General features: G+C 64.6%; 87 protein-coding genes (2 of these 87 only partly in view). 59 read left to right on the forward strand and 28 right to left on the reverse strand.

The genetic code is table 11. The features are described from left to right. Positions 1-177, reverse strand: the 5' portion of a protein-coding gene (tssB, locus tag AB1Z25_RS08060) for a type VI secretion system contractile sheath small subunit (RefSeq protein WP_107799467.1). It extends 330 nt beyond the left edge of the window; only the first 177 of its 507 coding nucleotides appear in the window; its start codon is at positions 175-177; its stop codon lies off the left edge, out of view. A 504-nt stretch (positions 178-681) separates the two neighbouring features. Here tssB and tssK point away from each other — a divergent pair. The 12 genes from tssK to AB1Z25_RS08120 all read left to right on the forward strand — a co-directional run bounded on the left by tssK (position 682) and on the right by AB1Z25_RS08120 (position 14,114). Next, complete coding sequence (gene tssK, locus AB1Z25_RS08065) at positions 682-2,025, forward strand: type VI secretion system baseplate subunit TssK (RefSeq protein ID WP_107799466.1); 1,344 nt, start codon at positions 682-684, stop codon at positions 2,023-2,025. Next, positions 2,022-2,684: a DotU/TssL family secretion system protein gene (locus tag AB1Z25_RS08070; RefSeq protein WP_486636983.1), complete on the forward strand. Its 663-nt coding sequence runs from the start codon at positions 2,022-2,024 to the stop codon at positions 2,682-2,684. Before tssK ends, AB1Z25_RS08070 begins: the two co-directional genes overlap by 4 nt. Before the next feature lie 12 nt (positions 2,685-2,696). Then, positions 2,697-4,340 carry an OmpA family protein gene (locus AB1Z25_RS08075; RefSeq protein ID WP_227103707.1) on the forward strand — a complete coding sequence of 548 codons (1,644 nt, stop codon included), beginning with the start codon at positions 2,697-2,699 and terminating at the stop codon, positions 4,338-4,340. 125 nt (positions 4,341-4,465) lie between these two features. Next, positions 4,466-4,951, forward strand: coding sequence for an Hcp family type VI secretion system effector (locus AB1Z25_RS08080; RefSeq protein WP_107799463.1), 486 nt, complete (start codon positions 4,466-4,468; stop codon positions 4,949-4,951). A 148-nt stretch (positions 4,952-5,099) separates the two neighbouring features. Continuing rightward, positions 5,100-7,721, forward strand: a complete 2,622-nt coding sequence (gene tssH / locus AB1Z25_RS08085) for a type VI secretion system ATPase TssH (RefSeq protein ID WP_486636984.1) — start codon at positions 5,100-5,102, stop codon at positions 7,719-7,721. A gap of 192 nt (positions 7,722-7,913) precedes the next feature. Then, positions 7,914-8,771 carry a flagellar motor stator protein MotA gene (gene motA / locus AB1Z25_RS08090; RefSeq protein ID WP_107799462.1) on the forward strand — a complete coding sequence of 286 codons (858 nt, stop codon included), beginning with the start codon at positions 7,914-7,916 and terminating at the stop codon, positions 8,769-8,771. A 15-nt stretch (positions 8,772-8,786) separates the two neighbouring features. After that, on the forward strand, positions 8,787-9,716 hold the full coding sequence (gene motB, locus AB1Z25_RS08095; RefSeq protein WP_107799461.1) for a flagellar motor protein MotB: 930 nt from the start codon (positions 8,787-8,789) through the stop codon (positions 9,714-9,716). A gap of 19 nt (positions 9,717-9,735) precedes the next feature. Continuing rightward, entirely contained in the window at positions 9,736-10,479 is a 744-nt protein-coding gene (locus tag AB1Z25_RS08100; protein WP_227103703.1) for a class I SAM-dependent methyltransferase, read from the forward strand. Next, positions 10,466-11,791, forward strand: coding sequence for an HDOD domain-containing protein (locus AB1Z25_RS08105; protein WP_227103701.1), 1,326 nt, complete (start codon positions 10,466-10,468; stop codon positions 11,789-11,791). Before AB1Z25_RS08100 ends, AB1Z25_RS08105 begins: the two co-directional genes overlap by 14 nt. Positions 11,792-11,796: 5 nt before the next feature. Beyond that, positions 11,797-12,600 carry a TrmH family RNA methyltransferase gene (locus tag AB1Z25_RS08110; RefSeq protein WP_486636986.1) on the forward strand — a complete coding sequence of 268 codons (804 nt, stop codon included), beginning with the start codon at positions 11,797-11,799 and terminating at the stop codon, positions 12,598-12,600. Between the two features lie 30 nt (positions 12,601-12,630). Beyond that, the gene (locus tag AB1Z25_RS08115; RefSeq protein ID WP_486636987.1) at positions 12,631-13,191 is read left to right on the forward strand and encodes a hypothetical protein; all 561 of its coding nucleotides are present in this window, start codon (positions 12,631-12,633) and stop codon (positions 13,189-13,191) included. 110 nt (positions 13,192-13,301) lie between these two features. Next, positions 13,302-14,114 carry a rhomboid family intramembrane serine protease gene (locus tag AB1Z25_RS08120; protein WP_158274284.1) on the forward strand — a complete coding sequence of 271 codons (813 nt, stop codon included), beginning with the start codon at positions 13,302-13,304 and terminating at the stop codon, positions 14,112-14,114. Positions 14,115-14,134: 20 nt separating this feature from the next. On the opposite strand, the gene AB1Z25_RS08125 is transcribed toward AB1Z25_RS08120, so the two are convergent. The 7 genes from AB1Z25_RS08125 to trkA form a co-directional block, all read right to left on the reverse strand. Then, the gene (locus AB1Z25_RS08125; protein ID WP_486636988.1) at positions 14,135-15,253 is read right to left on the reverse strand and encodes a PrpF domain-containing protein; all 1,119 of its coding nucleotides are present in this window, start codon (positions 15,251-15,253) and stop codon (positions 14,135-14,137) included. A 1-nt stretch (position 15,254) separates the two neighbouring features. Then, positions 15,255-16,478: a multifunctional CCA addition/repair protein gene (locus tag AB1Z25_RS08130; RefSeq protein WP_253315414.1), complete on the reverse strand. Its 1,224-nt coding sequence runs from the start codon at positions 16,476-16,478 to the stop codon at positions 15,255-15,257. A 15-nt stretch (positions 16,479-16,493) separates the two neighbouring features. After that, positions 16,494-17,441, reverse strand: coding sequence for a complex I NDUFA9 subunit family protein (locus tag AB1Z25_RS08135; protein ID WP_486636989.1), 948 nt, complete (start codon positions 17,439-17,441; stop codon positions 16,494-16,496). 203 nt (positions 17,442-17,644) lie between these two features. After that, positions 17,645-19,540, reverse strand: a complete 1,896-nt coding sequence (locus tag AB1Z25_RS08140) for a lytic transglycosylase domain-containing protein (protein WP_233246680.1) — start codon at positions 19,538-19,540, stop codon at positions 17,645-17,647. Between the two features lie 80 nt (positions 19,541-19,620). Then, a complete protein-coding gene (locus AB1Z25_RS08145; RefSeq protein ID WP_227103684.1) occupies positions 19,621-21,075 on the reverse strand; it encodes a TrkH family potassium uptake protein in 1,455 nt (484 codons plus the stop codon). Positions 21,076-21,078: 3 nt separating this feature from the next. Beyond that, positions 21,079-21,471: an SMU1112c/YaeR family gloxylase I-like metalloprotein gene (gloA2, locus tag AB1Z25_RS08150; protein WP_199226016.1), complete on the reverse strand. Its 393-nt coding sequence runs from the start codon at positions 21,469-21,471 to the stop codon at positions 21,079-21,081. 2 nt (positions 21,472-21,473) lie between these two features. After that, complete coding sequence (gene trkA, locus AB1Z25_RS08155) at positions 21,474-22,847, reverse strand: Trk system potassium transporter TrkA (RefSeq protein WP_166453842.1); 1,374 nt, start codon at positions 22,845-22,847, stop codon at positions 21,474-21,476. Positions 22,848-23,030: 183 nt separating this feature from the next. Between trkA and AB1Z25_RS08160 the strand changes: the two genes are divergently transcribed. The 7 genes from AB1Z25_RS08160 (at position 23,031) to AB1Z25_RS08190 (ending at position 31,175) form a co-directional block, all read left to right on the forward strand. Continuing rightward, the gene (locus AB1Z25_RS08160; RefSeq protein ID WP_107799452.1) at positions 23,031-23,762 is read left to right on the forward strand and encodes a glutathione peroxidase; all 732 of its coding nucleotides are present in this window, start codon (positions 23,031-23,033) and stop codon (positions 23,760-23,762) included. Between the two features lie 148 nt (positions 23,763-23,910). Further along, positions 23,911-25,305, forward strand: coding sequence for a dihydrolipoyl dehydrogenase (locus tag AB1Z25_RS08165; RefSeq protein ID WP_107799451.1), 1,395 nt, complete (start codon positions 23,911-23,913; stop codon positions 25,303-25,305). Positions 25,306-25,821: 516 nt separating this feature from the next. Further along, positions 25,822-26,553: a DUF1120 domain-containing protein gene (locus AB1Z25_RS08170; protein ID WP_486636990.1), complete on the forward strand. Its 732-nt coding sequence runs from the start codon at positions 25,822-25,824 to the stop codon at positions 26,551-26,553. Positions 26,554-26,688: 135 nt separating this feature from the next. Continuing rightward, positions 26,689-27,423: a fimbria/pilus chaperone family protein gene (locus AB1Z25_RS08175; RefSeq protein WP_486636991.1), complete on the forward strand. Its 735-nt coding sequence runs from the start codon at positions 26,689-26,691 to the stop codon at positions 27,421-27,423. Positions 27,424-27,438: 15 nt separating this feature from the next. Continuing rightward, on the forward strand, positions 27,439-28,110 hold the full coding sequence (locus tag AB1Z25_RS08180; RefSeq protein WP_486636992.1) for a DUF1120 domain-containing protein: 672 nt from the start codon (positions 27,439-27,441) through the stop codon (positions 28,108-28,110). Positions 28,111-28,143: 33 nt separating this feature from the next. Then, positions 28,144-30,621, forward strand: a complete 2,478-nt coding sequence (locus tag AB1Z25_RS08185; RefSeq protein ID WP_486636993.1) for a fimbria/pilus outer membrane usher protein — start codon at positions 28,144-28,146, stop codon at positions 30,619-30,621. Further along, the gene (locus tag AB1Z25_RS08190; protein WP_486636994.1) at positions 30,618-31,175 is read left to right on the forward strand and encodes a DUF1120 domain-containing protein; all 558 of its coding nucleotides are present in this window, start codon (positions 30,618-30,620) and stop codon (positions 31,173-31,175) included. Before AB1Z25_RS08185 ends, AB1Z25_RS08190 begins: the two co-directional genes overlap by 4 nt. A gap of 10 nt (positions 31,176-31,185) precedes the next feature. Here AB1Z25_RS08190 and AB1Z25_RS08195 read toward each other — a convergent pair whose 3' ends face one another. Next, entirely contained in the window at positions 31,186-32,493 is a 1,308-nt protein-coding gene (locus AB1Z25_RS08195; RefSeq protein WP_486636995.1) for an MFS transporter, read from the reverse strand. Positions 32,494-32,592: 99 nt separating this feature from the next. Here AB1Z25_RS08195 and AB1Z25_RS08200 point away from each other — a divergent pair, with 99 nt between their 5' ends. The 15 genes from AB1Z25_RS08200 to AB1Z25_RS08270 all read left to right on the forward strand — a co-directional run bounded on the left by AB1Z25_RS08200 (position 32,593) and on the right by AB1Z25_RS08270 (position 64,647). Further along, the gene (locus AB1Z25_RS08200) at positions 32,593-33,975 is read left to right on the forward strand and encodes an ATP-binding protein (protein ID WP_486636996.1); all 1,383 of its coding nucleotides are present in this window, start codon (positions 32,593-32,595) and stop codon (positions 33,973-33,975) included. Beyond that, positions 33,972-34,616 carry a response regulator transcription factor gene (locus AB1Z25_RS08205; protein WP_107799444.1) on the forward strand — a complete coding sequence of 215 codons (645 nt, stop codon included), beginning with the start codon at positions 33,972-33,974 and terminating at the stop codon, positions 34,614-34,616. Before AB1Z25_RS08200 ends, AB1Z25_RS08205 begins: the two co-directional genes overlap by 4 nt. Then, positions 34,616-35,392, forward strand: coding sequence for a DUF2861 family protein (locus AB1Z25_RS08210; RefSeq protein ID WP_235089059.1), 777 nt, complete (start codon positions 34,616-34,618; stop codon positions 35,390-35,392). Before AB1Z25_RS08205 ends, AB1Z25_RS08210 begins: the two co-directional genes overlap by 1 nt. 83 nt (positions 35,393-35,475) lie before the next feature. Further along, entirely contained in the window at positions 35,476-37,740 is a 2,265-nt protein-coding gene (locus tag AB1Z25_RS08215; protein WP_486636997.1) for a glycoside hydrolase, read from the forward strand. A gap of 404 nt (positions 37,741-38,144) precedes the next feature. Beyond that, positions 38,145-40,736, forward strand: coding sequence for a TonB-dependent receptor (locus tag AB1Z25_RS08220; RefSeq protein WP_227103658.1), 2,592 nt, complete (start codon positions 38,145-38,147; stop codon positions 40,734-40,736). A 547-nt stretch (positions 40,737-41,283) separates the two neighbouring features. Beyond that, positions 41,284-43,854: a TonB-dependent receptor gene (locus tag AB1Z25_RS08225; RefSeq protein ID WP_486636998.1), complete on the forward strand. Its 2,571-nt coding sequence runs from the start codon at positions 41,284-41,286 to the stop codon at positions 43,852-43,854. Between the two features lie 98 nt (positions 43,855-43,952). After that, positions 43,953-44,609 carry an energy transducer TonB gene (locus tag AB1Z25_RS08230; RefSeq protein ID WP_227103654.1) on the forward strand — a complete coding sequence of 219 codons (657 nt, stop codon included), beginning with the start codon at positions 43,953-43,955 and terminating at the stop codon, positions 44,607-44,609. A 50-nt stretch (positions 44,610-44,659) separates the two neighbouring features. Then, positions 44,660-45,391, forward strand: a complete 732-nt coding sequence (locus AB1Z25_RS08235; protein ID WP_107799544.1) for a MotA/TolQ/ExbB proton channel family protein — start codon at positions 44,660-44,662, stop codon at positions 45,389-45,391. Between the two features lie 10 nt (positions 45,392-45,401). Further along, on the forward strand, positions 45,402-45,845 hold the full coding sequence (locus AB1Z25_RS08240) for an ExbD/TolR family protein (RefSeq protein WP_227103650.1): 444 nt from the start codon (positions 45,402-45,404) through the stop codon (positions 45,843-45,845). Between the two features lie 13 nt (positions 45,846-45,858). After that, entirely contained in the window at positions 45,859-46,278 is a 420-nt protein-coding gene (locus AB1Z25_RS08245; protein ID WP_227103648.1) for an ExbD/TolR family protein, read from the forward strand. Between the two features lie 206 nt (positions 46,279-46,484). Next, positions 46,485-48,494 carry a M13 family metallopeptidase gene (locus AB1Z25_RS08250; RefSeq protein WP_486636999.1) on the forward strand — a complete coding sequence of 670 codons (2,010 nt, stop codon included), beginning with the start codon at positions 46,485-46,487 and terminating at the stop codon, positions 48,492-48,494. A gap of 252 nt (positions 48,495-48,746) precedes the next feature. Then, positions 48,747-50,012, forward strand: a complete 1,266-nt coding sequence (locus tag AB1Z25_RS08255; RefSeq protein WP_486637000.1) for a nitronate monooxygenase — start codon at positions 48,747-48,749, stop codon at positions 50,010-50,012. A gap of 154 nt (positions 50,013-50,166) precedes the next feature. Next, complete coding sequence (locus tag AB1Z25_RS08260; RefSeq protein WP_486637001.1) at positions 50,167-51,846, forward strand: ShlB/FhaC/HecB family hemolysin secretion/activation protein; 1,680 nt, start codon at positions 50,167-50,169, stop codon at positions 51,844-51,846. Positions 51,847-51,919: 73 nt separating this feature from the next. Further along, positions 51,920-64,156: a two-partner secretion domain-containing protein gene (locus tag AB1Z25_RS08265; protein ID WP_486637002.1), complete on the forward strand. Its 12,237-nt coding sequence runs from the start codon at positions 51,920-51,922 to the stop codon at positions 64,154-64,156. 11 nt (positions 64,157-64,167) lie between these two features. Next, positions 64,168-64,647, forward strand: coding sequence for a hypothetical protein (locus tag AB1Z25_RS08270; protein WP_486637003.1), 480 nt, complete (start codon positions 64,168-64,170; stop codon positions 64,645-64,647). Between the two features lie 71 nt (positions 64,648-64,718). On the opposite strand, the gene AB1Z25_RS08275 is transcribed toward AB1Z25_RS08270, so the two are convergent. The 3 genes from AB1Z25_RS08275 to AB1Z25_RS08285 form a co-directional block, all read right to left on the reverse strand. Continuing rightward, positions 64,719-65,153 (reverse strand): hypothetical protein, encoded by a 435-nt coding sequence (locus AB1Z25_RS08275; RefSeq protein WP_486637004.1) that lies wholly within the window; start codon positions 65,151-65,153, stop codon positions 64,719-64,721. 373 nt (positions 65,154-65,526) lie between these two features. Next, positions 65,527-66,432, reverse strand: a complete 906-nt coding sequence (locus AB1Z25_RS08280) for a hypothetical protein (protein WP_486637005.1) — start codon at positions 66,430-66,432, stop codon at positions 65,527-65,529. A 117-nt stretch (positions 66,433-66,549) separates the two neighbouring features. Next, positions 66,550-67,329 carry a helix-turn-helix transcriptional regulator gene (locus tag AB1Z25_RS08285; RefSeq protein WP_107798728.1) on the reverse strand — a complete coding sequence of 260 codons (780 nt, stop codon included), beginning with the start codon at positions 67,327-67,329 and terminating at the stop codon, positions 66,550-66,552. A 170-nt stretch (positions 67,330-67,499) separates the two neighbouring features. Here AB1Z25_RS08285 and leuC point away from each other — a divergent pair, with 170 nt between their 5' ends. From leuC to accD, 15 genes are all read left to right on the forward strand, one after another. After that, a complete protein-coding gene (gene leuC / locus AB1Z25_RS08290; RefSeq protein WP_486637006.1) occupies positions 67,500-68,906 on the forward strand; it encodes a 3-isopropylmalate dehydratase large subunit in 1,407 nt (468 codons plus the stop codon). Positions 68,907-68,925: 19 nt separating this feature from the next. Further along, positions 68,926-69,063: an entericidin A/B family lipoprotein gene (locus AB1Z25_RS08295; RefSeq protein WP_081544472.1), complete on the forward strand. Its 138-nt coding sequence runs from the start codon at positions 68,926-68,928 to the stop codon at positions 69,061-69,063. Positions 69,064-69,156: 93 nt separating this feature from the next. After that, positions 69,157-69,795: a 3-isopropylmalate dehydratase small subunit gene (leuD, locus tag AB1Z25_RS08300; protein WP_235089035.1), complete on the forward strand. Its 639-nt coding sequence runs from the start codon at positions 69,157-69,159 to the stop codon at positions 69,793-69,795. A 13-nt stretch (positions 69,796-69,808) separates the two neighbouring features. Further along, entirely contained in the window at positions 69,809-70,588 is a 780-nt protein-coding gene (locus AB1Z25_RS08305) for a class I SAM-dependent methyltransferase (RefSeq protein WP_107798731.1), read from the forward strand. Continuing rightward, positions 70,585-70,896 (forward strand): hypothetical protein, encoded by a 312-nt coding sequence (locus AB1Z25_RS08310; protein ID WP_486637007.1) that lies wholly within the window; start codon positions 70,585-70,587, stop codon positions 70,894-70,896. The genes AB1Z25_RS08305 and AB1Z25_RS08310 overlap by 4 nt, the downstream gene beginning before the upstream one ends. A 13-nt stretch (positions 70,897-70,909) precedes the next feature. After that, entirely contained in the window at positions 70,910-71,974 is a 1,065-nt protein-coding gene (gene leuB / locus AB1Z25_RS08315) for a 3-isopropylmalate dehydrogenase (protein ID WP_043592101.1), read from the forward strand. A 180-nt stretch (positions 71,975-72,154) separates the two neighbouring features. Further along, the gene (asd, locus tag AB1Z25_RS08320; RefSeq protein WP_486637008.1) at positions 72,155-73,267 is read left to right on the forward strand and encodes an aspartate-semialdehyde dehydrogenase; all 1,113 of its coding nucleotides are present in this window, start codon (positions 72,155-72,157) and stop codon (positions 73,265-73,267) included. A gap of 152 nt (positions 73,268-73,419) precedes the next feature. Then, complete coding sequence (locus tag AB1Z25_RS08325) at positions 73,420-74,430, forward strand: aspartate-semialdehyde dehydrogenase (RefSeq protein ID WP_486637009.1); 1,011 nt, start codon at positions 73,420-73,422, stop codon at positions 74,428-74,430. A gap of 218 nt (positions 74,431-74,648) precedes the next feature. After that, complete coding sequence (locus AB1Z25_RS08330) at positions 74,649-76,934, forward strand: motility hub landmark protein FimV (protein WP_486637010.1); 2,286 nt, start codon at positions 74,649-74,651, stop codon at positions 76,932-76,934. 435 nt (positions 76,935-77,369) lie between these two features. Then, the gene (locus AB1Z25_RS08335; protein ID WP_486637011.1) at positions 77,370-79,862 is read left to right on the forward strand and encodes a type IV pilus assembly protein FimV; all 2,493 of its coding nucleotides are present in this window, start codon (positions 77,370-77,372) and stop codon (positions 79,860-79,862) included. 232 nt (positions 79,863-80,094) lie between these two features. Next, positions 80,095-80,886 carry a tRNA pseudouridine(38-40) synthase TruA gene (truA, locus tag AB1Z25_RS08340; protein WP_486637012.1) on the forward strand — a complete coding sequence of 264 codons (792 nt, stop codon included), beginning with the start codon at positions 80,095-80,097 and terminating at the stop codon, positions 80,884-80,886. Between the two features lie 2 nt (positions 80,887-80,888). Then, positions 80,889-81,518, forward strand: coding sequence for a phosphoribosylanthranilate isomerase (locus AB1Z25_RS08345; protein WP_227103612.1), 630 nt, complete (start codon positions 80,889-80,891; stop codon positions 81,516-81,518). Continuing rightward, a complete protein-coding gene (trpB, locus tag AB1Z25_RS08350) occupies positions 81,505-82,707 on the forward strand; it encodes a tryptophan synthase subunit beta (protein WP_107798737.1) in 1,203 nt (400 codons plus the stop codon). The genes AB1Z25_RS08345 and trpB overlap by 14 nt, the downstream gene beginning before the upstream one ends. 9 nt (positions 82,708-82,716) lie before the next feature. Next, positions 82,717-83,505 carry a tryptophan synthase subunit alpha gene (gene trpA / locus AB1Z25_RS08355; RefSeq protein WP_107798738.1) on the forward strand — a complete coding sequence of 263 codons (789 nt, stop codon included), beginning with the start codon at positions 82,717-82,719 and terminating at the stop codon, positions 83,503-83,505. A gap of 74 nt (positions 83,506-83,579) precedes the next feature. Further along, positions 83,580-84,449 (forward strand): acetyl-CoA carboxylase, carboxyltransferase subunit beta, encoded by an 870-nt coding sequence (gene accD, locus AB1Z25_RS08360; protein ID WP_107798739.1) that lies wholly within the window; start codon positions 83,580-83,582, stop codon positions 84,447-84,449. 46 nt (positions 84,450-84,495) lie between these two features. On the opposite strand, the gene AB1Z25_RS08365 is transcribed toward accD, so the two are convergent. The 3 genes from AB1Z25_RS08365 to tsaD all read right to left on the reverse strand — a co-directional run bounded on the left by AB1Z25_RS08365 (position 84,496) and on the right by tsaD (position 88,448). Next, entirely contained in the window at positions 84,496-85,254 is a 759-nt protein-coding gene (locus AB1Z25_RS08365; protein WP_486637013.1) for a substrate-binding periplasmic protein, read from the reverse strand. A 208-nt stretch (positions 85,255-85,462) separates the two neighbouring features. Further along, positions 85,463-87,367, reverse strand: a complete 1,905-nt coding sequence (locus tag AB1Z25_RS08370) for an ATP-binding cassette domain-containing protein (RefSeq protein WP_486637014.1) — start codon at positions 87,365-87,367, stop codon at positions 85,463-85,465. A gap of 55 nt (positions 87,368-87,422) precedes the next feature. Continuing rightward, positions 87,423-88,448 (reverse strand): tRNA (adenosine(37)-N6)-threonylcarbamoyltransferase complex transferase subunit TsaD, encoded by a 1,026-nt coding sequence (gene tsaD, locus AB1Z25_RS08375; protein WP_227103606.1) that lies wholly within the window; start codon positions 88,446-88,448, stop codon positions 87,423-87,425. Positions 88,449-88,569: 121 nt separating this feature from the next. On the opposite strand from tsaD, the gene AB1Z25_RS08380 reads away from it, so the two are divergent. Next, the gene (locus AB1Z25_RS08380; protein ID WP_107798743.1) at positions 88,570-88,986 is read left to right on the forward strand and encodes an OsmC family protein; all 417 of its coding nucleotides are present in this window, start codon (positions 88,570-88,572) and stop codon (positions 88,984-88,986) included. Here AB1Z25_RS08380 and AB1Z25_RS08385 read toward each other — a convergent pair. Next, positions 88,955-89,392 (reverse strand): hypothetical protein, encoded by a 438-nt coding sequence (locus AB1Z25_RS08385; protein WP_146176588.1) that lies wholly within the window; start codon positions 89,390-89,392, stop codon positions 88,955-88,957. The two genes, AB1Z25_RS08380 and AB1Z25_RS08385, sit on opposite strands and share 32 nt — an antisense overlap. Positions 89,393-89,614: 222 nt before the next feature. On the opposite strand from AB1Z25_RS08385, the gene AB1Z25_RS08390 reads away from it, so the two are divergent. The 3 genes from AB1Z25_RS08390 (at position 89,615) to AB1Z25_RS08400 (ending at position 93,970) form a co-directional block, all read left to right on the forward strand. Next, complete coding sequence (locus tag AB1Z25_RS08390; RefSeq protein ID WP_107798745.1) at positions 89,615-90,211, forward strand: Ntn hydrolase family protein; 597 nt, start codon at positions 89,615-89,617, stop codon at positions 90,209-90,211. Then, positions 90,208-91,089 carry an Hsp33 family molecular chaperone HslO gene (gene hslO, locus AB1Z25_RS08395; protein WP_486637015.1) on the forward strand — a complete coding sequence of 294 codons (882 nt, stop codon included), beginning with the start codon at positions 90,208-90,210 and terminating at the stop codon, positions 91,087-91,089. Before AB1Z25_RS08390 ends, hslO begins: the two co-directional genes overlap by 4 nt. A gap of 223 nt (positions 91,090-91,312) precedes the next feature. Continuing rightward, positions 91,313-93,970, forward strand: a complete 2,658-nt coding sequence (locus AB1Z25_RS08400; RefSeq protein WP_486637016.1) for a collagenase — start codon at positions 91,313-91,315, stop codon at positions 93,968-93,970. Between the two features lie 54 nt (positions 93,971-94,024). Here the strand turns inward: AB1Z25_RS08400 and AB1Z25_RS08405 are convergent, their stop codons facing one another. Further along, complete coding sequence (locus AB1Z25_RS08405) at positions 94,025-95,101, reverse strand: hypothetical protein (RefSeq protein ID WP_486637017.1); 1,077 nt, start codon at positions 95,099-95,101, stop codon at positions 94,025-94,027. A gap of 110 nt (positions 95,102-95,211) precedes the next feature. On the opposite strand from AB1Z25_RS08405, the gene AB1Z25_RS08410 reads away from it, so the two are divergent. Beyond that, complete coding sequence (locus AB1Z25_RS08410) at positions 95,212-95,937, forward strand: GAF domain-containing protein (protein ID WP_227103600.1); 726 nt, start codon at positions 95,212-95,214, stop codon at positions 95,935-95,937. Positions 95,938-96,033: 96 nt separating this feature from the next. Continuing rightward, on the forward strand, positions 96,034-96,615 hold the full coding sequence (ribA, locus tag AB1Z25_RS08415) for a GTP cyclohydrolase II (RefSeq protein ID WP_107798750.1): 582 nt from the start codon (positions 96,034-96,036) through the stop codon (positions 96,613-96,615). Between the two features lie 63 nt (positions 96,616-96,678). On the opposite strand, the gene AB1Z25_RS08420 is transcribed toward ribA, so the two are convergent. The 5 genes from AB1Z25_RS08420 to lptF all read right to left on the reverse strand — a co-directional run bounded on the left by AB1Z25_RS08420 (position 96,679) and on the right by lptF (position 104,240). Next, entirely contained in the window at positions 96,679-97,323 is a 645-nt protein-coding gene (locus AB1Z25_RS08420; protein WP_486637018.1) for a HugZ family pyridoxamine 5'-phosphate oxidase, read from the reverse strand. 99 nt (positions 97,324-97,422) lie between these two features. Continuing rightward, a complete protein-coding gene (locus tag AB1Z25_RS08425; RefSeq protein WP_107798752.1) occupies positions 97,423-99,051 on the reverse strand; it encodes a S53 family peptidase in 1,629 nt (542 codons plus the stop codon). A 429-nt stretch (positions 99,052-99,480) separates the two neighbouring features. Beyond that, entirely contained in the window at positions 99,481-102,054 is a 2,574-nt protein-coding gene (locus AB1Z25_RS08430) for a [protein-PII] uridylyltransferase (RefSeq protein WP_227103596.1), read from the reverse strand. A 1-nt stretch (position 102,055) separates the two neighbouring features. Further along, the gene (lptG, locus tag AB1Z25_RS08435; RefSeq protein WP_107798754.1) at positions 102,056-103,132 is read right to left on the reverse strand and encodes an LPS export ABC transporter permease LptG; all 1,077 of its coding nucleotides are present in this window, start codon (positions 103,130-103,132) and stop codon (positions 102,056-102,058) included. A 7-nt stretch (positions 103,133-103,139) separates the two neighbouring features. Next, on the reverse strand, positions 103,140-104,240 hold the full coding sequence (gene lptF / locus AB1Z25_RS08440; protein WP_107798755.1) for an LPS export ABC transporter permease LptF: 1,101 nt from the start codon (positions 104,238-104,240) through the stop codon (positions 103,140-103,142). A 201-nt stretch (positions 104,241-104,441) separates the two neighbouring features. On the opposite strand from lptF, the gene AB1Z25_RS08445 reads away from it, so the two are divergent. The 4 genes from AB1Z25_RS08445 to AB1Z25_RS08460 are packed head-to-tail and all read left to right on the forward strand — an operon-like array spanning position 104,442 to position 110,223. Continuing rightward, positions 104,442-106,007 carry a leucyl aminopeptidase gene (locus AB1Z25_RS08445; RefSeq protein WP_107798756.1) on the forward strand — a complete coding sequence of 522 codons (1,566 nt, stop codon included), beginning with the start codon at positions 104,442-104,444 and terminating at the stop codon, positions 106,005-106,007. Next, positions 105,994-106,416 (forward strand): DNA polymerase III subunit chi, encoded by a 423-nt coding sequence (locus AB1Z25_RS08450; protein ID WP_048412222.1) that lies wholly within the window; start codon positions 105,994-105,996, stop codon positions 106,414-106,416. The genes AB1Z25_RS08445 and AB1Z25_RS08450 overlap by 14 nt, the downstream gene beginning before the upstream one ends. A 2-nt stretch (positions 106,417-106,418) precedes the next feature. Further along, positions 106,419-109,670 (forward strand): hypothetical protein, encoded by a 3,252-nt coding sequence (locus AB1Z25_RS08455; protein WP_486637019.1) that lies wholly within the window; start codon positions 106,419-106,421, stop codon positions 109,668-109,670. Beyond that, positions 109,663-110,223, forward strand: a complete 561-nt coding sequence (locus tag AB1Z25_RS08460; protein ID WP_107798758.1) for a cob(I)yrinic acid a,c-diamide adenosyltransferase — start codon at positions 109,663-109,665, stop codon at positions 110,221-110,223. The genes AB1Z25_RS08455 and AB1Z25_RS08460 overlap by 8 nt, the downstream gene beginning before the upstream one ends. Before the next feature lie 105 nt (positions 110,224-110,328). Here the strand turns inward: AB1Z25_RS08460 and AB1Z25_RS08465 are convergent, their stop codons facing one another. The 6 genes from AB1Z25_RS08465 to glnE all read right to left on the reverse strand — a co-directional run. Further along, positions 110,329-110,937 carry a hypothetical protein gene (locus AB1Z25_RS08465; protein WP_107798759.1) on the reverse strand — a complete coding sequence of 203 codons (609 nt, stop codon included), beginning with the start codon at positions 110,935-110,937 and terminating at the stop codon, positions 110,329-110,331. Positions 110,938-111,060: 123 nt separating this feature from the next. Beyond that, a complete protein-coding gene (locus tag AB1Z25_RS08470; protein WP_107798760.1) occupies positions 111,061-111,654 on the reverse strand; it encodes a TetR/AcrR family transcriptional regulator in 594 nt (197 codons plus the stop codon). Next, on the reverse strand, positions 111,654-112,691 hold the full coding sequence (gene waaF / locus AB1Z25_RS08475; RefSeq protein WP_107798761.1) for a lipopolysaccharide heptosyltransferase II: 1,038 nt from the start codon (positions 112,689-112,691) through the stop codon (positions 111,654-111,656). Before waaF ends, AB1Z25_RS08470 begins: the two co-directional genes overlap by 1 nt. Positions 112,692-112,821: 130 nt before the next feature. Then, positions 112,822-113,022, reverse strand: coding sequence for a zinc-finger domain-containing protein (locus AB1Z25_RS08480; protein WP_019104039.1), 201 nt, complete (start codon positions 113,020-113,022; stop codon positions 112,822-112,824). Positions 113,023-113,065: 43 nt separating this feature from the next. After that, complete coding sequence (locus AB1Z25_RS08485) at positions 113,066-113,989, reverse strand: branched-chain amino acid transaminase (protein WP_107798762.1); 924 nt, start codon at positions 113,987-113,989, stop codon at positions 113,066-113,068. Between the two features lie 244 nt (positions 113,990-114,233). Further along, positions 114,234-115,343: the final stretch of a bifunctional [glutamate--ammonia ligase]-adenylyl-L-tyrosine phosphorylase/[glutamate--ammonia-ligase] adenylyltransferase gene (glnE, locus tag AB1Z25_RS08490; RefSeq protein WP_486637020.1), read on the reverse strand. Its footprint extends 1,581 nt past the window's final position; only the last 1,110 of its 2,691 coding nucleotides appear in the window; its start codon lies beyond the right edge, outside the window; it ends in the stop codon at positions 114,234-114,236.

Below are 115,343 nucleotides of genomic sequence, written 5' to 3' on the forward strand. Positions count from 1 at the left end.
GTCGATGGACACCTTTTCCCGTTCCGCCAGAGGCCGCTGTTCCTGGCCATGGCTGTAGTCCCCCGCCACCAGCAGTTTCAGCGGGAGTTCGACTTTCTTCTGCGCTCCGCCGGTATGCAGGTCCAGCTTGATGTTGACCCGCGCGGCGGGCACTTCGTTTTGAAAGCTTTCAGCCATGGTGTTTCCTCCTGCGATCAAGGTTTGAAGCATGTCCATTTCCCATGCGGGCAAATGGGCGGTTGGCCATGTTTCGCGTCGTCGCCGTATTTTTTGGCGATGCGCGATCTGGCGGATATTCTGTGTTTTCCCCTTTTTTATTTAGGTCAACAAGCTTGCGTTATTTGATTTTGTATTTATCTATGTTTCGTTTTATTTTTCAATATTAACCAGATTATGGGGTTTGAGGCAATATGGTCGTTGGGTTGACAGGGTGGCTTGTTTGGTGGCTAGAATACGCCATGTTTATGGCTTCATGTCTTGTTGATTTCAATGTCATAAATAGTTTATTTGTTTTTTTGGATTGATTTTATGGTTTAATTTTTGAAAATGTTTTTTTGTTTTTATTGATTATTTATTTTTGATTTTTTATTGTGATTGGCTTGCTGTGAATTTTCAAAAACTCCGTGCGCTGTTTTCAATGTTACGGCGTGCTGTTTCAGAGCCTAATCAGAGGTTGTCCGCATGAAAGTTTTTCGTCCGATGTGGGTGGAGGGCGCTTTATTGTCCCCTCAGCATTTTCAGCAGCAGTCCTTGTGGTTTTCCCATTTGGCGGCCTTGTTCGGACGTTTGGCTCAGCCCTATTTTTGGGGCTGTTGGGAGGTAGAGTGGGATGAGGCCGCGCTGAGCCTGGGCAAGCTGAAGCTGGAAAGACTGCGTTTGGTCCTGCCGGACGGCGCCGTGGTCGACTGCGCCGAGGCGGACCGCTTGCCGCCGGCGCGGGATTTTGCCGCGCCGGCCGAGGCGCTGAGCGTGCAGGTTTTTCTGGGCTTGCCTTTGTGGGAGGCCGGGGGAGGCAATTGCGAGCGCGAAGGCGAGACGCCGGCGCGGCCCAGGCGGCAACGTTGCGAATACCTGGAAGTGGAGGACTTGTACGACGGCCCGCCGGCGGAGCTGGCGGTGGAGCGCGGCAATTTGCGCTTGCTGTTGGAGTTTGAGGAGCGGGCGGACTATGTCTGTTGCCCCTTGCTGCGTTTGAGCCGCAACGGTCAGGGAAGATGGACGCGGGATGCGACGTTCTGGCCGCCGGCGCTGCGTTTGGACACCGCGCCGGGTTTGTTGGACATGCTTGGGCGGATAGAGGAGATGCTGCTGGCGCGCAGCCGCCAGTTGTCGGAGCGCCGCCGCGAGCGCGGACACGGCTTGGTGGATTTTTCAGTGTCGGACGCGGGCCTGTTCTGGTTTTTGCACTGCGTGAACAGCGCCTGGCCGGTGCTGGCGCATTTGCGGCAGACGCCGGCCAGCCACCCGGAAACGCTGCACCGAGCGTTGGCGCAGTTGTGCGGCATGCTGTCCACGTTTTCGCTACAGCAAGATCTGGCGGATATTCCCGCTTACCGGCATGAAGACGCCAGGCCGGGTTTCCTGCGGCTGGAAGACTGGATCAGGGGCTGCCTGGATACGGTGATCCCCTCCCAGGTGGTGTCGGTGCCTCTGCAGAAAGGGGAGTCGTCGATGTGGCATGGCCAGTTGGCTGATCCCAGGCTGGGCGAGCAGGGCGGCTTTTATCTGTCGGTGAGGGCGGATATGCCGCCGGCGCAGTTGCTGGAGCGTTTTCCGGCGGTGTGCAAGATCGGCGCGCCGGAGGATGTGGAGACCGTGGTCAGCACCGCTTCCGGCGGCGTGCCTTTGAGCGTGCCGCCGCGTTTGCCCGCCGCCTTGCCGGTGCGGATGGAAAACCTGTACTTCGTTCTGGACGCCGGCCATCCGGCCTTCCAGCGCATGCTGGCCGCGCAGGCGTGCTCTTGCTATGTGCCCGCGTCTTTGCCGGGCGTGGTGGTTGAACTCTTCGTGGTGTTGAAATCATGAGCAAGCAATTTCCGCCGGAGGCTTTGGCCCGCAGTTTCCGGGACACCGCGCTGACGGTGTCGATGTTGGCCGACAAGGACGCGCCGGAGCATGTGGAGGATTGGCGCGAGCACGCGGCCGGACTGGTGAGCGCGACGCGCGAGGCGCTGCGTCAGGCCGGCGCAGGCGAGGCTTTGATCGAGCGGGCCAGTTACGCGCAATGCGCCTTGCTGGACGAGGCGGCGCTGCGCCGACTTGAGGGCGCGAAGCGGGCGGCTTGGGCGCGGGAGCCTTTGCAAGTGCGCTTTTTCAACAGTTATCAGGCCGGCGAGGTGCTGCTGGGACAGATGCGGGCGCATTTGGCGCAGCCGGCGGCGGAGCCGGCGCTGGGCTGGTGCTATGCGATGGTGCTGGCCTTGGGGTTTCGCGGCGGGGAGGACGACGCGGCCAGTCAGGTTCTGTTGGGGCAGTTGAGCGCGAGCCTGCCTGCGCCCTTGCCGCTGCCTTCCGGCGAATTCGACGGCGGGGTTGCCATGTTGCGCGGCGGCGCGTCCCGGCGTTTCCGGCGCTTGGCTTTGCCGCTGGCCGCGGCTGGGGCGGGCTTGCTTGCGGTGTGGCTTGCGCATGCCGCGCTGAGCGGCTGGTTGAATGCCGCCGATGCCGCCTTGGCGTTGACGTAAAGGGGGCGGGCGATGCGTATTCACGCGCATTTTTTCTGTTTATGGGCGCTGTCGCTGGCGGCGGCCTTGTGGTGGTTGGCGCAAATGGCGCCGTGGAGCGGGGCGGCGCGCCTGGGCGCGGGGCTGGCGGCTACGGCGTTCTGCTTGGGCTGGGCGGGCTTGAGGCTGCGGCGCTGGCGCCGCGACGGCGCGACGTGGGAGCTGTTGCTGCCGGGTTTGCTGGATTTGCCGCAGGGCTGGCGCAGCGGGCGCGCTGCGGTGGTGGAACTGGAAAGCCGGCGCGGCGCCTATGTGGCGGTGGAGGACGGCGTGCTGAGGGTGATGGTGCCGACTCCGGCTTTGCTGGAGCGCGCGGTAGCGGAACTGGTGGCCTGGCGGCGGGGTTCGCCGCCGGACGCCTTGGCCTTGCGTTTGGACGCGGCGGCCGAATGCAGCGAGCCGGCCTGGTTGGGGCGCTTGCAGGCGTGGCGACAGGCGATTGCCGATGTGGAACGTCGTTTGGCTTGCCGCTTGCCGGTTTATTTATTGGTGGGATTCCCCGCGCCGGCGCGCAGCGCAGGCATGGACGGCGCTCTGGGCGTGGTGTTGCAAGGCGCTCCGTGCGCCAGCCTGCGGCAGTGGCGAGAGCGGTTAGAGGATTGGCGCGGCCGGATGGAACTGCAGCCGCCGGCCTTGGGCGACGAGGGCGCGCGAGCGCTTTTCGATTTGCGTTTGCGCGCCGGCGCGGTGGGAGGCTGGCTGGGCGCTCAGGTCTTGCCCGCCATATTGCAGGGGGCGACGCCGGCCCCGGCGCCCGGCTTGCAGGGCATCGCCTTGCTGCCGGCTCAAGGGCGGGACGCGGCGCTGTCGCCGTGGGGCCGTTGCCGGCAGGCCTTGAGCGGTTTGGCCGTGCGTTCGCTCAGCCTGGACACGGGCGAGCCGGAAGGCGTGCCTGGAAGCTGGCTGTTCGGTTTGGCGCCGGGCGCGCGCCTGCCTGCCGTCTGGCGGCTGGTTTTGAGTCTTTGGCTCTTGGCTTGCCTGACGGCCGTGGCGGCGTTCGCCGCTTCGGCCTGGTCCAACCGAGCGTTGCTGGAGCGCTTGTCGGCCAATGTCGCGCATTATCGCGCGCTGCCGATAGAGCGGGACGAGGCGCGTCGCCAGGCGCTGCTGACGCTGGAAGGCGACGCGCGCGAGTTGCGGAGCCATGTCGATCTCGGCGTGCCTTTGCGCTTGGGATTCGGCTTTTACCGGGCTCAGCCGTGGCGGGAGCGCATTGCCCGGCTGATAGCCGATTACCGCCCGCCGGCGGCGGCTCCGGCCTCGGTGTCGCTGGACAGCCTGTCCTTGTTCGATAGCGGCAAGGCGGTGTTGCGCGCCGGAGCGGAGGCGGCGTTGCAGCCCGCATTGGCGGCGCTGGCGCTTTATCCGGAGCGAAATGTGCTGGTGGCCGGCCATACCGACAGCGTGGGCCAGGCGGAAGCGAATCAGCGCTTGTCGTTGCAGCGCGCCGCGGCGGTGCGCGACTGGCTGGCGCAGGAGACCGGCTTGCCGCTGACCCGTTTTGCCATCCAGGGCTACGGCGCTACGCGGCCGCTGGCGGGCAATGAGGATGAGGAGGGCCGGGCGCGCAACCGGCGAGTAGAGATTACCTTGCTGCCGGCGCTGCCCGTCAGGTGACGGGCGGCAGGCGGCGAGGAGGCCGCAGGGTGCGGCGCGCTTGCTCCGCGGCGTCGAGCTAGGACGAGACGGCGAGCGAGCTTGTTTAAACTTAAGTTATTAAGTTAAGCCAAGGAGGGTTTGATATGGCGATACCAGCGTATATGTGGTTGAAAGACGACGGTGGCGCGGACATCAAGGGTTCTGTGACGGTGCAAGGCCGGGAGAACAGCGTGGAGGTGGTGGAGTTCGACCACGCGGTGCGCATTCCCACCGATGGCAATACCGGCAAGTTGACCGGCACCCGCGTGCATGAGGCGCTGACCCTGGTCAAGGAGTTCGATGCTTCATCGCCTTATCTGTACAAGGCGGTGACCAGCGGCCAGACGCTGAAGGAGGTCGAGTTCAAGTGGTATCAGATCGACGACGCCGGCAGCGAGCAGGAGTACTTCAACATCAAGCTGGACAACGTCAAGGTCGTGTCGGTGGCGCCCAAGATGTACAACATCAAGGACCCGGACCGCGAGCGCTACAACCACTTGGAGGAGGTGGAAATGCGCTACGAGAAAATAACTTGGGCTTACAAGGACGGCAACATCATCCACTCCGACAGCTGGATTGAAAACCGTTAGCGCCGCCGCGCACGGCAAGCGCGGGGCTTAGGCGAGCGGCCGGCTTGGCGGTTCGTCGCAGCGCCTCGCGCTTGCCGGCGGGGGTCCAAGGGAATTAGCGATGCCGGCCTTTCTGGCCGGCATGCGCTTTGTTTGGGAAAAGACGGAGATGACTCTCGATTCTGTTCATTTGCTGCGGAGACTGAACGAGCACTGCGCCCGGGCGCTGGAGGCGGCGGCCGGGTTGTGCCAGGCGCGCACGCATGCCGAAATCACGGTTGAGCACTGGCTGGTGAAGTTATTGGAGCAGGGAGACGGCGATCTGGCCGCTTTGCTGCGGCATTACGAGATCGACGTGGATGAGATCTGGCAAGGCTTGCTGGCCGCGCTGGAGCGTCTGCCTCGGGACCGGCGCGGCAAGCCGGGCTTGTCGCGAGGGCTACAGGAGTTGCTGCAGGCCGCCTGGTTGATCGCTTCGCTGGATTTCGGCGGCCAGCAGATGCGTTCCGCTCATCTATACCTCGCCTTGCTGGCGGCACCGGAGCGTTTGTCTTGCCGGCAGGCCTGGCCATTATTCAGTTTGTCCGCCGCGCAGGTGCGCGCGCGCTGGGCCTGGCTGGAGCAGGTGTCGGCGGAATCCGAGGCGTTGGGATCTGTGGAGGCCGCAGCGTCTGCGCCGCCGGAGGCCGGCCGCGACGGGGCCGCGGCGGCGGATGAGCTGCCTGAGGTGTTGAGCCGTTTTGCCGCCGATCTGACCGCCAAGGCGCGCGAGGGTTTGATTGATCCCGTGTTGGGGCGCGACAAGGAAGTGCGCCAGATGGTGGATATCTTGCTGCGTCGGCGCAAGAACAATCCGATCCTGGTGGGCGAGCCGGGGGTGGGCAAGACGGCTTTGGCCGAGGGCCTGGCCTTGCGCATTGCGGCGGGCGAGGTGCCGGAGGCATTGCGCCGGGTGCGTCTGCTCGCGCTTGATCTGGGCTTGTTGCAGGCCGGCGCGGGAGTCAAGGGCGAGTTCGAGCAGAGGTTGAAGCAGGTGATAGAGGCGGTGCGCACGGCGGCGGAACCGATTTTGCTGTTCATCGACGAAGCGCATGTGCTGGTGGGCGCCGGCAATTCCGCCGGCGGCAGCGATGCGGCCAATCTGCTGAAGCCGGCGCTGGCGCGCGGCGAGCTGCGGACGATAGCCGCCACTACCTGGTCCGAGTACAAGCAGTATTTCGAGCAGGACGCGGCGCTGGAGCGTCGTTTCCAGATGGTGAAGGTGGACGAGCCGGACGATGCCGCAGCCTGTTTGATGCTGCGGGGCTTGAAGCCGCGCTATGCCGAGCATCACGGGGTGGCGATCCGCGACGAGGCGATCACGGCGGCGGTGAGCTTGTCGCGGCGCTACCTGGCCGGCCGGCAGTTGCCGGACAAGGCCGTGGATTTGATCGACACGGCGGCGGCGCGGGCGCGGATGAGCCTGGAAGGGGCCGCGGCGGAGCTTCAGGGCGCGCAGGCGCGGGTCTTGGCGCTGGAAAGCGAGAGCGAGGCTTTGCGGGAGGATGCGCGGCTGGGCGCGGGCAACGCGCAGCTTGAGTCCCGCCTGAGGGAGATCGAGTTGGAACTGGCGGCGGCGCGGCTTGAGAACGAGGCTTTGCAAGGGCGTTACCAGCAGGAACGGCAGGGTGCCGAGGCGCTGCGCAGGCTATGCCGGGAGTGGGGCGGGCGGCCGGACGGCGCGGCGCGGCTGGCCCAGGCGCGGGCCGATCTGGCGGCTTTGCAAGGGGAGCGCCGCCTGGCGGCCGCCGACGTGGACGCCGCCTTGGTGGCTGAGGTGATTGCCGATTGGACCGGGGTGCCGGTGGGCAAGCTGCTGGCGGATGACGCGGCCAATCTATTGGGTTTGGCGCCGGCCTTGCGGGAACGGGTGCGCGGTCAGGAGGCCGCGGTGGCCGAGATCGCCCAGTCCCTGCTGGCGGCCAAGTCCGGATTGGCGCCGGGGCGAGGCCCCTTGGGCGTGTTCTTGCTGACCGGGCCGTCCGGCGTCGGCAAGACCGAAACCGGCCTGGCCTTGGCCGATCTATTGTTTGGCGGCGAGCAGGCCTTGCTGACCATCAATCTATCCGAGTATCAGGAGGCGCATACCGTCTCGCAATTGAAAGGCTCGCCGCCGGGTTATGTCGGCTATGGCCAGGGCGGGGTGCTGACCGAGGCGGTGAGGAGGCGGCCGTACAGCGTGATCTTGCTGGACGAGGTGGAAAAAGCGCACCGCGATGTGCTGAACCTGTTCTACCAGGCGTTTGACCGGGGTTTCATGCGGGATGGGGAGGGCCGCGAGATCGATTTTCGCAATACCCTGTTTCTGATGACGTCGAATCTTGGCAGCGAGCTGTTGCTGGAACAGGAGGGGGAGCGGGAGCGCGGGGCCTGGCTGGACGCGTTGCACCCCGTGTTGCTGGCCCATTTCCAGGCGCCGCTGCTGGCGAGGATGCAGGTGGTGCCGTTTGGGCTGCTGTCCGAGTCCGCCTTGGCGGAGATCGCTCAATTGAAGCTGGCGACGCTGGCCGCGCATCTGAAGGAGTCGCAAGGCATTGAGCTTGAGGTCGGAGAGGACTGCGCGCGGGCGATGGCCGGCGCTTGCGGTAGGCGAGACAACGGCGCGAGGGGCCTGGATCATCTGATCCGGCAGCAGTTGTTGCCGGGAATGGCGGCGCAGTGTTTGCAGTGGCGTTTGGAGCGGGGGGGCATGCCGGCGCGGATTGCGCTGGCGGCGGGGCAGGACGATCAGCTTGAAATGACGTTGTTGTAATCGTCCCGGAGCCTCGCCGATACTTGGCTTCGTCATTTTTCAGCGCTAGTGAATATCACCTTCCATGTTTTTTGCAGCTGGGAAAGCGGATTGATACAATTCAATCCGCTTTTTCTATTATGAATAGAATAAAAGTCGTGCTGTAATGGAAATCGCAGCGATCCGAAAAATCACAAAGACAGGACTTGACGCATGTTCGTCGGAATCGGGTACCTCATAATTCTTGGCTCCGTGCTGGGGGGATTCGTCGCTGCGGGGGGGCATCTCGCCGCGTTGATGCAGCCGCTGGAGGTGGTGATGATCGCGGGCGCCGCGCTCGGCGCTTTCGTGGTGGCCAACGGCGGCGCGCCGCTGAAGGCCACGATGAAGGCTTTCCCCACCGTGTTCAAGGGCACGCCTTACAGCAAGGCCTTCTACATGGAGTTGTTCTCGCTGCTGTTCGAGATTCTGACCAAGGTGCGCAAGGAAGGCCTGATGTCCATCGAGGCCGATGTCGAGAATCCGGAAGCCAGTCCTGTCTTTTCCAAATACACCACCGTTCTGCACGACCACCACGTGGTGGAATTCATCTGCGATTACCTGCGCCTGATGGTGGGCGGCAACCTCAACGCTTTCGAGATCGAGAACCTGATGGACGTGGAGATCGAAACCCACCATCACGAGGGCGAAGTGCCGGTCAACGCGGTCAAGGGCCTGGCCGACGGCTTGCCGGCCTTTGGTATCGTGGCGGCGGTGATGGGGGTGGTGCACACTATGGAGTCCGTGGGCGCGCCGCCGTCCGAGCTGGGCATGCTGATCGCCCACGCGCTGGTGGGCACCTTCCTCGGTATTTTGCTGGCCTACGGCTTTGTCGGCCCGCTGGCCACCATTCTGGAGCACAAGCTGGGCGACGGCACCCGAGTCTACCAAACCATCAAGGTCACCATTCTGGCCAGCCTCAACGGCTACGCGCCGCAAGTGGCGGTGGAGTTTGGCCGCAAAGTGCTGGCTTCGCATGATCGTCCGTCCTTCAAGGAACTGGAAGACCATGTGAAACAGGCGAAGAAATAAGCGGGGGGCGCGATCATGGCTGACGAATCGCAACGGCCCATTATCGTCAAACGCATCAAGAAGGGCGGCCACGGCCACCATGGCGGGGCCTGGAAGATCGCCTACGCCGACTTCGTGACCGCGATGATGGCCTTCTTCCTGCTGATGTGGTTGCTGGGTTCCGCGTCGCAGGGCACCTTGAACGGCATCGCCGAATACTTCAAGACGCCGCTGAAGGTGGCGCTGTCCGGCGGCGCCGGCGCCGGCGACGCCACCTCGGTGATCAAGGGCGGCGGCAATGATTTGACCAAGCAGACCGGCCAGGTCAACAAGTCCGGCTCGCCGCAAGACGAGATCATGCGCAAGCAGCAGGAAAAAGCGTCGATGGAGCAGCTGCAGAACAAGATCCAGAGCACGGTGGATCACAGCGAGCTGCTCAAGGAGTACAAGAACCAGCTCAAGCTGGAAATCACCCCGGACGGGCTGAAGATCCAGATCGTGGACGAGCAGAACCGTTCGATGTTCGACTCCGGCAGTTCGCGCATGCTGCCGCATACCCGCGTCTTGCTGCAGCAGCTGGCGAAAGAGCTGAACATGATGCCGAACAAGATCAGCATCTCCGGCCATACCGACGCCAAGCCATTCGGCAGCGGCCAGGGCGGCTACAGCAACTGGGAGCTGTCGGCGGACCGCGCCAACGCGGCGCGGCGCGAGCTGGTGGCGGGCGGCCTGCAGGACAACAAGGTCTTGCGCGTGGTGGGCCTGTCCTCGGCCAACCCGCTGGTGAAGACCAATGTGTTCAGCCCGGAAAACCGGCGCATCGCCATTGTGGTGCTGAACAAGGAAGCCGAGAGCAATATCCTCAACGACGGCTACAAGCCGCAGATGAACCAGGATGTGATTGGCGGGCCCGCGGAGGGCGGGGCGGAGCCGGCAGAGGCGCCGGCGGAAGCGCCGGCCAAATAATGCCGATGCGAGCCTTGCCTTGTTGAGCCGCTTGCGCCATCTGGGCCTGCAAGTGCTGGCGGCCTTGGCGGCGATGTATTTCGTCGCCCCCGCCGCCCAGCCCTTGGCTTGGGCGATCCTGCAGGGCCTGTGCGCGGCGGCCTTGGCCATTTTCATGCGCCTGCCGGGCTGGCAGCGTTTGCTGCACGGGCTGTTCGTGCCGGCGCTGGCCTTGATGCATCAGGCGGCTTTGCCGCCTTGGGTGTATTTGCTGGGGCTGGCGCTGACTTTCGCGCTGGGCCGCAACGCCGTGCTGGAACGCGTGCCCTTGTATCGCTCTTCCGCTCAGGCGGCGGAGCGCCTGGCCGAGCGCCTGCCGGGGCGGGCCGCCTTGCTGGAGGCCGGCTGCGGAGACGGCAGGCTGGCGGTCTGGCTGTGCCGGCTGCGGCCGGATGTCAGGGTTAGGGCGCTGGAAAGCGCCTGGGGCAGCTGGCTGTTGGCCCGCGCGCGCTGGTGGCTGGCGCGGCGGCCGCGGCGGCTGGAGTTCGCCTGCCGCAGTTTTTGGAGGGAATCTTGGGGAGAGTACGATGCGGTGTACGTGTTTCTGTCCCCGGAGCCGATGGCTAAGGTCTGGCGCAAGTTTGTGGCGGAAGGCCGGCCCGGCAGCCTGCTGGTCAGCAACACCTTCGCCGTGCCCGATGTCGAACCCGATGAACGCATCCCGCTGGGAGGCGCTTTGCAAACCGAATTACTGATCTGGCGCCACCCACATGGAGCTTGCTAACTGGATCAAGTCCATCGCCGAACGGCGTTGGCCGATTCTGCCCAATACGCTGGGCGAGCTGAAGGACATCTGCGCTCGCCACAGCGATCTGATCAATTTCACCGACCTCGCCAATCTCTGTCTGTCCGACCCCTTTCTGCTGTTGGACCTGGTCCGGGTGGTGGGCGGTTCGCGCGCCTTGCAGCGCAATGAAAGCATTCCCTCGGTGGAGCAGACGCTGCTGCTGATGGGGCTGGAGGCGGTGACCAACCGCTTTGGCCGCGTCGCCGCGCTGGAGGCGGTGCCGGACAAGCTGGACGCCGAGGTGCTGGAGGCGGTGGAGGACTGGCTGGGCCGCTCCCGGGTGGCCGCCTTGCTGATCAAGGAGTGGCTGTCTCTGCAGGGCGATCACAAGGTGGAAGACTGTTTCGTGGCCGCCTTGCTGTACAATCTACCCGCCTGCCTGTTCATGATGCAGCGCAATCAATTGCCGGACCGCCCGCTGCTGCAGGAAATGTCCAACGCCTTCGATTGCGATTACGCCCAGGTGCTGGAGCAATTCATCAAGCTGATGCCCTTGCCCACCGGCCTGAACGCCCTGCTGGGGCCGGGCAGTCCGACCAAGCGCCGCCAATTGCTGCGCCTGGCGATGGCCACCGCCAACTCTCTGGAGCAAGGCATTTGGCGCAGCACCTGGCAGGTGGGCGTGGAGGCCGCGGCCAAGCTGATAGGCTGCGCGCCGCATCTGGCGCATCAGGCGGTGGTGCACGCGGCCTTGTCGGTGGCGCGCCACCCCCGGGCCGTGGGCTATATGTACCCGGTGCGCAGTCTGTTGATGCTGGAAGGGGAGTACAAGCGGCCCAGCTTGCAGAAAACCGCGGCCTTGAGCGACGCGGAGCAGATGGAAAAAGCGATACGCGAATCCATCCGCCACCTGGCCAACGATCTCAAGTTCGAGCGGGTGTTGTACTACCGTTACGATCAGGACGCGCATGCGCTGAAGCTGCGTTATCAGCTGGGCCTGGGCGACAGCCATCCGCTGCGCAAGCTGGCCCTGGGGTTGGAGCCGGGCTCTTTCTTCGCGGTGTTGACCAGCAAGCCGCAAAGCTTCCACGCGCCGGCCCTGGTGCGCCAGCAGTTGGAGCGGCGCTACGAGGACCTGTTTTTCGAGCATGTCGGGGACAATGAATTCGCCCTGATCACCCTGTTTGTCGGACATGCGCTGTCCGGCGTGTTCTATGTCGACAACGGCCATAGCGGCCAGGCGATCGACGAGGACAGTTACCACCGTTTCAAGGATTTAGTGGCGCGCCTGACCCTGCTGCCGCAATAGGACACATGTCGTACATCAGCAAAACCATCACTTCCGCCCATAACGACGAAATCAAGCAATTGGCGCGCCTGGCGCAAAGCCCGCGCGAACGCCGCAAGCAACAGTTGATGTTGCTGGAGGGCATTCATCTGACCGAGTCCTGCCTGGACGCCGGCATCGTTCCCGAGCGGGTGTATCTCAACGAGGCGGCGCAAGCGCATCCTGAGGTGCAGGCCTTGTTGCGGCGCCTGAGCGCGCCGACGGTCGTGGTCACGGTGCCGGAAGCGGTGTTGGCCAAGGCCACCGCGCTGGCCAGCGCCGGGGAATTGCTGGCCTTGTGCCCGCGGCCGCAAGCGCGGCCCTGCCCGGAAGCCGCGTCGCGGGTGATGCTGGAGGATATCCAGGACCCGGGCAATCTGGGCACCATTCTGCGGTGCGCGGCGGCGGCTGGCGTCAGCGAACTGATGTTGTCCAAGGGCTGCGTCGACGTCTATTCGCCCAAGGTGCTGCGCGCCGGCATGGGCGCGCACTTCGTGCTCAATATCCACGAGCAGGCCGATCTCTGCGCCGAACTGGCGCGCTACGACGGCCGCAAGCTGGTCACCCATCTGGAAGGCTCGACTTCTTTGTACGCGCAGGACCTGCGCGGACCGGTGGCTTTCGTGTTCGGCAACGAGGGCGCCGGCGTCAGCGCGGAGGCGCTGGCTCTGGCCGATGCGCGGGTGCGGATTCCGATGCCGGGCCACGCCGAATCGCTGAATGTGGCGATGGCGGCGACAGTGTGTTTGTTCGAGCGGGTGAGGCAGCTGGAGACGGATGCCTCATCCTGAGCATTGAGAACGCTGGACTAGGGGGGATATATGACTAGGTTCGCGCTGGCGGAGCGCATTCTGCCCAATTATCAGTTTGTCGAGACGCATTCCCGCATTCTGGCCGCCGATGCGGCCTCGACGCTGGACGCGGTGCAACGCGTCGCGCCGGCGGACGACCCTTGGGCGCGGCGCTTCATGGCGCTGCGCGAACTGCCCGGCCGCCTGAGCGGCGCCTTGCCCGGCAATCGTCCGCCGTTCGGCATGCACAGCTTCACGCCGCTGGCGCGCGACGGCGATAGCGAATTGACGCTGGGCCTGGCGGGTGCCTTCTGGCGCGCGGACTTCGGCCTGCGCGAGATCGGCGGCCTTGAGGATTTCATGGCTTTGAATGAGCCGGGCGTGGCCCGGCTGTTGCTGAGCTTTCACTGCGAAACCGTTGCCGAAGGCGTGTGCCTGTCGACTCAGACCCGCGTGCATTGCCCCGATGCGGGCACCCGTTGGCGTTTTGCGCCGTACTGGTATCTGATTCGTCCGGTCAGCGGCCTGATCCGCCGGCGCATGCTGCGGCAGGTGGAGCGGGAGTTGTTGCGCGACCCGGCAAGGGCTTGAAGCCTTGCGCATGAAAATTGAGTAGCGTTTGATTTTTATTTTGCCTGGTTTGCTTTATCATGCGCCGGAGATATTTAAACGGCAAATTGAAACAAAGGAAACCAGCACAGATGAATGAGACCGCGCTTGATTCTTCCTCATCCCGCTTCGGCGGGCTTTCTTCTTTTCTGCGGCAGCAGTGGGCCACCATCGGCTTGGTGCTCGCCAATCTGATCGTTTACGTCTGGATGGGCGCCTCGGGCGTTTCCTGGACTGAGCCCGATCCCGAGCAACTGGTGAGCTGGGGCGCCAATCTGGCGCCGTTCACCCTGGGCGGCGAAAGCTGGCGGCTGTTGAGCAGCATGTTCGTGCACGGCGGCGCCATGCACCTGCTGCTCAATATGTATATGTTGCTGCTGATCGGTCCCTTGGCGCAGAAGCGCTTCGGCGGCATCGGCTTTCTGGCGATTTACCTCGCCACCGGCCTGACGGCGGGCCTGGTCAGCGCCTGGTGGTACGGCACGCATCCGGTGACCAATCTGCTGATGCAGAGCAGCATCCGCCTGGTGGCCAGCGTCGGCGCGTCCGGCGCCTTGATGGGCCTGGCCGGCGCGCTGTGCGTGGCCGGCCTCAGCGACGCCGACATGGGCGGCTCGCAGGGCAAGGCCTTGGCGCAAGTGGTGCTGCTGAACCTGGGCATGGGTTTCATGGTGTCCGGCGTGGACCAGGCCTGCCATATCGGCGGCCTCCTGGCCGGCTTGCCCTTGGGCGTGCTGGGCTGGCTGCGCCTGCGTCCGCTGCCGCGGCTGTTGATGTTCGCGGCCTTGGCCGGCGCGGCGGCGCTAGGCGCGCATCAGGCGAGCCAGGCGCTGGGGTCCGAAGATCTGAGCGAGTTGGCGGCGCAGCTGCGTCAAGCGCCTGCCGCGGAGCCCGCGCAGCCTTGACGCGGCGGTCCGCTGGCCGGCTAGTCCAGCGGGATGTAGACTTCGCCGCGCATCAGCGGCCTGGCGGTGCGGGTCATCACCACCTCGCTGATGGTCCAGCCGTATTCGTCCGAGTGGCCCAGCACCGCTTCCACCGTTTGTCTGCCGCTGGCGTGGCTGAAGGTCAACGGCATGCCGCGCACCGGCGCGCCGGCCACTTGCTGCGGCAGCGTGCCTTCGGTGGCGCAGGCGCAGGCCAGCGCGATGGCGCCGGTGCCGGTGTAGGCGTGGTGGAGCGAGCGGCCGGAGGTCAGGATGCGGGCGTTGATCTGGCAATCCTCGTCCCGGCTTTCCGATAGCAGGCTGATCCGAGGCGAACCGGGCCGTTCCCGCCGGGCGGCGAAAATGTCGGGCGCCAGGCCCATGACCACGGCGGCGATTTCCCGCGCCCATTCCAGCCGGTGGCGCGCGGCCTCCGACAAGGCCGCCATTTCTTCGTCGCCCTTGAGGCCGAAGTCCCGGGCGCGGACGAACACCGTGGGATTGCCGGCGTCCACCAGGGTGGCTTCCACCCGGCTGCCGTCCGGCAGCGTCAATTCGTCCACCAGCTTGCCGGTGGGGTAGAGTTCGCCGGAGCTGCCGCCGGCCGGGTCCAGGAAACGCAGCCGGATCGGCGCGCCGGGAAAGGCGACGCCGTCGATGCGGTAGTCGCCTTGCCAGACCGGCTGGCCGTGCATGATTTCCAGTTCGGCGACGATGCGCTTGCCGACATTGGCTTGCCAGATGCCGATGGAGGCCACGCCGTCGCGCGGCTCCACCAGTTTTTCCATCACCGCGAACAGCGGCACCGCGGCGCTGAGGTTGCCGCAGTTGCCGGACCAGTCTATCAGCGCGTGTTCTATCGATACGTGGCCGAACAGGCAATCGACGTCGCAATCGTCGCGCCGCGACGGGCTGAGTATCATCACCTTGCTGGTGCTGGCCCGGCCGGTGCCCAGGCCGTCGATCTGCTTGCCGTGCGGGTCCGGGCTGCCGATGGCGCGCAAGAGCATGCGTTCCCAGGAGGAGGTGTCCTCGGGCAGCGCGTCGGCGCGGATGAACAGACCCTTGCTGGTGCCGCCGCGCATCAGCGTGGACGGCAGACGGTAGATCGCGGCCATGTCAGTGCGTCTCCAGTTGCTCCTTGCGGACGGCGATGGCGCGGGTCCGGGCGCGATCTATCGCTTCCGGCAGCGTGCGCTTGTCTTCCCACTGGCGGGCGATGCCGCCGGCGTCCACCGCCAGCGCCGCGTCCAGCAGCGCGGACAGGTAGTCCGCCTGCGGATAGGGCCGGTCGTGGAAGCCCAGGCGTCCGCGCGCGTCCGCGCGGCAGGCGTCCAGCATCAGCAAGAAGCGTTCCGGCCGCCGCAAGGCGTCGGTTTGCTTGAACAATCTCAATATTGTGCTTGGCTTCAATTCGAAAGCACAGTGTACTTTGGTATGGCTCAACAGTGTGACGCGCGCCAGGTCGCGGCAGTCGGCCGGCACCCGCAAACGCTGACACAGCGTCAGCAGCGGGGCTTCGCCGGCGGCCTCGTGGCCGATGTGGCGCGGCAGCACGTCCGCCGGCGTCAGCGCCTTGCCCAGGTCATGGGTCAGCGCGGCGAAGCGCGCCGCCAGCGGCAGGCCTTGCTCGGCGGCGCAGTCCAGCGCCCGCATCACGTGGTCGCCGGTGTCGATTTCCGGGTGGTGGTCGGCCCGCTGCGGCACGCCGAACAGCGCGTCCAGCTCCGGCAGCACGCGGGCGAGGGCGCCGCAGGCGCGCAGGACCAGGAACATGCGCGACGGCCGCTCCTCCATCAGGCCCTTGGCCAGCTCCTGCCACACCCGCTCCGCCACCAGGGCGTCGGCTTCGCCGTCCGCCACCATTTGCCGCATCAGCGCCATGGTGTCCTCGGCCACGGCGAAGCCGAAACGGGCGGCGAAGCGCGCCAGCCGCAGGATGCGCACCGGGTCTTCGGCGAAGGCGGGGCTGACGTGGCGCAGGACGCCGGCCTCGAGATCGCGCCGGCCGTGGTAGGGGTCGATCAGGCTGCCGTCCGCCGCCTCGGCGATGGCGTTGATGGTCAGGTCGCGTCGGGCCAGATCCTGTTCCAGCGTCACGTCCGGCGCGGCGTAGACGGCGAAGCCGTGGTAGCCCTTGCCGGTTTTGCGCTCGGTGCGCGCCAGCGCGTATTCCTCGTGGGTGTCCGGGTGCAGGAACACCGGAAAGTCCTTGCCCACCGGCTTATAGCCCAGCGCCAGCAGGTCTTGCGGGCTGGCGCCCACCACCACCCAGTCGCGGTCTTTCACCGGCAGTTTCAGCAGGCGGTCGCGCACGGCGCCGCCGACGATATAGCATTGCATTGATCCGTTTCCCGTTCAGCGCGCGATCTGGCGGCGGTAGGCGGACATCTGCAGATTGAATTCCTCCGTGCCCAGCAAGGCCGGCGCCAGCGCTTCCAGCGCCGCGGGGCTGAAGCCCAGCAGAGCGGCGGGGAAGGGCTGGTCGCTGACATTGTCCACGCTCAGCGAGCGCACATTGTCGCGGCTGATCAGCGCCGGTCCGGGCAGGCATTCCATCAATGCGGCCTGCAGCATGGCCAGGCCCTGCGGCAGCGCGATCACCGGGCGCGGCTTGCCGATATGGCGGCCCACCAGGCTTACCAGTTCGGCCAGCGTGTAAACGCCGGGGCCGGCCAGGTCCAGGCTTTGGCCGATGGCGGCGCGGCGCGACAGGCAGGCCGCCACCGCGTGGGCGACGTCGCCGGCCCAGATCGGCGCGAAGCGCGTCTTTGCGCCGGCCAAGGGCAGAAAGGGCGCTTTGCGCAGCAGGCCGGCGAACATATTGAGGAAGCTGTCGCCGTGGCCGAACACCACGGACGGCCGCAAGAGGGTCCATTCCAGGCCGCTTTCGCGCACGCGCGCTTCGGCGCGGCCCTTGCTTTGCTGGTACAGGCTGGGGCCGCGCTCGTCGGCGCCCAGCGCGCTGATGTGGATCAGCCGGCGCACGCCCTGGCTGCGGCAGGCCGCGATCACCTTCTCGGTCAATTGCACATGGGCTTTGTCGAACTGCGCGGCGCTGCCGTGCAGGATGCCCACCATATTGATCACTGCGTCGTGGCCGGAAATCAGTTGTTCCAGCGCTTCCGGACGGTGGATGTCCGCTTCCACCAGCTGCGCGCCGGGCAGCACCAGCAGCGAGGCCTTGGCGCGTTCGCGCCGGCGGGTGGCGATGGTCAGCTGGCAGTCTTGTTCGGTCAGCCGTTCCGCGATGTAGCTGCCGATGAAGCCGCTGCCGCCGATGACGCAGATGCGTTGATAAGTCATGGGTTCCCTTTCTTCGAGCCTGTTCAAAGCCTGCTGCGCGTCGTCGATACGGCGTTAAAAACGATTTCGAAATGCTCATGTACCGCATGTACATTCCGCTTTCTCTATCGTTTTCGCCTTGTCTCGCTCTCGCTCGCTAGCCCTTGAACAGGTTCTTTATGGTACTTGTGGGAGGGCGCGCCGCCCTTGGGCGGCGCAGGCTTTCAGCGGGACGGCACCACGCCCATTCGGTTTTTCAGCGAGATGTTGGCGTGGCCGAAGGTGCTGGAGTAATAAGCGGCGTTGGCCATCACTTTCTGCACGTAGTCGCGGGTCTCGGTGAAGGGGATGGTTTCGGCGTAGATGGTGCCGTCCAGCGTGCGGTCCGCCTGCCAGGCGCGCGCGCGCCCCGGGCCGGCGTTGTAGGCGGCGGTGGCCATCACTTCGTTGCTGGACAAGCTGTCCAGCACGTAGCGCAGATACCAGGTGCCCAGTTGCACATTGGTTTCGATGTCGTTGACCGCGTATTGGCCCAGGCCGATTTTCTTGGCCACCCATTTGGCGGTGGCCGGCATCAGCTGCATCAGGCCGGAAGCGCCGACGCCGGAGCGCGCCATGGTAATGAAGCGGCTTTCCTGGCGGATCAGGCCGTAGACCCAGGCGTCGTCGATGTCCAGTTGCTTGGCGTAGCGCTGGGTGACGTCGCGGTAGGGCGTCAGGTAGCGCAAGGAGTAATCGTGTTCTTCCTTGGTGCGTTCGGCGCTGTAGATGGCCATATCGTAGAAGCTGGCGCGGCGGCCCACTTCGGCGGCGGCCAGCAGTTCGATGTCGCTGCGGTTGCGCATCGCCCAGCGCCATTCGCGCTGCGCGTCGGCGCGGAACTCGGGCTTGACGTGGCGTTCGGCCAGCTCCAGCAGCGCCAGCGCGCGTTTGATCGCCGGCTCCTCGCTCATCTGCTTGATGTCGTCCTTGGCCGGGCCGCTTTTGCTGGCCGGGGTGGACAGGCTGTTGCCCAGTTCTTCCAGCGACAGCAGCGCGTAGTAGTTGTGGCCGATGCTGGCCTGGCTGAACAGCGGCGTCGCCTCGTTCTGCCGGCCCAGCTGTTGCAGCGAGCGGCCGCGCCAGTAGCGCCAGGCCGGTTTGGCGCTGACGGTGACAGGCATGGCGCGGATGATTTTCTCCAGCTGGGTCCATTGCTCCAGGCGCAGCGCCGAGCGCGCCCACCATTCCCATTGCTCGGAGGTCAGCTGGTCGGCGTCGGCCTTGTCGAACCACTGCAGCGCTTGCGCCGCCTGCTGTTTGCGCGCGGACAGCAGCGCCAGTTGGCCCCAGGCGAAGCCGGCGCGTTCCTTGCTCAAGGACTTTTCGTGATCGAGCAGTTTGCCCAGGCCGTTGCTGATATTGGCCTTGCCCTTGATCACGATGTCGTAGACCGCCGCTTCCTGGCCGCCGGGGGTGGACAGATCGGCGTTGGCCGGCTTGCTGAGCGCGGCGTTGTCCAGCGGCAGGCCGGTGTTGGCGGCCAGTTGGCGCGCCTGGCTCAGGTAGTTGCCGGCCAGGAGCAGGCGGGCGCGCTGCCACAGCCAGTCGCGCTTCACGACGCCGCGGCGCGCGGCCTCGGCGATCAGGCGGTTGCAGCCTTCCGGCAACGGACGGCTTTCCAGGAAGCGGTCCAGATCCGTCGGCGCCTTGCCCTGATTCAGCTCGTTGAGCTGACCGTAGCAGCTGGATTCTTCGTCCCGGCCTTCCGGCGGCAGTTTTTTCCACTCCGCGGCGAAGCGGCTCCAGCTTTCGCGCGCGGCCAGTTTTTTCAGCCATTCGTTGCGTACGCGCTCCGGCATCAGGCCTTCGTCCACGCGGGCCAGGAAGTTCTGGGCCGGGCCGTCGTCGTCGCCGTCCAGCGCCTTGAGCGCCAGCCAGTAAGCCGGGTAGTCCTTCAAGGGGTAGTTGGACGGCATGCCGCCCGCCAGGCTGGCCAACTGGCCCAGCTTGTTGCCGCGAAAGGCGTCGCGGGCGGCGATCAGTTCGTCGTCGGCGCCTGCGAAGGCGGGCAGGGCGGCCGTCAGCGCCAGGCTGAGGGCGAGCATGCGGCTGGGGGCGGTGAATGTCATAGGGTTCATGATCCGGTTTCGTCTTTATTATCCGGCGCGGGGCGCCGCTTTGGTTCAGACCCGCGCGCGGCGGGTAAATTCTTCGCGTCCTATTTGCGCCAGAAGGCCGGCGTGAACAGGATCAGCAGGGTAAACACTTCCAGCCGGCCCAGGAGCATGGCCAGGCTGCAAGTCCATATCTGGAAGTCGGACAGCGACGCGTAATTCGACGCCGGCCCGACCACGCCGAGCCCGGGCCCGGCATTGTTGATCGAGGCGATCACCGCGGTGAAGGCGCTGAGAAAATCCAGGCCGCTGGCGATCAGCGCGAAGCTTAGTATCACTATGCACATGCAGTAGACAAATATGAAGCCCATTACCGACAGCATCACGTCTTGCGGCACCACTTTGCCGCCGATTTTCACCGGGCGCACCGCCGCCGGATGCAGCAGCCGCGTCATTTCATTGACGCTTTGCTTGCTCAGCATCAGGGTGCGCACCATCTTGATGCCGCCGCCGGTGGAGCCGGAGCAGGCGGTGACGCTGGACAGGAACAGCATCCACAATGGCACGAAGATAGGCCAGCGCGCGTAGTCCACGCTGGCGAAGCCGCTGTCGGTGGCGATGGAGATCAGATTGAAGCTGACGTGGCGCAGCGCGGTGGGGAAGTCGTAGACGCGGTGGGCCCACAGATAGGCGCTCATCGCCAGAATGCTGCCCAGCAGCAGCCACAACATGGCTTTGGCCTCCGGGTCGCGCAGATAGGCGCGCAGCGAGCGCTGACGCAGCGCCAGGAAGTGGGTGGCGAAGTTCATCGCGCCGACTATCATGCCGAAGCTCAGGATCAGTTCCACCGGCAGGGAGTCGAATGCGCCCACGCTGCTGTCCCGGGTGGAGAAGCCGCCCAGGGACAGCGCGGCGAAGGCGTGGCACACCGCGTCCAGCCAGCTCAGGCCGGCGGCTTTCAGGGCCAGGGCCACCGCCAGCGTCCAGCCGCTGTAGACCAGCCACAGGTTCTTGGCGGTTTCGGTGATGCGCGGCGCCAGCTTGCTGTCCTTCATCGGCCCCGGCGTTTCCGCCTTGTACAGCTGCATGCCGCCGATGCCGAGGATGGGCAGGATGGCCACCGCCAGCACGATGATGCCCATGCCGCCCATCCAATTGAGGAAGTGGCGCCAGAAATTGAGCGAGGCCGGCAGGGCGTCCAGGCCGCTGATCACGGTGGAGCCGGTGGTGGTGAGGCCGGACATCGCCTCGAAGAAGGCGTGGCTGAAGGACATGTCCGGCCGCGCCAGCATGAAGGGGAAGGAGGCGGTGATGGCGAAACCCACCCACAGCGTGGTGACCAGGATGAAGCCGTCGCGCGGCTTCAGTTCGCGCTGGTAGCGCCGGGTGGCGGACCACAAGGCGAGGCCGATGGCCAGGCCGGCCACGGCGGCGGTGACGAAGGTGTCCAGCGCGCCGTCGCGGTACAGGATGGAGACCAGCGCCGGCGCGAGGAAGGTGCAGGAGAACAGCATGATCAGCTTGGACAGCACATAGAGGATGGCGAGTATCTTGCGCATGTCTCAGTCCCGCGGCTGGTAGAACTCGAGCGGCAAGCCGTCCGGGTCCGCGCAGAAGAAAAAGCGCGCGCCGGTGTATTCGTCCACGCGGACATCCTCCACCGCCACGCCCTCGGCCAGCAGGCTTTGGCGACAGGCGGCGAGATCGGCGCAGGCGAAGGCCAGGTGGCGCAGGCCGCAGGCTTCCGGCCGCGTGGGGCGGGGCGGCGGCGAGGGAAAGCTGAACAATTCCAGCTGGCCGCCGCCCGGCGCGGCCAGGTCCAGCTTCCAGGACTGGCGTTCGGCGCGCCAGTGTTCGGCCAGGATGGGCAGGCCGAGGACGCGGTGGTAGAAGTCGCGCGAGCGGGCGTAGTCGGAGGCGATGATCGCCACGTGGTGCAGGCCGGTCAGATGCATGGTCACAGAAAGCCCAGTTTGACCTGAATGAGTTTTTCCACCTGGCGGATCACCCGGCGGCGCGACAGGAAGATGATCAGATGGTCGCCGTTTTCCACCGTCAGATCGTGGTGCGCCATCAGCACCTGTTCACCGCGGATGGCCGCCACGATGTGGCTGCCGTGCGGCATGTCGATCTGGTCGATGCGGCGGCCGGTCAGCCGCGATTGCTGCGCGTCGCCGTGGATGATGACTTCCATCGCCTCCGACGCGCCGCGGCGCAGCGGGTGCACCGCCTCCACGTCGCCCTGGCGGATATGGGCCAGGATGGAGCCTATGGTGGACAGGTGGGGCGAAATCACGATGTCGATGCGGTGGCCTTCCAGCAGGTCCACATAGCTGGTGCGGTTGACCAGGGCCACCACCCGGCGCGCGCCCATGCGCTTGGCCAGCAGCGTGGACATGATGTTGTCTTCGTCGTCGTTGGTCAGCGCGCAGAACACATCCATCTCGTCCACGTTCTCGGCGTCCAGCAGCTCTTCGTCGGTGGCCTCGCCGCGCAGCACCAGCGCGTGTTCCAGCCGTTCCGCCAACCATTGCGCGCGTTCCGGCCGCGCTTCTATCACTTTGACGCTGAAATCGTTCTCCAGCAGTTTGGCCAGCCGGTAGCCGATATTGCCGCCGCCGGCGATCATGATGCGCCGCAAGGGCCGTTCGCTGAAGCGCAGTTCCTTGAGCATGGCCTGCACGTGCTCGCGCGCGGCGACGAAGAAGACCTCGTCGCCTTCCTCCAGCACGGTGTCGCCGTCCGGCACCAAAAGCGTGTCCCGGCGGTGGACGGCGCAGACGCGGCAATCCGCGTCCGGCATGTGTTCGCGTATATGGCGCAGCGGCATGCCCAGCAGCTTGCCGCCGGAGTGGGCGCGGGACACCACCAGTTGCAGCTTGCCGTCGGCGAAGTCCAGCACTTGCAGCGCGCCGGGGTAGGCGAACAACTGATAGATGTGGTCGGTGACGATCTGTTCCGGACAGATGGCGGATTCGATGCCGAAGTGGGCGAGCGGATCGCCGTGCTCGGATTCCAGGTAGTCGCTGGAGCGGATGCGGGCGATGCGGGTGGGAATGTTGAAACAGGCTTCGGCCATTTTGCAGGCCACCAGATTGGTTTCGTCGTCGCGGGTCAGCGCCAGCACCATGTCGCTGTCCGCCGCGCCGGCATCGGCCAGCACCTGAGGGTGGGCGGCGTTGCCGGCCACGGTGCGGATGTCCAGCCTGTCCTGCAGCTGTTTGAGCCGCGCGGCGTTTTGATCCACCACCGTGATGTCGTTGTTTTCCGAAAGCAGGTTTTCCGCCACATTGGCGCCGACCTGTCCGCCGCCGAGAATCAGAATCTTCACCGCGTTGGCCTGATTGTTGGTTTGTTTATGCAATTTTAACGGTTAGCGCGGCCGCTTGCTTGTCGATTAAAAAAGCAAATCAGCAGCCTTGCCACAATCAATTAGACGAATTTGCTCTCAGCTATCAGAATGCATCCATCGATTTATTAAACCTGTCAGTCAATCCAAACAAGGAGTCTCGCCATGTTGCAAAACCGTGAAGGCCAACGCGTACCGAATGTCACTTTCCGTGTTCGTGACAACAACGAGTGGAAAGATGTCAGCACCGCCGAACTGTTCGACGGCAAAACCGTAGCGGTGTTCTCGCTGCCGGGCGCGTTCACCCCCACATGTTCCTCCACCCACCTGCCGCGCTTCAACGAGCTGGCGCCGGCCTTCTTCGCCAACGGCGTGGACGCCATCCTCTGCGTATCGGTCAACGACACCTTCGTGATGAACGAATGGGCCAAGGATCAGGAAGCGCAGAACCTGGTGATGATCCCGGACGGCAACGGCGATTTCACCGCGGGCATGGGCATGCTGGTGGACAAGCAGGACCTGGGCTTCGGCAAGCGCAGCTGGCGCTACTCCATGCTGGTGAAGGACGGCGTGGTGGACAAGATGTTCATCGAGCCGCAAGAGCCGGGCGATCCGTTCAAGGTGTCCGACGCCGACACTCTGCTGGACTACGTCAATCCCAGCGCCAAGAAGCCGGACCAGGTGGTGGTGTTCTCCAAGACGGGTTGCCCGCACTGCGCGCGCGCCAAGGCGGTGCTGAGCGAAAACGGCTACGACTTCGTCGAAGTGCCGCTGGACAACAAGGTGCGCGGCAAGGTGCTGGGCGCCGTGGCCGGCAAGATGACCGCGCCGCAGGTGTTCATCAACGGCCAACTGATCGGCTCCGCCGACGAAGTGGAAAAGTACTTCTCCAAGTAAGCCTCAACCGTGTTCGTCCCCGGTGGCTCGGGCCCTGATGCCACCGGAGTTGTTGCGGGCCGGATGCTCCGTCCGGCCCTTTTTTTACCGGGATACGAGACGGCATGCCCAGCGTGCCGTGCCGTATCCCGATACCGAAAGGAATGAAATGCATACCTTGAACATCGATGTCGCCGTGATCGGCGCCGGCACCGCCGGCCTCGCAGCCTACCGCGCCGCCAAGGCTCGCGGCGCCAGCGCCGTGGTGATTGAAGGCGGTCCTTACGGCACCACTTGCGCCCGTGTCGGCTGCATGCCGTCCAAGCTGCTGATCGCCGCCGCCGAGGCCGCGCACGAACTGCGTCACAGCGCGCCTTTCGGCGTGCATGTGGACGGGGACGTGCGCATCGACGGCCGCGAGGTGATGGACCGCGTCAAGCGCGAGCGCGACCGTTTCGTCGGCTTCGTGCTCAAGGGGGTGGAAAGCATTCCGCCGCAAGACCGGCTGCGCGGCTACGCGCGCTTCATCGACAACACCACCTTGCAAGTGGACGAGCACACGCTGGTGCAGGCGCGCCGCGTGGTGATCGCCACGGGTTCCTCGCCCTTGATCCCGCCGCCGTTCCAGGTATTCGGCGATAGATTGATCATCAACGACGATGTGTTCGATTGGGACACGCTGCCGGACAGCGTGGCGGTGTTCGGCCCCGGCGTCATCGGCCTGGAACTGGGCCAGGCGCTGTCCCGCCTGGGGGTTAAGGTGCGCGTGTTCGGCCGCGGCGGCGGCGTCGGTCCGCTGTCGGACCCCGCTGTGCGCGACTACGCCAGCCGGGCGCTGGGCCGGGAGTTCTATCTGGACCCGGACGCCAAGGTGCTGGAAATGGGCCTGGTCGACGACAAGGCGCAAATCCGCTACGTCAATCTGGACGGCGAAGAAGTCTGCGAGCGTTTCGATTACGTGCTGGCCGCCACCGGCCGGGCGCCCAATGTGCGCGGTCTGGCGCTGGAAAACGCCGGCCTGGAACTGGATGCGGGCGGCGTGCCCAAGTTCGATCCGCGGACGCTGCAGTGCGGGAATTCGCCGATTTTCATAGCCGGCGACGCCAACAACATCCTGCCGCTGCTGCACGAGGCCGCCGACGAAGGCAAGACCGCCGGCGACAATGCCGCGCAGTATCCGGCAGTACAGCCCGGCCTGCGCCGCTCCAGCATCGCCGTGGTGTTTTCCGATCCGCAGATGATGATGGTGGGCAGCCGCTTCGCCGATTTGCCGGCGGATGGCTTCGTGGCGGGCGAGGTCAGTTTTGAAGACCAGGGCCGTAGCCGGGTGATGGGCGTCAACCAGGGTCTGCTGCATGTATACGCCGAGCGCGGCAGCGGCCGCTTCCTGGGCGCGGAAATGATAGGTCCGCGCGCCGAGAACCTGGCTCACTTGCTGGCCTGGAGCCATCAGCAAGGCCTGACCGTTGCCCAGATGCTGGAGATGCCCTTCTATCACCCGGTGATAGAAGAAGGCTTGCGCACCGCGCTGCGGGACGCCGCCGCCAAGCTGGCGCAAGACTGAGTCTTGCCGGCGGCATTCCCAAGCGGGATGTCGCCGTTTTTCCGCCCGTCCATGGTCCCCGCCATGGCGGGCTTTTTTGCGTCTGTCTAAGACCCGCTAACCAAACCCCTGATCCTGTGTTGCGCCTCCTTGTCGTACGGCTGGCGCTGCCTGCGTCGGCGCGCCTTGGCTCAGCTACGCTGCGCGGCTTGTTAGCGGCTCTAAGTGGAAGGCCATGAGGGAAATCCTCAACAACTCTAAATATTAATATATTAATTATTTAGATTTATTGATTTTTTTGAAGTGATGTGACTGAGGTTTGTTGTGCATTTTATGTTTGTGAATATTGAAATGGAATTGGTGTGCTTGTCGTTTTTTTAGGAAAAATCCTATTGTGACTGTTTTCGCGAAAAAGCAAGATGGCATCGCCGCGAATCAATAAGCGGGTGCCGCCGGAATGGGCGGCTGTCTTGCAAGAAAACATCGTCAAATACGAATGGTTTGATTGCGAACTTTCATCTAATTGGAGGTTTAATCATGAAGAAGCAGAATATGATTTTGGTGGTGGCCACGGTTTTTGCCGGAGCCGCTCAATGGGCTTCGGCAAATAGCGCGGATTTGCTGATTACCGGCAAATTGGTACCGCCCGCGTGCACGCCGGCTTTGAGCGGCGGCGCGGTGATTGATTATGGCGATATCCCGGTCTCCAATCTGAGCAATGGCGCAGCCTACACGCTGGAAGATCGTGATGTCAGCCTGACGGTAACCTGCCAGGAGGATACCGCGCTGGGCATCCGCATCACCGATGCCCGCGCGGAGAGCAAACCCTTGCTGGGAGGCGAAATTCCGCAACCGGTCAAGCATTCTCAGTCCAATCTTATTGTTGCTACCAACAATAACCAAACCATGGGTTTGGGAAATGACGGAGCAGCGGGCAAGCTTGGCGTGTGGTGGATGACTATTGATAAAACCAAGCTGAAAGCAACCAATAGCCAATCCGAAGAAGTAAGCGAGCCCAAATTGTTGTACTCGGCCAATAATGGTACGAGTTGGGCAGAAACTGGCGCTGCACCGCTGGATCCGCATTTTGCCGGAGCCGGAGTAGGAGCTTTCGCGATCAAGAGAATTGGGTCATTTAGTCCTGCAGTGGCTTCCATTCACGAGTTTCCCATGGTGGTGGGGGCGGCATTGAATACCAAAGGACGGTTGAGTGTGAAGGACGACACCAAACTGGACGGCAAGGGTACTTTCACTATTTATTACCAGTGATTGGGTTACGCGAGTCGGCGCTGAATAAGTCTTGAGTCAGCGTGCTTGAATACGGGCCGGCGGCATGCTTGCCGGCCCGGTTGATACGGTTTGACGCGGTGAATAAACGCCGTCCTTGATGGAAAAGAGTTTCATATGATGCATGCGCTGAATGTGTTCGCCGTTGCGGTCCGCGGCGGCGCTATGGCCGGCGCCTTGGCGCTGGCCCTGCTGCCCGCGGCGGCCTGGTCCGCCGGCGTGGTGCCGGAAACCTCGCTGGTGGTGGTGGAGGAAGGCGACGGCGACGGCGAGGGCGTGATCAACGTCAAGAATACCGACGCCCACGCCAGCCTGATGTATGTCCGGCTGGAAAACCTGCCCGAAGACCCGGAGCAGCTATTGCTGGCGACGCCGCCGATTTCCCGGGTGGAAGGCGGGGAGAAACAACTGGTCCGCTTTTTGTTGAAATCGCCGCAGCCGCTGCGGACCGAGCGGCTGATGCGGGCGTCCTTCGAGGGGATTCCCGCAGTATCCGCCGATAAGGGGCATCGCATTCAGATGACTTTCAATCAGAACCTGCCGGTACTAATCCGTCCCAAAGGCCTGCCGCGCGAGCGGGAGCCGTGGGTCAAGCTGCAGTGGGGCCTGACGGAAGACGGCCGGGTGGAAGTCAAAAACGACAGTCCTTACGTGGTGCGCCTGTCCACGCACAAGGTGGAGTTGCAGCCCGGACGGCAAGGGCTGGAGCTGCCCAAGGCCTATATCCTGCCCGGCGAGCGCTTGCAGCTGGCGTCGGCCGGCCAGACGCCCCTGGACGCCACTCACGTCAAGCTGTGGCCGGCGACCAGCTACGGCTATGCGGTGGACTCCTTTACCGCGACCTTGAACTGAGCGGCCTAGCCCGTGATGAAATATCGCCAAGCAATCGCCGCCGCGCTATGCGCATCCATGCCGGTGCTGGCGGCGAACGCGCCATTCGCGCTGACGGCCGAGGTGGTGCCGCCCAGCTGCACGCCCGGCTTTTCCCATAACGGCGTGGTCGATTACGGCCTCATCCCCTGGTCGGCCTTGAATCCAGGCGCGACGCTGCTGGGCGAGCGGGAGATCAGCTTGCATGTGCAGTGCGATCAGCCGGCGCTGGTGGGTTTGAGCATACGGGACAACCGCGGCGACAGCCGCGCCGGCATCGCCGCCATGGCCGGGCTTCAGACGACGGGGGCCGCATCGCCGTCGCTGCCGGCGGAGGCGGAGCAGACTCTGGGCCTGGGCCGGGACAGCCGCAAGCAAGCGCTGGGCTATTGGTGGCTGAGCCTGATCGAGGCTCATGCGGACGAGCGTCCGGCGACGCTGATGCGCAGCGCCGGCCGGCAGGAAGGCTGGTCGCAGGCCGGCGGCGAACCGCTAAACCTGCGTTACGGCTATGCCTTGGGCTCGCCGCAGCGTCAGGCGCTGCAGCCGGCCGGCACCCACGTGTTCAAGCTGCGCGTCGGCGCGGCGCTCAGGGGGTGGCAGGTGCTCAGCGCGCGCGAACCGGTGCGCTTGGACGGCCACGCCACTGTCACGGTCTTCTATCCCTGACGTCTCCATCCATCCAATCTTGGGTCCTGTTAGATGAAGTGTTCAATTGAATGGCTGCTCAGACCCATTCCGCTATTGCTGTGGCTGGCCGGGGCGTTCCCGACGGCGTCGCTGGCGGAGACCGGGGCGCGCGACGCGCCCGGCGAGGGCGTGCAGTTTGACCTGGGCGTGTTGAAGGCGAGCGGCATCGATCCCGGCGTGGCGGAGTACTTCAGCCTGGGCGCGCGCTTTGCGCCGGGCAGGAATCGGGTGTCCTTATTCGTCAACGGCGCCGGTCGCGGCGGCGCCGAGGTGAGCATAGACGAGGGCGGCCGCCTGTGCGTCGACGACGGATTCTGGACGGCAGCCGGCTTGCTGCCCACGGACGGCCAACCGCCGGCGGAGGCTGGCTGCCGGGAGTTGACGGCTTTTTATCCGCAGGCGGTGGTCAGGCTGCGGCCGGAGCTGGCGCGGGTGGACATCCTGGCGCCCAGCGGCGCCTTGCGGCGCGAGCAGGAGCCACTGGGCGGCTACGACAGCGGCGGCACGGCCGGCCTGTTTAATTACGAGGTGTTGGCCATGCGCAGCAGCGGAGGCGGGCGGAGCCAGCAGTATCTGCAAGGTTTCACGGAAATCGGCTTCAATTGGCGGGACTGGATGGTGCGCAGCCGGCAAAGCTTCGCGCGCAACGAGGCGAGCAATCGTTTCCAGTATCTGTACAGCTATGCGCAGAAGACCCTGGTGGACAGCAAGGCTATCCTGCAAGTGGGCGAGTTGTCGCTGAACAACCCCCTGTTTGCCGGCGTGAATTTCTCCGGCGCGCAGTGGCTGCCGCAAGGGGCCTTGCTGCCGCGCGGCAATCAGCCGCAGGTCAGGGGCATCGCCCAGAGCGAGGCCCGGGTGGAGGTGAGGCAGGCCGGCGCTTTGGTGTACAGCACGCTGGTGCCGCCCGGCGCTTTCGAATTGAACGATGTGCCCATCCTGTCGGCGGGCTTCGATCTGAATGTCACCGTCACCGAAAGCGATGGCGGCCAGCAGGCCTTCACCGTGCCGGCGGCGGCGTTTTTCGCCAGCCCGGGCGGCGACGTCGAGGGCTTCAATATGGCGGCGGGCAAGATGCGTCAGTTTGGCGGCCAGGACGGCGACACGCCGTGGTTGTTCTCCGGCAGCCGCAGTTGGCGGCTGGGCCGGGAACTGGACCTCAGCCTGGGCGGCCTGTGGTCCGAACGCTTTCATTCCGTCGGCGGGGCCTTGTCTTATCTGTTGAGCCCCGGACTGGTGGCCGGCATGCGCGCGGTGGCCTCCCGCGACGGCGAGGCGGGGCGGAGCGGCGCGCAATACAGCGCGTCCTTGAGCGCGAGCTGGGGCGAGCGCCTGTCCGGCGCGCTGAACCTGAGCCGGCAGAGCGCCCACTTCCGCACGCTGTCGGATTACGCGGCTCGTCAACAAGAGGCGCCGGCCGCGCTGACGCAGTACGGCCTGTCCCTGTCCTACCACCATGAATTCATGGGCGCGTTCAGCCTGGGCGCGACCCGCTCGCATCACGGCGGCGACGCCTCGCAGCGCTTGAACGGCGGCTGGTCGCGGCGGATGTGGGGCGCCAATGTCTCTTTGAACGTGGGCCGAGATTTGAGTCGGGGCGCGGGCGCGCATCGCAATCAGTTTTACTTGAACGTGGATCTGCCGCTGGAGCGCGCCAGCCTGAGCGCGTATCTGCAACGCTATGGCCAAAGCCAAACTTTGGGGAGCAGCTACCGCGAAGTCGTCAGCGACAGCTTGAATTACGGCGTGGCGGTGGATCGCGACGCGGACCGGAACAGCACCGGCTTCAACGGCAATCTGCACTGGATTCCGCGTTACGCCCAGCTGGGCCTGGGCATGAGCCAGCGCGGCGGCGCGCAGTCGTACAACGCCAGCCTGCGCGGCGGCGCGCTGCTGCATGAGGGCGGACTGACCTTCTCTCCCTATCCGCTGCGCGACAGCGTCGGGGTGCTGTCGGTGGGCGGCTTGCCCGGCGTGAAGTTCAGCACACCCAGCGGCCCGGTGTGGAGCGATGGCGACGGCCATGCGGTATTGGCCAATCTGAACGCTTACTCCGATACCCGAGTGGAACTGCAGACGCCTAGCCTGCCGCGCAATGCGGACGTGGCGAACGGCTTGAAAGTGGTGCGCGCCGGACATGGCTCGGTCAGCCGGGCGGAGTTCTCGGTGCTCAAGACCCAGCGCTTGCTGATCCAGATCGCGGCGGAGGACGGCGAGGCCTTGGCGTCCGGCCTGAGCGTGGTGGATGGGGAAGGGCGTTTCATCACGCTCACCGGGAGCGGGGGCGAGGTGTTTCTGGATCAGGCGACCGCGCGGAACGGGCTGTATGTGGAGTCTCCGCCAAGGCGGCGCTGTCGCTTGGACTATGTCTTGCCGGACGAGGACGCTTCCGCCTTGTACCAAACCGTCAGGGCGCGCTGCGCGCCGGGTTCGCTGCTTGAAGCGGACGCGTCGGAGCGCGGCGCCGGAGATCGAGGAGTTGAGGGATGAGCATGGGAAAATGGGTTTTGATGGCGCTGGCGGCCTTGAGCGCCGGCGCGGCGGCTGAGGAAGGGCCGTGCGCGTTGAGCTTGAGCACGCCCAATCTGGACTATGGCGTGCTGCCCTTGGCCGCCTTGCGAGAGGGCTTCGGCCGGGGCGCGCCGGGGGGCGGCCTAGAGGCGCGTACCTTGAGTTTGCAGGCCGTTTGCGAAGGGCCCCGGGCTTTGGCCCTGCGTTTCAACGGCCCGGCGGCGGACGCGGCCTCGTTCCGCTTCGGGCCTCAGGGTGCGGCGCGTCTGATCTTGCGCGCGGCGACGCTGGATGGCCGCGACGCCTATTTCCGCGTGGAGGGGGAGAGCGGCGGCGAGCGCCTGCGCTCGGCCCCGCTACGCCCCGGCCAACTGGTGCGGGTGTATCCGGACAGCGGCGGCGGGACGGGGCGGGCCTTGCGCTTGGAGCTGGAAGTCCAGCCGCTCTTGCCGGCCAGCGCGACGCATGCCCGCGAGCGGGAGCGCTGGCGGATGGACGGAGTGTTCGAACTACAGGCCTCCGCCGCGGAATGAAGCGCCGGTCTCAGTCGCGCAGCGCGCGCAGCCAGTCCAGCCGTTGCCGCCAGATCACCGGCGCGGCGCTGAGCAGGTGCAGGGTGGCCAGGATGTTGAGCGCGGCGGTGGCCAGCAGCAGGATGGCGATGCTGTCGTAAAGCTTCAGCGCCAGCGCGCTGCCGATGGCGGCGGCCACCATGTAGAAGCCGTTGGCGATATTGTTGGCGGCCACGGCCTGAGAGCGGAAATCGTCCGGGCTGGCGGTTTGTAGCCAGGTGTACAGCGGCACGGTGAAGAAGCCGCCGAAGAAGCCCAGCAGCGCCACGTCGACCATATTGCGCCAGCTGCCGGCGCGGGCCAGGTAATCGGCGAGGCCGATCAGCTCGCCGCGGTAGTGCGGCAGCGCGGACAGCGCCAGATCGCCGCCGAACAGCGTCATGCCGACGCTGCCCACCAGCACCATGCCCAATTGCAGTTTGCCTTGCGACAGCTTGGCGCACACCACCGAACCCAGGCCGATGCCGATGGAGAACAAGGCCAGCAGCAGGGTGTAGATGGCGGCGTCCCCGCCCAGATGCAGGCGGGTGAAGGTGGGCAGCTGGGTGGTGTAGACCGCGCCCATCAGCCAGAACCAGGAAATGCCGAGGATGGCGCAGCGCACGTCGCGGAGGCGCCAGGCGTCGCGCATCAGCAGCACGGAGTCTTTGAGGAAGTTGAAGGACAGCTTCAGCTGCGGCGCGCCGGGCCGGGCTGGCGGCATCTCGCGGCTGGCGCCGTAACCCAGCACGGCGGTGGCCAGCAAGGTGGCGGTGATCAGCAGCGGGCCGCCGGTGGTCAGCATGCTGCCGCCGATCTGGCCGATCAGGATGGCGAGAAAAGTGCCCATCTCGATCAGGCCGTTGCCGCCCACCAGTTCTTGTTCTTTCAGATATTGCGGCAGCACCGAGTATTTGAGCGGGCCGAAAAAGGCGGAGTGGGCGCCCATCAGGAACAGCGCGGAAAGCAAGAGGCCGGCGGAGTGCAGGAAGAAGCCGGTTCCGGCCAGCAGCATGATGGCGATCTCGGCCAGCTTGATCCAGCGGGCGATGGCGGCCTTGTCGTAGCGCTCCGACAATTTGCCGGCGGTGGCGGAAAACAGGAAAAAGGGCAGGATGAACACGCCGGCGGCCAGATTGACCAGTTGTTCCGGCGGCAGCCCGGCCAGGCTGAGTCCGTGAAAGCTGATCAGCACCACGATGGCGGTTTTCAGCAGATTGTCGTTGAAGGCGCCCAGGAACTGGGTGCCGAACAGCGGGAAGAAGCGCCGGGTGGCGAAGAAGGAAAAGCCTGCTTTCACGGGGATGCCGATCTTGTGTCATGAGCCGGAAACGCATGCTAGCGGATTCGCGCCGGCCTGTCAGCCGAGCGGCGGCGGGTTTTCCGTATAATGCGGCGCATGAAGCTACGTCTGTGTTGTTGCCTATTGATCTGCCACGCGGCCTGGGCCGGCGAGCTGTCGTCGCGGCTGGACGCCGCCTTGGCCGAATCGCGGCCGGCGCGGTCTTTGGCGCTGACGCGGATTCAGTCGCTGGACGAGGGGCTGATCGCGCCGGCGTCGCTGCAGCCGGCCTGGTCCCGCTACAGCCTGCGCGCCTTGCGGCAGCTGGAGGCGCACGAGCGCCGCTGCGAGGGGGATCTGTCTGCCCTGCCGGCGCTGTGGCGGGATTTCGAACGTCGGCGCTGCGCGGACGGACGTCTGCCGGACGACTGGCTGCGCCTGCATCCGGTTCATCCCTTGGGCGGCAGCAGCGCCGCGCACTGGCGGCAGGGCCGGCCGCGGGCGGCGGTGGCGGACTGGCTGCATGTGCGCGAACGAGACGACGATCTGGGGCTGTTGGGCGGGCTGTCGGACGACAATCTGGACGCCTTGCTGGCCGGCGCGCGTTGGCTGTGGCAGGACGGCGCGCTGTGGCGGCTGCGGGACGGCCAATGGCGGCTGTACCCGGCGGCCGCCTGGCGGGAACGGGCGGAAGCGGCCGGGGTCAGGGTGTCCGCGGCCGGCGCGGGCGCCTGCGCTGAGCGCCAGGACGGACTGTGCTTGAACCCGACGCCGGCGCCGGCCTGGCCCTGGCGGGCTTTACTGGCGGGCCTCGCCGGGCTGGCGCTGGCCGCCGGCGGCTGGCTGGCCTGGCAGTGGCGGCGCCTGGAACGGGAGCGGCGTTTCGCCTTGCAGATGCTCACTCATGAATTGCGCACCCCCATCGCCGGCCTGGCCGGCGTGGTGGAGGGGCTGCGCCGGGATTTCGACCGCCTGCCGGATTCCGCTCAAGATCAGTTCGGACATTTGGCCGGCGGCGTCAGCCGCCTGCGTCAGTTGGCCGAAGCCAGCCGCCATTACTTGTCCGCCGAACGCCTGGACGAAGGGAGGCAAGCGGTGCGGCTGGCGGAATGGCTGGACGCGATCACGGAGCGGCATCAGGCCGCGTTTTGTCTGAATGAGGACGCGACCGTGCTGTTGCCGGCCTATTGGCTGGGCTTGTGCCTGGACAATTTGCTGGCCAACGCGCGCCGGCATGGCCGGCCGCCCTGGCGCGTGCTGGCGGATTGGGACGGCCGCAATTTGACGCTGACGGTGTGCGACGGCGGCCGCCTGAGGGATTACCGGCTGCGCCGACTGGCGCGGCGCGACGGCGGCGGCGAGGGCATGGGGCTGGGCCTGGCCATCGTCCGGCGGGTGCTGAAGCGGCTGGGCGGCCGGTTGAGCCTGTCCGGGCCGCCCACGCGCTTTAGCTTGCAACTGCCCGTCAAGCGGGCGCCGCGACAGGATTCCCCGCGATGAACACCTTGCTCTTGATTGAAGACGACGCAACGCTGGGCGACGGCCTGAGCCGCTTTCTGGAGGACGCGGGTTATCGCTGCCTGTGGCTGCGGCGGGCGGAGGACGCGGCCGCGCAGTGGCTGCGCGCCGATCTGGTCATCCTGGACCGCAGCCTGCCGGACGGCGACAGCCTGCGGCATTTGCCAGGCTGGCTGGCGCAGAAAGCCTTGCCGGTGATCGTGCTGACGGCGCGGGTGGAGGTGGGCGACCGGGTGGCCGGGCTGGAGGCGGGCGCGCGCGACTATCTGAGCAAGCCTTTCGCCCATGCCGAGTTGCTGGCGCGGATTCGCGCCCAGTTGCGGCCTTTGGGCGACGGCAGCCTGAGTCTGGGGGCCTTGAGCCTGCAGCCGGCTAGGCAATCGGCGAACTGGCAAGGACGGGAGGTGGCGTTGACGCGCACCGAGTTCGAACTGCTGGCGTTGTTGGCGCGCATGGCCGGACGGGTGATGAGCCGCGACGAATTGCTGAATCAGGTCTGGGGTTACGACAGCTTTCCGTCCACGCGCACCGTGGACACTCACATCCTGCAACTGCGGCAGAAGCTGCCCGGCATCGCCATCGAAACCGTGCGCGGCGTCGGCTACCGTTTGGAGAAGAACTGATGCTGCGCGCATGGTGTTTGTGGCTGGCGCTGGCCGCGCCGGCCGTCGCGGATCCGCTGGCGGCCTTGAACCGCGCCTTGCTGGGCGCGGACGACGCGGCCGCCTGGCAGGCGCTGTCCGAAAGCTGGCCGGCCTTGCGCAGCCAGGCGCAGCGGCAAGCCTGGGCGCAGGCCTTGGCGGCGCTGAGCGCCGAGCACTGCGGCAAGGACGCGCCGCTGACGCTGCCGGCCTGGCTGCCGCAACTGACGCTGGAGCTGGCGCAGCGCGATATGCCGCTGGCGCGCGCCTACCGGGTGGTGCTGAGCGGCCGCGGCGCGCTGGAGGACGCCCGGCTATTGGACGCACAGGGGCATGATCTGCTGCGCGGCGGCTTGCTGGAGCGGGAAGACGGCCAAGGCTTCCGCCTGGAAAGCGCGGACCTGAGCCGGCCCCTGGCGGCGGGCGCTTACCGCTTGCAGCTCAGCGCCGCCGGCCGGCAATGGCAGGCCGAGCTGGCCTTGCCTGAGGTGGCCAATCTGGATTGGCTGTCGCGCAGCCCGCTGGCGGTGTCGCGCTTGCCGCCGCCGCGCGCGGCCTGCGCCCAGCCCTGGCTGGAGCAATCGCTGTTGCGTCGCAGCGACTACGGCTTTGTCTGGTGGCGGCGGCGCGAGCTGGGCGAGGCGCTGCGCTGGCCGCCCGGCCGGGGCGAGCTATGGCAGAGCGTGGCCCTGGTGCGCGCCGAGGCGCGCGGTCAATTGGTGTTGAGGCTGGCGCACCGTCAGGTGGGGCCGCGCTGAAATCCTGACATTGGCCTGACAATCGGGGCGGCCTTTGCCTTTTTAATCTCTCCGTCTTGATTCCCATACGGAGAGTGCCCGCAATGCCGATATCCCCTCATTCCCTTGTTTTTGCGCTGGCGGCGATGTGTCTGCCCCTGAGCGCCTGGGCGCAGATCCGGCTGGAGAACGCGCAATGGAGGGTGGCGCTGGACCCGGCCACCCTGGCGGTGACCGCGACGCCGGCCGGACAGCCGCCGCTGGCGGTGTCGAGCGGCGGCCCGGCGCGCGCGGTGGCGGATCTGAACGCGGACGCGGCCGGCGCCGCCTGGTCCTGGGAGCGCGGCCGTTATCGCTTGAGCGCGCGCCTGGACGGGCCGGACCTGACGCTGACGGTTCAAGCCGGAGCCGGCGCAGCGGAGACCGTGCCGCTGCTGCGGCAGCCGGCGGCGGCGATGGGGCGCGGCTTGCTGCTGCCCTTGGCCGAGGGCAGTTATGCGCCGGCCGGCGACCCGCTGTGGCTGGATTTCCTGCCGCGCTTCGCCGGCGACGGGCTAAACACCTCGGAAAACCTCAGCTTGCCCTTGTGGGGCATGGACTACGGCGCGAGCAGCCTGCATTGGCTGCTGCTCAATCCCTTCAACAACCGTTTGAAGGTAAGCCGGGACGGCGCCGGCCTGGGGCTGGCGCTCAGCCATGATTTCAACGCCTTGAACCGGCGGGAGCCGATGATCTTGCTCTTGCATCTGGCGGACGGGGACCTCTTGGCCGGGGCCAAGCGTTATCGGCAATGGCTGATCGGGGCGGGGCGTTTCGAAAGCCTGGCCGACAAGATGCGCGCGCAGCCGGAAACCGCCAAGCTGGTGGGCGCCAGCCATGTCTATCTATGGGGCAACGATTTGCTGGGCGCGGAGGATGTGCGCGACTGGGGACGCTGGCTGAGCTTGCTGCGCGGCGACAGCGCGCTGGCGCGGCGGCTGAGAGGGCGCTTCGACGCCGAAGCCGCCGCGGCGCTGCGGACGGCCTCGGCCCGGCCCGACGCCTACCAGCGCCGGGTGCTGTTGGCGGCCTTCAATCAGGCGGCCACGGCGGAGGCGCGCGCCGGCTGGCTGAGCGCCGCGCCGGCGTGGAACAAGCTGGCCGAGCCTTACCGCCGCCTGCGGCGCGAGGTGAGGGAAGTGTTCGGCGCGGCCTTGGGCGAGCCTGACGATTGGGGCGGCGGCTTGTCGCTCCGCACGCTGCGGGCCTTGCGCGCGGCCGGCCTGGAGCGCCTGTGGCTGGGCATGGACAATTGGGAGGGCGGCTTGTGGCAGCCGCAAGCGATGAAGGCGGGCGTGCGCGCCGGCTATCTGATGGCGGCCTACGATTCCTATGAAACCGCCTTGCCGCCCGGGCAGCGCGAGGATTGGCTGACGGCGCAGCAGGGCGCCGCCGCGTACCGGAACTGCGGCATTACCTTGGCCAGCGGCCGGCGCAAGAGCGGCTTCCAGCAGTCCGGCTATTACACCAACCCGGATTGCGTGCGGCCGGTCTTGCGTCAGCGCAGCCAGGCGCTGCATCAGGCGCTGGGTTTCAACAGCTGGTTTCTGGACGCCTACGCCACCGGCATGGTGTTCGACGATCACAGCCCCGGCCGGCGGACCAGCCAGGCCGGCGTGGCGGCCGGCAATGAACGCAGCATGGCCTGGGTGCGGGACCGCTTCGGCGTGCCGGTGGGTTCGGAAAACGGCAACGCCGCCACCTCGCGCGGCATCGCCTTCGCGCACGGCATGCAGGTGCCGGTGCTGGGCTGGGGCGATCCCGATCTGCAGAAAAATCCCAAATCGCCGTACTTCCTGGGCCGCTGGTTTCCGGCGAATCAGCCTGAGGTGTTTTTTCGCGCCGTGCCCCTGAAACAGCCGTATCTGAATATTTACTACCAGCCGGGCTACCGCTTGCCGCTTTACCAGGCGGCGTTCCACGACTCCATCGTCACCAGCAATCACTGGCTGTACGACAACCTGAAGTTCAGCAACGCCTATGCCGACAATCTGCTGACGCAATGGCTGTACAACACGCCGCCGCTCTGGCACCTGAGCGTGGAGAGCCTGGAAAAGCGGCTGCCGCTGATGCGCTGCGCCGATCAGGTGTTCCGGCCGCTGCACCGGCAACTGGCGACCCAGGCCATGACTGGTTTTGCCTGGCTGACGCCGGACCGCTTGTCGCAACAGACCCGCTTTGCGGACGGCAGCCGCTTGACGGTGAATTTCAGCGCCGAGCCGCGGCAGCTGGAAGGACGCGAACTGGCCGGCCGGGCGATGCGGGTGCAACTGTCCGGGCAGCCGGAGCGCACGGTTTCCTTAAAGGATTGCGAGCCGGCTCCGGCCTGATGGACCGCTGTTTGGCCCGGTGTTCCGCAGGCATGAGTTAAACGCATTGATTTAATCGTCTATCTGATTTTTACACATGTCATAAAAATATCGTGCCACACAGCGCATTGGCAAAATGACAACGCGCCGCTGTAAACGCCACAGCGGCGGCCTGCGCGCCGCCATCGGGCGTAAGCCTTTGCCGGCGGCCTTTCCGGCCGATGGCGGCGCGACGGTTTTCATCCAGGACGCCGCCGTGGGCGGAAAGACGGTATGTGACGATTCATGATGTCGATTGACCGTCTGTAATAAATGCTCCAAGCATCGTGTCAGGCCATATGACAAATAGTCTGCGGCTGGATGATCTGCCGAAAGCGTGTCTAGAGAAGCGCGCTAAGCAGGTTAGACACATGACTGGAGAAATCATGAGAACTAGCAAGAAGAAGTTGGTGCTGGCCCTGGCCCTGGCAGGCCTGGGCGGCCAAGCCGGCAGCGTTTGGGCGGCGGAATCGAGCAGCGGCACCCTGGACCGGGTGGAAATCACAGGGTCTAACATCAAGCGCAGCATCAAGCAGGAAAAAGCGCTGCCGGTGACGGTGGTTCGCACCGAGGAAATGAGCAAGCAGGGCTTCACCACGGTGGAGCAGGTGGTGAATTCGCTGGCCAGCAACCAGTCCAGCATGGTGGGCGCTTCGTCGGTGCAGACGGTGTCGGGCGGCGCCTCCTACGCCAGCCTGCGCGGCCTGGGCTCGCAGTACACGCTGGTGCTGCTGGACGGCCGCCGCGTCGCCAGCCAGGCGATTGGCGGCTACGCCACGGATTTGAACGCCATCCCGCTGTCGGCGATTGAGCGCATCGAGGTGCTGCGCGACGGCGCTTCCGCCATCTACGGCACCGACGCCATCGGCGGCGTGATCAACTTCATCACCAAGAAAAGCTATCAGGGTGTGACGGTGGCGGGCGAGCTGGTGTCCACCGACCACAAGGGCGGCAATACCGGCAGCGCCAGCATCACCGCCGGCATCGGCGATCTGAACAAGGACGGCTACAACGTTTACGGCTCCCTGAGTTATCAGAAGCTGGACGCCATCACCACGCTGAACCGTTCCTTCGCCAACAAATACCTGACCGCGGACAATCTGAGCGGCCGGGTCTTCCCGTCCAACTTCACCTACAAGGGCAACGCCTACAACCCGACGGCGCCGAATTGCAAACCGCCGTACGCCAAGCCGATAGACGCCAACTCCTGTGGCGAGAACGCCACCCTCTACATGGACTTGACGCCGGAGGTGGAGCAACTGACCGCCTTCGCCAAGGGCACCAAGCAGATTGGGGAACATACCCTGTCGCTGCAGTACATGGGGGCGCGCAATCTGAGCACCACGCGCATCTCGCCGGCGCCGCTGGCCAAGATCGCCACCCTGAAGGCGGGCGACAAGTATTATCCGACCCATTTGCCGGACGGCACGCCCACCGACGGCAGCGATGTGGTGATCAACTCGCGCGCGGTGCCGCTGGGGCCGCGCGTGACCGAGAGCCTGTCCACCACGCAGCGGCTGGCTTTCAACGCCGAAGGCTTGCTGGCGGGCTGGGATTACCGCGGCGGGGTGGCCTACTCCGAGAACAAGACCATCATCAATTACAAGTCCGGCTATGTGCACGGCGACAAGATCGCCGCCGCCTTCCAGGACGGCACCATCAATCCCTTCGGCGATTCCGCGCCGGGCGCCTGGCAGAGCACCGAGCTGAAGGGCGATGGCTGGATCGCCAAATATCAGACGGTGATGGCGGACTTCAAGGTCAGCAAGGAGGTGTTTCAGTTGCCGGCCGGCATGGTGGCGACGGCTTTCGGCGTGGAAACCCGGCGTGAGAAGCTGGACAGCCAGATCCAGGACATCGCCCAGTTTGCGTTGGGCTCCGGCATCGCCGATTCCAAGTCCACCAGCGGCAGCCGCGGCGTGACCGCGGCCTATGTCGAAGCGGACATCCCCATCTTCAAGAACTTCGACGCCCAGCTGGCGGCGCGTTACGACCGCTACACCGACTTCGGCAGCTCCTTCAACCCCAAGATCGCCGTCAAGTATCAGCCTATCCCTCAGGTCTTGTTCCGCTCCTCGGCCAGCAAGGGCTTCCGCGCGCCGACGCTGTACGACGTGTTCACGCCCAATAGCAAGACCTACACCGCCAACAAGTTCAACGACCCCTTGCGCTGCCCGGGCGGCACGCCGGCCAACGGCGGCAACAAGGTGGATGATTGCAACACCCAGTTCGAAGCCTTGCAGGGCGGCAACAACAATTTGTCGCCGGAGAAGGCCAGCTCGCTGACCTTCGGCATCGTGATCGAGCCGATCAAGGAAATCACCGCCAGCGCGGACTTCTGGTGGACCACGGTGAAGGACACCATCGGCGCGCTGGATCCGGGCGTGATTTTCGCCGATCCGGGCAAGTACGCGGACAAGTTTGTGCGCAACCCCGACGGTTCGCTCAACCATGTGATCACCACCACCCAGAACCTGGGCACTTTGAGCGCGGCCGGCGTGGACATCAGTCTGGCTTTCCGTCTGCCCAAGATGGCTTGGGGCAATTTCGGCGTCAATCTGGACGGCACCTACACCTCCAAGTACCAGCAGCAAATGGAGCCCAAGGGCCCTTATCTGAGCTCTCTGGGCGGTTGGTATCAGAATATTCTGCAGCCGACCTTGCGCTGGAAGCACAGCCTGGCGTTCAACTGGGCCCAGGGGCCGTGGAGCGGGGTATTGGTGCAGAACTACTCGTCCGGCTACACCGACCTGAATCCCAACGATGAAGGCCATAATGTGCGCCCGTACTCCAACTGGAACCTGTCCGGCAGCTATGTGTGGGACAAGAAGCTGACCATTACCGCCGGCATCCGCAATCTGTTCGACCAGGAGCCGCCGTTCAGCAACCAGACCAAAACCTTCCAGTACGGCTTTGACCCGGTGGTGGCGGACCCGGTGGGGCGCGCCTACTTCCTGAAAGCCAGCTACAAGCTCTAAGCCTCGCCAAGGTGGTTTGATCAAGCCCCGTCGCGCCGTTTGGCGCGGCGGGGTTTTATGTTTTTGGAATGAATTTGGCTGAGGGCATGCTGCTAAGTTGGCGTGGTTTAGATTGGATATGAATGTTTTTTTACATGCCTGCCATTAAAAAAACGAATGCATAAGTTTTTGCAAAATTAGTCTAATCTGAAATTCTTGTACGAATTTGTCGTAAAAATGCAAAAAAGCAACAATGGCAAGTTGTTCTCACCATGGAAAATGACATGGAATTAGCGGCTTTCTGTAAAAGCTGCTGGCAAAAATCAGGGGCATAGTCTATTGATTTTCAAGCGCTAACATGATTTTTGCGCATTTCTCCGTCAAAAGGCGCGTTTAAACGTGGCGCCGGACGAGCAGGATCGCCCCTCAACAAATATTGACGGGGGGCAACAATCCTTAACACACTCGAAACACGGTCATGACGTTCGATTGTCGACGACCTGCAGTATCCAGCAAACGTTCGTCAGAAGCGCTGCTGGTTTCCGTGTGCAGTTAAGGAGAAATCAAGTTGAGAAGTCAAAAGAAGCAGCTAGTGCTTGCCCTGGCCATGGCCGGCATGGCGAGCCATGCGCCGTTCGCATTCGCCGCTGAGGCGAACTCCGGTCAACTGGACCGGGTGGAGATCACCGGTTCCAACATCAAGCGCAGCATCAAGCAGGAAAAGGCGCTGCCCGTCACCATTCTCAAAACCGAAGACCTGGCCAAGCAGGGTCTGACCACGGTGGAGCAGGTGGTCAACAGCATCGCCGCCAACCAGTCGTCGCAAGGGGCTAGCGCCTCGGTCGGCGCGTCCTCCGGCGGCGGCTCTTTCGCCAGCTTGCGCGGCCTGGGCAATCAATACACGCTGGTCTTGCTGGACGGCCGCCGCATGGCCAATCAGGCGATTGACGGCACCTCCGCCGACCTGAACGCCATTCCGCTGTCCGCCATCGAGCGCGTGGAAGTGTTGCTGGACGGCGCCTCCGCCATCTACGGCACCGACGCCATCGGCGGCGTGATGAACTTCATCACCAAGAAGAGCTTGAAGGGCTTCAGCATCGGCGGCAGCCTGGCCAATCCGCAGCACGGCGGCGGCGATGAAAAGCGCGTCAACGCCTCCTACGGCATCGGCGACTTGAACCAGGACGGTTTCAACGTCTACGGCGCCATCGACTACCTGAAGCAGGATATGGTGATGGCGGGCCAGCGTGATTTCGCCAAGCAAATCACCCCCTATACCAGCACCAGCCCCAATGCATGGCCCGGCAACTATCTGGACGGCAGAACCAACAAGTGGGTGACGCCTTCCGCGCCGAAATGCGCGCCGCCCTTTTCGCAGTACGTAGGCGGGCGTTGCGTTGAGTATTTCTCTTTGTACCCCAGCATCATCCCGCAGGTGGAGCAGATTTCCGGCCTGATCAAGGCCACCAAGCGCATTGGCGACAACCACGAGCTGTCGCTGCAATACACCCGCACCGAAACAATCACCACTGCGCAGAACGCGCCGCTGCCGACCGCCGGCGACATCACCCGCGCCAACGCGGTGGACCCGAGCAAGCGCGACAAGCTGTATGTGCGCACCATTCCGCTGGGCAATCGCGAGACCGAAGCCAACTCGGTCACGCAGCGCCTGATGCTGAATATGGAAGGCCTGATCGCCGGTTGGGATTACCGCGCCGGCATCGGCCGTTCGGAAAACCTGATCAAGGAAAACCTGACCTCCGGCTACGTCAGCAAGAGCAAGATGCAGTCCGCGGTCGACAGCGGCGCGCTGGATCCGTTCGATCTGTCCGGCAACAACCTCGCTGCCTGGCGCTCGGTGGGCATGACCGGCCAGACCAAGGAAGCCAAGTCCACCATCGACATGGCCGACATCAAGGCCAGCCGCGAAGTGTTGCAACTGCCGGCCGGCATGCTGGCGATCGCGCTGGGCGCGGAAGTGCGCCGCGAGTCCTTGAGCACGATCTACAACAAAGCGGTGACCCGCGACGCCTTGAGCACGGGCCAGGACAAGACTGAAGATTCCAGCGGCAGCCGTTCCGCCTACGCTTTCTACGGCGAGGCGGACATTCCGGTGCTGAAGAACCTGGATGTGCAACTGGCCGCGCGCTACGACCACTACAGCGATACCGACAGCTCGATCAACCCGAAAGTCGCCTTCAAGTTCCAGCCCAGCTCGCAAGTGATGTTCCGCGGCTCGGCCAGCACCGGCTTCCGCGCGCCGTCGCTGTACAATATCTACCGCCCCAACCAGTTGCAGCTGACCAGCAGCAGCTACGTTGATTACGGCGCTTGTCCGGACGGCGTGAATCCTGCGCCGGGCGCAGACGGCACCGCTTGCACCAAGATGCAGCGCAATAAGCGCATTGCGGGCAACAAGAAGCTGGAACCGGAAAAGTCGTCCTCCTTGTCCTTCGGCATGGTGATCGAACCGGTCAAGGACTTCACCGCCAGCGCGGATTTCTGGTGGACCATGATCAAGGGTCAGATCAGCGTTCTGGACGAAACCGCCATCTTCGCGGATCCGGTCAAGTACTCTAAAAACTTTGTCCGCGACGGCAACGGCAATCTGTCCTACATCATCGACGACTACGACAACCTGGGCAATCTGAGCGCCGCCGGCGTCGACGTCAAGCTGAACTGGGTATTGCCCAAGACCGCCGCCGGCACCTTCACCGCGACCCTGGACGGCACTTATCTGTCCAAGTACTCCTACCAGAACGAGAAAAACGGCCCGTATTACAGCAGCCTGGGCTCGTACATCGACGGCGGTCCGACTTTCCGTTGGCAGCATAACCTGACTTTGGGCTGGGCTTACGGCCCGTGGGGCGCGATGCTGGCCCAGAACTACAAGTCCGGTTACACCGATGCCAACCCGGCAGGTCAGGACCACAACGTCAGACCTTACTCCACCTGGAATATGTCTGGTTCCTATACCTGGAACAAAAAGCTGACGGTGACCGCCGGCATCAAGAATCTGTTCGATCAAGAGCCGCCTTACTCCAATCAGTTAACGCGTTCGACTCAGCAGAACTACGATCCGCGCTTTACCGATCCGATGGGCCGTTCCTTCTTCCTCAAGGCTAATTACAAGCTCTAAGGCGGCGGGAAACTGGATGGGGCGGACTGGAGTCCGCCCCGTTCTCGGGCCCGGCGGCGCGCCGCCGCCGGGCGAATCAGAAGACAGTGGATATAAACATGACGAGCATCACAGCCAGAGGAATCGGCGGTCCCCCGCCCAAGCGCCGCATTGCGGGCTTGGTCGGCGTGATCGTCTTCCATGCACTGTTGATCTACGCGCTGGTGTCGGGCCTGGCCCAGGGCGTGGTCAAAGTGATCCAGCAAAAAGTGGAAGTGGCGGTCATCAGCGAACCGCCGCCGCCTCCGCCCCCTCCGCCCCCCAAAATAGAAAAAGTGGTGCAGCCCACCGCCGCGCCCAAGCCGCAGGCCTATGTGCCGCCGGTGGTCAATCCGCCGCCGGTCACCTCCACGGCCAACGCGATCCAGTCCACCACCTCGGACCCGGCGCCGCAGCCGGCGCCCACTCCCGCCCCGGCGGTGGAGGCGCCCAAGGGTCCGGTGTCGGCCAAGGCCAACTGCACCCAGCTGCAAGCCCCGGAATACCCGAGCAAGGCGCAGCAGGACGAGATCCAGGGCGTGGTGCGCGTGGCCTTCCAGGTGGGCGACAACGGCCGCTTCAGCCACATCGCCAACATCTCGTTCGACGGCGGCATCCCGCCGCGTTACCGCAGCGGCTTCCAGTCGGCGATCAGCGCCGCGCTGCAAGGCTATAGCTGCAAACCCAACAGCCTGTTGAGCCAGGAATTCGGCTTCAAACTCGACTCCGGCGAATGAGCGCGAGCGCGCCTCGACCGGAGCACAGCAACTCTTAGGAGAACCAAAGCATGACCAAGACCACTCGCACCGCCTTCGCCGCCCTGGCCCTGCTGGCCAGCCTGCCTGTCCTGGCCGCCGAAACCGCGCACGTGACCAGCAACCCGTACGGCATCGACGCCCTGTGGGCGCAAGGCGACATCGTCGCGCGCGGCACCCTGATCATTCTGCTGATCATGTCCGCGGCCACCTGGTACGTGGGCATCGTCAAACTGCTGGAACAGCGCCGCCTGCTGAAGCAAGGCCGGGAACTGCTGGCGTCTCACGGCGCGGAACTGCAAAAACGCGCGAGCGAACTGGCCGACGAAGGCATGTTCAGCGCGGTGGCGGCGGCCGGCATTGACGCGGCGGCCGAACACAAGGGCGAACTGGCCGGCCGCGTCGACCTCAACACCTGGGTGTCGATGGCCATCTCCGACGCGGTGGACTCCGCCAGCCACCATATGCAAAACGGCCTGTCGGTGGTGGCCACCGTGGGTTCCACGGCGCCCTTCGTCGGCCTGTTCGGCACGGTATGGGGCATTTACCACGCGCTGACCGCGATCGGCATGTCCGGCCAGGCGTCGATCGACAAAGTGGCGGGCCCGGTAGGCGAGGCGCTGATCATGACCGCGATCGGTCTGGGCGTGGCGGTGCCGGCGGTGCTGGGATACAACTGGCTGGTGCGTCGCAACAAGCTGGTGCTGGACATGGTGCGCGTGGTGGCCGGCCGCCTGCACGCCAGCCTGCTGAACGCGCGCTGAGGCGACGACGATGAAGGGGCGCAACGCAAGATTCGGCCAAGGCCACGGCAAGGGCGACGAAGACGCGGTGATGTCCGCGATCAACACCACGCCGCTGGTGGACGTGATGCTGGTGCTGCTGATCATCTTCCTGATCACGGTGCCGGTGGTGACGCAGACGGTGAAGATGGCCTTGCCGAAGGAAAGCAATATCCCGACGCAGACCAAGCCGGAGAACATCGTGCTGGGGGTGGACACCGGCAACACCATCTACTGGAACACCACGCCGGTGAAGACGCAGGAAGAACTGCTGGCGCGGCTGGTGAAGGAGGCGAAGAAGGAGCCGCAGCCGGAAGTGCACATCCGGGGGGATCTGGCGGCGAAGTACAGCCCGATCGGCCGGATCGTGCTGGCGGTGCAGCAGGCGGGGATCGTGAAGATCGCCTTTATTACCGAACCGCCGCCGCGCAACTAGAAGGGAGAGCAAGATGGGAATGAACGTAGGCTCGTCCGACGACGAGCTGATGGTGGAGATGAACACCACGCCCTTGATCGACGTGATGCTGGTGCTGCTGATCATGTTGATCATCACCATCCCGATCCAGACGCACGCGGTGAAGCTGGACATGCCGGTGAGCAGTCCGGCGAAGCCGATGGAGAAGCCGGTGGTGGTGCAGATCGACATTGCGGCGGACAACGGGATCTTGTGGAACGGAGAGCGTTTGGCGAACCGGGAGGCTTTGGAGAAGAAGCTGACGGAAGCGGCGGCGCGGGCGCCGCAGCCGGAGTTCCACATCAAGCCGAACAAGGACGCGGGGTATGAGCCGGTGGCGATGGTGCTGGCGGAGTCGCAGCGTTTGGGTGTGACTAAATTGGGCATCGTGGGCTCCGAGCAGTTTGTGCAGTGATCCCGCGAGTCCGGCCAAGGCACACCTTATATAACTTGTCTTGATTCATATATTGTCTTTGTCATGAAATTGATGTTTGACCCCTTGTGAGGAAAAGGCAGCCTTCGGGCTGCCTTTATTTCGCAATTGCGAGCCGGCCCGGCATTTTCACCGGAACCAAAACAAGGAAAACAGGGCCGCAGAGAAATGGAGTGAAAGGAACCCCGATGAAAATGAAGTTAGCCCTGATGGCCGCCAGCCTGTTGCTGGCTTGGCAAGCGCAAGCCAGCGCCGTGTCCGGCATCGACAAACAGCATTTCGACAGCGCGGTGCGTCCGCAAGACGATATCTATCACGCGGTCAACGGCGCCTGGGTCAAGCACGCGGTGTTGCCGGCGTCCGAAGACAACGACGGCGCTTTCAAGCAATTGCGCGATCTGAGCCTGGAGCGCAGCCGCAAGCTGATAGAGGAGGCCGCCGCCAAGCCGAAGGCGTCGGCTGAGGCGCAAAAGATCGGCGATCTGTATTACAGCTTCATGGACGAGGCCGCGCTGGACAAGCTGGGCCTGACGCCGATGCGCGGCGAACTGACGGCCATCGCCGCCTTGAAGGACAAGAGCGCCTTGGCGGCCTGGATGGGCGCGGCGCAGGGCCTGGGCGTGCAACAGCCCTTGGCTTTTTACGTTGAAGCGGACGCCAAGGACGCGCGCCAATACCTGGCCGGCCTGTATCAGAACGGCCTGAGCATGCCGGACCGCGACTACTATCTGGGCAAGGACGCGCGCTTCGAGAAGGCGCGCCAGGCTTATCGCGCCTATCTGGTCAAACTATTCAAGCTGGGCGGCTACGCCGACGCGGAGCAGCGCGCCCAGCGCGTGTTCGCGCTGGAAACCAAGTTGGCGGAAGCCCAGTGGAGCAAGGTGCAGAACCGGGACCCGCAAAAGACTTACAACAAGATGAGCGTGGCCGAGCTGAAAAAGCGGGCGCCGGGCTTTGACTGGCAGGCTTTCCTGGACGCGGCCGAGGCCGGCGGTATCAGCGCCGTCAACGTCAATCAGCCCAGCTACGCAGAGGCCTGGGCCAAGCTGGCGGCCGCGTTGCCGCTGCAAGACTGGCAGGATTATCTGACGGCGCAGACGCTGGACGCCTACGCGCCTTATCTGGACGGCGTCCTGGCGCAGACCCGTTTCGATTTCCACGGCAAGGCGCTGGCCGGCACGCTGGAGCAACAGCCGCGCTGGAAGCGCGGGGTGAAGGCGGTGGAGGGCAATCTGGGCGAAGCCCTGGGCAAGCTCTATGTGCAGGCTTACTTCCCGCCGGAGTCCAAGGCCAAGATGGAAGCGCTGGTGGGCAATCTGATGAAGGCCTACGCCCAGAGCATAGACACGCTCAGCTGGATGAGCCCGGCCACCAAGAAGGCCGCGCAGGAAAAACTGTCCAAATACATGCTGAAGATAGGCTATCCCAACAAGTGGAGAGACTACGGCGGCCTGGAGATCAAGCGGGACGATCTGGTGGGCAATATCAAGCGCGGCTCGATGTTCGAATACCGCCGCATGCTGGCCCGCTTGGGCAAGCCGGTGGACCGCGAGGAGTGGGGGATGACGCCGCAAACCGTCAACGCCTACTACAACCCGTCGCTGAACGAAATCGTGTTTCCGGCCGCCATTCTGCAGCCGCCGTTCTTTGACGCCAAGGCGGACGACGCCGCCAATTACGGCGGCATCGGCGCGGTGATCGGCCATGAAATCAGTCACGGTTTCGACGATCAGGGCAGCCAGTTCGACGGCGACGGCAATATGCGCAATTGGTGGACGGCGGAAGACCGGGCCCGTTTCGACCAGCTGACCGGCAAGCTGGTGGCGCAGTACAGCGGCTACGAACCCTTGCCGGGCAAGCATATCAACGGCGAACTGACGCTGGGGGAGAACATCGCCGACAACGCCGGCCTGCAAATCGCCTACAAAGCCTACCTGCTGTCCCTGGACGGCAAGCGCGCGCCGACGATAGACGGCATGAGCGGCGACCAGCGTTTCTTCTACGGTTTCGCCCAAGTGTGGCGCACCAAGATTCGCGACGAGGCCTTGTTGTCGCGTTTGGTGACCGATCCGCATTCGCCGGGGGAGTTCCGCGCCATCGGCGCGGCGAGCAATAGCGACGCCTTCGCCAAAACCTTCGAGGTCAAGCCCGGCGACAAGATGTTCAAGCCCCAGGACGAGCGCATTCGCATTTGGTAAGCGCCGGCGCAATGCCCGCCGCGCGTCGGCGAGCTGGAAAAAGCCGGGGTCTCCCGGCTTTTTCAATGGCAGGCGCGTAGCACGGCTGCAATCTGGCGGGCGCATAGTGGCTTGGGCGGGCTAAAGTCCAGATTGCGGCCCGGCGGTCTCGGTCCCGGCCGAGAGCTCGGAGCAAAAACTCTAAAAAAATGGATTTTCCCACAATGCGGGGGGATAATGCCCGCCAGCATTCAGGAGAGATAGGCTGATTTAATGAAGTGCGTTGACGATTTCAGACTGCGGCTGGGCAAGCAGGAGCTGGTGCCCATCATGATAGGCGGCATGGGCGTGGACATCTCCACCTCGGCGCTGGCGCTGGAAGCGGCCAGGCTGGGCGGCGTGGGCCATATTTCCGACGCCATGGTGCCCACGGTGACCGACCGCCGCTTCAACACCAAATACGTCAAAGACAAGCTCAAGCAGTACAAATTCAATGTCGAGAACAGCGACAAATCCGTCGTGCAGTTCGACTTGGGCCTGCTGGCCGAGGCCACCCGCATGCATGTGGGCAAGACCATGGAAGCCAAACGCGGCGACGGCCTGGTCTTCATCAACTGCATGGAAAAGCTGACCATGAACGCGCCCAAGGAAACCTTGCGCACGCGCATGCACGCCGCGCTGGACGCCGGTATCGACGGCATCACCCTGGCCGCCGGTCTGCACCTGGGCTCCTTCGCGCTGATGGAAGACCACCCGCGCTTTCGCGACGCCAAACTCGGCATCATCGTCTCCTCGCTGCGCGCCCTGCAGCTCTTCCTGAAAAAGAGCGCGCGCAGCAACCGCTTGCCGGACTACGTGGTGGTGGAAGGCCCGCTGGCCGGCGGCCACCTCGGCTTCGGCATGGACTGGGCGCAATACGATCTGGCCGCCATCGTCGTGGAAATCCGCGACTGGCTGCGGGCGGAGCAACTGGACATCCCGCTGATTCCGGCCGGCGGCGTGTTCACCGGCAGCGATGCGACCAACTTTCTGGAGATGGGCGCCGGCGCGGTGCAGGTGGCCACCCGCTTTACCGTGGCGCGCGAATGCGGCCTGCCGGAGAAGGTGCAGCAGGAATACTTCAAGGCCAACGAGGACGACATCGAAGTCAACCAGCTGTCGCCCACCGGCTATCCGATGCGGATGATCAAGCACTGTCCGGCCATCGGCGACGGCATCCGGCCCAATTGCGAGGCCTACGGCTATCTGCTGGACGCCAAGGGCGGCTGTTCCTATATCGAGGCCTATAACCGCGAAGTGGCCGCCCACCCCGGCGAGCGCCGCATCAAGGTGTGGGACAAGACCTGTTTGTGCACGCAGATGCGCAATTTCGATTGCTGGACCTGCGGCCACAACGCCTATCGTCTCAAAGACACCACAGTCCGGCGCGAAGACGGCGGCTATCAACTGCTCAGCGCCGAGCACGTGTTCCACGACTACCAATACAGCAAGGATCACAAAATCGCCTTGCCGGAGCTGGAGAGCATTGTTCTGGCTTGAGCGGAACAAGACGCGGCAGACTAAAAACCGGAAGCGAGGCTTCCGGTTTTTTTATGTGTTACGTATTTTCACGTAGTTACCTTGTGATTGTCATTATTTAAAATGGGAACATAAATACCATTTAAATAATTTAAAATAATCACTCTAAGTCTCCGTGAACCATACCCTGATTCAGGCCGCCGTTTTGGGCGGCTTTCTTGTTCCCGCCGCCGGCGCCGCCGCGCTGGATGAACACATTCTTCGGCATCAGCAACAACAACTGGAGCAGCAGCGGGAAGAGCTGCAACGGCGGCCCGACGTGCTCCAATCCCCATCCGCGCCCAGTCCCGCCGCTCTGCCCGCCGCCGCGGGGGCTCATGAAGGCGCGTGTTTCACGGTGAGGCAAATCGCGCTGGAGGGCATGCCCGTCGCCTGGCGCGGCTGGCTGCCTGCGGCGGCGGCCCGCTGGCAAGGCCAATGCCTGGGCTTGGCCCAACTGGACCAGGTGGTGGCGGAGCTGAGCAATGCGATGGTGGAGCGCGGCTATGTCACCAGCCGGGTGTATCTGCCGGAGCAAAACCTGACGCAGGGACGCTTGCGGCTGGCGGTGGTGCCCGGCCGCATCCATCAAATCCGGCTCAAGGAAGGGCCGGGCGACCGCGGCCTGGCGTCTGCCTTTCCGCTTGGCGCCGGCGACATTCTCAATGTGCGCGCGCTGGAGCAGGGGCTGGAGCAATTGGGGCGGGTGCCCACCCAGCAGGCGACGATGGAAATCGTCCCCGGACAACAGCCGGGCGAAAGCGACGTGGCGGTCAGCCGCAGCCGCGCGCGCCAGCTGACCGGGCAACTGAGCCTGGACGACAGCGGCCAGCCCGCCACCGGCAGGCTGCAGAGCAACGCCAGCCTGCTGCTGGGCGGCGCCACCGGCTTCAACGATCTGCTGTCCCTGTCCTGGAGTCAGGACGCCGAGCATATCGCCCACCCGCTGAGCCAGGCGCATACCGTGTCCTGGCTGCTGCCCTGGGGCGATTGGACTGCCTTCGCCAGCTATAGCGCGTTCGCGTACCGGCAAACGGTGCAGGGCGTCAACCAATCCTTCTCTTCCAGCGGCCATAGCCGCAATACCCTGCTATCGCTGGCGCGCTTGCTTCACCGAGACCAGAGCAGCAAGACCGAACTCAAGGCCAGCCTGACCCGCAAGGCCTTGCGCAGTTTTATCGAAGACGCGGAAATCGTGCAGCAGCGCCGCGATCTGACCATCGCCGGCCTGGAGCTGAGTCATCGCCGCTATCTGGGCGAAGCGGTGCTGGACGCCTCGCTGGCGTATCAGCGCGGCATCGGCGGCTGGGGCGCGCAAAACGAAGAGCAAACGGCCGCCTCCGGCTTCACCGCCCGCCATGAGCTGTTTCAAAGCCGTCTGGCCTTGCAGCTGCCGCTGCGCTTGGGCAGCCAAACCTGGCGTTGGAGCAGCGAGCTGCGCGGCCAGTACAGCGCCGATCCGCTGCTGCCCTCGGAACAGTTTTCCATCGGCAGCCGTTACACCGTGCGCGGCTTCAACAGCAACAGCCTCAGCGGCCGCGGCGGCCTGTACTGGCGCAATGAGTTGAGCGCGCCGCTGCCGGCCATGGCCGGCGCGCAGCTGGAAGGCTATCTGGGCCTGGACGCCGGCCGGGTGTCGCATCCGGCTTACGCCGACGACAGCAGTCGCAGCCTTTCCGGCTGGGCCGCCGGCCTGCGCGCGCAGTTGGCGGGCAAACTCAGCGCCGAACTCAGCCACGAACGCGCAATGCGCCAGCCGCAAGGCTGGAACCGGCCCGCCATCACCCATTTCAACCTGACCCTGCTCTGGCAATAAGCCCGTTTTGCCGAGCTCCCGGCCTTGAGCGTGTGTTCAAGGCCAGGCCCTGTCCCGTTTCGACGACGCCATCATGAACAAAACACTCTATCGCATCATCTTCAACCAAGCGCGCGGCCAACTGATGGCGGTGCAGGAAACCGCAAGCGGGCAGGGCAAGGGCGGCGGCCGCGGCCAGAGTGCGGCGGGGGCGAGATTCGCCGCCGCGTGCGGCTTCGGCTTCAAACTATGCGCGCTGTGGGTGGGCGTCGGCCTGGGCAGCGTCGCGCTGGCGGCGGACATCGCGGCGGATCCCGGCGCGGCGGCCGGCAAACGGCCGACGGTGATTCAGGCCAACAACGGGTTGCCGGTGGTGCAGATCGCCGCCCCCACCGCCGCCGGCGTGTCCCACAACCAGTACCAGCAGTTCAACGTCGGCCCCAAAGGGGCGGTGCTCAACAACAGCGCGCAAGTCGTCAATACCCAGCTGGCCGGCTATGTCGGCGGCAATCCCAATCTGGCCGGCGGCAGCGCCCGCATCATCCTCAACGAAGTCACCCACGCCAACCCCTCGCAGTTGAACGGTTATCTGGAAGTGGCGGGCCAGCGCGCGCAAGTGGTGGTGGCCAACCCATGGGGCATCAGTTGCAGCGGCTGCGGCTTCATCAATACTCAGCAAGCGATGCTGAGCACCGGCACGCCGCAACTCAACGCCCAGGGCGCGCTGACCGGTTTTCAGGTCAACGGCGGCGCCGTCAATATTAGCGGCGCCGGCCTGAACGCCGGCAATGTCGATAAATTCGCCATCATCAGCCGCGCGCTGCAAGTGAACGCCGACCTGCACGCCAAGCAACTGGAGCTGGTGCTGGGCCGCAACCAGGTGGACGCCGACACCCTGCAGGCGCGACCGCTGGCGGCCGACGGTTCCGCCGCGCCGGCCTTCGCGCTGGACGTGGCGCAACTGGGCGGCATGTACGCCAACGCCATCCGCCTGGTGGGCACCGAGGCCGGGGTGGGCGTCAAGCAGCAAGGCGAGATGGCGGCGCGGGCCGGCGATCTACAGCTGAGCAGCGCCGGCGACCTGGTGCTGAAGGGCAAGACTTTCAGCCAGCAGGACATCAAGCTCAACAGCGGCGGCAAGCTGGAACACAGCGGCCAGACCCGCAGCCAGGGCGCCTTGCAAGTGACCGCCGCCGACACGGCCCAACTGGAAGGCAGCCTGACGGCGGGCGGCGCGCTCGGCATTGAAGCGGCCGCGGTGGCGGGCAAGGGCAGCGTAGCCGCCGGCGCCCAAGCCGACGGCAAATTGGGCGAGGCCGGCGCGCTGACGCTGCGCAGCCGCGCGGGCCTGGATTTCCATGGGGAGCTGTTGGCCGGCGGCGATGTGAGCATTCAGGCGGGCAGCGCCCAGTTGCAGGGGGCGGTGGTAGGCGCCCGCCACGGCGATTTGCGGGTGACGGCGGATGGAGAGTTGAACGCCTCGCAAGCCAAGCTGGGCGCCCGAGGCCTGGCCCGCATGCAAGCCGGCGAGGACATCAAGCTGCAAGAAGGCTCCTTGAGCGCCGGACAGTTAGAACTGCAGGCGAGGGCGCTGGACAACCGCGGCGGCCTGATCGCGCAAAGCGGCGCGGCGGCCGGCTCCGTACGCTTGCAGCGCGTGTTGGACAACCGCGACGGGGTGATCTCCAGCCAGGGCAAAACGCTGAGCGTGGAAGCGGCGGCCATCGACAACCGACATGGCGAGATCAGCCACGCCGGTGCGGACACGCTGCGAGTGAGTGCGGACAAAATCGACAACCGTGAGCAAGGCAAGCTGCACAGCGACGCCAAAGCCGAGCTCAAGACGGCGGAGCTCGACAACGCGCAAGGGCGATTGACCGCCTTGCAGGGCCTGATTCTTAGCGCCAGCGATGTGTTGCGCAACGATGGCCTGCTCGGCAGCGACGGCCAGCTCAAGCTGACGGCCGGGCAGCTGGAGAACGGCGCGGGCCTGATCCAGGCGGGCAAGGATTTGCAACTGACGGCGGCCAGCGTCAGCAACGCTGACAAAGGGCAGATTCTGGCGCTGGGCAAGGACGCGGCCAGCAGCCTGGAGATCAGCGGCCAGCTGAACAATCAGGGCAAGATCGCCGGCAATGCCGGGCTGGATATCAAGGCTGCCGACATCGACAACCACGGCGGCACGCTGCAGTCGGCCGGTGAGTTGAAGCTGGAGAAGCAAGCCAGCCTGAACAACGACGGCGGCCATATCGTCGCCAAAGACCTGAACCTGAAGGCGGACACGCTCAGCAATCAGGGCGGCGAAGTCTTCGCTCAGCAAGCGCTGGACGCCAAGCTGCAGCAGTTGAACAACGCCAAAGGCAGCTTGATCGGTTCGCAAAGTCTGAGTCTTAGCGCCAGCGATGTGCTGCGCAACGATGGCCTGTTCGGCAGCGACGGCCAGTTCACGCTGACGGCTGGGCAGCTGAAGAACGGTGCGGGCCTGATCCAGGCCGGCAAGGATTTGCAATTGACGGCGGCCAGCGTCAGCAACGCTGACAAGGGCCAGATCCTGGCGCTGGGCAAGGACGCCGCCAGCAGCCTGGAGATCAGCGGCCAGTTGAACAACCAGGGCAAGATCGCCGGCAATGCCGGGCTGGACATCAAGGCCGCCGATATCGACAACCACGGCGGCACGCTGCAGTCAGCCGGCGAGTTGAAGCTGGAGAAGCAAAGCAGCTTGAACAACGACGGCGGCCACATCATCGCCAAAGACCTGAACCTGAAGGCGGACACGCTCAGCAATCAGGGCGGCGAAGTCTTCGCCCAGCAAGCGCTGGACGCCAAGCTGCAGCAGCTGAACAACGCCAAGGGCAGCCTGATCGGCTCGCAAAGTCTGAGTCTTAGCGCCAGCGATGTGCTGCGCAACGATGGCCTATTGGGTAGCGACGGCCAGTTCACGATAACGGCCGGGCAGCTGGAGAACGGCGCGGGCCTGATCCAGGCGGGCAAGGATTTGCAACTGACGGTGGCCAGTGTCAGCAACGCTGACAAAGGGCAGATTCTGGCACTGGGCAAGGACACAGCTAGCAGCCTGGAGATCAGCGGCCAGTTGAACAATCAGGGCAAGATCGCCGGCAATGCCGGGCTGGATATCAAGGCGGCCGATATCGACAACCACGGCGGCACGCTGCAGTCAGCCGGCGAGTTGAAGCTGGAGAAGCAAAGCAGCTTGAACAACGATGGCGGCCACATCGTCGCCAAAGACCTGAACCTGAAAGCGGGCACGCTCAGCAATCAGGGCGGCGAAGTCTTCGCCCAGCAAGCGCTGGACGCCAAGCTGCAGCAGCTGAACAACGCCAAGGGCAGCCTGATTGGTTCGCAAAACCTGAACCTCAGCGTCAGCGAGGTGTTGCGCAACAATGGCCTGCTCGGCAGCGACGGCCAGTTCACGCTGACGGCTGGGCAGCTGGAGAATGGCGCGGGCCTGATCCAGGCGGGCAAGGATTTACAACTGACGGCGGCCAGCGTCAGCAACGCTGACAAAGGGCAAATCTTGGCGCTGGGCAAGGATGCCGCCAGCAGCCTGGAGATCAGCGGCCAGCTGAACAACCAGGGCAAGATCGCCGGCAATGCCGGGCTGGACATCAAGGCCGCCGACATCGACAACCACGGCGGCACGCTGCAGTCGGCCGGGGAGTTGAAGCTGGAGAAGCAAAGCAGCTTGAACAACGACGGCGGCCACATCGTCGCCAAAGACCTGAATCTGAAAGCGGACACGCTCAGTAACCAGGGCGGTGAAGTCTTCGCCCAGCAAGCGCTGGACGCCAAGCTGCAGCAACTGAACAACGCCAAGGGCAGCCTGATCGGCTCGCAAAGTCTGAGTCTTAGCGCCAGCGAAGTGCTGCGCAATGATGGCCTGCTAGGCAGCGACGGCCAGTTCAAACTGACGGCTGGGCAACTGGAGAACGGCGCAGGCCTGATCCAGGCCGGCAAGGATTTGCAACTGACGGCGGCCAGCGTCAGCAACGCCGACAAGGGCCAGATTCTGGCCTTGGGCAAGGATGCCGCCAGCAGCCTGGAGATCAGCGGCCAGCTGAACAACCAGGGCAAGATCGCCGGCAATGCCGGGCTGGATATCAAGGCCGCTGACATCGACAACCACGGCGGCACGCTGCAATCGGCCGGGGAGTTGAAGCTGGAGAAGCAAGCCGGCTTGAACAACGACGGCGGCCACATCGTCGCTAAAGACCTGAACCTGAAGGCGGATACGCTCAGCAACAAGGGCGGCGAAATCCGCCACCTGGGACAGACCATGGCGCAATGGCAGGTGCGCCAGCGTCTCGACAATCAGCAAGGCACGCTGTTCAGCAACGGCGGCCTGACGCTTGCGGCTCAATCCTTGAACAACCAGCAGGGCTCGTTGAGCAGCCTGGGCGCGCAATCATTGCAATTGGCCCAAGGTCTGGACAATCAGGGCGGCGCCCTGGTTAGCGGACAAGGGCTGCAACTGCAGCTGGGCGCGGCTTTGAGCAACCAAGGCGGCACGGTGCAAGCCGAGTCCTTGCAAATGCACGCGGCTGGCCTGGGTAATCAGGGCGGCAGCATCAAGGTGTTGGGAAGCGGCGACGGTAAGGTCAACATCAGCGGGACGCTCGACAACTCCGCACAGGGTTTGTTGGCCGGCAATGGCGGTCTGGAGGTGAACGCCGCGGCTTTGGACAACCGTCAAGGCGTTTTGCAAAGCGCGGCCAAGCTGGGCGTACAAGTGGCGCAAGTGGCGCAGAACCAGGGCGGCAAGATCCAGGCCGGGCAACTGCAACTGAAAGCCGCGGAGCTGAACAACCAGCAGGGCTTGCTCAGTCAAGCGGGAGACGGCGCGGCCAAGCTGGAGTTAAGCGGCCAGCTGGACAACAGTCTGCAGGGCAAGGTGCTGTCCAACGGTCAACTGCAGGTGACGGCGGCGGGCCTGCTGAATGCTGGCGGCACGCTCAGCAGTCAGGGCGATCTGCAGCTCAGCGCGAGTGGAGTGCTGGACAATCGCCAGGGGGCTTTGGGCAGCAACGGCGCCTTGAAGTTGGACAGCGCCAGCGTGGACAACGCCGGCGGCCTGATCCAGGCCGGCCACACTTTGGCCTTGGACAGCGGCAGTCTGCTCAACCAGGGTGGCAAGCTGTTGGCGCTGGGCAGCGGCGACAGCCGCGTGACCCTCAGCGGGCAATTGAACAATGGCGGCCAGATCGCCGGCAACGGCGATTGGCGGATCAAGGCGCAAGGACTGGACAATGCCGGCGGCAGCCTGCTGAGCGTGGGCAGCCTGGGCATCGACACTGTGAGCCTGGGCAATTCCGGCTCCTTCCTGGCCGGCAAGGATTTGAGCCTGACCCTGGCCAGCGACTTCATCCACGCGGCGGGCAGCAAGCTGCAAGCCAATGGCAAGCTCAGCATCAGCAGCGGCGGAAATCTGATCAACAGCGGCCAGCTGCAGGCCGGCGGCGATTTGGTTTTGAACGGCGTCAGCTGGACCAATAGCGGCGAGGTCAACGCAGGCGGCAAACTCAGCGCTGCACTGAGCCAGGCGCTCAGCAATAGCGGCAAGCTCAGCGCCGGCAGTTTGCAACTGAACGCCGCCAGCGTGCTGAACACCTACTCCATCACCGGCGGCGATATCTCCATCCAGGCCGCCAGTCTGGACAACGGCGGCAGCCAAGGGCTGATCGCCTCTGCCGGCAATATGGCGCTGGATATCGGACAAACCCTAAATAATCACGACGGCAGCTGGTTGTATAGCCAGGGGGATATGCGCATTGGCAAGGCCGGAGCGGCTACAGGGCAGGTGATTAACCATGTGGCGACTTTGCAGTCTGATGGCAATATGTTTATTGATGCGGGGAGGGTGAGTAATGAGGCGAATCCTGTTTTTGTAAGCCAAACTTCTTCATTCTCAACCACCACAAAAACAGCCTATCGAGTGCCTTCTATGGCCACCGGTTATGAGGGATGTGGACATGATGGTCGTAATGCTTGTGCCACGGGGAATATATCCTATGTAGGTAAATTCAACTTTGTTGCCGGGGTAGATGTTAGTGTTCAGCATTTATATACAGAGTGTAATGGCGATCACTGTCATGACATTCCAGATCAAATTATTAAGTATAGATTTGTTAGCGATGATGTAAAAAATCAAGTGTTGACAGTTCGTCGAGAGTATGGCTCCAATTTAATTCGTTGGGGAGGCAGTCTGCCTGAGACAATGACTGTCTATTATATAAATAGAGATGGTGGGGCATATGTATTTCTGCCTGGGTTTGATCCTGCAAAAAATCTGGCTCCTATGGCTGATTCAGGGAGGGTGCAGGCAATATCGATGGGGCAGATTTATTCGTCATGGGCTCCTTTTCAAGGCTATAAAGGAGGGGCTGGGATTACAGTTTCTTTGAATAATAGCAATCCCAATATTGATGTTGCGAGGCCGAATGAGCTTTCTCGTGTCACGACAGTGACACAAACAATAGACGTTGCAAGCGGTTCAGCTCAGCCTGCACGATTGTTGGTTGGCAGAAATCTGAGTGTTGGCAGTCAAGATTTTTCTAATCAATATAGTTATGTGGCGACTGGTGGGGATTTGTTTTCTTCATCTGGTGCCGTAAAAAATATTGGTCAACAGTTGAAGAACACTACAACAGTGACCAGTGTTTCTACAATGCCTAGATATACTGATCTAGCATCGGCATGGAATTGCAGGTTTTGTACTGTTACTGTGCCGTCTCCCGCGACAGCTAGCTCAACTGTCATTGGCTCTCTAGATGCCACCGTTATTTCCAATCAGCTTTTAAGCTTACAAGCCCCCACCATTTCCAATGGCAAGGCTTCGCAACTCGATATTTCTCTAACTACCGGCGATAGCCAGTCCAAAGCGACGGCGGTAAACACCGCAGCGGGCAAGGCTTTGGCGCAAGCCGATGGCGACATGGCCAGCGAGGGCAAGAATCTGGGCGGCAAGCCGCCGGATGCCGTCGCCTCCGCGCAAACCTTGGCCGGGCAGCTGACTGGCGCGCAAGCGGCGGCGGATCTGCAAAAATCAGCGGTGGGCGGCCTGGCCGGCGCGCAGTGGGATGGAGCCAAAACCTCGGTGCTGCCGCAGCAAGTATTGCTGGAGTCCGCCGGCACCAAGGCGGCCAACCCGGTAGCCGGCGGTTATAGCCTGCCCAATAATGGCCTGTTCCAGACCCGCCCGGCGCCGGCGCAGCCTTATTTGGTGGAAACCGATCCGCGCTTTACCCAATACGGCAATTTCATTTCGTCGGATTATCTGCTCAAACAATTGGGCTACGACCCCAGCCGCGTGGAAAAGCGCCTGGGCGACGGTTTCTACGAGCAGCAACTGGTCAGCCGCGCGGTGACGGAACTGACCGGCAAGCGCTTCATCGGCGGCAACGCCAACGCGACGCAGCAATACCAGCAATTGATAAGCCAGGGCGCGGAATACGCCAAGCAATTCCAATTGACGCCGGGCGTGGCGCTGTCCGCGGAGCAGATGTCCCGACTCACCGCGGATATGGTGTGGCTGGTCAAGCAGAATGTCGACGGTCACGACGTGCTGGTGCCGGTGGTGTACCTGGCCAAGGCGCAGGAGCAATCGCTGCGCGGCCAGGGCGCGGTGCTGGCCGGCAGCCATATGGAGCTGCTGGCCGATGGCTCGCTGATCAATAGCGGCACCCTGAAGGCGGACAACAGTCTGTTGGCGCAGGCGGGCGATATCCGCATCGAAGGCGGCAAAGTGCTGGCCGGAGGCGATCTGGGCCTTGGCGCTCGCCACGACCTGAGCGTTAGCGACGACAAGCAACACAGCCAGGCCGGCAGCGTGATCCAGGCGGGCAGCTTGCAGCTGCAGGCCGGCAATGATCTCAAGCTGCAAGCCGCGCAGCTGCGGGTCAGCGGCGACGCGCAACTGCAGGCCGGCCGCGATCTGGACATCGCCAGCCGCGAAAACCGCTACAGCCATGCGGCCAACACCGGCCGCAGCCAGTACAGTTACCAGCAGGTCGACCATGTCGGCAGCACGCTGCAAGTGGGTGGCAGCCTGAGCTTCAACGCCGGGCACGACCTCACGCTTAGCGGCGCGGACGTCAAAGCAGGCGGTAAGCTGCTCGCCGTGGCCGGCAATGAGCTGACCCTGCAATCCACATTGGACAGCAAGCAAGGCCAGGGTAGTTGGAATGGCTGGGGTTGGGGCGCGTACTCGACGCTGGACCAGATCCGCCATGCCACCCAGCTGCAGGCCGGCGGCGATATGCTGCTGCAAGCCGGCGGCAATCTAGCCCTCAACGGCTCCCAGGCCCAGGCCGGCGGCGGCCTGCTGGCGCTGGCCGGCAAGCAGTTGACCGTACAAAGCGAAGCCAACAGCCGGCAAGATCGTCTCAATGTGCAGATGGGTTCCAAGGGCTATGGTCACAGCTGGCAAACAGACAGCCTTACCGTGGCTGGCCTGACCAGCCAGGGCAATCTGCAATTGCAAGCCGGCGACGCCGCCGTACTGAACGGCGCCAGCCTAGGCAGCCATGGCGGTTTGACGCTGAATGTAGGTCAGGATATTCGCCTGGGGGCGGTGGCTACCCAAAGCCGCAGCGACAACTACTACACCAATGGCGATATCCACAACAACTACGACCTTAGCCAGCACGGCAGCGCGCTGTCTGGCGCCAGCGGTTTGACCCTTAATGCAGGCCGCGATATTGCAACTCAGGCGGCCAACATCATCAGTGACGGTCAATCGGTTTTGTTGGCTGGGCGTGATATAGAGCTGGGTACTGCGGACAATAGACATAGCGACTACCACAAGACCGTGCGTAGTTCCGGGGGCGCGTTTAAGAAAAAAACCGTCACCGATATTAGCTCACACGACAGCACCACGGCGCAGCAGACACTGTTATCCGCCGATGCCATCGTGGCGAAAGGCGTACGCGACATTCGGGCCGTAGGTGCGCAGATTGTCGCTAACAACGATGTGGCTTTGATTGCGGGACGTGATATTACGCTGGACAGTGCCATAGACCGGGCGCGCTCCGAACATATTCATATAGAAAAAACCAGCGGCATGTTCGGCAGCAGCGGAGGCGGTTCGTTCGGCGTTACCGTGGGCAGCCGTACTAAAGGGCTGGAAGAACTGCAGAACAATGCCACTCATGTACAAGGGGTTGTTGGCAGTAACGCCGGCAGTCTGCTGATTCAGGCCGGAGGCAAAATCGACCTGATCGGCACTCAGTTGCAAGCGGCCAAAGATATTCAGATTGATGGTCGAGATGTAAGCGGAGTCGCGGTGGTGGATGCATTGGACAGCCGCACGCTTAGTTACACCGAATCCAGCGGTTTGCGTATCGGAGCCAAAAGCACGGTCAGCCAGGCAGCGGCCAATCTGATGAGCACCGCGGACCGCGGCTCGCAAGTCAGCGACCCTAGGCTTAAAGCGCTTTATGCCGCCAAAGCGGCTTACGCCGCCAAAGACTTGTCCACCATGATGCAGTCCGTCAGTCAAAGCACGGACAAGGGCGGCGGTTTGAAAGGCAGGGTTTCCATCGGCTATGGCTATAGCCGTGAAGAAAGCGAGAGCATCTCCCACGTTGATGTGGTGAAGAAAGCGCAAGCTGCGGCTGGTGGCGAAATAGATATTCGGGCGCGGGGCGATGGGAGCGGAGAAAACGGAGACATCACGCTGACCGGAACGGCTTTGACTGCCAACGCAATTGCGTTGAACGCCGCTCGAGACCTGATTACCCATAGCCAGGAGGCCATCAGCAGCCAGGAAAGCACCTATCGCAAGCTGGATCTGGAGGCGGGGGTCTACATTGGCGGCAGCGTAGGCAAAGGCGGCGGCAAAGGCGGGATTGGCGCTTACGGCTCTGCGGCAATGAGCCAGAGCAGCACCAAGATCAGCAGTCTGACGCATGAGGAAACCACGCTGGACGCCACCGGCAAAGTGCAAGTCAAAACCGGTCGCGACGTTAGTCTGACGGGGACAACCGTACGCGGCGACAGCATCCAATTTGAGGTGGGCAGAAATCTTACATTGACCAGCGAGCAAGATCGGGATCAATACCGGCAAAAGAGCTGGTCCGGTCAGATTGAAGGGCGTTATGCCTATGGCAACGATAGCGGAGTGGACGGCAGTCTGAGCTTCAGTCAAACCAAGAGCGATTGGCGCAGCGTGCAGGAGCAGACTGGTTTGTTTGCCGGAAAGGGTGGTTTTGATGTCGCCGTGGGCGGGCATTCCCAGTTGAATGGCGCGGTGATCACGAGCACGGCGGACGCCGCCAAAAACACGCTGCTTACTAATAGCCTGGGCTTTGCCGGGCTGGAAAATTCCGCGGAATACTCCGCCGTCAGCTTCAGCGCCAGTTTCAGCTCCGGCGGGGATGGCATGGGCGGCGCGCCAAAGGGCGGCATGGTGATGCCAGGTTTGGGCGTTCCGCAGCAGGAGTCCAAATCCAGTACCACGAACAGCGCGATAGCCGGCGGCAGCATTACCGTCAAGCAAGATCAGAGCAGCGGACAGGACAGTACGGCCGGTTTGAGTCGCGACGCCGCAAGCGCAGGTGGGCAATTGGAGCGTATCTTCGACGCCAAGAAAGTTGCGGAGCAGCAAGAGTTCAGCCGCGTTTTGGGGGAAGTCGGTTTCCGCGCCGTGGGCGACTTGTCTAAGGAAATGGGCTGGAAGGACGGTAGTCCGGAAAAAATGGCGTTGCATGCGTTGATGGGGGCGCTGCAGGCTAAGGCGGGCGGGGGCAATATGTTGGCGGGCATGGCGGCGGCCGGCGCCAATGAGTGGATAGGCAGCCAAGTGGCCGATTATCTGCAGAGCAATACCCAGTTGGACGAGCCGCAACGCAAAGCCATTCAGCAATGGGCGGCCGTCGCCACTGGTGCGGTAGTGGGCGGATTGAGCGGCGGCGATGCTGGCGCGGCATTGTCGGGAGGTGCGGTGGCGCTGGATGGGGAAAAGTTCAATAGGCAGCTGCACCCCAGTCAGACCAAGCTGGTGAAGGAAAAAGCAAAACAGTTGGCGGGGAAAGAGGGACTAAGCGCCAAACAATGGGAGGCTCGCCTGTTGGAGCAACTGGCCTTCCAAAATAGCGAGATGTACATTAGCTACCGCAATGACCCGCAGGCGGAAGCCATTTTGAAAGACCTGCAAGGGAGTAGCGGTGTTCGTCTGGATTATCGTGGAACCGCGGACTATAAGAACGATGCATTGAATCTACAGTATCTGCCTCAGATGGCGGATGCTTATGCTCAGTTGCCGCGGCTTAATGGCAGGATGAACCAGGAGCAATTTGCTCGCTATGTTGGGTTGGTGACCGGCGATTTTGCGCATGTTTCCAAGGCGGAGCAAAAACAGGTGGTGTTGCAGTTGCAGGAGGAATATACAGCAACGTTCAAGCAACAATTGGACTTGTATAAAAGCGGAAAAACCGCCTCGCCGCAAGTGATTCAGTTAGATAAGCGTCTGGATCAGCTGAACAAGTTGTTGGGCGCGGCGGAACACGTGGCGGTGACAAGCGGGGCGATTAACGAGTCTCAAACCAGCTTGATGCAAAGGGCAATCGCATCGGGCCTGCTGTTTTCCACCAATGGCGTCGCCCCCAAGCCGCAGGGCAGGCCGGTTGGCGGCGGGACGCTGGTAAAAGCAGGGCCGGCAAAGGAGAAGCCGGACTACCTGTCCGCATCGCCAGTGCCAGCAAAAACGCAAACCAAGCTGAATGCCAACCGAGATGGGGAAAGCTATCATGCAGAAACTTGGTCGTCGTTGAAGGCGGAGGTGGATCAAATCCGGAAGCAGTTGCCTATGATGGATGAGAAAGGGCGTCCCGTTGGCAATGCAGCGGCAGCGGAAATTAATGTCTATGGGGAAGGTAGCTATAGTGTGAAAGCGCATTCCAGGATAGGGAACAATGCGGAGGGGCAAAGAGATGGATTTGTTAGCTTGCCTCCTCAAGAGGACCGGATGTTGAGTCCTATGTTGAACCCACGTAACCCAATTCCCCGCGAGGTGGATACGGAGTTTAAAATATTGGAAGCTTTTGCGCAAAAATATAGAGACAGTCCCAATGTGACTGGGAGTATCAATCTCTTTACTGAGCGCGCTCCATGTGATAGTTGTTCTGCAGTAATATCTAGGCAATTTTCAAAGCTGTTCCCTAATGTGGAGGTCCGGCTCTATCATAATGGAGGAAATGTTGCTGTTTATACAAGAGGAGAGAGTGGTTATATTATTCCACCTGGAGCAGGTCAGAATAAAAACGAGTGGCCGGTGGCACCGGACCTGCCGTACGTTTCTGCTAAGCCTAAAAAATAATTGGAGTGCATATGTTCCCAGGGGTTAAGGTTGAGTCTTTGTTGAAGGGCGACGTTTATCTGTTTCCAGAGAGAGATGATATATATCTAAAGTTTTTAAAATACTTTATTGATTTGTATGATTACCCAAGGGCGATAACTGTTTGGAATCAGTCTACTGATGAAGAGAGAAGTGGTAGATTGTGGCGGATTGTTAATGAGGCATGGGAGTCATATAGTAAGATTAATGAAAATCTTCCTGTTATATGGTTGGCTACCGCCAAAAAAGCCTTGGAGTGGGACCATATGCCAGTCAATTTTCACCCGTGGGCCTTGGCGATATTGGAGCATTTTGACTTGGAGCGTTATCATGCGGCCTATCATTTGCCACGGGACGAGTACGAGGCGATTGCCCATGATTTGCCGATAGTGCTGGAAGGTCTGCGCAATTATCCAACGGAAAAGCTGGCTGCGCCGATAGACGAGGATAATTGGGGCTATATCGATTATTAGAGGCTGAAGTTTGCGGCCTTCTATGGCCATGAAAGCGGCGCGCCAATCCGGCGTGCCGCTTTTTTTACGCCTTAGCTATTGCGGCCGGGCGTTTTGCCTTCCAGCTCGGTTTTGGCGATTAGCGCGCGTTGCATCGCGTGCACGCTGTCCACGTGCTGGAAGACGTCGCAGCGCAGCGCGCCCAGTACCATCAACTGCTCCGCGTAGTTGAAGAAGCCCACCCAATAGCCGCGGGCGTGGTGAGGGTCGCGGAAGTCGATGTCGTAGGCGATCTTGCCGAGCAGGCCCTTGTTGTGGCGGTCCAGATTGTCTTTCAGGTACTGGGCCAGATGGGCGGCACATTCGCGGCCGTAGGCGCAGGCGTCGACGTAGTCGTCGGCGGGCGGCATCTGCCAATGGTGGGGCTGGCCGCGTTGCGGCAGGTGGCGGACGAAGGGCAGCTGCGTGGCCTGGGTTTCGTGAGGCTTGGGACGGTAATGACGGCGCGGGGGAAGTTCATGAGACATTTGCTATCTCCTTGAAGATGCTAAGTGGCCCGTTTTCCGGTTCCAGTCGGGTGGCGGGAGCGAGATCACAGGCTGGAACTCCGGCTCTTCAAGAAACCGGTACGGCGTTGGCCGCACCTATGATCCGCCCCCGCCGTACTGGCGCGCGCGTCTCATCGGCATTGCCTGTTGCGGGCAATGCCTGTTCTCGAAGAAACATGGGGTTCCAGTCCCAGTGCCGGATGTGGATCGGCACGCAGGCGATTGTGGCGGCGCGGGCGGGGCGGGTCAAGGGCGCGCGGCCGCCGAGTTTTGGGCTTGGGCTTGCGGCCAAGCCGCCCCGGTCCCAGCCGCCGGCGATACGGCAGATGCTGGGCGGGGCTTTAGGACGGGCTTAGTTGGCGCGCTTGCCCAGGGTGATCCGGCGCTGGGCGAAGGCTTCCCGGCTCAGGCGGATGGAGTCGTAATGACGGCGGCTGAGCCGGGCCCCGCCGGCGCGGCGCAGCGACAGCCCCAGCGTGTTCTGGTCATTGGCTTCGCGTTCGCCGGATAAGGTTTGGGCGGCGGCTTGGCAGGCGGCTTGCCGGCGGGTGGCGGCCGGGTGCGCCTGGTAGGCGTTGCTGGCCTGTTCCAGCGCTTTGCGCAGCAACTGCGGTTTGGTCTGCTCCAGCGCGACGGCTATTTGGTCCGCCGTGGCGCGTATCAACTCCTGAAGCGCCTGCTGTTGCAGCGGGCGTTTGTTGCTGCAATCCAGTCCGGCCTGCTGGCTGAGTTGCTCCAGTTGCTGGCTGAGGGTGCTGACGCCGCCCTGGCGGAAGCGCTCGGCTTGTTGCGGGTAGAGTTGGGCGGCGGCGGCGATCATGGCTTCGCGGTAAGCCTGAATCAGGGCCTTGGCGTCCGCGCCGGGCATCCTGGCCAGGTCGCGGCGCGCCATGTCTTCGGTGTGGGCGTCGATGAAGGCGTGCACTTCGCGGGCTTGGTGATTGTGCAGCAGTTGGCGCCAGGTATTGAGCGGTTGTTGGTTCAGCCAGTGGGCGAAGCGTTGCTGGGCGGGTTTGAACGCCGGGTCCACGCCGGCCGGCGCGGCGGTGGCGAATCGGCGTCTGGCTTGGTTCAGCGCGCTGTCGTGGGCGCGGGAGCGAGCGGCGCTTGGGCTGGGCGCGGCGCGCAGCAGGGCGGCGTTGGCGTCGCTGTTCTGCGCGCGTTTGAGTTCGCCGGCCAGCGCGGTTTGCGGCGGGGTGTCCGGGTCCGCGGAACCGCGCGGGTGAATACAGCTGAGCAATAGGTCTGAAATTTTCATAAGCGCTCCTGAGGCGGGATGGGCGGCGTTTAGCGCCGCCTTTTTGTTGGTGCGGCGCAGTGTGCCCAAACCCGGGAGCGTTCAATATAAAGAAATGGCCATGTCCCCGGCATGCGCTCAGAGCAGCATCACCAGCTTGTATTCCGGCGCCTGGGCCAGTTTGAGGGTGATTTGCTGGTGCTCGATGCGGCCGGCGCTGGGGTGGTGGAACACGCGGCTGCCGCCTTCGCGGCCTTGCACGTCCTGCTGTTGCCAGTATTGGCGGAATTCCGGGCTTTTCGCTTCCAGCGCCGCAATCATCGCGGCCATGGCGGGCTGATTCAGCCGCGGGCTGAGATCGGCGCGCAGTTCTGCGACGATGCGGCCGGCGCGCTCCGCCCATTGGTCGATGAAGCTGCGCGCTTCCGGGGCCAGGAAGATGAAGTCCAGCAGGCTGCGGCTGGCGTCCGGCCGGCCCAGCCAGTCGCGGAACAGCCTTTGGGCCGGCGGGTTCCAGGCCACGGCGCGCCATTCGGCGTCCAGCACGTAGGCGGGGGAATCGATATGGGCGGTGGCCTGCTTTAACAGTGCCTTGGCCTGTTCGGACGGGCCGCGCCATTCCGGTTCCGGGTCTTTGAGGCCTGCCAGATTGAACAGGTAGTCGCGCTCGGCGGCGGTCAGGCGCAGCGCCTCGGCCAGCCGGGCCAGGGTGGGCGCGGACACGGATTGGGTGCGGCCTTGTTCTATCCAGGTCAGCCAGGTGGTGCTGATGTCGCACAGCGCAGCCACTTCTTCGCGGCGCAGGCCTTTGGCGCGGCGGCGCTGGCCGGGCGGCAGGCCGGCTTGTTCCGGGCTCAGGCGCTCGCGGTGGGCGCGGATGAATTGGCCCAGCGGCGCGCTGTCTTTGCTGGCGGTCATGGGCGTAGGGCTCTGGGTATTAGTATCGCTACTAGTATAAGCAACTGGCTTGTTGCCGGGAAAGTTTGGCTCCAAGATAAGTCCACGGAGCAGAGCCTTGTGCCCGGCGCGCGGAAACCCGCGGCGCCGGCGGCAGTCTCAAGTTGAATAACCGGATTCGAGCAAACACCATGACCGCACAGACCTTGTACGACAAATTATGGAACAGCCACGTGGTGCGCCAGGAGGCGGACGGCACGGCCTTGCTGTACATCGACCGCCACCTGGTGCATGAGGTGACCAGCCCGCAGGCGTTCGAGGGGCTGAAGCTGGCGGGCCGCCCGCTGTGGCGCGTGGATTCGGTGGTGTCCACCGCGGACCACAACACGCCCACCGATCATTGGGACGAGGGCATCAAGGACCCGATCTCGCGTCAGCAGGTGGAAACGCTGGATGCCAATATCAAGGCTTTTGGCGCGCTGGCGTATTTCCCGTTCAAGGACAAGGGCCAGGGCATTGTGCATGTGATGGGGCCGGAGCAGGGCGCCACGCTGCCGGGCATGATGGTGGTGTGCGGCGACAGCCACACTTCCACCCACGGCGCTTTCGCCGCGCTGGCGCATGGCATCGGCACCTCCGAGGTGGAGCATGTGATGGCCACGCAGTGTCTGGTGGCCAAGAAGTCCAAGAATATGCTGGTGCGGGTGGATGGCCAATTGGGCCGCGGCATCACCGGCAAGGATGTAGCGCTGGCCATCATCGGCAAGATCGGCACCGCCGGCGGTACCGGCTATGCGATCGAGTTCGCCGGCGAGGCCATCGAGAGCCTGTCGATGGAAGGCCGGATGAGCTTGTGCAATATGGCGATCGAGGCCGGCGCGCGTTCGGGCATGGTGGCGGCGGACCAGAAGACCATCGATTATGTAAAAGGCCGGCCGTTTGCGCCTAAGGGCGAGCAGTGGGAGCAGGCGGTGGCGTATTGGCGCACTTTGCGTTCCGATCCGGGCGCCGTATTCGACGCGGAAGTGGTGCTGCGCGCGGAGGAGATTCTGCCGCAGGTGACCTGGGGCACTTCGCCGGAGATGGTGGTGGATATCGACGGCGCGGTGCCGGACCCGGCGCGGGAAAGCGATCCGGTGAAGAAAAACGGCATTGAGCGCGCGCTCAGCTATATGGGTTTGCAGGCCAACACCCCCATCCACGACATCGCGGTGGACATCGTCTTCATCGGTTCCTGTACCAATAGCCGCATCGAGGATTTGCGCGAGGCCGCCAGCGTGGCCAAGGGCCGCCACAAGGCCGCCAATGTGAAGCAGGTGCTGGTGGTGCCGGGCTCCGGCCTGGTGAAGGCGCAGGCGGAGGCCGAGGGTCTGGACCAGGTGTTCCTGGCCGCCGGCTTCGAGTGGCGCGAGCCGGGCTGCTCCATGTGCCTGGCGATGAACGCGGACCGCCTGTTGCCGGGCGAACGTTGCGCGTCCACGTCCAACCGCAATTTCGAGGGCCGTCAGGGGCAGGGCGGCCGCACGCATCTGGTCAGCCCGGCGATGGCGGCGGCCGCCGCCGTCACTGGTCATTTCGTCGATGTGCGTTCGTTGTAACCGTTCCAAGGAGAGAATCATGCAAAAACTGCTGTTGTTGGTACTGGCCGCGCTGACCCTGAGCGCTTGCAATACGGTGAAGGGCGTGGGCCAGGACGTGTCCAAGGGCGGGCAGGCGATTGAAAACGCCGCCAAGGACGTGTCCAACAAAATGTGATGCGGCGGCCCGCCCCCGGCGTCCGCCGGGGCGGTTGTCTCCTCGCACTCTCTAAATGAAGGCGGGCGCCAGCGCCCGGAAACGGCATTGACGATGAAAGCATTTACCACCCTGACCGGTTTGGCCTGTCCCTTGGACCGCGCCAATGTGGATACCGACGCCATCATTCCCAAGCAGTTCTTGAAATCCATCAAGCGCTCGGGCTTCGGTCCCAATCTGTTCGACGAATGGCGTTACCTGGATCACGGCGAGCCGGGCATGGACAACAGTAAGCGGCCGCTGAACCCGGACTTCGTGCTCAACCTGCCGCGCTATCAGGGCGCGCAGGTGTTGCTGGCGCGCGAGAACTTCGGCTGCGGCTCCAGCCGCGAGCACGCGCCGTGGGCGCTGGACGACCAGGGCTTCCGCGTGGTGATCGCGCCCAGTTTCGCCGACATCTTCTTCAACAACTGCTACAAGAACGGCCTGCTGCCCATCGTGCTGGCGGCGGACGCGGTGGATCAGCTGTTCCGCGAATGCGCGGCCGCCGAAGGCTATCAACTGACCGTGGACCTGGCGGCGCAGACGGTGAGCACGCCGGCCGGACAGGTGTTCTCCTTCGACATCACCGAGCACCGCAAGCACTGCCTGCTGGGCGGCCTGGACGAGATTGGCCTGACCTTGCGGCATGCGGACGAAATCAAGGCTTTCGAAGCCAAGCGCCGCGGCGAGCAGCCGTGGCTGTTCGCCTGAACGGCGGCCGGCGATGAGCGCGCTACAGCAGGGCGGCCACGCGCATAAGCAGCACGTGGAGCAGCAGTTCGGCGGCCAGGCCGCCGCCTATCTGAGCAGCCAGGTGCATGCGGAAGGCGCGGAGTTCGCCGAGCTGCGCCAGGCGGCGGCGGAGCATGGCGCGGCGCGGGTGCTGGACCTGGGCTGCGGCGCCGGCCATGTTGGCTTTCAGGTGGCGGAGGCGGCGCGGGAGGTGGTGGCTTACGATTTGTCGGCCGCCATGTTGGAGGTGGTGGCGGCGGAAGCGGCCCGGCGCGGCCTGGATAATCTGAGCACGCGGCAGGGCGCGGCGGAGCGGCTGCCTTTTGCCGACGGCGATTTCGATCTGGTGTTCAGCCGCTATTCCGCCCATCACTGGGGCGATGTGGGCCTGGCGCTGCGCGAGGCGCGGCGAGTGCTGAAGCCGGGCGGCCGGTTGGCGCTGATCGACGTGATGTCTCCAGGGCAGCCCTTGCTGGACACGCATCTGCAGGCGGTGGAGGTGCTGCGGGATTCCAGCCACGTGCGCGATTACAGCGCCGGAGAATGGCTGGCGATGCTGGCCGAGGCCGGCTTCGCGGTGGACAGCCTGCGCCGCCAGCGGCTGCGGCTGGCCTTCGACGCCTGGACCGCGCGCATGCGCACGCCGCCGGAGATGGCCGCGGCCATCCGCCTGCTGCAGCAGCGCATGGGCCGGGAGGTGCGCGATTATTTCGCCATCGAGGCGGACGGCAGCTTCAGCGCCGACGTGATGGTGTTGTGGGCCAGAACATGAACGCCGCCCGCGGCGACGGCCGTCGCGGCGCGATGGCCTGGCTGCACCGCCATCCCTGCTGGGCCTTCGCGCTGCTGGGCTTGAGCTTTCTGGTGTTCGGCGCGGGCACGGTCAATCTGGCCCTGTTGTTGCAATTGAATTTCAAGCTGTGGCTGGACGCCGGCTGGCAGGCGGCGATGGACGGCGCGTTGCGCCAATTGCTGGAACTGCTGGCGTCCGGCTATGCCGCGATGGCGGCTTATATCGTATTCAAATGTTGCGAGCGGGCGCTGTTGGAGCGGCTGACCCGGCGCGGTCCTCAAGACTGAAAAGGAAAACAGTATGAAAATCGCCATTTTGCCGGGTGACGGCATCGGTCCGGAAATCATCGCCCAGGCGCAGCGCGTGCTGGAAGTGCTGCGCAAGGACGGTCTGCCCATCGAAACCGAACAGGCGCCCTTGGGCGGGGCCGGCTACGACGCCTTCGGCCAGCCGTATCCGGAGTTCACCCAGAAGCTGTGCCGCGAATCCGACGCGGTGCTGCTGGGCGCGGTGGGCGGCCCGGCCTACGACAAGCTGGAGCGTCCGCTGCGGCCGGAGCGCGGCCTGCTGGCCATCCGCAAGGATTTGAACCTGTTCGCCAACCTGCGCCCGGCCATCCTGTACCCGGAACTGGCCAACGCCTCCACGCTGAAGCCGGAAGTGGTGTCCGGCCTGGACATCATGATTGTGCGGGAGCTGACCGGCGACATTTACTTTGGCCAGCCGCGCGGCATCGCCGTCAACGAGCTGGGCGAGCGCGAGGCCTACAACACCATGCGCTACAGCGAGGGCGAGGTGCGCCGCATCGCCCATGTCGCCTTCGGCATCGCAATGAAGCGCGACAAGCGCTTGTGCTCGGTGGACAAGGCCAATGTGCTGGAAACCACCGAGTTCTGGAAAGAGGTGATGATAGATGTGGCCAAGGAGTATCCGCAGGTGGAGTTGTCCCATATGTACGTGGACAACGCGGCGATGCAGCTGGTGCGCAATCCCAAGCAGTTCGACGTGATGGTGACCGGCAATATCTTCGGCGACATCCTGTCGGACGAGGCCTCGATGCTGACCGGCTCCATCGGCATGTTGCCGTCGGCCTCGCTGGACGAAAACAACAAGGGCCTGTACGAGCCCTCGCACGGCTCGGCGCCGGACATCGCCGGGCAGAATCTGGCCAATCCGCTGGCCACCATCCTGTCCGCGGCGATGATGCTGCGCTACACCTTCGGCCTGGAAGACGCGGCGCAGCGGGTGGAAAACGCGGTGAAAACCGTGCTGGCGCGCGGCCTGCGCACCGCCGACATCTACGAGGCCGGCTGCGAGAAGGTCAGCTGCTCGGCGATGGGGGATGCGGTGGTGTCGGCGCTGTAAATGGCAGTGGTCCGCCCGGCTTGCGCCGGGCGAACCGTCTGTTCTGATTTGAATACAATAAAAACGAAATACCCCATTGCCTGACGCTTTATCGCGCTGCACAATGGGGTGACAACATTACAGCCGCCCGCCGCACAGGCGGGCGCGACGATTTGACAGACAGATACCAGGAGAGACCCAGTGAGAGTAGGTTTTGTTGGCTGGCGCGGCATGGTGGGTTCCGTGCTGATGCAGCGCATGCGCGAAGAGAACGATTTTGCGGCGATCGCCGAGCCGGTGTTCTTCACCACCTCCAATGTGGGCGGCAAAGCCCCCGACATCGGCCGCGACGCCCCGGCGCTGAAAGACGCGAAGGACATCGCCGAACTCAAGACCATGGACGTGATCGTCACCTGCCAGGGCGGCGATTACACCAATGAAGTCTACCCGCAGCTGCGCGCCGCCGGCTGGAACGGTTACTGGGTGGACGCGGCTTCCGCGCTGCGCATGGAAGACAATGCCATCATTATCCTGGACCCGGTCAATAAAGCGGTGATCGAGCAGGGCCTGGCGCGCGGCGTCAAGGACTACGTCGGCGGCAACTGTACCGTGTCGCTGATGCTGATGGCGCTGGGCGGCCTGTTCCAGAACGATCTGGTGGAGTGGGCCACCTCCATGACCTATCAGGCCGCCTCCGGCGCCGGCGCGCAGAATATGCGCGAACTGCTGTCCGGCATGGGCGCGATCAACGCCCAGGTGTCCGGCCTGTTGGCGGACCCGGCGTCCGCCATTCTGGATATCGACCGCAAAGTGTCGGACTTCCTGCGCGCAGACGATTTCCCCAGCCAGAACTTCGGCGTGCCGCTGGCCGGCAGCCTGATCCCTTGGATAGACAAGGACCTGGGCAACGGCCAATCCAAGGAAGAATGGAAGGGCGGCGTGGAAACCAACAAGATCCTGGGCCGCTCCGCCAACCCGGTGCCGGTGGACGGCTTGTGCGTGCGCGTGGGCGTGATGCGTTGCCACAGCCAGGCCTTGACCATCAAGCTCAAGCGCGATGTGCCGCTGGACGAGATCGAAGCCATGCTGGCCGCCGCCAATCCCTGGGCCAAAGTGGTGCCCAATACCCGCGAGGCCTCGATGGCCGAGCTGACCCCGGCGGCGGTGACCGGCACGCTGGCCACGCCGGTGGGCCGCCTGCGCAAGATGGCGATGGGCGGCGAATACCTGTCCGCCTTCACCGTGGGCGACCAACTGCTGTGGGGCGCGGCCGAACCGCTGCGTCGCATGTTGCGTATCCTGATCGAGCGCTGACAGGGTAGAATGGCGGCAGCCTGAGGCTCGCCTTGGCGAGCACCTACTGCCGAGCCGCGCGTCAAACGCGCGGCCTAGTTGAAAAGGGCACTGAGGTGCCCTTTTTTGCGCGCGGTATTCTGTTTGCAATGATTGATTGAGAAAGTAAAGCGATGTCGAACTCTATTCAGCTCGCCGTAGTCGGCGCCACCAGTCTGGTGGGCCAGGCGGTACTGGAACTGCTGGCCCAGCGCCAATTGCCCGTTGGCCGGGTCTTTGCCGTGGACGCGGCGGACAAGGAAGGCGAGACCGCCGCCTACGGCAATCTGGAGCTGGACGTGCATCCCATCGACGGTTTCGCCTTTGAAAACGTGGCGCTGGCCATCTTCGCGGCCGGCAGCGAGCTGGCGCGCGAGTACGCGCCGCTGGCGCGCGCGGCCGGCGCGGCGGTGGTGGATTTCAGTTCCGCCTTCCGCGAGGACGACAGCGTGCCGCTGGTGATTCCCGCCATCAACGGCGCCTTGCTGGCGGACGCCGGCGAAGCCGCGCTGGCCGCCGCGCCCAATTGCACGGTAACGCCGCTGGCGCTGGCGCTGGCGGCGCTGCGCCCGCTGGGTTTGCAGCGCGTGTCGGTGGCCACTTATCAATCGGTGTCCGGCAGCGGCCAGGCGGCGATGGAAGAGCTGGCGGACCAGACCACGGCGCTGTTCTCCCAGCGCGAGACCGAAAGCCGGGTCTACGACAAGCGCATCGCCTTCAACGTGTTGCCGCAGATCGGCGCGCTGGACGCGGACGGCGCGTCCGAGGAAGAGCGCTCGGTGGAGCGCGAATTGACGCGGCTGCTGGATCTGCCGCAGTTGCAAGTGGAGGCCACCTGCGTGCGCGTGCCGGTATTCTTTGGCCACGCCTGGGCGGTGAACGCGGCATTCGAACATGAATTTGACATGGAGCAAGCGCGCAAACGTCTGCTTGCGGCAGGCTTGCAAGTGGTGGCCGCGGACAAGCTGGGCGGCTATGTGACGCCGATGGAAGCCACCGGCAACGAGGCGGTGTGGGTCAGCCGCCTGCGCGGTAAGGGCCGGACGCTGAGTTTCTGGCTGGCCGCCGACAATGTGAAGGCCGGCGCCGCGCTCAATTGCGTGAATATCGCCGAAACTCTGTTAAAGCAGAATGGCTTGATCTGATCCGGCGGTTTGGCTGAAGCCGCGCATCGCGCGGACAGAGGGCGGCATTCGCGAGAGTGCCGCCCTGTTTCATGGCTGCGGCGGAAATCGCGGGTAAACGGCGTCATTATGAAATCTAGCTAAAAACAGCCGCAGGGCCTAAGATTGCAACAGTTACCGTCTGCGCCCGCTGGGCCAGCGCAAATAAAATCAAGATAAACCGTGCCGGAAGGTTGACAGTGACACATCAGGCAAAAATCAGAATCGGCGTTCTGGCGGTGGCTTTGGCCTGCTCCGCCAGCGCCTGGGCAGGGCTGGGGAAAATCAACGTCAGGTCCAATCTGGGCGAGCCGTTCCGCGCCGATATCGAATTGACCGGGGTAAGGGCGGCGGAACTGGAGAGCGCGAGGATAGGGCTGGCCGGGGCGGATACGTTTCAGGATTTGAACGTCGATTACGCCACGGTGCTCAATATGCTGCGCTTCAGCGTGGCGCCCAGCTCGCGCGGCGCCATGATACGCATCAGTTCTTCCGGCCCCATCAACGACCCCTATCTGCGCTTCGTGGTGGAGGCCAAGACCTCGTCGGGACGCGCGGTGCGCGAGTACACCGTGCTGTTGGACCCCAGCAATTACTCTATGGCCTCGCCGTCCGCCAACATTGTGCAGGATGTGCCCAGCTACGCCGACAACAATCTGTCCAGCCGCTACCGCGGCAACGTCGCGCCCATCGCGCGGCCGCAGCCCGGCATTCTCAAAGTGAAGTCCGGCTCCACCCTGCGCGGCCTGGCCGGCAAGGTGAGGCCGCGCGGCGCCACGCTGGACCAGACCATGGCCGCGCTGGCCCAGGCCAACCCCGACGCCTTTGTCGACGGCGACGTCAGCCGCCTCAAGTTGGGCGCGGTGCTGAAAGTGCCGACCAGCCGCAAGATCAAAGCCCTGAGCGCCGCTCAGGTGGCCAGCATTCTGGGCGGCCAGCCCGCTGCGTCGGCGGGCGAAGCCAAGTCCGGCGCCGATGTGCTGAAGCTGGTGCCCAGCGAGCCGGGCGGCGGCAAGCTGACCGATCTCGAGCAGCAAGTGGCGGCGCGCGAGCAGGCGCTGAAAAACGCGGAGGCGCGCATCAGCGCGCTGGAAGAGCAATTGAAGGCCTTGCAGGCCGGCAAGCCTTTGCCGGCCATGCCCAGTTCCAGCCCCAGTGCCGTTCCGGCCGCGGCCGAGCCGGCGGCGGCCAGCGCTCCCGCGCACGCCGCCAGCGCGCCGGCCCCGGCGCCCGCGGCCAAGCCCGCCCCGGCGGAGCACAAGCCCGCAGCCAAGCCGGCGGCGCCGCCTCCGCCGCCGGAACCTTCGCTGCTGGATAAAGTGATAGACCACCTGCCGCTGGTGGGCGGCGGCGTGGCCGGCCTGGGCCTGTTGGGCGCTCTGGGCCTGCTGCTGGCGCGCCGGCGCAAGGGCGGCAAGCCCTTGTCGCTGTCCGCCAACAATACCAGCGCCGCTCTGAGCCGCGGCGCGTCTTCCGGCATGGAGCCGCCGTCGGTGGGCGGCGGCCATTCCTTCATGAGCAACTTCACCCAGGCGGCCGGCGCCATCGATGCGGCCGAAGTCGACCCGGTGGCGGAAGCCGAGGTGTACATCGCCTACGGCCGCGACGTGCAGGCCGAGGACATCCTCAAGGATGCGCTGGCTAAAGATCCGTCGCGCCAGGAAGTCAGGCTGAAGCTGATGGAGATCTACGCGGCGCGGCCGGACGTCGCCAGCTTTGAAAAACTGGCGCGGGAAATGCACGCCACCTTCGACGGCCATGGTCCGATCTGGGCCAAGGCAGCGGCGATGGGGCGCTCGATAGACCCGACCAACTCTTTGTACTTGTCGGACGGCGAGGGCGAGGACATCGAAGCCGCGCCCGCGCCGACGTCGCCTCCGGGCGGCATCGATCTGGACCGGGAATTGTTCGGCGAGCCTGAGGCCGCGCCGACGGAGCCGGCCGCCGCGCCTGAACCGGTTGCCGCGCCGGAAGCGGCCGCGCCCGAGGACGATCCCTTGGCCGCGCTGTTCGCCGAACCTCAGGCCGAGGAGGAGAAGGCGGAGGAAGCCAATCTGCTCAATTTCGATCTGGACACGGAGCTGACGCCGCCCGCGGCCGAACCCAAGCCGGAGCCCGCGCCCGCGGCGCCGGCGGAAAACAATTTGCTGGACTTCGATTTCAATCTGGAAGGCATGGCGGCGGAAGCGCCGGCCGCAGCGGAAGCGCCGGCGCCGCAAGCGGCCCCGCCCGCGGGCTTCGAGTCCCTGTACGAGGACATGTTGGCGGAAACGCCGGCCGCCGAGGCGGAAGCCCCTGCGGCGGCGCAGGCCGAAGGCATGTCGGTGCTGGACGACCCGCTGGCCACCAAGCTGGACCTGGCCAAGGTATATCTGGACATGGGAGACCGCGACGGCGCCAAAGAAGTATTGCAGGATCTGATCGCCGAGGCGCAGGGACCGCTCAAGGCGGAGGCCGAGGCCTTGCTGGCCACGATCAGCGCCTGAGATAGAGGCTGAAAGCCGGTTCAATGTCTCGCGAGCCAAGGCGACAACGGCTGAGAAAGTAGGTGTCCGCTTGGCGCATGAGGGTTGCGAAGCGGCGCTCGTCGTGAACGTCCGATGCGGCGCTGCGGATATGGGGCAGCTTCAAAGGCAATGAGCGGCGGGATGGAGTCACTCCTCCCGCCGCTTGACGATCCCGCGCCAGTGCGTGGTTTTTAGGCGAAAAACCGGAAAATGTGTGGCTTTTTTGGCCATTGCCTGGATGCAATGAGGCGGGGACGCCCGATTTATCCTCGCTAAGTGGTTGTTGTATAGTTTCGTTGCAATAATTAAAACGTTATAAGGGCCTGTCGAGACCCGGCTGCCGGCCAAGGCAAGCGGCGCGGCGGCTTCGAAGAATGAGGGTGGGGAAATTCGTTCATGTCTTTCAAGACACGCATGAGTCAAATCGCGTCGCTGCTGGCCGGTCTTGGTCTGGCGGCGGCCGCTACGGCCGGCTTGGGGCCGATCCGGGTGTTGTCCGCCGATGGCGAGCCTTTCCTGGCGGAAATTCCGGTGGTGGACGAGGAGCCCTCCGACAATGTGCTGGTGGGTCTGGCGGATCGCAACCGCTATCCGCTGTTGTCCACTTACAGCGGTTCCGCCGGCAGCCTGCAGTTTTCCATCGTCCGCAAACCGGACGGCAATGTTCAGAAAATCCAGGTCAAGGGCGCCGCCAGTTATCCGGAGCCGCTGCTGCGCTTCGCCGTGGATCTGAGTTGGCCGGCGGGCCGGTTAGTGCGCGAATTCGAAGTGGATTATCGGCGAGACGGCCCGCGCAACAAGCCCGCGCCGGCGCGGGAGGAGGGCAAGAAGCCGCTGGCCGGCGTCGACGCCTCGCCGCGGCTGGATTCCTTGGGCCTGAGCGACGCCCGCTTGCGTTCCCGTCTGGGCGAACCCTTGCTGTTGGAGCTGACTTTGCAGGGCAGCGCCTTGGATCAGGCGGACCCGCCGCGGCTGGCCTTGTTCGCTGTGGCGGCGCAGGGCGAGCCCAACGCCCAGCAAGTGCGCCTGGTGGCTTCCATCGTGCCCCACGTCGAAAAAGTGGCCAAGGGCCGCTTTAATGTGCAATTGCGCACTGAGCAGCCGGTGACCGAGCCGATGCTGGCCTTCCGGCTGGAGGTGGCGGCGGGCAAGCTCAAGGCGCAGAAAAACTACTCGGTGTTGCTGGATCCCCATTCGGCGGCCAAGCCGGCTCCCGTCGCCAAGACGCAGGGTTTGAAAGTGTACCGGGTGCTCAAGGGCGACACGCTGTCCGGCATCGCCAGCCGCGTGCGCGGCGGCGGGGAGTCGGGCGCGGTGGCACAGCAACTATTGCAAGGCAATCCCGAGGCCTTCATCGCCGGAGACGCCAACCGCCTGCGCGCCGGCGTGGCGCTGGAATATCCATCGGAGTGGCAACTGCGCGGCCAGAGCGCCGCCCGCGCCGCGGAGCCTAAGCGGCCGGCGGCTTCGCCCGAGGCCCGCGCGGCTGAGAAAAGCGCGCCGCAAGACAGCAAGCCCCAGGCGCGCGCGCCGCAGGAACATCAGCCTCCGGCGCAGAAGCCCCCGGAACGCAAGCAGCCGGAAGCCGCGCGGCAGGAACACAAGCCGCCGGAATCCAAACCTCAGGAGCACAAACCCGTAGAAGCCAAATCGGCGGCCAAGCCGGCCGCTCCGCTCGCGCCGGCGCATCCGCCTGTCGCCAAGGAAGCGTCCAAACCGGCTCCGGCGGCGGAAGCCCCGAGGCAAGCGGCCGCGCCGTCGCAGCAGGAGAGGCATTTGCAGCAGATGCTGCAGCGGCAAGACCAGGCCCTGCAGCAAGCCGAGCAGCGGGCCAAGGCGCTGGAACAGAAAATCCAGGATTACCAGCGCCAGGCGGCGGCCAAGGCCGCGCCGGCCCCAGCGCCGGCGGAAAGAGAGCCCGGCCCCGAGTCAGCGCCGGAGCCCAAGGTCGAGACCAAGCCGGAATCCAAGCCGGAACCCAAGGTGGCGGCCGTCAGTTCCATGCCGGTCGCGGCGGCGTCCGCGCCGCAGGCGGCGACGCCGGAACACGCGGAGAAGCCTCCGGTTGTCGAAGCTGCCGCTCAGCACGAGCCGCCGCCGGCCACGCCCGTCGACAGCAAGGCTGCGCCGGTCACCGCGGCGGCCAATGGCTGGACGGACGAATTGGCCGCGACCTTGTCCGACGAGTCCATGCGCTGGAAGCTGGGCGGGGCGGCGGCGGCGCTGGGCCTGGTGGCCTTGCTGCTGGCGCGGCGCAAACGCAAGGGCGGCGGCAAGGACGAGCCAGCCGCGCCGGCCTTGAGCGGCACGGCGGCGGGCGCGTCGATGTTGGGGCCGTTGACGACCTTGATGAGCTCTTTGAAGAAGGGCGACGGCATCGACCTGTCCTCGGTGGACCGGGTGGCCGAAGCCGACGTCTACCTGGCCTACGGCCGCGACGACCAGGCTTTGGAGATTCTGCGCGAAGGCTTGGCTCACGAGCCGATGCGGCAGGATTTGCGCTACAAATTGCTGGAAGTCTTGTCCACCCAGCAGGACAAGCAGATGTTCATCGCCGAGGCCACCACCGCCAAGGGCGTGTTCGGCAAGGACAGCACCTTATGGATGAGGGTGTGCGAAATCGGCCAGACCGTCGCGCCAGGCCATCCGCTGTTTGCCCAGGCCAAGCCCGAGCCGGCGGCGGATGCGCCGCCGCCCGCAGCCGCCGAGCCTGCGCCTGTGGCCGCTCCCGCGGCCCCCGTCGCGGCAGCGCCCACACCGGCACCCGCGCCCGTCGCGGCAGCACCGGCTCCCGCGCCGGCAGCCGCGGCGAGCCCGGACGAGGAGAAAATGGAGTTGGCCAAGCTGTATCTGGAGATGGGCGACAAGGAAACCGCGGACGCCTTGATGAAGGAGGCCGGCCGCTAAAGCGCCGGTCGCGCCCGCGCGCATGGAAGAGGTCGGCCGCGCTTGACGCGAGCCGGCCTCTTTTCGTTTTGCTTCGACGGCGTCTTATGCCGCGGTTGGGCGCTTTTCTCGTGCGTTCGCAGCAAACGTCATCGTTTGGTCGTGGCGCAAACCGGGCAGGATAAGGTAGAGTGAGTGCTTTATTGCTGAAACGACGCGGCGCGCCGCGTCGGAGTTTGAAGAAGGTGTGGGCATGAGGATAGCGCTCGGCATCGAGTATGACGGTCGGGCGTTCGCCGGCTGGCAGACTCAGCCGCATGGCAATACGGTGCAGGACAGATTGAATCAGGCGATCGCGCAGATCGCCGGCGTGGAAGCCATCGGCACGCTGGCCGCGGGCAGGACCGACGCCGGCGTGCATGCGGCCATGCAAGTGGTGCATTTCGACAGCCCGGCCGAGCGGCCGCTGAACGCCTGGGTGCGCGGCGTCAACGCCTTGCTGCCGGCTGAGGTGGCGGTGGTGTGGGCGCGGGAGGTGTCGGCGGATTTTCACGCGCGTTTTTCGGCGTTTTCCCGCAGTTACAGCTATTTTCTGCTGACCAGCCCGGTGCGGCCCTGTCTGCTGGCCGGCAAGATGGGCTGGTTTCATCAGGCGCTGGACGTGGCGGCGATGCGAGAGGCGGCGGCGCATCTGTTGGGGCGGCATGATTTTTCCAGTTTCCGCGCCTCGGAGTGCCAGGCCAAATCGCCGCTCAAGGATTTGCAGCGGCTGGACATCAGCGAGCAAGACGGCCTGATCCGCTTCGATCTGCTGGCGGACGCCTTCCTGCATCATATGGTGCGCAATATCGTCGGCGCGCTGGTCTACGTGGGCAAGGGCGCTTTGCGCGCGGATGAGATGGCGGGCTTGCTGGCCGCGCGCGACCGCACCTTCGCGCCGCCCACCTTCATGCCGGACGGCTTGTACCTGACCGGCGTGGGTTATCCGGAAACATACGATTTGCCGTCGCAGGCGGACGCCGCGCGGCTGGCTTTGTGGAGATGAGAGTGGGCGGCACGACCCGAATCAAGATTTGCGGCATTACCCGGCCGGAAGACGGCGTCGAGGCCGCGCGGCTGGGCGCCGACGCCATCGGCCTGGTGTTCTACGCCAAGAGCCCGCGCCATGTCGACCTCGAGCAGGCGCGCGCGGTGATCGCGGCGCTGCCGCCCTTCGTCAGCGTGGTGGCCTTGTTCGTCAATCCGGAGCCGGAGTACGTGCGCGAAGTGCTGGCCGCCTGCGCGATCGATATCTTGCAGTTCCACGGCGAGGAAGACGCCGCCTTCTGCCGCTCTTTCCAGCGGCCTTATCTGAAAGCGGTGCGGGTGAAGCCGGGCGTGGACCTGGCCGAGATCGCCGCCGCCTACCCGGACGCGCGCGCGGTGCTGAGCGACGCCTTCGTCGAAGGCGCGCACGGCGGCACCGGCGCCACCTTCGACTGGAGCTTGCTGCCGGAGGCCTTGCCTCTGCCGCTGATCCTGTCCGGAGGCCTGGACGAACACAATGTGGCGGCGGCGGTGGCGCAGGTGCGCCCGGCCGCGGTCGACGTCTCCAGCGGTGTGGAGGCGTCCAAGGGAATCAAAGATGCCGCCAGAATGGCGGCGTTCATATCAGGAGTTAGACATGGATCGTTATGACCTGCCGGACGCCCAGGGCCATTTTGGCCCGCATGGCGGCGTCTATGTCGCCGAAACCTTGATGGCGGCGCTGGACGAGCTGAAGAACGAGTACGCTCGCGTCAAGGCCGACCCGTCGTTCTGGGAAGAATTCCGCCACGAGCTCAAGCACTACGTCGGCCGGCCCAGCCCGGTCTACCACGCCAAGCGCTGGTCCGAGCAACTGGGCGGCGCGCAGATTTATCTGAAGCGCGAAGACCTGAACCACACCGGCGCGCACAAGATCAACAACGCCATCGGCCAGGCGCTGCTGGCGCGGCGCATGGGCAAGAAGCGGGTGATCGCCGAAACCGGCGCCGGCCAGCACGGCGTGGCCTCCGCCACCGTGGCGGCGCGCTACGGCATGGAGTGCGTGGTGTATATGGGCGCCGAGGACATCAAGCGTCAATCGCCCAATGTGTTCCGCATGAAGCTGCTGGGCGCCACCGTGGTGCCGGTGGAGTCCGGTTCCAAGACGCTGAAGGACGCCTTGAACGAGGCGATGCGAGATTGGGTGACCAATATCGACAGCACCTTCTACATCCTGGGCACCGCGGCCGGTCCGCATCCCTATCCGATGCTGGTGCGCGATTTCGTGTCCGTGATCGGCGAGGAGGCCAAGGTGCAGATGCCGGAAGTGATCGGCCGCCAGCCGGATGTGGTGGTGGCTTGCGTCGGCGGCGGCTCCAACGCCATCGGCATGTTCTACCCGTATATCGGCGTGGACGGCGTGCGCATGGTGGGCGTAGAGGCCGGCGGTCTGGGCCTGGACTCCGGCAAGCACGCGGCGCCGATTTCCGGCGGCGCGCCCCTGGGCGTGCTGCACGGCGCCAAGAGCTATCTGATGCAGGACGAGAACGGCCAGGTGGTGGAAACCCATTCGGTGTCCGCCGGCCTGGATTATCCGGGCGTGGGGCCGGAGCACAGCTATCTGAAGGACATCGGCCGCGCCGACTACGTGGCGATCAACGACGACGAGGCTTTGCGCGCCTTCCACGACTGTTGTCACTTCGAGGGCATCATCCCGGCGCTGGAATCCAGCCACGCGCTGGCCTGGGCCGTCAAGGAAGCGCCGAAGATGGGCAAGGACCAGGTGATTCTGGTCAATCTGTCCGGCCGCGGCGACAAGGACATCAACACTGTGGCCGGTCTTGCCGGCATCACTCTGTAAGGAGGCGCTATGTCACGTATCGCCAAATGTTTTGAAGCGCTGGCCGGCGGCAAGGCGCTGATCCCCTTCATCACCGCCGGCGACCCGTCGCCGCAGCTGACCGTGCAACTGATGCACGGCCTGGTGGAGGGCGGCGCCGACATCATCGAGCTGGGGGTGCCGTTTTCCGATCCGATGGCCGACGGTCCGGTGATCCAGCGCGCCTCCGAGCGCGCTCTGGTCCACAAAGTGGGTCTGCGCCAGGTGCTGGAGCTGGTGGCGGCGTTCCGCCGCGACAACGATCACACCCCGGTGGTGCTGATGGGTTATCTGAATCCGGTGTTCGCCATGGGCTATCAGGACTTCGCCGCGGCGGCCAAGGCCGCCGGCGTCGACGGGGTGCTGACTGTGGACAGCCCGCCGGAGGAATCCGCCGATCTGTCGGCGGCCTTGACCGCCAACGGCCTGGATCCGGTATTTCTGATCGCGCCCACCACGCCGCCGCAACGTGTGGCGGAAATCGCCAAACTGGCGCGCGGATACGTCTATTATGTGTCTCTGAAGGGGGTGACCGGCGCCGGGCATCTGGACATTGACGACGTAGCGCGTAAAATTGCTGCCCTTAGAGAATATTTGACCGTACCGATAGGCGTCGGCTTTGGCATTCGCGACGGTGCGACAGCCAAGGCGATCTCCGCCGCCGCAGACGCGGTGGTGGTGGGCAGCCGCTTGGTGCAGGAAATTGAGGCGGCGACACCCGAAACCGCCAAAGAGCGGTTAACCCGTCTGGTGGCCGAACTGAAGGCCGCCATCCGATAGAACACTGCGGGGGCTCAGCCCCCGTTTTACTGTGCCCGCCGTTTGGCGGCGGGCCCAAGAATCAAGGAGTCAGCATGAGCTGGTTGAATAAGCTCCTGCCGCCGAAGATCAAGCGCGACAACCGCGCTGACAAACCTTCCGCGGTACCGGAGGGGCTTTGGAGCAAGTGCCCGGAATGCGAAGCCGTGTTGTATTACACCGATCTGGAGAGCAATCTGCAGGTGTGTCCCAAGTGTAATCACCACCATCCGCTGACCGCGCGCGAACGTCTGAACCTGCTGCTGGATGAAGAAGGCCGTCGCGAGTTGGGCGAAGAGGTCAAGCCGGTGGATATCCTGAAGTTCAAGGACAGCAAGAAATATCCGGACCGCCTGACCGCTGCCAAGAGCGACACCGGCGAGGACGACGCACTGGTGGTGATGCAGGGCAGCATCGAATCGATGCCGGTGGTGGTGGCCGCGTTTGAATTCAAATTCATCGGCGGTTCCATGGGATCGGTGGTGGGCGAGCGCTTCGTGCGCGGCGTGCGCGCCGCGGTGGAGGCCAAGGCGCCCTTCATCTGCGTGGCCGCTTCCGGCGGCGCGCGGATGCAGGAAGGCTTGAACTCGCTGATGCAGATGGCCAAGACCAGCGCGGCCTTGCAGCTGCTGACCGACGCCAAGCTGCCCTTCATCTCGATCCTGACCGACCCGACCATGGGCGGCGTGTCGGCCTCCTTCGCCTTCCTGGGCGACGTGGTGCTGGCCGAACCCAAGGCGCGCATCGGTTTCGCCGGCGCGCGGGTGATCGAGCAAACCGTGCGCGAAACCTTGCCGGAAGGCTTTCAGCGCGCCGAGTTCCTGCTGAGCAAGGGCGCGGTGGACATGGTGGTGGACCGCCGCGAGCTGAAGCGCAAGCTGGCGGAGCTGTCCACGCTGCTGATGAAGGAGCCGGCTCCGGTCTGATCCGCAGCCAAGCCGCATTGAAAAGCCGCCAGAGATGGCGGCTTTTTTATTTGGCGCGGCAGGTTTGCACCGCGCGATTGAATTGCGTCAGGAACTGTGGCGATTCGCGGGCGAGAAAGGCTTTGCCGAAGTAGACGCCGAAGGGCAGGCTTTGCGCCAGTTCGCTGCGCAGCTGCTCCTGCACGCCCATCTTGGCGATCAGCGCGTCCACCACGTAGGCGTTGCCGAGAATGGCGTCGACGCGGCGGCTCAGCAGCATCTTGACCAGCTGTTCGCTATTGGGCGGGGTGGAGGTGAGCTGGTAGCCGTGTTCGCGCAGCCAGTCGTCCATATTGGAGCCGTTGAAGGCGGCGGTGCGGCCCTGGCGCTTGAAATCGCTGCCGGACGGGGATTGCGGATTGTCCTTCAGCAGATACCAGCGCCGCTCGTAAGGCAGGATGGGAGCGGACAACACCGCGTAGCCATCGCGCTCCGCGGATGGTGTGGCGGTGAAGAAGGCGTCGGCCTGCTGGTGCTGCACCTGCCATTGCGCGCGCGGCCACGGCAGGAAGGTGATGGAGTAGGGGCGTTGCAGTTGTTTGAGCGCGCATTGCACCACTTGCACCGCCAGGCCGTCGGCGCTGCCGTCCTCCTTGCGGAAGGAAAGCGGAGCTTGCTGATGGGTGTTGAGCCGGATGGGGGGCTCGGCGGCGGCGGCGCCGACGAGCAGCAGGCCGGCAAGCAGGACGCGTCGGACGGGCGACGGACATGCGTGGCGGCGGGGAAGGCGTTGCGCGGCCTTGCTTAAAAAATGGGCGGCAGTCATTTGTTTTTTGCAATCATGGAGTTGCCGGTCTTATCCACATGCTGTCACCAGATTTGCCCATTGGCAAGGTGGGAAAGTTCCCCGGATTTGCCTTTTTTATAAGCGTAAGAGGCAAGTGGCTAATTGCAAAAGTTTTTTTGGCGTCCGGCCGGGGTTATCCACACAGTTATCCGGCGATTGCTGTGGAAAACCCGGGCCGCCGCCGCCTTCATTCCGCCTGTTCCAAGGCCTCCAGTTCGGTCTGGGCGTCCAGCCAGGCTTCCTCCACTTCGGCCAGACGGGTCGCCACCTCGCCCTGGCGGCGCACCGCGTCGGCCAGCCGTTGCCGGTTGGCGTCCTCGTAGGCGTCGGCGGAGGCCATGAAGCCGTCCAGTTCGGCTTTCGCCGCGCTGAGCTGGTCCAGTTCCTTTTCCAGCTTGTTCAGCTTGTTCTGCAGCGGTTTGCGCAGCAGGGACAGCCGCTGCCGCGCTTCCGCCTCCTGGCGTTTCTGTTCCTTGCGATTCAGGCCCTGGGCGTCTCCGGACGAGGGCTTGCCGGCGTCGGCGAGCAGGGTCAGCCGCCACTGGCGATAATCCTCCAGATCGCCGTCGAAGGGCTGCACCTTGCCGTGGCTGACCAGCCAGAAGATGTCGGTGGTGGCTTCCAGCAGGCTGCGGTCGTGGGACACCACGATCAGCGCGCCGCTGAAATCCTGCAAGGCCATGGTCAGCGCGTGGCGCATTTCCAGGTCCAGGTGGTTGGTGGGTTCGTCCAGCAGCAGCAGATTGGGTTTTTGCCAGACTATCATCGCCAGCGCCAGCCGTGCTTTCTCGCCGCCGGACATCGGGCCCACCGGATCGGTGGCGGCGTCGCCGCGGAAGTTGAAGCCGCCCAGGAAACTGCGCAACTCCAGTTCGCGCGTGGTGGGCGCCAGTCTTTGCATATGCTGCAGCGGCGTCTCGTCTTCGCGCAGGGTTTCCAGCGTGTGCTGGGCGAAATAGCCTATCTTCAGCGTCTGCGCGTTGACGACTTCGCCGCGCAGCGGCGCGAGGTCGCCGGATAGCAGCTTGACCAGGGTGGATTTGCCGGCGCCGTTGACGCCGAGCAGGCCGATGCGCGCGCCGGCCTCCACCGATAGATTCAGTCCGCTAAGAATGGCGGTGGAGCCGTAGCCGACGTCGGCCTGTTCCAGCTTCAGCAGCGGATTGGGCAGGTTGTCCGGGCTGTCGAAGTGGAAGTCGAACGGCGAAGCCACGTGGGCCGGCGCGATGCGCTCCAGCTTTTCCAGCGCCTTGACCCGGCTTTGCGCCTGGCGCGCCTTGGACGCCTTGGCCTTGAAGCGGTTGACGAAGGATTCCAGGTGGGCGATCTGGCGCTGCTGTTTTTCGTATTCGCCTTGCTGGCGCGCCAGTTTTTCCGCGCGCATCACTTCGAACTGGCTGTAGTTGCCGGTGTACAGCGTCAGTTCCTGGTTGGCGACTTCGACGATGTGGTCGCAGACGCTGTCCAGGAAGTCGCGGTCGTGGGAAATCATCAGCAGGGTGCCCGGATAGCCTTGCAGCCAGTCTTCCAGCCACAGCACGGTTTCCAGGTCCAGGTGGTTGGTGGGTTCGTCCAGCAGCAGCAGGTCGGAGCGGCACATCAGCGCCTGGGCCAGGTTGAGGCGCATGCGCCAGCCGCCGGAGAAGCTGGCCACCGGCCGTTGCTGAGCGTCCACGTCGAAGCCCAGGCCGGTCAGCAGCTTGCCGGCGCGCGCCGGCGCGGCGTAGGCGTCGATGCGCGCCAGTTCGCCGTGCAGATGGCCGATGGCGTTGCCGTCGTGCCGCTCTTCGGCGTCCAGCAGCCCCTGTTCCAGCTGGCGCAACTCATGGTCGCCGTCCAGCACGTAGTCCAGCGCCGAGCGTTCCAGCGCCGGCGTTTCCTGCGCCACATGGGCGATGGTCCAGTGCGGCGGCAGCAACGCGTCGCCGCTGTCGGCGTGCAATTCGCCCATCAAGAGCGCGAACAGGCTGGATTTGCCGGCGCCGTTGGCGCCGGTGAGGCCGGTCTTGTAGCCGGGGTTGAGCGTCAGGTTGGCGCCTAGCAGCAATTCTTTCAGGCCGCGGCGCAGATTGAGGTTTTTGAGTTGAATCATAGGAGTCCGAACGGCCGCGCCGGCGTTCGCGGCCGGCGCGGCGCATGGGTGTGGGTCAGGCCGGGGGCAGCGCGCTGAGATCCCAGCGCGGCTTGATCGAGTAACTGCCGGGGGCTTGGGCGTGTTTCAGCCGCATCGCGCCGGCGAAGGCGATCATCGCGCCGTTGTCGGTGCACAGCGCCAGCGGAGGATAGAAGACTTCGAAGCGGCGACGGCGCGCGGCCTCGTCCAGCGCGGCGCGCAGCTGCTTGTTGGCGCCGACGCCGCCGGCCACCACCAGCCGCTTCATGCCGCACTGCTTGAGCGCGGCCAGCGATTTCTTGGTCAGCACTTCGACGATGGCTTCCTGGAAGGCGCGGCAGATGTCCTTGCGCGTCTGTTCGTCGATGTGGCCGTCGGCGTCCGCCACCTGCTTGCTCAGCGTCAGCACCGCGGTTTTCAGCCCGGAAAAGCTCATGTCCAGATCGCCGGAGTTCAGCATCGGCCGCGGCAGGGTGAAGCGGGCCGGATCGCCTTCCTCGGCCAGCCGCGACAGCAGCGGGCCGCCGGGATAGGGCAGGCCCAGCAGTTTGGCGGTCTTGTCGAAGGCCTCGCCGGCGGCGTCGTCCAGGGTTTCGCCCAGGATTTGGTAGTCGCCGACGCCGCGCACCGCCATCAGCTGCGTGTGGCCGCCGGAAACCAGCAGGGCCAGAAAGGGGAACTCGGGCTTGGGCTCGGCCAGCAGCGGAGACAGCAGATGGCCTTCTAGATGATGGACGCCCAGCACCGGGATGTTCAGGCCGAAGGCCAGCGCGTTGGCCACGCTGGCGCCCACCAGCAGCGCGCCACCTAGGCCGGGGCCCTGGGTGTAGGCGATGGCGTCGAGGTCGGCCAGGGTCTTGCCGGCCTCGGCCAGGCAGGCCTCGGTCAGCGGGATGGCGCGGCGGATGTGGTCGCGGCTGGCCAGCTCGGGGACCACGCCGCCGTATTCGGCGTGCATGGCCATCTGAGTGTGCAGTTGGTGGGCCAGCAGGCCGCCGTCTGTGTCGTACAAAGCGACTCCGGTTTCGTCGCAGGAAGATTCAATACCTAGTACCAGCATGTTTGGGCGCAGCTCGGATATAGCGGGACAATCTTTCTATTTTACCGGTGAATCTTTGTTCGCCCAAATCCGGATGTTAGGCTAGGCCGTTTCGGAATTCCTACTATGAGGAGAGGCGGGGATGAAAGCCAGGTTGAAGTGGGTGGACGGCGTGTGTTTTCTGGGCGAAAGCGGCAGCGGTCACGCGGTGGTGATGGACGGCGCGCCGGAGGGCGGCGGCAGGAATCTGGGGCCGCGGCCCATGGAGCTGTTGCTCTTGGGCACCGCCGGCTGCACCAGCTACGATGTGATCACCATTCTGAAGAAATCGCGGCAGCAGGTCAGCGATTGCTGGGTGGAGATCGAGGCCGAGCGCGCCGAGGAGGAGCCCAAGGTGTTCACCCGCATTCATTTCCACTTTGTGGTGAGCGGGCGCGAACTGAAGGCGGACGCGGTGGAGCGGGCGATCAGGCTGTCGGCGGAGAAATACTGTTCCGCCTCCATCATGCTGGGCAAGACCGCCGACATCAGCCACGATTTCGAACTGCGCGACGCCTGAGGGCGTGGCCGACGGCGGGCGGGCCGGCCAGCAGTTCCGCCGCCAGGTTCAGCGCCGCGTCGCAGTCCGGGCGGTGGCGCAGCGGATAGCCCCAGAATTTTTCGAAGCGCGGCGCGAACTCGTCCAGATAGCGCTGTTGGTCGGTCAGCGGAGCGATCACGATGGTGCCCCGGATCAGCTGGCGGATTTGCAGCCGGTTGTCCTTGACCCACAGTGCCGCCATCTTGCGGATGATGCGCGCGTGCAGGTCCAGCTCGGTGGGGGCCGGTTCCTTGGCGATGAAGACGAAGGGGCGTTGCTGGAGCAGCAGCTGGTCCAGCGTGGCGAAGATGTCGGTGGGCTGCTGTCCATCCGGGCGGCGGCGATCCAGCCAGACGATGGGAAAGTCTTGAGCGTGGAATTGCATGGCTTTTTTGTAAATGAGAATCAATATCATTGTATCGATAAAAACCCGCTTTGTCATCTTGTCGCGGCCGCGCTGCGGCCTTGAGATTCGCGCCGGCGGTCCCCATCTCCCCCAAAGCCGGCCGCGGGCGCAAAGCTTGGGTTGCCGGGCGTAAGCCGATACAATAGGCGGTTTTGCGCGGCCGCCGAACCCGGGGCCGCCATCGACGAAAAAGGCGCAGGGATGACTACCATCGTGGCGGTAAGAAAGGGCGATCAGATTGCGATCGCCGCAGACAGCCAGACCACTTTTGGCGACGACCAGAAGCTGCTGGCCGGCTATGATTGTTTCCACAACAAGATTTTCCAGCACGGGGACAGCTATCTGGCCATCTCCGGCTCGGCCGCGCACGACCTGGTGCTGCAAGGCGCGCTGAAGGAGTTGAAGAAAAAAGACTTGAGCAGCCGCCAGGGCATTTTCGAGACCTTCCGCAAGCTGCATCCCAAGCTGAAGGACGGTTTCTACCTGCGTCCCGAGGAGGACGAGGAAGATCCGTACGAATCCAGCCAGATGATGGTGGTGATCGCCAACCGTCACGGTATTTTCGGGGTTTACCCCATGCGCGAGATCTATGAGTTTTCCCGCATCTGGGCGATAGGCTCCGGCCGCAAGTTCGCGATGGGCGCGATGTACGCGGTGTACGACCAGGCGCTGAGCGCGCGCGAAATCGCCGAAATCGGCGTGCGCGCCGGCTGCGAATTCGACGTCAGCTCTTCGATGCCGATGACGGTCTATACCGTAGAGCTGGCGGCGGACAAGGAAAAGAAAGACACAGCATGAGCACACAAGACAGATTGCAACGATTTTTGTTTGACGGCGCGCCGGTGCGCGGCACCTTGGTGCGCCTGGACGGCGCCTGGCAGCAGGTGCTGGCCCGCCGCAGCTACCCGCCGGCCATGAAGAAGATCGTCGGCGAAATGATGGCGGCGGCCGAGCTGATGGCCGCCAACCTCAAGTTCGACGGCGCGCTGATCCTGCAGCTTCACGGCGCCGGCGCCCTGAAGCTGGCGGTGGTGGAGTGCAATAACGACCGCACCATCCGCGCCACCGCCAAGTGGGACGACGGCATTGCCGACGACGCTTCCATCCAGTCCTTGCTGGGCGGGCACGGGCGTTTTGTGGTGACGCTGGAACCGCGCGTGGACAAGGCGCAAACCTGGCAGGGCATCGTGGCGCTGGAGGGCGACAGCATAGGCGAGATGCTGGAGAACTACATGCTGCGTTCCGAGCAGCTGGAAACCCGGCTGATCCTGGCCTCCAGCGACGAAACCGCCGCCGGCATGCTGTTGCAGAAACTGCCGGAAGGCCATGGCGATCCGGAAGGCTGGGAGCGCATCCAGATGCTGGGCGCCACGCTAAGGGCGGACGAACTGCTGGGCCTGCCGGCCGAGGACGTCCTGCACCGCCTGTTCCACGAGGAAACGGTGCGGGTGTTCGATCAGGAGACGGTGAGCTTCGCCTGCAATTGCAGCCGCGAACGTGTCGGCGACATGTTGAAGATGTTGGGCGGCCAGGAGGTGGGCGAGGTGTTGCTGGAACAGGGCAGCGTGGAAATCGTCTGCGACTACTGCAACCAGCATTACGTTTACGACGAGGACGACGCCAACCGTCTGTTTGATTACGACGTGATCGCCGCCGCGCGCGAGGCCAGGCATTGACGCCTGTCCCTTGGTTGGGCAACAAACTTTATCGAAGCCGCTTGCGCGGCTTTTTTTACGCCCTTTTTTCGGTGAAAAACAGGGTAAAAATACCAATGTTGTAATTATGGTTTAAATTGAGCGTTTTATTTTAAACTTAATTCTCATGACGATGGCTATTCTATATGATTTGAAATTCGCATCTGAATATTGATGCGACATTATTAATGTCTTGGATAGCGTCATGATAAAAACAGCTTCGCTCAGCGGCGTGCGCGCACTGAGTCTTTCCGTGATGGCGGCCGCCTTATTGGCCGGTTGCGTCAGCGATTCCGAAAAAACAGCGGTCAGCCAGCCGGCGCCGCAGGCCAATCTTCCTCAGGCCGGCCACTCCTCGCATTCTCCGGCTTTGTCGGAGAAACCGTCTTATCCGCACGGCCTGCCGCCCGGCGCGCCGGCCGACGGCGCCGGTCCCGGCGCCAAGCCGCAAGGCCCGATGCAGCAGACCGGCGCGCGCCGCGCCAAGGAGGCCGCGGCCGGGCCGCAGTACGCCGCCTGCGAGGAGGCCAAGCTGGGCCAGTTGTCCGGCGCGGCGCTGGCGCGCTATGTCGCCAGCGTGCAGGGCACGTGCATGAACCGCCTGTTCCAGGCGGACGCCTTCAGCTACCGGGTGGTGTCGCCGGCGAATATGCGGGAAGTGGCGGCCGAGGCCCGCGCCCGCGCGCAAAGCTGGGACGGCAAGAGCGCCAACGGCTTGTGGCCGCTGGCGGTGTTCCTGAAAGCCGGCTACTTCACCCAGTACAGCCACGCCGCGGAAGTGGGCGATTACGGCCGTCCGGTGGACGAGCCGGTGATGCAGGCGGTGAGCGCGCTGGCGGAAAACCCGGCGCTGTGGAGCGAGCCGGTGCGCGACGGCAGCGGCGACCACGACGCTTGGTATCTGGCGACCGATCTGCGTCAGTCGGTGGCGGAAACCATGATTCTGGCGGATTCGGTGCGCAAGCAGGAATACGCGCTGCCGCTGCTGCAGCGCTTCTTCGGCCGCTACAACGCCGCGGCTAAGAACAACTGGGCGCGCATCGCGCTGCATCCGATGCAGACCACCCTGTTCAATATGCATTACACCGAGGGCTTCGCCGACAAGGCGGGCGCCGGTCAACTGGACGCGCTGGCGACCAGCCTGGCAGGGCTGACCCGCGCCGGACAGCCGGCCTTCGCCGACGAACAGATGTATCTGAACACCGTGCGCGAAACCGGCCGTTTCATGCAATACCCGCGCACCGCCAAACTGGCGGAAGACGCGGTGGCCGGCCTGCTGGGCGGCGAGAAGTTCGGCGCTTCGTGGGCGGAAGCGGTGTACGCCTTGAAGAAACTGGGCAAGGTGCCGTGCGAGCGCTACGGCATCTGCCAGGCGGAACAGGAGCTGAAAACGCATCTGTTCCCGCATAGCTGGAGCTTCGACAACGGCAATCTGGTGTTCGAAACCCCGCTGGCGCTGGCCGAAGTGGAGCCGCTGTACTACGCGATGAAGCAGGTGCAGGCGCAACTGGGCCGGGTCAGCGGCATCAGCCAGCCGGTGAACGGCGACACCAACGCCAAATTGCGCATGGTGATCTACGGCAGCAAGACCGCCTACCAGCGCTTCCAGGGCCTGCTCAATGAATTGTCCACCGACAACGGCGGCATTTACATCGAAAAGGACGGTACCTTCTACACCTTCCAGCGCGAAGTGCCGCGCGAGAGCTATCTGAGCCTGGAAGAACTGGTGCGCCACGAGTACGTGCACTATCTGTCCGGCCGCTTCATCCAGCCGGGCATGTGGGGCAGCTCGGACTTCTACCGCGACGACCGCCGCATGGCCTGGTACGACGAGGGCTTCGCCGAATTCATGGCCTGGAGCACGTCGCGCGACGGCATCAAGGTGCGCGGCCACGTGGTGGACGTGGTGGCCAACGGCTGGCCGCAAAGCTATCTGGAACCGTCCCGCATCATGCGTTCCAGCTATAGCGACGGTTGGGACTTCTACAGCCATTCCGCCTTGTGGTTCTACTACCTGAACCAGCAACAGCCGGGCCGCATCGCCGAGATCCTGGCCTCGCTGCGCGCCGACGACGTCAAGCGCTTCGACGCCCTGGTGGCGGAAATGGGCCGCGACGCCGGTCTGGTGCAGGGCTTCCACGACTATGTGGGCCGCCAGGTGGAGGCGCAGCGCGCCGGTCAACTGGGCAATACCTCGACCGAGCGGGGCGTGGACTGGCTGAAACAGGCGGAGTGGCAGGCCGGCGAGATCGGCGCGATCGAGGGCGCGATGCGCCGTCATCTGCCGGTGGCGTGCCGCGTCTGGGCCGACGGCGAACGCAGCGCTCTGCGCCGCTTCGAATGCGACGGCGTCTTGCCCTTGCGTTCCGGCACCGCCACCATGGCGCGCCAGGAGCTGGACAAGACCCTGGACTCCGCCCTGCAGAACCTGCTGCGGGGCAGCGGCATCAACAATATGATGGCGCTCAACTGCGCGGCCACCGACTACGACTTCAAGGCCAAGCGCGCCGCGCTGCGCTGCGAAGGCCCGTTGGGTCCGGCCGCGTCGCAGCCGGGCGGCGGCGACGCCCAACTGGGTTTGGCCAAGCTCAGCTATTCCAGCCCTGTGCGCTGCCTGCGCGGCCAGCTGCAAGGCGTGGGCGAGCCGGACGGCTATAGCCTGGTGAGCGGTCCCAAGCTGGGCCGCGCCGTCATGGCCGACCACGGCGCCTTCAACTACCGCCGCGATCAGGATCAGCCGGGCGTGGCCGACCAGATCACCGTGCGCGTGCGCAAGGGCGCGCAAACGCGGGACGTGGTGGTGCAGTTGCTGGCGACGCCGGTGAATATGTCGGACGAGGCGTGCTGGGCCCGCGCCGGTTGAGGCGTGTCTGAGGCATGAATGAAAAGAGCCGGGAGATTCCCGGCTCTTTTTGTTTTAGAGCGCTTGAACCTGGCCCAGGTCCGGCCGTTCCAGCCACGCCATGAAGGCGTCGCCCAGCCTTTGGCTCTCGGCGGTGGCCTGGCGCCAGACCTGCTGACGCTGCGCGTCCCGGCCCAGGTAGCGGTGGAAGTCGTTGCGGTCCGGCAGTTTGCCGCCGGGCAGGCGCGCCAGGTAGTCGCGCGACGGCGAGATCAGCACGGTGTTGGCGTGGTGGGCCGGATTGGACCGGCGCCAGGGCAGGAATTTGTCGAACCAGCCGGGCACGATGCGCTCGGTGAAATGAGGGTAGAGCACGATGTCGTCGCCCTGGGCGAAGGGAAAGTCCAAGTGGTAGTCGGTCAGGCCGCCGTCGCGATAAGTGGCCGCCGGCGCGCCCGGCAACTGTACGCCGTTGAGCACGCCGGGAATGGCGATGGTGCCCATCAGCGCGGCGTCCAGGTTGTCCATTCCCAGCGGTTGGCACAGCGTAGGGATGTCGTCCGCGGGCTTGAAGCGCAAGTCGCTGCGCGGGTCGTGGCAGATCACCCGGCTGAAGGCGTGGCGGAGCAGGCCGCGGGACACGGCGTTGAGCGCGGCGCTCAGCGCCAGGCCGCCCAGCAGCGCCGCGCGCGCCTCGCTGGCGAGCAGGCCGTGGGAACGCACCAGCAACAGGCTAAGCTGATAGTGAGGGTGATCGATCAGCGCGCCGCGCGCCTCGGGCGGCAGCACCTCGTCCAGCATCAGGCGGGTCTGGCGGGTGATGTCGGCCACGTCGATCTTGGCCGCGTAGGTTTCAGCGGTGTAGCGCTCCGCCAGCCGGGCCAGCGCCTGACGCGGTTCGGCCTGCATCGCGCAGGCGAAGCGCCAGCCGCCGATGGAGGCGCCGACCAGCTCGCGCCGACGCGGGCTGCGGTTCAGCCATTCGAACACCGCCTGGTCCAGGCCGGTGATGCCTATCGCCTTGGGGCCGCCGGCGGCGCCGGGCAGGGTGGCCACACTGGCGGCGGGCAGGCCCTGGTGCGCCAGCAGCTTGCGGGCGTGCGCGCCGGCCTTGATCACGAGGGGCGGGTAGGGAATATGAATGGCGGGCATGGTGTTTTATTCTGGGCTGGGGTTGGCCAGCGCGGGGCGGTTTTTGGTATCCTGCTGGGTTTCGATATTCATTCGCATCGGGCGGCGCGGCCGCCTTCAGGAGCACTGTCATGATACCCGTAAGCCAACTGGCCGACTATCTGCGCGAGCAGAGCCTGGATCTGGATCGCACCGAGCTGCAGATCGCGGTGCTGACCCTGTCCGCGGTGTTGAACGCGGACAAGCCGGCGGCGCGGCAGGATTTGTACCGCTACCGGGTGCCCAAATTGAGCGAGGACGGCAGTTGCTCCTTGTTCGAGGAACTGGCCGACGAGCCTTACGACCTGGCGCCGCTGTTCGGCGGCGAAAGTCCGGAGGCGACGGCGGCGTTGCGCAATCTGCTGGCGCTGGTGGAGTCGGTGAACCTCAAGGTGGGCGCGGACTGGCTGGGCGTGTATCGCAAGATAGGCAAGGGCCAGCAGGCCAAGCTGGTCAAGCTGGCTTATCAGGGCGTGCCCAGCCGCGCGGAGTTTCCTTTGACCGAGGCCTTCGCCGAGTACAGCAACAACAGCCGGGTGGGACTGACCGGCTGGGCGGTGCTGATCGAGGACGTCAAAGCCTGGCGCGCAGAGGGCGGCGGCTATTACGAGTGCGATCCCAAGGTGATGAGCGAGGTCTGCCTGCCGGTGCTGGGTCAGGACGACAATGTGCTGGGCATTCTGGACGCCGAGGCGTCCAGCGCCGGTTTCTTCACGCCGGAGCGGCTGGTGTGGCTGGCCGCGTTGGCCATTGTGCTGGCCGAGCCTTTCGCCGCCTTGCCGCTGGCGCTTGAAAATCCGGAAGCCGACCACAGTTAATAAAGATTATCGCGCGCGGATTCAGGCGCGTTCATCAGGTTTAGCGGAGAAACAATGTCATTGCCTGCTGTCGAGCTCAGCGCTGATGAGCCGAGGATGGAGTACATCGCCAGTTGCAAGCTGCCCACCCCCTGGGGTGAGTTCACCATGCATGGTTTTGAGGAAGTGGGGGGGCGCGAGCACGTCGCGCTGACCCTGGGCACGATAGACGACGGCGAGCCGGTGCTGTCGCGCCTGCATTCGGAGTGTCTGACCGGCGACGCGCTGTTTTCGCTGCGCTGCGACTGCGGCTTCCAACTGGAGGCGGCCTTGTCCGCCATCGCCGCCGAAGGCCGCGGCGCCTTGCTGTATCTGCGTCAGGAAGGCCGCGGCATCGGCCTGATCAACAAGATCCGCGCCTACCAGCTGCAGGACGGCGGCGCGGATACCGTGGAAGCCAACGAGCGGCTGGGCTTTCCCGCCGACATGCGCGACTTCCGCATCGCCCGCCACATGCTGGACCAGCTGGGCGTGTCGCGGGTGCGGGTGATGACCAATAATCCGCGCAAGATCGAAACCCTGCGCAATGCCGGCATCGATGTGGTGGAACGGGTGCCGCTGGAAGTGGGACGCAATCCGCACAACGACCGTTATCTGGACACCAAGGCCAGCAAGTTGGGCCATATGTTGTTCAAGTGAGCGGCTGCGCCGGAACGGCGCCGCCGGGGAGTGCGCGAACGGGAGCCGACAGGCTCCCGTTTTTCATGCCAGCGCCGCGCAGAGCGCTGTCCAGCGGGCGGCCAGCACGTCCGCCGCCAACGCGGCGGGAAAGGCCAGCCGCCGGCGCGCGGCGGCGGTCTCGTAATCGATGCCGTGGCAGTCGGCCCCCAGCAAGCGGACACCGGCGGGCAAGGCGGCGCTCTGCGTCAGCAGCTCCGCCTCTTGTTCCGGCTCCAGCGTCGGGCCGTCCAGCCACTGCTCGGCCTCCAGCCAGCCCATGCGGCCGAAGCCTTCGATATAGCGCAGCCGTTGCGGCCGCAGCCGGTAAAAGGCGAAGTCCAGCTGCAGCCAGTCTTCGGCCTCCGGCTGGTAGCGCAGATGGCGCGCCAGTTCCAGCGGCGTGGGTTGGAAGGCTTCCATATCGCCCAGCAGGGTCAGGCGCGCGCCGCTCTGACTGGACGCCGCCGCCGGGTCCAGCAAGGCCACGCTGCAGCGCGGATCGGCCTGCAGGTTCTTGCTGTGCTCGGCCAGCGCGCTGAGGCAGAGCGTGGGCCGGTGGCGCAGGTCGGGCACGCAGGGTATCGGCGTGGCGTAGGGATAGCCGGCCAGTTGAGTGCTGTGGGTGGCCAGGCTGGCGTGGACGCAGCGGTGCAGCAGATGGACGGCGGCTGAGGGCGGGATTTTCATGTTTGGTTTCCGGCGCGAAGTGGGCCCATCTTAGCCGCCGCCGCCGCCGGGCGCAAAAAAGCCCCGGAGGACCGGGGCTCAAGGCGAGAGAGCGCTGCTTTAAAAACCGGGGGTCCGCGCGATGAAGGCGTTCAGATTGGCGATGTTCAGGCTGCCCCAGCCAGTGGTGTAGTCCCAGCCCTTGGCGGCGCTGTAAGCGCCGTTGCTGCCGCTGGTGACGTCGTGGTACAGCGCGGGGTTGGCCTTGAAGTATTTGTAGATCGACGGCGCCGGCGAGTGGATGTTGTTGCCGTTGGCCGACTCTATCCGCGCCCAGAAGCCGGTGAACAAGGGCGCCGCCAGACTGGTGCCGCCGATCTGCGAAGTGCCGCCGTTGACCAGGACCAGCGCGCCGCTATTGGGGTCGGCGTCGAAGGAGACGTCGGGCACGCCGCGCTTGGTCTTGGAAATGGTCAGCACGCCGGCGCTGCTTTGCCAGGCCGGAGCGTTCTCGGTGTAGCTGGGGCCGCCGCCGCCGCCGTTCCAGGTGCTTTCCGACAGATACGCGGTCTTGCCGCTGGTGGACAGGGTGGTGCCGCCCACCGCGATCACGTAGGGCGACACCGCCGGGTAGCTCTGGCGCGCGGTGCGGCCGCCGCACTCGTAGGAGCCGGAGTCGCCGGTGGACACCGAGAAGGTCTGACCCTGGGCCACCGCCGCCTGGAAGATCTGGTCGGCGCTGGCGGTCATGCCGTCGCTCTGGGCGCTGGTCTCGCATTCGCCCAGCGAAACGTTGACCACCTTGGCCGTGCCGTCGCTGACCGCGGCGTTGAAGGCGGCGGTGATGTCGGCGTTGGTCATCGACGGCGCCACGTAGAAGTTCATCTGCTGCACCGCGCCGCCGGCGGCGGCGAGGATGTCCTGGCTGTCCAGGTTCCATTCCTCGGTGCCGGAGGTGTCGCTGCTGGGCGTGCCGCTATTGATCACCGAGGTGGCCACCGCGCCGTAGCCTGCGCCGCTGGCGAAGTCCTGCAGATCGCTCAGCGTCTGGCTCAGGTCGCCTTCGGCGATGATGCCGACGGTGGTGTTGCTGGCCGGCGGCAGGCTGTTCGCGTTGTAGATGGACGGGAAGTCGGTGGGAGCGTGGCCGCTGACGCTGGTCGTCTTGAAGGCCTGCGGCGTCGGATGGCGCAGCGCGGTGTGGAATTGATGCACGTTCTGCAGGCCGTGGACCGCCAGCACGATGTCGGCCAGCGCGCCGGGCACCTGGGCGTTGGCGACATTGGCGAAGGCCTGGCGGCCATTGATGTCGTAGCGGTGCAGCGAGGTCTGGAAGCCGGCCTTGACCGTGGCGGCGCTGCCGTCGGCGGTGATCAGCAGCCGGTTGGGCGCCACCTTGATGTTGCGGAAGCCGCTGGCCTGCAAGTGTTTGACCACGGTTTGCGCCTGGGCCTCGGTGGGGGAGAACTGGCTCAGAAACTCGGCCTTGCTCAGGTAGCGCTTGCTGCGGCCTTGAAGGATGTCCTGGGTCAGCGCGTCCAGCTGCGCCTTGTTGCGCACTTTCAGCGCCACCGCGACGTGGACGCTCTGGCCGGCGGCGACTTCGCCGCTGTCTTGCGCCTGCGGGGTCAGCGTCTGTACCGGGTGAGCCAGGGTGTTGGTGGATTGCCAGTTGAGGTTTGCTGCTTGCGCCGCGATGCTGAAGAAAGCGGCGGACACCAGTGCGGCCGTGTATTGCTTGGCAAACATTCACTTCTCCTCTGAAGAAGTACCGCGCGGGCCTGCGCTTGGGCAGGGCCCTTGGACCGGGCTTGTAGTCGCTCGACGGCGCGCCTTTGGTCCAGGTTGGTTGCCCTTGGTGCGGAAGGGCTGCTCCCGATGGGGAACACTGAATGTGTAATCCCAAATCTCAATCGATGACAAGTAAATTATTGATCAGCGTCAAATCTGTATGCAAAACGCAAAAAAATGACAATGGCAATGCATTTTTCTGATTGATCTAATGAGTATGCCTGATGGTTTGCGGCTTGCGTTTTGGGCCTATTCAAGACCTGGCGCGCAAGATAGGGATAAGCGGGGAAGCGCTTTGCTCATGAGCGGCATGAGTATTTCGAAGAGTCGCCGCCATGGCCGCAAACGCTTTGTCTGGCGCCTGCCCGCCTGGCGTTAAACGGGCGCTTACAGCCGCAGCGCGGCCAGCAAGGCGTTTTCCAGCGCCAGCACGGTTTTGTCGTCGCTAAGACCGGGGCCGGAGATCAGGAAAGAGTCCTCGGCGCGGCTGCCCAAGGTCATGATCTTGGCGGATTGCACGTTCATCCGGTAGTCGGACAGCACCTTGGCGATGCGGGCCAGCAGGCCGGGGCGGTCGCCGGCGACGATGGACAGCACGTAGAAGCTGGCCTTGTCGTCCGGGCGGATCAGGATTTGCGGCGTGATCGGGAAGTGTTTGAGGTGGCGGCTGATGCGGCCGGAGGCGGGCAAGCTCAGTTCGCCCTCCTGGCGCAGGCATTCGGCCAGTTCGAACTCGATGAAATTGATCATGTCGCGGTAATCGCCATCATGATGCTCGGGCACGAAGACGTGGAAGGTGTCCAGCGCGTAGCCGTGGCGGGTGGTGTAGACCTTGGCGTCGGCGATGCTGTAGTGGGTGCGGCCGAAGAAGGCGCAGGCGCGGGCGAACAGTTCCGGCCGGTCCCGGGTGTAGATCAGCACCTGGATGCCCTCGTGGTCGTCGGACAGCCGGGCGCGGACCAGGGGCTGCTCGGCGTGGACGAAGCGGTTGAGCAGGCGCGCGTGCCAGGCGATCTCCTTGGCCTCGTGGCGCAGGAAGTAAACAGTGTCCAGCTCCTGCCACAGCGCGGCCTCCACGCCGCCGGGCACCGCGTGCAAGCGCAGCAGCGCCTGGGCCTGGTGTTTGCGTTCCTCCAGCTCCGAGGCGACGTCCAGCTGGCCGCCGCGCACCAGTTGGCGCATCGCCGCGTGGTAAAGGTCTTCCAGCAGCTTGGCTTTCCACGCGTTCCAGACTTTGGGGCTGGTGCCGCGGATATCGGCCACGGTCAGCAGGTAGAGCGCAGTCAGCCGGCGCGGCGTGCCGACCAGTTCGGCGAAGCGGCGCACGGTTTCCGGGTCGTAGATATCCTGCTTCTGCGCCACGCTGGACATGGTCAGATGTTGGCCCACCAGCCAGGCCACCAGCTCGCCGTCCTCGGCCGGCAAGCCGTGCTGGCGGCAAAAGTCCGCCGCGTCCACCGTGCCCAGCGCCGAATGATCGCCGCCGCGGCCCTTGGCGATGTCGTGGAACAAGCCGGCCAGATACAGGGTCTCCGGGCGTTCGAAGTCGTTGATCAGCCGGGACATCAGCGGGTATTCGTGGGTGAAGGCGCTGCTGGCGAAGCGGCGCAGATTGCGCACCACCATCAGAATGTGTTCGTCCACGGTGTAGACGTGGAACAGATCGTGCTGCATCTGGCCGACGATGTGGCCGAAATTGGGCAGGTAGCGGCCCAGCACCCCGTATAGATTCATCCGCCGCAGGCAGCGCGTCAGGCCGTTGGGCTCGCGGAACAGTTGCAGGAACAGCTCGCGGTTGCGCGGGTTGTTGCGGAAGCGCTCGTTGATGTGGCTGCGCGCGTGCCACAGCGCGCGCAACATGCGCGGCGCGAAGCCGCTCAGTTCCGGGTTGCGCTGCAGCATCAGAAAAGCTTCCAGGATGGCGGACGGATATTTTTCGAACACGTCCGGCTGGCGGATGCCCAGCATGCCGTTGACCGAGTAGAAGCGTTCGTTCAGGTTCTGAGTGACGCGCGGCACTTGCGAATAAATCCGGCCGCGCAGATTGGGCAGCAGGATGCCGTTGAGCTGGTTGACGGTCTTGGCGGCGCGGTAATACAGCTGCATCGCCTGTTCGCTGGCGCGTTTGGCCGGCGTGTCCTGCAGGCCCAGCGCCTGGCCCAGCTGTTGTTGCAGATCGAAGATCAGCCTGTCCTCGCGCCGGCGCGCCAGCAAGTGCAGTTCGATGCGCAGGCCCAGCAATTGGCGTTCGCTGTGCTTGATCAGACGCGCTTCGGCCAGGGTCAAGATGCCGCGGCGCACCAGCGCGTCCCAGTTGTCGCCCAGGCCTATGGCCTTGCTGATCCACAGAATGGTGTGCAGATCGCGCAGTCCGCCCGGGCTTTCCTTGATATTGGGTTCCAGATTGTTGCCGACGCCGAAGTGGCGGGTGTGGCGTTGCTGCTGTTCCTGGGTCTTGCCCTCGAAAAAGGCCAGTGGGTCGCGTTGGCGGTCCAGCAGCGCGCTCATGCGCCGCCAGGGCGCGGCGTCGCCGGCGATCAGCCGGTTTTCCAGCAGATTGGTCTCAATGGTGATGTCGCCGCGGGCCTCGGTCAGGCATTCCTCGACGGTGCGCACGCTGTGGCCTATCTCCAGGCCCACGTCCCACAGCAGGCTGATGAAGGCGCCGACGCGTTCGCCCAGCTCCGGCGACGGCGGCTGGTCCAGCAGCACCAGCAGGTCGATGTCGGAATAGGGGAAGAGCTGGCCGCGGCCGTAGCCGCCCACCGCGATCAGGCTGGCGGCGCCGTCCAGGCCGGACTGCGCCCACAGCGCCTGCAGCGCGGCGTCCACGGTCTGGCTGTGCCGTTTCAGATATTCCTGGGGATTGCGCTGCTGCCGGTATTGCTCGGCCAGCGCCTGACGTTTGCCGGCCAGTTCCTGGCGCATGCGGGCGAGGGATTCCGCGGCCGGCGAACTCATGTCAGCGCCTTTCCTGTCTGGCGATGATGGCGACGCCGGCCACCAGGAACAGCAAGGTGGGCAGGGTGGCGGACAGGATGGGGTTCCAGTCGTACAACAGGCCCAGATGGCCGAACAGGCGATTCACGAAGTGAAAGGCGATGCCCAGGCAGATGCCGCCGAACAGACGGATGCCCAACTGGCCGTGGCGGCGCTGCTGCGGAGTGAAGGCCAGGGCCACCAGCGCCATCGAGATGCAGGCCAGCGGATAGAACAGCTTGCTCCACAAGGCGATTTCGTAGCGCTGGGTTTGCTGTTTATTGCTGCGCAAATGCTCCAGATAGGTCAGCAGCGCGCTGGCCGACATCTGTTCCGGCACCACCAGCAGCACGGACAGGATTTCCGGCTCGACGATGGATTTCCAGGACAGCTCGGGGTAATGACGGCTGACGGCCTGGTCCGCGGTCAGCGTGGTTTCGCGCACATTGATCAGCCGCCATTGCTGATCACTCTTGGAGAAGGAGCCGCGTTCGGCGTAACGGGTGCGCACCAGGCGGAAATTATCGTCGTAGGTGTAGATGCGCACGCCCAGCAGCGAGGTGTCCGGCAGCATTTCATGGACGTTGATGAAGTTCTGATTGTCCTTGACCCAGATGCCGGAACGGAACTCCTGCGCCACCATGGAGTGGGTGGCGGACAGCTTCAGGCTCTGCGCCTGCTGGCCGGTGCGCGGCGCCACCACCTCGCCCAGCAGCACGGTGAGCAGGGCGAAGCCGAGGCCGAATTTCAACAGCGTGGCGGCGATCTGCGGCAGGGTCACGCCGCTGGTGCGTATCACCGTGTATTCGCTGTTGGTGGCCAGCTGGGTCATCGCCACCATGCCGCCGATCAAGACCGCCAGCGGCATCAGTTCATAGGCGTGGCCGGGCATCAGCAGCGCGACATAGCCCAGCATCTTGCCCAGGGTGTAACTGCCCTTGCCCAGATTGGGCACCTCGGCCAGCAGGTCGAAGAAGCCGTACAGGCCCAGCAGGGCCAGCAGGGTGAACAAGGTCGCCTGGCTCAGGGTGGCGACGATGTAGCGATGAATCAGTTTCATGACGGGATCAGGATTTCCGGAACAGCAGGGACAAGGCCTGGCCGATGGGACGGGCCGGGCGGTTGCGGTAGCTCAATAGCGCCAGCGCCAGCGCCAGCATGGCCAGATGCACCAGAAGCACCAGCCAGACGCCGGCCTTGCCCTGGGCCACCCAGTTGCGGGCCACGGTCAGTCCGTTCTGATAAACGAAGAAAACCAGCAGCGACAGCAGGAGATTGTAGGTCTGGCCGCTGCGCGGGTTGAAATAGGACATCGGAATCGCCAGCAGGGCCAGGATCACGCAGCTGATCGGCATGGACAGCCGCCAGGCCAGCTCGGCGCGGTAGTCGGCGGAGTCCTGGCTCAGCAGCTGGGCGGTGGGAATGGCCTGGCGATTGCCGGACGGGCCCGGCATCTGCTGGCTTTCGCCGATGCCGGCGGTGTAGCGCTGGAATTCCGCCACCTCGTAGTTGGCGCTGCCGGGTTCGCCGACGTAGCGTTGGCCGTGTTCCAGCACCACCACGCGCTCGCCGTCCGGCTTAGTGGTAATAAAACCGGATTTGGCGAAAATCGTCGCCACTTTGCCGTCGGTGATTTCCTGCATGAAAATATTGGTGGCCGCGCCGTGCTCGCCGGAGTAGTTCTCGATGAAATACACCTTGTTGGACGAGGCCGATTCCTTGAACACGCCGGGAGAGATCGCGGAAACCTCCTCGCGGCGTTTGATCTGTTCTGCATAGTCCTGGCTGCGCTGATCGGCCCAGGGGCCGATGAACAGGGTGACGCCGGCGATCAGCACCGCCAGCGGCAGGGTGAAGCGCATCACCGGCCACACCCAATTGCTCAGAGACAGGCCGGAACTGAGCCAGACCACCATCTCGTGATCGCGCCAAATACGGGTCAACACCACTAAAATGGTGGCGAAAACCGTCAAAATCATCAATACCGGGAAAAAGCCCAGCGTAGTGAAGCCAAGCACCGCGGCAACGGCCTCGTTGGCCATCTGTCCTTCGGCCGCGCGGCCCAGCAGATTGACTGCCTGAGTGGAAACGATAATCGCCAGGAGCACGATGAAAACGCCTAAAGCGCTCAAAGTCAGCTCGCGAGTCAGGCTTTTTTGAAAAACCATTTATTCAGTGCCTTTTTGACTTTTCATGAAAAGCATTGTGATAATTCCGGGGACCATCCAGAAACGTCAAAAACGGACGATTTCGGAATCAACAACAAAATCCGTCTTCACCGGAAGGCCGGGCCGTCAGGATTCTACCCGCGCATCGACGGCCGGTTAAGAGGTGGAGCTACAGACACTCGCTCTACACGGGAGTTCTCAATGGAATTTAACATAAAAAGCGGCAGTCCGGAAAAGCAACGGGTAGCTTGCGTTATCGTCGGCGTGTACGAATCCCGCAAGCTGACCTTCGCCGCGGACCTGCTGGATCGCATCTCCAACGGCTTCATCAGCGACGTGCTGCGTCACGGCGATATGGAGGGCAAACTGGGCAGCACGCTGGTGCTGCATTCGGTGCCGCACACCCTGTGCGACCGGGTGATGCTGGTGGGCCTGGGCAAGGAGCGGGAGTTCCGCGCCAAGGAATACCGCGAGGCGGTGCGCGCCTCGGTCAAGGCCTTGACCCAGACTTCGGCGGTGGAGGCGGTCAGCTACCTGAGCGAACTGACAGTCAAGAAACACGACGTCGAGTGGATGATAGAACAGGCGGCGGTGGTGACGCTGGACGCCTTGTACCGTTTCGACCGCTTCAAGAGCAAGGTGGACGAATCGGTGCGCGAGCCGCGCAAACTGACGCTGGCGGTGCCGCGCCGCAGCGATCTCGCCGACGGCGAAAAAGGCCTGCAACGCGGCCTGGCCATCGGCAGCGGCATGAAGCTGGCCAAGGACCTGGGCAATCTGCCGGGCAATGTCTGCACCCCCAGCTATCTGGGCGAAGAAGCGCGCCAGATGGCCGCGGCCTTCGGCGCCGACGCCGAAATCCTGGGCCCCAAGGACATCGCGGAACTGGGCATGGGCTCCTTCCTGTCCGTGGCCAAGGGCAGCGTGGAAGAGGCTCGTCTGATCGTGCTGCGCCATCACGGCGCCAAGGACAAAGGCGACAAGCCCATCGTGATGGTGGGCAAGGGCATTACCTTCGACTCCGGCGGCATCTCGCTGAAACCGGGCGAGGGCATGGACGAGATGAAGTACGATATGTGCGGCGCGGCCACCGTGCTGGGCGCTTTCCGCGCCGCGGTGGAAATGAACTTGCCGCTGAACCTGGTCGCCATCGTACCCACTTGCGAGAACATGCCCAACGGCAACGCGCTGAAGCCGGGCGACATCGTCACCTCGATGTCCGGCCAGACCATCGAGATTCTGAACACCGACGCCGAGGGCCGGCTGATCCTGTGCGACGCGCTGACCTACGCCGAGCGCTTCGACCCGGCAACCGTGATCGACGTGGCCACGCTGACCGGCGCCTGCGTGATCGCGCTGGGCCATATCGCCACCGCGCTGTACAGCAATCAGGACAGTCTGGCGCGCGAACTGCTGGCCGCCGGCGAGGAAGTGGCCGATCGCGCCTGGCATATGCCGTTGTGGGACGAGTACCAGGACATGCTGAAGAGCCCGTTCGCCGACATGGCGAACATCGGCGGCCGTCCGGGCGGCAGCATCACCGCCGCCTGCTTCCTGTCGCGCTACGCCAAAGCATACGACTGGGCGCATCTGGACATCGCCGGCACCGCCTGGAAGGGCGGCAAGGACAAGGGCGCCACCGCGCGTCCGGTGCCTTTGCTGGTGCAGTTCCTGCAAGACCGCGCCGACATCGCGCTGGGCAATGTGGTGCGCCGCGGCCGTCCGCGCCGCGAAACCCCTGAAACGGTGGACGATGAGCAGGATTGATTTTTACACCAAAGTGGCCGACCCGCAGGGCTTCGCCTGCCTGCTGGCGGCCACGGTGATGCGCAAGGGGGAGCGGCTGCTGATCTGGTTCGACAGCGAGCAGCAGCTCGACACCTTCAGCCGGCAGCTGTGGAGCTTCGGCGATACCCGCTTCGTGCCGCACTGCAGGCTGGGCGCCGACGAGGCGGCGGACACGCCGATCTGGCTGACCGCCCGCCTGCCGGACGCGCTGGAGCACCCGGTATTGTTGAACCTGGGTTCGAATTTGCCGGAGCGGATGGAGCGCTTTGATCGTATTCTGGAGATAGTCGGACGCGACGAAGCGTCGCTGGAGACGGCGCGCCTGCGGTTCAAGGCGTATCGCGAGCGCGGTTATGCAATCGAACATCACGACATGAGCAATAAGTGACCATGAGCGAGCCGTCAAAGCCCAAAGAGCCTGACTGGTCCGGCCTCAATCTGCCGGTGTTGACCGAGGTGGTGGATGAGTCGCAAGTGCCTACCTTGGGCGACGAAGTCATCGACATCCCCGATTTTGATTTCTCCAGCGAACTGGACGCGCTGGCCGACCAGTTGGGCGAGCCGCCGCAGGACCTGCCCGCCGAACTGGAAATTCCCGAACTGAGCCTGGAGGAGCTGATCGCCGCTCCCGTTCCCGGCGAAGAGCCTTTGCTGGACCTGGCTTCGCTGCCGTCGCTGGATCTGGACGACATGCCGGCCTCTGAACTGGGCATCGAGCAGGTACTGCCCGGCTGGAACCCCGCCGCGGCCTTGCCGGAGGCGGCGCTGCCGGCGGCGGAAGCCGGCGATTTCGAATTTTCGCTGCAGCCGGCCGGCGAGGAGCCGCCGGCGGAGGCTTTGGCCGACGAGTCCGCGTCCATCGCGGAAGAGCCGCCGGCCGCGGCGCCTGCTCCGGCGCTCGATGCCGAGCCGCTAGTCGCCGAGGCTGAGCCGGCAATGACCGCCGCGCCTGCGGCCGCCGAACCGGAGCTTGTTGGCATCGAGATTCCGGACGCGGAGGCGCCGACCGTCGTACCGCCCGCGCCGGATGTCGGCGTGGCCGAGACGCTGATCGAGCCGCCCGCGCCGACGCCTTTCACTTCCATTTCCTTGGATAGCCTGCCCACCGGCGTGCTGGGCGGCGGAGTCGGGCCGGAAACCCAGGTGGACAGCTTGCTGCCGAATTGGCCGGAGAGCCCGGCGGAGGAAGCCGCCCCCGTCTGGCCGGAACCCGCCGAGGCCCCGTCCGCCGGCGCGCCGGCGGACGATCTGGAACAATTTGCGCCGCTCCAGGGCGAGAGCGCCGTCGAAGCGCCGCCCGAGATGGATGAGCTGCCTGTGCCGGCGTTTGACGTCGCGCCGGCCGTAGCGCCCGAAGCGGTGTTTGAATCGGCGGTGGCGCTTCCCGATGCGATGATTTCGCCGGAGTCCGCCGTCGCCGCGGCGCTTGCCGCGCCGGGAGAGGAGCCCTTGCTGGCCGAGATCGACCAGGCGCTGGCGGGCTTGCAGACGGAGCCTGTCTTGGCGATGCCGGAGGCCGTTGAGGCGGAGGCGCATGAGCCTCCGGCTGAGACGGAAGCGCCAATGATGGACGCCGCGTTTGCCGAAGCGGCGGCAGAGCCGGTGTTGGACGAGGCGCTGGAGCCGCAAGCCGCCGAGTTGGACGTTCCGCAGCTGGACGCTGAGTTTGCCGAGCCGGCGGAAGCCGAAGCGGTAGCCGCGCCTGTGTTGGACGAGGTGCTGGAGCCGCAAGCCGCCGAGTTGGAAGTCCCGCAGCTGGACGCTGGGTTTGCCGAGCTGGCGGAAGCCGAAGCGGTAGCCGAGCCTGTGCTGGACGAGGCGTTGGAGCCGCAAGCCGCCGAGTTGGAAGTCCCGCAGCTGGACGCTGTGTTCGCCGAGCCGGCGGCAGCTGAAGCGGTAGCCGAGCCTGTGCTGGACGAGGCGCTGGAGCCGCAAGCTGCCGAACCGGAAGTCCCGCAGCTAGACGCTGGGTTTGCCGAGCTGGCGGAAGCCGAAGCGGCCGCCGCGCCTGTGCTGGATGAGGCGCTGGGGCCGCAAGCCGCCGAACTGGAAGCCCCGCATCTGGACGCTGCGTTTGTCGAGCTGCCGGAAGTCGAAGCGGCCGCCGCGCCTGTGCTGGATGAGGCGCTGGAGCCGCAAGCCGCCGAACTGGAAGCCCCGCATCTGGACGCTGCGTTTGTCGAGCTGGCGGAAGCCGAAGCCACGGCCGAGCCTGTGCTGGACGAGGCGCTGGAGCCGCAAGCCGCCGAACTGGAAGCCCCGCATCTGGACGCTGCGTTTGCCGAGCAGGCGGAAGTCGAAGCGGCAGCCGCGCCTGTGCTGGACGAGGCGCTGGAGTCGCAAGCCGCCGAACTGGAAGTCCCGCAGCTGGACGCTGGGTTTGCCGAGCCGGCGGAAGTCGAAGCGGTAGCCGAGCCTGTGCTGGACGAGGCGCTGGAGTCGCAAGCCGCCGAACTGGAAGTCCCGCAGCTGGACGCTGGGTTTGCCGAGCCGGCGGAAGTCGAAGCGGTAGCCGAGCCTGTGCTGGACGAGGCGCTGGAGCCGCAAGTGGCCGAGTCGGAAGTCCCGCAGCTGGACGCTGAGTTTGCCGAGCCGGCGGGAGCCGAAGCGGTAGCCGAGACTGTGCTGGACGAGGCGCTGGAGCCGCAAGTGGCCGAGTCGGACGTTCCGCAGCTGGACGCTGAATTTGCCGAGCCGGCGGAAGCCGAAGCGGTAGCCGAGCCTGTGCTGGACGAGGCGTTGGAGCCGCAAGCCGCTGAGTTGGAAGTCCAGCAGCTGGACGCTGTGTTTGCCGAGCCGGCGGAAGCCGAAGCGGCAGCCGCGCCTGTGCTGGATGAGGCGCTGGAGCCGCAAGCAGCCGAACTGGAAGCCCCGCATCTGGACGCTGCGTTTGCCGAGCCGGCGGAAGTCGAAGCGGTAGCCGAGCCTGTGCTGGACGAGGCGCTGGAGCCGCAAGCCGCCGAACTGGAAGCCCCGCAGCTGGACGCTGAGTCTGCCGAGCAGGCGGAAGTCGAAGCGGTAGCCGAGCCTGTATTGGATCAAATGCTGGAGCCGCAAGCGGCCGAGCCGGCAATGCCCTTGGCGGACGCCGAGCCCGAGTCCTTGGCCCTGGCCGAGGGCGAGATTCCCGAACTGACGGTGTTGGAGTCCGAACCCGAGACCGAGACGGATGGGACGGGGGCCGCGGAGTTGGCGGCGGGAGCCGGGGCGCTGGCCGCCGCGGGCCTGGCGTTGGCAGCCGGCGCGGCGTCGTCGGGAGAGCCCGAGCGGGAAGCCGTTTCCGACGCGCCGCCGGCGCGCGGCGTGGAGGTCTTGAAAGTGTCCGAGGTGGCTTCGGCCGCCGCGGCCGCCGCGATGATGGCGCCTCAGGCGGTGAATGCGCCGCCGGGCACGGTGGCGGTGATAGACGAGCAGGCCTTGTTGCAGTCCATGTACGAGAAAATGCTGCCGCGGATGAAGGTGGAGTTGTCCTTGTGGTTGCAGGACGCTTTGGAGTTGCAGGCCAAGCAGATGTTGTCCGGCGTGATGCATCAGCTCAAGGAGGATTACGAGATGTTGTTCGGCGAGGCCTTGAAGGAGAGCTTGCGCCAGACCATCAATTCTTTGGGCAAGATTGAAAAGGATGGGAAACGCGATGAGTGATAGGTTATCGCATATCGTCACCCGCACCGGCGACGACGGCAGCACCGGCCTGGGCGACGGCAGCAGGGTGGGCAAGGACAGCTTGCGCATTTGCGCGCTGGGCGAGGTGGACGAATTGAACTCGGTGCTGGGCGTGTTGCTGGCGGAGACCTTGCCGGACGAGGTCAGGACCTGGCTGTCCGAGGCGCAGCACGATTTGTTCGACCTGGGCTCGGAGCTGGCGGTGCCCGGCTACAGCGCCTTGGGCGCCGAGCACGTGCAGGCGCTGGAGGCCGTGGTGGCCTTCCTCAACGAGGATTTGCCGCCGCTGAAGGAGTTCATCCTGCCCGGCGGCTGCCGGGCGGCGGCGCTGTCGCACCAGGCGCGTTCGGCATGCCGCCGCGCCGAGCGCGCGGTGGTGGCGCTGGCGCAGCGGGAGACGGTGTCCGACGCCGCGCGCCGCTATCTGAACCGTCTGTCCGATCTGCTGTTCGTGCTGTCGCGTTATCTGAACCGTCAGGCCGGCGAGCCGGACGTGCTGTGGCGACCGGGGCGCAAAACAGGAGAGGCCTGAGAGGCTGTTCGATGTCTGCTGCGCGTCGGCGGGATGGTCCGAGCGGCGATCCGGCAAGAAAAACGGCAATCCGCATGGATTGCCGTTTTTTTCAGCGAGGAGGCCTCAGGCCACTTCCGAAACCCGCGGACGGTAGGTGCTGTTCTGCAGCAGGGACTGGGTGGTCTGGTACTGGGTGACCGCCAGCTGGCCGCTGGCGTTCTGCTGTTGGGAACGGGCCACCGCGTTGTTCGCGTTGTTGTTGGTCTGATTGGTCTGCTGTTCCGCCTGATTGTTGGCGGCTTGCTGCTCATTGGCCGCCGGCACCGTGTTCGGGCGCGGCGGCGTCGCCGGCGGGGCGCTGGCGGCGCGATTGGCGCTGGCCGCTTCCGCCGCGCGCTGTTGAGCCCGCGGGGTGTCGTTGGCCGCGGCGGCCGGCGCGGCGGAGCTGGCCAGGGCGGCGGTTTGCGCCTGTTCCTGGCTGACCCTTTGCTGCTCGCCGTTGCGGGTTTGCGCGGCATTGGTCTGCGCGGTGTTCAGCTGGCGTTGCAGCTGCTGTTCGACCCGCGCGGTGTCGGGGTTCTGCCGGACCGCGGCCTGGCTGACGTTTTGCTGGGAAACCGCAGGAGTGGCGGACCGCGGTTCTTCCAGCGTCTTTTGCTCAGGCCGCGTGTTCTGCAGCGATTGCAATTGCTGCAGAGAGTTGAGGCTGCCTATGCTGCCGGTGCTTGCCATATCGCTCTCTCCAAACCGTGGGTGCCGTTGCCGTCGCGCAGGACGGTATAGAGCCCAGTTGCCCTATATCGCTGATTCTAGAATCTTTTTTACCGGATTGCCGAATTTTTTCAGGCCTAAAGGTCAGATTTGTGGCAGTAATACCAATTCCAGCATGCGTTCGGCTAATTGATCCACGCTCAGCGGCCCTTGGGAGCGGTACCACTGCACCGACCAGTGCAGGCTGCCCAGCAGGGTGCGGCGCAGCAGCGCGGTGTCGGGCTTGACCAGGCCGGCGGCGGCGGCCTCGTCCAGCGCTTGCTGCCACAGCGCTTCGTAGCGGTCGCGCAACACGATCAGGCCGGGCCGGGCGGCGGCGGACACGCTGCGCCATTCGTAGAGCATCACTTCCAGCGCCGCCTGATTGTCTCCCAGCAGCGAATTGAGGTGGACGCGGAACAGCGCGGCCAGCTTGGCCCGCGGCGATCCGGCCGCGTCCAGCGCGCGCTTCAGCTGTTCGGTGGTGCTGGTGATGCCCAGCGCCATCACCGCGACCAGGATCTCCTCCTTGGTGCGGAAGTGGTAGAACAGGCTGCCGGACTGCATGCCGACCGCGTTGCCCAGGTCGCGCACCGTGGTGCGCTCGTAGCCCTGGTCGCGGAACAGTATCGCCGCGGCGCGGATCAGCTCCATGCGGCGGCTGTTTTCTTCGACGGGTGCGGTGTTGTCTGTGCTCATTATTGTGTTTTTTCTTGGGAGTGGGCGGGCAGCAGCGGAAGCGCGGCTTGCCAGACCCGTTCCGGCTCCATTTTTTCCAGGCAATCGGTATGGCCGTACGGACAGGTCCGTTCGAAACAGGGGCTGCAATCCAGGTTGAGGGAGACGATGGCGGCCCGCGTCGACAAGGGCGGCGTGAAGTCGGGGCTGGAGGAGCCGTACAGCGCCACCAGCGGCTTGTCCAGCGCCGCGGCCACGTGCATCAGGCCGGAATCGTTGCAGACGGCGAGCCGGGTCAAGCCTATCAGGTCTATCGCTTCTTCCAGGCCGGTAGCGCCGCAGAGGTTGACGGCCAGGCCGCCGGACAGGCGGCTGATGTCGTCGCCCACTTCGCGGTCCTTGCCGGAGCCGAACAGCCACACCGCGTAGCCGGCGGCGTCGAAGCGGCGCGCCAGTTCGGCGAAGTGCCGGGCCGGCCAGCGCTTGGCCGGGCCGTACTCGGCGCCGGGGCAGAAGGCGACCGCGGGCCGGCCGGCGTCCAGTTGCAGCTTGTCCAGTGCCGCCCGCTGGCTGGCGTCGGTGAGGGCCAGCCGCGGATGGCTGAGCGGCCGCGGCAGCGGTTCGCCCTTGTCTTCGGCCAGCGCGCAAAAGCGTTCCACCATCATGGGCAGCGCCTGCTCGTCCAGTTCGCGCGCGTCGTTGAGAATCCAGTAGCGCGATTCGCCGAGGAAGCCGGTGCGCAGCGGGATGCCGGCGAACAGCGGAATCAAGGCGGATTTCAGCGAGTTGGGCAGCACGATGGCTTGATCGAAGCGTTCGGCGGCCAGCTGGCGCGCCACTTTCCAGCGCTCGCCCAGGCGCAGCGCGCCGTGGCCGAAGGGGTTGAGATGGGCCTTGGCCACTTCCGGCATCCGCGCCAGCAAGGGCAGGGTCCAGGCCGGCGCGAACACGTGCAGCTCCAGATCGGGGTGGCGTTGGTGCAGTCTTTGGTACAGCGGTTGCGCCATGACGCTGTCGCCGACCCAGGAAGGGCCGATGACGAGGATTTTCTTCTTCATTGCAGATGTTCCGATTGCAAACCGAAACCGGGGCGCGGCCCGGCTTGGGTTTGCAGACGAGGCGGGCCGGCAAGCAAAAAAGGTGCGGCTCGCGCCACACCTTAGCTGCGTTGCCGGCGCGGGGCCGGTCTCAGTGGTGGCCGCCTGCCGGGCCGTTCAGCTTGTAGCGGGTGCCGCAATAGGGGCACAGCGCTTCGCCGGTCTTGTGCACGGGCAGGAACACGCGCGGGTGGGAGTTCCAGGACACCATGTCCGGCATCGGGCAATGCAGCGGCAGGTCGTGCTGGGTGACTTCGATCACGCGTTGAGTGTTTTCTTTCTGTTCAGCCATTCTGTATTCCTTGCGGAGCCGCCGCGCGGGCGGCTCGTCTTGCTTAGTTGACGTAGGTCAGCCAGTGCTGGTGTTCGGCATCCAGTCCTTTGACGATGTCGAAGTAGCGCTTCTGGATTTCGGCGGTGATGGTACCACGATTGCCGTCGCCGATCGCGCGTCTGTCGAGTTCGCGGATCGGGGTCACTTCGGCGGCGGTGCCGGTGAAGAAGGCTTCGTCCGCGCTGTAGACCTCGTCGCGGGTGATGCGCTTTTCTATCAGTTCCAGGCCCATTTCCTTGGAGATCTGCACCACGGTGTCGCGGGTGATGCCTTCCAGCGCGCTGGTCAGGTCCGGAGTGTACAGCTTGCCCTTGCGGATGATGAAAATGTTTTCGCCGGAACCTTCCGCCACGAAACCGTCCACGTCCAGCAGCAGCGCCTCGTCGTAGCCGTCGGCGGTGGCTTCGTTGTTGGCCAGGATGGAGTTCATGTAGTTGCCGTTGGCCTTGGCCTTGCACATGGTGATGTTGACGTGGTGGCGGGTGAAGGAGGAGGTCTTCACGCGTATGCCTTTTTCCAGGCCTTCGTCGCCCAGATAGGCGCCCCAGGGCCAGGCGGCCACGATCACGCGCACGTCGTTCTTCAGCGGCGCCACGCCCAGCTTGCCGGAGCCGTAGAAGGCCATCGGGCGGAAATAGCAGGATTTCAGGCCGTTGGCCTTGACCACGTCCAGATGGGCCTGGCTGATCTGTTCCGGCGTGAACGGCAGCGCCATGCCCAGGATCTTGGCGGAGCGGAACAGCCGCGCGGTATGGTCTTCCAGACGGAAGATGGCCGGACCCTTGGGGGTTTCGTAAGCGCGCACGCCTTCGAACACGCCCATGCCGTAGTGCAGGGTGTGGGTCAGCACGTGGGTGGTGGCGTCGCGCCAGTCCACCATTTCGCCGTCATACCAGATTTTTCCGTCACGATCAGCCATCGACATCTTGGTGTTCTCCAATATTGTGTTTTCGCTTTGGGATGGGGCCGGATCTTGTCCGACCTCAGAACCTTTTCAAAGTCTCGCGAGCAAGGGCGAGACAAGGCGAAAACGAGCGAAAAAGCGGAATGTACTCGTGGTACATGAGCATTTTGAGCTGGTTTTCAACGCCGTATCGCTGAAGCGCAGCAGACTTTGAACTAGGTTCTTATCCAATGAGTTTATCTCGCCCTCATGACGCTGTGAACCGTTATTTGAGCGCTTGCTCGAATACTTGCCGCCACAAGGATCGGCAGAGGCCGTAGTCTTCCAGCAAGGCTGCGTCCGGCGTCACGGTCTGCTTTTCGTTGAGCCGGGCGGCGTGTTGCAGCCGGCGGTAGTGGCGATAGGCGTTGCGCGCGGCTTCGGCGTTGGCGGCGGGGATCAGCCCGGCCTCGGCGGCGGTGGCCAGCAGCGCGATATTGCCGGCGTTGGCGGTCAGCGCCGGCAGCGCGTGGGCGTGGGCCAGGATCAGGTATTGGACCAGGAATTCGATGTCTATGATGCCGCCGCGCGCGTTCTTGGGGTCTTCGTCGCGGGCGGGGTGGCTGTCCAGCATGCGCTGGCGCATCGCCAGCACCTCGTCTCGCAACACGGCCGGCTCGCGCCGACGGGTGAGGATGGCGTGGCGTTCCTGTTCGAACTGGACGCCGACTTCGGCGTCGCCGGCCACGTAGCGGGCGCGGGTCAGCGCCTGGTGTTCCCAGACCCAGGCCTGTTGCTCCTGGTATTGGCGGAAGGCGTTGACCGAGCTGACCAGCAGGCCGCTGGCGCCGTTGGGGCGCAGCCGCAGGTCGATGTCGTAGAGCACGCCGGCGGCGGTGGCGCTGGTCAGCCAGGTGGACATCTTGCGCGCCAGCCGCGAATAGAGTTCGGCGGCGTCCGGGTGCTCGTCGTCGTAGAGGAAGATCAGGTCCAGGTCCGAGGCGTAGCCCAGCTCTTTGCCGCCCAGCTTGCCGTAGCCGATGATGGCGAAACGCGGCGTGTCGCAGTGGCGGCTGGGGATGTCCAGCCAGGCGTGGCGCAGGGTGGCCGCCAGCACGATGTCGGCCAGCAGCGACAGCTGATCGGACAGCGCCTCCACCGTCCACATGCCGGCCAGGTCCTGCGCCACCAGGCGGAAGGATTGCGCGTGCTGGAAGTGGCGCAGCGCGTCCATCTTGGCTTCCACGTCGCCGTCGGCCTGGCTCAGCTGCTGTTCCAGTTGTTCCGCCAGCTGCGGCCAGTCCGGCGTGGCGTAGAGCACGCGCGCGTCCAATAGCTCGTCCAGCAGTATCGGGTGGCGGGTCAGATAGCCGGAAACCCAGGCGCTGGACGAGTA

Source organism: Chromobacterium sp. HL1 (assembly GCF_057418835.1).

Coding starts and splice junctions, on each gene's coding strand:
- AB1Z25_RS08480 (WP_019104039.1), bottom strand. CDS start 113,022: ATGGCTGAACAGAAAGAAAACACTCAACGCGTGATCGAAGTCACCCAG.
- AB1Z25_RS08220 (WP_227103658.1), top strand. CDS start 38,145: ATGAGAACTAGCAAGAAGAAGTTGGTGCTGGCCCTGGCCCTGGCAGGC.
- AB1Z25_RS08210 (WP_235089059.1), top strand. CDS start 34,616: ATGCTGCGCGCATGGTGTTTGTGGCTGGCGCTGGCCGCGCCGGCCGTC.
- AB1Z25_RS08255 (WP_486637000.1), top strand. CDS start 48,747: ATGAAGTGCGTTGACGATTTCAGACTGCGGCTGGGCAAGCAGGAGCTG.
- AB1Z25_RS08430 (WP_227103596.1), bottom strand. CDS start 102,054: ATGAGTTCGCCGGCCGCGGAATCCCTCGCCCGCATGCGCCAGGAACTG.
- AB1Z25_RS08275 (WP_486637004.1), bottom strand. CDS start 65,153: ATGTCTCATGAACTTCCCCCGCGCCGTCATTACCGTCCCAAGCCTCAC.
- AB1Z25_RS08335 (WP_486637011.1), top strand. CDS start 77,370: ATGAGTCAAATCGCGTCGCTGCTGGCCGGTCTTGGTCTGGCGGCGGCC.
- AB1Z25_RS08070 (WP_486636983.1), top strand. CDS start 2,022: ATGAGCAAGCAATTTCCGCCGGAGGCTTTGGCCCGCAGTTTCCGGGAC.
- AB1Z25_RS08385 (WP_146176588.1), bottom strand. CDS start 89,392: ATGCAATTCCACGCTCAAGACTTTCCCATCGTCTGGCTGGATCGCCGC.
- AB1Z25_RS08370 (WP_486637014.1), bottom strand. CDS start 87,367: ATGATTCAACTCAAAAACCTCAATCTGCGCCGCGGCCTGAAAGAATTG.
- AB1Z25_RS08445 (WP_107798756.1), top strand. CDS start 104,442: ATGGAATTTAACATAAAAAGCGGCAGTCCGGAAAAGCAACGGGTAGCT.
- AB1Z25_RS08485 (WP_107798762.1), bottom strand. CDS start 113,989: ATGTCGATGGCTGATCGTGACGGAAAAATCTGGTATGACGGCGAAATG.
- AB1Z25_RS08310 (WP_486637007.1), top strand. CDS start 70,585: ATGAACGCCGCCCGCGGCGACGGCCGTCGCGGCGCGATGGCCTGGCTG.
- AB1Z25_RS08365 (WP_486637013.1), bottom strand. CDS start 85,254: ATGACTGCCGCCCATTTTTTAAGCAAGGCCGCGCAACGCCTTCCCCGC.
- AB1Z25_RS08420 (WP_486637018.1), bottom strand. CDS start 97,323: ATGAAAATCCCGCCCTCAGCCGCCGTCCATCTGCTGCACCGCTGCGTC.
- accD (WP_107798739.1), top strand. CDS start 83,580: ATGAGCTGGTTGAATAAGCTCCTGCCGCCGAAGATCAAGCGCGACAAC.
- AB1Z25_RS08250 (WP_486636999.1), top strand. CDS start 46,485: ATGAAAATGAAGTTAGCCCTGATGGCCGCCAGCCTGTTGCTGGCTTGG.
- AB1Z25_RS08235 (WP_107799544.1), top strand. CDS start 44,660: ATGACCAAGACCACTCGCACCGCCTTCGCCGCCCTGGCCCTGCTGGCC.
- truA (WP_486637012.1), top strand. CDS start 80,095: ATGAGGATAGCGCTCGGCATCGAGTATGACGGTCGGGCGTTCGCCGGC.
- AB1Z25_RS08295 (WP_081544472.1), top strand. CDS start 68,926: ATGCAAAAACTGCTGTTGTTGGTACTGGCCGCGCTGACCCTGAGCGCT.
- waaF (WP_107798761.1), bottom strand. CDS start 112,691: ATGAAGAAGAAAATCCTCGTCATCGGCCCTTCCTGGGTCGGCGACAGC.
- AB1Z25_RS08140 (WP_233246680.1), bottom strand. CDS start 19,540: ATGAACCCTATGACATTCACCGCCCCCAGCCGCATGCTCGCCCTCAGC.
- AB1Z25_RS08200 (WP_486636996.1), top strand. CDS start 32,593: ATGAAGCTACGTCTGTGTTGTTGCCTATTGATCTGCCACGCGGCCTGG.
- ribA (WP_107798750.1), top strand. CDS start 96,034: ATGGAGTACATCGCCAGTTGCAAGCTGCCCACCCCCTGGGGTGAGTTC.
- tsaD (WP_227103606.1), bottom strand. CDS start 88,448: ATGCTGGTACTAGGTATTGAATCTTCCTGCGACGAAACCGGAGTCGCT.
- AB1Z25_RS08230 (WP_227103654.1), top strand. CDS start 43,953: ATGACGAGCATCACAGCCAGAGGAATCGGCGGTCCCCCGCCCAAGCGC.
- AB1Z25_RS08215 (WP_486636997.1), top strand. CDS start 35,476: ATGCCGATATCCCCTCATTCCCTTGTTTTTGCGCTGGCGGCGATGTGT.
- AB1Z25_RS08130 (WP_253315414.1), bottom strand. CDS start 16,478: ATGCAATGCTATATCGTCGGCGGCGCCGTGCGCGACCGCCTGCTGAAA.
- leuB (WP_043592101.1), top strand. CDS start 70,910: ATGAAAATCGCCATTTTGCCGGGTGACGGCATCGGTCCGGAAATCATC.
- AB1Z25_RS08180 (WP_486636992.1), top strand. CDS start 27,439: ATGAAATATCGCCAAGCAATCGCCGCCGCGCTATGCGCATCCATGCCG.
- AB1Z25_RS08465 (WP_107798759.1), bottom strand. CDS start 110,937: ATGGCAAGCACCGGCAGCATAGGCAGCCTCAACTCTCTGCAGCAATTG.
- AB1Z25_RS08270 (WP_486637003.1), top strand. CDS start 64,168: ATGTTCCCAGGGGTTAAGGTTGAGTCTTTGTTGAAGGGCGACGTTTAT.
- AB1Z25_RS08245 (WP_227103648.1), top strand. CDS start 45,859: ATGGGAATGAACGTAGGCTCGTCCGACGACGAGCTGATGGTGGAGATG.
- AB1Z25_RS08185 (WP_486636993.1), top strand. CDS start 28,144: ATGAAGTGTTCAATTGAATGGCTGCTCAGACCCATTCCGCTATTGCTG.
- AB1Z25_RS08325 (WP_486637009.1), top strand. CDS start 73,420: ATGTCGAACTCTATTCAGCTCGCCGTAGTCGGCGCCACCAGTCTGGTG.
- hslO (WP_486637015.1), top strand. CDS start 90,208: ATGAGCACACAAGACAGATTGCAACGATTTTTGTTTGACGGCGCGCCG.
- trpA (WP_107798738.1), top strand. CDS start 82,717: ATGTCACGTATCGCCAAATGTTTTGAAGCGCTGGCCGGCGGCAAGGCG.
- AB1Z25_RS08110 (WP_486636986.1), top strand. CDS start 11,797: ATGTCGTACATCAGCAAAACCATCACTTCCGCCCATAACGACGAAATC.
- AB1Z25_RS08425 (WP_107798752.1), bottom strand. CDS start 99,051: ATGTTTGCCAAGCAATACACGGCCGCACTGGTGTCCGCCGCTTTCTTC.
- AB1Z25_RS08075 (WP_227103707.1), top strand. CDS start 2,697: ATGCGTATTCACGCGCATTTTTTCTGTTTATGGGCGCTGTCGCTGGCG.
- AB1Z25_RS08380 (WP_107798743.1), top strand. CDS start 88,570: ATGAAAGCCAGGTTGAAGTGGGTGGACGGCGTGTGTTTTCTGGGCGAA.
- AB1Z25_RS08265 (WP_486637002.1), top strand. CDS start 51,920: ATGAACAAAACACTCTATCGCATCATCTTCAACCAAGCGCGCGGCCAA.
- leuD (WP_235089035.1), top strand. CDS start 69,157: ATGAAAGCATTTACCACCCTGACCGGTTTGGCCTGTCCCTTGGACCGC.
- AB1Z25_RS08460 (WP_107798758.1), top strand. CDS start 109,663: ATGAGTGATAGGTTATCGCATATCGTCACCCGCACCGGCGACGACGGC.
- AB1Z25_RS08170 (WP_486636990.1), top strand. CDS start 25,822: ATGAAGAAGCAGAATATGATTTTGGTGGTGGCCACGGTTTTTGCCGGA.
- AB1Z25_RS08120 (WP_158274284.1), top strand. CDS start 13,302: ATGAATGAGACCGCGCTTGATTCTTCCTCATCCCGCTTCGGCGGGCTT.
- gloA2 (WP_199226016.1), bottom strand. CDS start 21,471: ATGCATCTGACCGGCCTGCACCACGTGGCGATCATCGCCTCCGACTAC.
- AB1Z25_RS08175 (WP_486636991.1), top strand. CDS start 26,689: ATGATGCATGCGCTGAATGTGTTCGCCGTTGCGGTCCGCGGCGGCGCT.
- AB1Z25_RS08165 (WP_107799451.1), top strand. CDS start 23,911: ATGCATACCTTGAACATCGATGTCGCCGTGATCGGCGCCGGCACCGCC.
- AB1Z25_RS08125 (WP_486636988.1), bottom strand. CDS start 15,253: ATGGCCGCGATCTACCGTCTGCCGTCCACGCTGATGCGCGGCGGCACC.
- AB1Z25_RS08115 (WP_486636987.1), top strand. CDS start 12,631: ATGACTAGGTTCGCGCTGGCGGAGCGCATTCTGCCCAATTATCAGTTT.
- AB1Z25_RS08450 (WP_048412222.1), top strand. CDS start 105,994: ATGAGCAGGATTGATTTTTACACCAAAGTGGCCGACCCGCAGGGCTTC.
- lptF (WP_107798755.1), bottom strand. CDS start 104,240: ATGGTTTTTCAAAAAAGCCTGACTCGCGAGCTGACTTTGAGCGCTTTA.
- AB1Z25_RS08405 (WP_486637017.1), bottom strand. CDS start 95,101: ATGCCCGCCATTCATATTCCCTACCCGCCCCTCGTGATCAAGGCCGGC.
- trpB (WP_107798737.1), top strand. CDS start 81,505: ATGGATCGTTATGACCTGCCGGACGCCCAGGGCCATTTTGGCCCGCAT.
- AB1Z25_RS08410 (WP_227103600.1), top strand. CDS start 95,212: ATGATACCCGTAAGCCAACTGGCCGACTATCTGCGCGAGCAGAGCCTG.
- AB1Z25_RS08240 (WP_227103650.1), top strand. CDS start 45,402: ATGAAGGGGCGCAACGCAAGATTCGGCCAAGGCCACGGCAAGGGCGAC.
- AB1Z25_RS08280 (WP_486637005.1), bottom strand. CDS start 66,432: ATGAAAATTTCAGACCTATTGCTCAGCTGTATTCACCCGCGCGGTTCC.
- AB1Z25_RS08470 (WP_107798760.1), bottom strand. CDS start 111,654: ATGAGCACAGACAACACCGCACCCGTCGAAGAAAACAGCCGCCGCATG.
- AB1Z25_RS08105 (WP_227103701.1), top strand. CDS start 10,466: ATGGAGCTTGCTAACTGGATCAAGTCCATCGCCGAACGGCGTTGGCCG.
- tssK (WP_107799466.1), top strand. CDS start 682: ATGAAAGTTTTTCGTCCGATGTGGGTGGAGGGCGCTTTATTGTCCCCT.
- AB1Z25_RS08305 (WP_107798731.1), top strand. CDS start 69,809: ATGAGCGCGCTACAGCAGGGCGGCCACGCGCATAAGCAGCACGTGGAG.
- AB1Z25_RS08135 (WP_486636989.1), bottom strand. CDS start 17,441: ATGACTTATCAACGCATCTGCGTCATCGGCGGCAGCGGCTTCATCGGC.
- AB1Z25_RS08160 (WP_107799452.1), top strand. CDS start 23,031: ATGTTGCAAAACCGTGAAGGCCAACGCGTACCGAATGTCACTTTCCGT.
- tssH (WP_486636984.1), top strand. CDS start 5,100: ATGACTCTCGATTCTGTTCATTTGCTGCGGAGACTGAACGAGCACTGC.
- AB1Z25_RS08390 (WP_107798745.1), top strand. CDS start 89,615: ATGACTACCATCGTGGCGGTAAGAAAGGGCGATCAGATTGCGATCGCC.
- AB1Z25_RS08400 (WP_486637016.1), top strand. CDS start 91,313: ATGATAAAAACAGCTTCGCTCAGCGGCGTGCGCGCACTGAGTCTTTCC.
- motB (WP_107799461.1), top strand. CDS start 8,787: ATGGCTGACGAATCGCAACGGCCCATTATCGTCAAACGCATCAAGAAG.
- AB1Z25_RS08285 (WP_107798728.1), bottom strand. CDS start 67,329: ATGACCGCCAGCAAAGACAGCGCGCCGCTGGGCCAATTCATCCGCGCC.
- AB1Z25_RS08190 (WP_486636994.1), top strand. CDS start 30,618: ATGAGCATGGGAAAATGGGTTTTGATGGCGCTGGCGGCCTTGAGCGCC.
- AB1Z25_RS08455 (WP_486637019.1), top strand. CDS start 106,419: ATGAGCGAGCCGTCAAAGCCCAAAGAGCCTGACTGGTCCGGCCTCAAT.
- lptG (WP_107798754.1), bottom strand. CDS start 103,132: ATGAAACTGATTCATCGCTACATCGTCGCCACCCTGAGCCAGGCGACC.
- AB1Z25_RS08205 (WP_107799444.1), top strand. CDS start 33,972: ATGAACACCTTGCTCTTGATTGAAGACGACGCAACGCTGGGCGACGGC.
- leuC (WP_486637006.1), top strand. CDS start 67,500: ATGACCGCACAGACCTTGTACGACAAATTATGGAACAGCCACGTGGTG.
- AB1Z25_RS08145 (WP_227103684.1), bottom strand. CDS start 21,075: ATGCGCAAGATACTCGCCATCCTCTATGTGCTGTCCAAGCTGATCATG.
- AB1Z25_RS08080 (WP_107799463.1), top strand. CDS start 4,466: ATGGCGATACCAGCGTATATGTGGTTGAAAGACGACGGTGGCGCGGAC.
- motA (WP_107799462.1), top strand. CDS start 7,914: ATGTTCGTCGGAATCGGGTACCTCATAATTCTTGGCTCCGTGCTGGGG.